Source organism: Colwellia sp. BRX10-3, assembly GCF_014077505.1.
GTDB lineage: Bacteria > Pseudomonadota > Gammaproteobacteria > Enterobacterales > Alteromonadaceae > Cognaticolwellia.
Genome location: NZ_JACGWA010000001.1, coordinates 461372 through 576714, shown reverse-complemented (window position 1 = coordinate 576714; position 115343 = coordinate 461372). Strand labels below are relative to the sequence as shown.

Here is a 115343-nt window from a genome sequence, read left to right as displayed (position 1 = left end):
GCGTAACATTCACCATGTTATCGCCTGTGCATGTATTTGGTGATAAAGCACATCCTATTTTTAAAAATCTAGCCGAAAAGACTACAGCACCCAAGTGGAACTTTTATAAGTACTTGGTTAGCGCCGATGGTAAAATAGTGAAGCACTTTAATAGTCGCGTAAAGCCAGATTCAGAAGCTTTTGTTAACGCTATCAACGAAATACTATAGAGAAAGTTTATGTCAAGATATGCAGGGCAAAGCAAAAAAATTCATGATTGCACCGCAAAAACGGGGGTGTTGTTAACGAATTTAGGTACGCCTGATAGTCCAACGGCAGGTGCGCTTAGACGATACCTGCGTGAATTTTTATCTGACCCACGTGTCGTAGAAATTCCTCGCTTGATTTGGATGGTGATTTTACATGGCATTATTCTTAGGGTACGGCCAAAAAAGTCAGCTAAGTTATATGAAAGTATTTGGACGGAGGAAGGCTCGCCTTTATTAGTTATTAGCAAGCAACAAAAGGCTAAAGTTGAGAAAGTTCTCACAGAAAAATATGGCGATAAAGTGATCGTTGATGTCGCCATGAGATATGGCAATCCTTCTATTGGCAACGCTTTAGAAAGCTTTCAAGAAAAAGGGGTTAACAACATTATTGTTCTGCCGCTATACCCACAATATGCTGGCCCAACAACCGGAGCCACCTTTGATGCAGTGTTTAATAAAATTAAAACCTGGCGCTGGATCCCAAGTATTCACTTTCAAAGTAGTTATCATGATAAGCCCCTCTATATTAAAGCATTAGCGACAAGCATTAACAATCATATAGCCGTTCATGGTAAACCTGATAAGTTCGTATTCTCTTACCATGGTATGCCTAAATATTTTTTAGAGCAGGGCGACCCATATTATTGCTTCAGCCATAAAACTACCCGTTTAGTCGTTGAGGAACTTGGCTTAAGTAAAGATGATTATGTGATGACCTTTCAATCCCGTTTTGGCAAAGCAGAGTGGCTAAAACCCTACACAGATGAAACTCTGGCAAGTCTCGCTGAAGCAGGCAATAAACATGTAGCTATTATTAGCCCAGCATTTAGTGCTGACTGTTTAGAGACTTTAGAAGAGTTAGTACACGAAAACAAAGAAATATTTATTACGGCGGGTGGTGAACAATATCACTATATTGCCGCACTCAATGATGACGATTCGCACATCGACGTTATGCTTGATTTAATAGAGCCACATATTGTTTAGTATATTAATGCGTACGTAAGCTAAATTTTTTAGCGATAGAAACAAAAAAACGAAACATAAGTTTCGTTTTTTTTATTTGAGCTTTAGTTATGACTAAAGCTTAGTTAGCACTTTAGATTAAGATGCAACTACGTTTTCAGCTTCAGGACCTTTTTGGCCTTGTTTTACGCTAAAAGTTACCGCTTGACCGTCAGTCAAAGTGCGGAAACCGTCACCAGAAATTGCACTAAAGTGAACAAACACGTCAGCGCCGTTCTCTTGCTCGATGAAACCAAATCCTTTAGATTCGTTAAAAAATTTTACTTTACCAGTTACTGTAGACATACTAACATTTCTCGCAGGTCAAAAATTAAAGTTTAGCCAAAACGGCCATATACGGAGTAAATGCTCTCTACCTAAAGTAGAGATAGGTTTCCAGTAACACATATTAAAGCGTCTAGGCTGATCATTGGTCTATTGACCAGAAGATCTCTCCTTATCCCGAAACGCAAAAACTCAACGCGAGCGCATAATAACACAGTAGAATTGAGGAATCTCTAAAAAATATGAAGATTAGCCGACTTTTTTATGACAAAAAAGCCAGCTAAGATGCTGGCTTTTATCATTTAATTTAAATAAGTTATTTAAATTTCAGCTATTTGCGCTTTCTGGTCAACCATTTTTATCAAGGTAGATTCAGCTTCGGCTAACTTAGCTTTTTCTTTATTTATTACCGCTTCAGGTGCTTTGCCAACAAAACTTTCATTGTTAAGCTTGGCACGTACACGGTCTGCGTCTTTGGTTAACTTCTCAATGGCTTTGTCTAAACGGGCTAATTCAGCATCTTTGTCGATTAAACCTGCCATGGGTATGAGTATTGATAAGTCACCAACAACGGCTGTTGCAGAAGCAGGGCCATTATCATCATCTGCTAATACGTTAATACTTTCTAGTTTAGCCAAGGCACTAATAAACTGTTCATTTTCAGTTAAACGGCGTCTGTCGTCAGTATTAACATGTTTTAGTAGCACGGGTAATGGTTTACTTGGGGCTATGTCCATTTCGCCACGAATATTACGAATGGCAACTACAAACTGTTTAACCCACTCTAAATCATCGATTGCAGTTTGGTCGCACTGGCTTTGGTCAAACTGAGGAAAGCTTTGTATCATAATGCTATCGCCAGTTTGCTCAAAGTTTGTTAAAGGTGCAACGCGTTGCCAAATAGTTTCCGTGATAAACGGCATAATAGGGTGCATTAAACGCAGTAATTTTTCTAAAACGTTAACTAAGGTATGACGAGTTCCACGCTGTTGGGCTTCGCTGCCTTTGAACAATATAGGTTTAGTTAATTCTAAATACCAGTCACAGAATTGATGCCAAGTGAATTCATATAGTGCTTGCGATGCTAAATCAAAACGGAACGATTCAAAAGCTTCATGTACAGTTTTCACTGTTTGTTGAAATTGCCCCATAATCCAGCGATCGGCTAATGAAAACTCCATTTCGCCAGCAGATTCATTCGACGAAGAGCGGCCGCAATCAAATTCTTCAGTATTCATTAAGACATAACGGCTGGCATTCCATAATTTGTTAGTAAAATTACGGTAACCTTCAAGACGTTTCATATCCCAGCTAATATCGCGACCGGTAGTTGCTACAGACGTTAAGGTAAAACGTAATGCATCAGTACCATGTGCTTCAATACCGTTTGGATATTCTTTCTTGGTCAGTTTTTCAATTTTAGCGGCCAATTTAGGCTGCATCATATTACCGGTACGTTTTTGCAATAAGTCTTCAAGAGAAATACCATCAATCATATCTAATGGATCAACAACATTGCCTTTTGATTTACTCATTTTATCGCCATTTTCATCGCGAATAAGTCCGGTCATGTAGATTTTCTTAAACGGTATTTGCGCTTTACCATTTTCATCTTTGTTAAAATGCATGGTCATCATGATCATGCGGGCAACCCAGAAGAAAATAATGTCAAAACCGGTTACCAATACATCAGTCGGATGAAAGGTTTTTAAATCTTCAGTTTCTTTTGGCCAGCCTAATGTAGAGAAGGTCCAAAGTGCAGATGAGAACCAAGTATCAAGTACATCATCATCTTGGCTTAGCTTCATGTCGTCGCTAATGGTGTTATTAGCCCGAACTTCTGCTTCGGTGCGGCCGACATACACTTTACCATTTTCGTCATACCAAGCCGGAATACGATGTCCCCACCAAAGTTGGCGTGAAATACACCAATCTTGAATATTGTTCATCCAAGCAAAATACATGTTTTCGTATTGCTTAGGGACAAATTCAATTTGACCATCTTTAACAGCTTCAACGGCTGGGCCTGCTAATTTTTCAACACGTACATACCATTGGTCTGTTAGTAGGGGCTCAATGATGACGCCTGATCTATCACCATAAGGTGCTACTAAGTCATGCTCTTTTACTTCAACTAATAAACCTAATTCTTCGAACTTAGCAACGATGGCTTTACGGGCAACAAATCGATCCATGCCAGCAAATTCTGCCGGTAATTCTGTGTCGTATGCATTACACACTTCACCTTTAGTATCATAGATTTCAGCGCTGGTTAATATTGCAGCGTCTTTATCAAAAATGTTGATTTGAGGTAATTGATGACGTTTGCCCACTTCATTATCGTTAAAGTCATGAGCCGGCGTTATTTTTACACAACCCGTGCCTTTCTCCATATCGGCATGTTCATCGCCAACAATCGGAATTAAACGATTAACTAAAGGCAATAATACTTGTTTGCCAATTAAATCTTTATAACGCGGATCTTCAGGATTTACCGCAACACCCGTGTCACCTAATACTGTTTCAGGACGAGTGGTGGCAACGACTAAATAGTCAAGACCATCTGCGGTTTTCGCTCCGTTAGCTAATGGATAACGCAAGTGCCACATGTGGCCTTTTTTATCTTTATTTTCTACTTCTAAATCTGAAATAGCAGTATGGAATTTTGGATCCCAGTTGACTAGGCGTTTACCACGATAAATTAGGTCGTCTTCATATAAACGCACAAAAACTTCTTGTACGGCTTCAGACATACCATCATCCATGGTAAATCTTTCACGAGACCAATCAATAGAGTTACCTAAACGGCGCATTTGCTTACCGATTGTGCCACCCGATTCTTCTTTCCACTGCCAAATTTTATCAATGAAACCTTCACGCCCATAGTCGTGACGGGTTTTATCTTCTTCTGCGGCAATTTTGCGCTCTACGACCATCTGCGTTGCGATACCTGCATGGTCACAACCGGTTTGCCACAAGGTATTTTTACCTTGCATACGTTGGTAACGAATCAAGGTGTCCATTATGGTTTGCTGAAAAGCATGTCCCATATGCAAACTACCCGTTACGTTGGGTGGTGGAATAGCAATGCTGTAGCTGTCGCCTTCACCCGTTGGGCTAAAGTAACCTTGTTCTTCCCAACTTTTATAAAGGGATTGTTCAATGTCAGAGGGGGTAAATGTTTTTTCCATCAGAGTTTCCGTCAGAAGATTTTTAACTGGTTGTATCGATAGTTTGCGGTGCGCTTGCAACTTGGTGAGCTACATTGTAACCCCATTGGCGACAAGTACGAAAACGGTTTCGAGCTTGTTCTTTTAGGGTTTCATCGGCAGGTACAAAATCTATCAGATGCGAAAATTGGTTAGCGAAGTTGGGTACCTCGCTAGTTAAATTAATTAAAACCGCACGGCGGTTTTTTGGTGGCTGCCAGCTAATTTCGACAGCAGCACCTTGCTTTGGACCTTCACCAATTAAATTGTGGGGTACAAAACTATCAGGATCAAAAGCCCATAACATTTCGTCGATATCATGCGCGCTTTGTTGATCTTGAGTATAAATAAATACCCGCTTATTTTGTCGATAAAAGTGAGCAGCTTGCAGGCAAGCATAATGCAGGTGCAACTGTGCTTCAGTTACACCTGTGACTGCACTTTGCTCTTCTATACTGTAGAACATTGCTTGGGTTAGCATGACGTTATTCCGGGTATAAATTCACTGAGAACTATTCGCCTTGCTCAGCGCCAGCGCGATTTAATAAAAATTGCGTTAGCATACTTACTGGGCGGCCTGTTGAGCCTTTATTTTTACCGCTGCGCCATGCTGTACCAGCAATATCTAAATGCGCCCAATGATATTTTTTGGTAAAGCGAGATAAGAAACATGCGGCAGTAATTGTGCCTGCTTCTTTGCCACCTAAATTGGTAAAATCAGCAAATGGGCTTTCAAGTTGATCTTGATAGTCATCCCATAACGGCATACGCCATGCTCTATCACCACTTTGCTCGGAGGCATTTAATAGCTCGTGCGCCAATGGATTATGAGTACTAAGTAAGGCAGTTGCATGTGCACCTAACGCTACAACACATGCGCCAGTTAAGGTGGCAACATCGATAACAAGTTCAGGATCAAAACGTTCAACATAGGTTAGTGCGTCACATAATACTAAACGGCCTTCAGCATCGGTATTTAATACTTCAACAGTTTGACCAGACATAGTGGTTAATATGTCACCAGGACGGTATGCGTTGCTGCTTGGCATGTTTTCACAGCCAGCTAAAACGCCAATAACATTTATAGGTAATTGAAGCTCAGCAAGGGCATGCATAGCACCTAAAACACCGGCAGCACCACCCATGTCATATTTCATTTCGTCCATGCCTGCGCCTGGTTTTAATGAAATACCACCACTGTCAAAGGTTAACCCTTTACCGACTAATACTAGAGGTTTCGAATCATCGCCAGCACCATTATATTTAATAATGCTCATCAGTGACTCATTCACAGAACCACGGCCTACGGCTAAATAAGAGCCCATGCCGAGTTCTTCCATTTCTTTTTCGCCAATCACTTGCGTAGTGACATTATCGTAATCGGTACCCAAAATTTGTGCTTGTTCAGCCAAATAGGCAGGATTACAAATGTTTGGCGGCATGTTAGCGACGTTTTTACAGGTAGTTATACCTTCAGCAATCGCTAGCGCATGGTTAATTGCGCGTTCGCCAATCGGTAATTCACGACGCGTTGGCACATTAAATACGATTTTACGTAACGGACGACGAGGCTCTTCTTTACGAGTTTTTAAACTGTTAAAACTGTAAAGACAATCTTGTGTTGCTTCAATAGCTTGACGTACTTTCCAGTAGGTATCACGGCCTTTAACATGTAATTCAGACAAAAAGCATACAGCTTCCATTGAGCCGGTTTCATTTAGGGTACTAATGGTTTTACTGATAATTTGACGATATTGGCGTTCATCTAACTCACGCTCTTTGCCACAGCCCACTAATAATACGCGTTCACTCAGAATGTTTGGCACATGATGCAACAACAACATTTGCCCAGACTTGCCTTCAAGGTCGCCACGACGTAACAGGTTACTAATATAACCTTCACTAATTTCATCTAGTTGCTCAGCGATTGCCGACAAACGACGTGGTTCGAAAACACCGACGACAATACAGGCGCTACGTTGTTTTTCCGGACTGCCACTCTTTACACTGAACTCCATGATGTCTCCTAATTTGACTCAAATGCGTATATTTTATAGAAAATATACTAATAAGCTTGCTAAAAACAGTAAATAATCGCTAAGCTTGCTTTTAATTGTATTCGGCTAAAGGCTATAATTATAGCCGGATTGCACAGCATTACCTGTTAAGCTTACAATTAACTTAATGCTAAAAATGACAAGTTTACGCAAAAAATGGCTGTATGTCAGAAAAAACTAAGTTTTTATAGGATCACTTTGTGATTATATTTCGTTATTTACTCAAAGAAGTTGCTAAAACCCAACTTGCGGTATTTCTTGTCATTATGACAATATTTATCAGCAATAAATTCGTTCGCGTACTTGACGATGCCTCGGAAGGGGGTATTCCAGGTCATTTGGTGATGACATTTATTGGCCTGAAAATACCTGATCTTGCTGGCATGATTTTACCACTGAGCTTTTTTCTTGGGGTTTTATTGGCGTATGGTCGCATTTACGCTGAAAATGAAATGACAGTATTACATGCCTGTGGTGTAAGCGAATGGTATGTGGTGCGCGTTACCTTAATATTAGGTTTGGTTACGGCCATAATTACCGGCATATTTACGCTTTATTTGTCGCCGATGGCGGCAGAGTATGAATACCAAGTTAAAGATCAAATAGCGGCAGACTCAGGGTTAAGCTCACTTATTGCTGGTCGTTTTCAAACCACAGGTAATAAAAAGGCAGTAATCTTTATTCATGATAAAAACCGTGATGACAATACTTTTGAAAAGGTTTTTGTTGCACAGTTGCCTAATGAAAACTCGCCAAACACCAGTGTTATAGATTCTAGTCTGGTTTATGCCGCAACAGGTCAGGTTGTTGAAGAAGAAACGGGCTCGCAGCGTTTAATCTTATCAGCCGGCACGCGTTATCAAAATGATATAAAAAATAAAGAATTTCGCCAAGTTGCATTTGATAAATATTATATTCAAATTCAAGATCAAAAAGTGGCGCACAAACGCCGTAAACTCAGTGCCATACCAACCGCAGAACTTTACCAAGACCAATCGCCTGAAACGAGCGCCGAAAGCCAATGGCGAATCGCCTTTCCATTAGCCTGTATTATTATGACTTTGGTGGCAGTGCCGCTGAGTGTGGTTAATCCGCGCCAAGGTAAGTTTGGTAAAATGCTACCAGCACTATTATTGTTTTTAAGTTACTTCTTGTTGCTGACAGCGGTTCGTTCCGGCATAGAAAAAGGCTCTGTTCCGCAATATATTGGCTTGTGGCCCGTGCACTTTATTGTACTGATATTAGGCTTTAGCCTGCTGGTGAAAGGAAGAACGAGTGGCCGGAAAATTAAAGCGAAAATCGCTAAAAATAAGGGTGCTGCTTAATGCGTATTTTAGATATGTACATAGGTCGCGTTATTGCCTCTACGACCTTTCTCACCTTAGCGGTATTTGTCAGTTTGAGCGGCATCATTAAATTTGTTGAACAAATGAAGTCAGTCGGTAAAGGTAATTATGATTTATCTCACGCTGCGCTTTATGTGCTTTACGCTATTCCGCAAGATGTCTCGTTATTTTTCCCTATGTCGGCGTTAATTGGCGGCCTAATTGGTATGGGCATGATGGCAAGTAGTAGCGAACTGATTGTTATGCAGGCAGCAGGGCTTTCTCGCCTTGATATTATTAAATCAGTGATGAAATCAGCCTTGTTATTAATTGTCGTCAGTATGGCGGTTGGTGAGTGGCTTGCCCCTCAAGGTGAAGCTGCAGCGCGACAAGTGCGTGCTCAGGCAATTTCGGGGGGGAGTTTAATCTCATCAACCGGTGGTACATGGGCCAAAGACGGTGACTACTTTGTTCATATTGGTGAAGTACAAGATCAAGGTTCTTTAAAAGACATTCAAATATATCGTTTTAATGAGCAGCTTAAACTGTCAAGTTGGGTATCGGCCAGTAGCGCAGTTTATCAAAAAAATGCTTGGCAATTACGTAATGTTATTGAAACCAAGATCAGCGCGAAAGAAATTAGTAAAGAAAGCCAAGATATAATGTCTTGGAACTCAACCTTAACCCCTGATAAATTAGGTGTTGTAACAGTAAAACCAGAGTCTTTATCACTTAGAGGCTTAAGTGATTATTTAGATTATTTAGATGCCAATAAGCAAGATAAGAGTCGATATTTGTTAGCATTTTGGCGGAAAATAGCACAACCCATTACGTTGGCCGTTATGTTATTAGTGGCGCTATCTTTTATCTTTGGTCCATTGCGCTCGGTATCAATGGGAGCAAGAATTATGATGGGTGTGGCAACGGGGATTTTATTCTTTATTGTCAACGAAGTGTTAGGCTCGCTCAGTTTGGTCTATCAACTACCCGCCATTTTTGGTGCTTTTATGCCAAGCGTTATTTTTGTCAGTATTGCTTTATATCTAATGAATAGGCGCGCGAGTTAGCAAGACTATATAGTTTAAATTTTTGAAATCCGAGAAGAATGCCTTACTGCATTTTCTCGGTTGTTAAAGTATTAAATTAATTAGAATAGTTAAAGCCTGCCACGATTTGCTTCAAGGGTTAACAGCACCACCTCAGTATTCGTTAGCCTATCTTGAAGACTCAATTTATTTTTTCTATCAACTAATACGGTAAAATTACCTAAGCCGAATAATGTTGGCAATAAGCGTTTTAAAGCCGTAGTTATAGTGATTAAGCTACCATCTTGATTTTGCACTTTTAAACGCCACGCTTTCATCCCCAAAGTTTGTCCACTTTTAGACCAAAACCAGACAAAGAATAATGACACCCAGCCCAGCTTCCAAAGTTCATTTGGCCACAGCAACCAAGGTGTATTTCTAATGGTATCGCTTAAGTGCTGATAACCTTGCAAATCAAAAGCGCCAAAATGAACCATTAAGGAAATAATTAAAAATGAAGCTGCGCCAGCGGTCATGTAAACAGCAATTGCGATTAAAGCATCATACAACCATGAAGCTAAACGACGTCGGAAGCCTGCACGAGGAAAAGATGAACTAGAAGTTAATGACATAGCCATATCAATAGAAAAATTTGCGCTAGTTTAGCAAAAGGCATATAAAAGTATAAGTAAGAGAGCGTAATATTTAATTATTATTCATATTTAGATAAACGAATAAGAAATATTAAGTTCTAGATTACAATAGGATGTTTAATCATGACCACATTTGCACCACGTAGCTCGTTGGAAATAACGATAGAAGACAACCTCATCTTGATTCAAGCGCAAGGGCCGTGGAATATCGAATACTTAGATTATTTGCACCAACAGTTGCGATGGGCGGTTACCCAAATTGATCAAAGTAATTATGGTGTTTTATTAACACCCAAAGGGGAAGCCATAAGTGTTGAAGCAGGCCTTGAATATCATGTTAATTTTATTCGCAATAGCAAAACTAAAGCTGTGGCCTTAAACTTAGCGCATTGCACAACATCACAGTTAGCAGAAAATTTATTTTCTAAAATATATCGCGGTGCAGGTATCAAGCATGCATTTTTTGATAATGCCTTTGATGCCAGACTATGGTTGGAAAAAGAGCTAGCATCTACTACTATTAGCTCTTCATGAACAAATAAGCAGCACTCAAGCGAGAATAAAAGAAAAACTATTGCTAACAGAGTTATTTTTCGTATAATGCCTGCCTCTTCAGTAATGTTTTTACATTCTTTGAAGATATAATAATTATGACGTTATAGAATAGAAATACTACTTATTGTTCCTTGCAAAGATTTACTAAAAATACTGACAGCAATTAGTCATTATTAAGTAAGTTAATAAGATAAAAATAGTTTACAAAGAAATCAGGTTTTAAAGTTGAAAAATGACTTCTTTGCAAATTGCAAAATGGGCGTAAAGCCTTTGCCAGCGTGATGAAATTGGTATACATGGGGGATTCAAAATCCCCTGTCGAAAGACGTGTCGGTTCGAGTCCGACCGCTGGTACCATCATTTATAAAGCCCTGATTCGAAAGAGTCGGGGCTTTTTTATGTCCGAAAGATTATATTAAAATAGTTGATTCATAAACCGCTATAATATGCGTGTTTATCAAATGGTATTAAAAAGGCTTTTACATGGCAGCTACAGCGCACGCACTTCACATATTGGTTAAGCACAAAGAAATTGCAGAAGATATTATTAAGCAGTTAGGTAAAGGAGCGAAGTTTCAAACCTTAGCTAAAAAATATTCGTCATGTCCGTCGGGTAAAAAGGGCGGTGATTTAGGCGAGTTTAAACGCGGTCAAATGGTTCCTCAGTTTGATAAAGTAGCATTTAACGGTGCAATATTGGAGCCCCACTTAGTTAAAACTAAATTTGGTTGGCATGTCATTAAAGTACTTTATCGGACTTAATTTACAACTAGTGTTTATTTGAACACCATTTTTTTTCAAAAGTTATATGTCGAGAGGTGTGTCGGTTCGAGTCAGTCTTTCAGTGCCTTTATTAGAAGCCCTGTTCTTACTCTAACGTCTGCTGTTCTTACTCTAACGTCTGCTGTTCTTATTCTAACGTCTGCTGTTCAGACTCAGGAGCCAATCGAGTTGATTTATAATCGATTTTAGAGTTTATGACCCCTGTAAGCTCATTACTGTCGTTCATATTCGATTTTTTAATCGTTCAATATAAACGGGCAACGGATATTTATAGTAATTTAAATTTTGTTTTGCCAATCAGATACACCGTATTTTTCTAAAATAGTATTCAAAATCCCCTTATGGCGAATTAAGGTAAGTCCATCATCAATACTATTAATTACTTCAGGAAGAACTGTTGGAGAGTAACCTAAAAATAAAGGTACAAAACCACCTTCACTACGAACATATATTAGATCAACAATATTATTTTTATTCACTTCATATTGAATATTATATCTAGAATCAAGAAGAGCCGATATACGTCCTTTTTGTAACATCTCAATATTTTTCGTTAAAGGAGAATCACCAGTAGCTTGAAAAATATTATCAGAATACTTTAACTTTAGACTGTTAATGTATGGACCATAGTCATAGCCTTTAATTATCCCTAAAGTTTTACCTGAATTTAAAAAAGCGTCTAAATCATTAAGTTGATTAGGCGACCAATCAACCTTTTTATTGATGTAAAAGTCATTTTGCCAACCACCGAAATATTGGTTACTCCTTTGTAATTTGTGATCTGTAATGTGAGACTCTGTTACAGCTAATACAATATCTATTTCAGATCTACTAGCCATTATAAGAGAGCGTGATAGAGAAATGATTTCAATATTAACAGTCATTTCTTTTGCTTTGGCTATTTCATTTAAAACCTCAACTAAAATCCCTGGAGCTTCCTTATTATCACAGATATAGGGGCACCAAATGTCAGAAGCTATATGTAACGTCTCAGCTCGAATATTGGAATTTGAAATTAATAATAAAAATAGTAAGTTGTAAATTTTTTTCGTTAACATTTATTGACTACTCCCTTTATAAGATGATTCAGCACAGCACTATAACAGCAGCGAAAATAATGTTATGAACAGATAAAGCATATTTTAACAAAGTATCAAAACTTATCTATATGGAGTGAGTAAAACTATAGGTTACTTTAATCAAAAACCAAGCATCAGTAAAAAGCGAGCTAGAGGGGTGCCTTAACCAATTAAGTTCACTTTGTGCGCATTGCTGACATTATTATTGCTAAGCCTTACAATACAATACCTAATGTATTGGCTATTACACCTAATGAGAATAACCAAATAACACTTTAAAAAATCATTCGATTTTCATTTATGTTATTATATAGGCGAGTTTTATATAGCTCATTTGATAAATTGCCTAACGGCAATCGTGATTTAGTAATGATACTAAATCATTTTTTCTTAGAAAAAGTCTATCAATCGCAATGCCTTAAACTGGCCTGCTTTGCCTGATTTTACTAAAATAAAGACTTAATTATTGGTCGCTGTAATCTTATTTAGGATAAATTATGTTAAACAAAAAACACATTCTCGCACTATCTATTCCCTTACTATTACTTACAGCTTGTGGTGGTAGTGACAGTAGTTCAAATGATGAAACGCCATTACCTAGTTTTTCTCTTGCAGTTAGTGATGCCCCTGTTGATGATCTTTCTGAAGTTGTTGTTTGTTTCAACCAAATAGAACTTAAAGGTGACACAGATATTACCTTTACCGTGGGCAATGAAAGCGGCATGATTGCATCGAATGATTCATGTTTAAATAATAATAATGAAATAATCCCTGATACTGTAGGCATTGATTTACTTGCTTATACAGGAAGTGATTCGATTACTTTAGTTGATGGAATATCTATAGCAGCAGGTGATTACACTCAAATGCGTTTAATCATGAGTGACGGCTCTTATGGTATAGATGCGCTATCAGGCGAAAAAATCAGTGTCAGTGTGCCCTCAAACGAACTTAAACTCGATGGTTTTACGGCAACTTTAGGTGGTACGGTTGATTTCACGTTAGAATTTGATTTAAACAAAGCCATGACTAATCCTGTAGGACAAGCGGGCTACTTCCTTAAACCACGCGGTGTCAGATTAGTTAATAATAACGAAGCAGGACATATAGAAGGTAGTGTTTCAGAAACGCTATTGATTAATAACCAATGTACTCCACTTTCAGATCCGTCTTTAAGTATTGCTAGTATTTATTTATATGAAGGTCCAGATTTAGCAATGGATACATTAGCTGATGTTGATGGTGTTGAAACCAACCAACCACTTGCAAGTACTTCTGTTACCTTTGATAGTGAACAAACCGCGTATAATTTCGAAATTGGTTTCGTGAACGCGGGTGACTATACCATTGCCTTTAGCTGTGATACTGAAGACTCTCCTGAAGTTGATGATGAGGTAACTTTCATTAGCGCTCAAAATGTGAATGTCGTTGCAGGTAACACTGCCGCACAAGTTAGCTTTGAAGCTCAATAAATTCGATTGAGATGCTCTTATAATAATATAAGGGCATCTCTGATTTTAATTGCACTTTATGAAAATAATTAAATACCGATTAAACCATAGACAACCAGCTAACTATCCTCCCTAGCACAAAAAATAATCCTCAATTTGAACGTTAGGGATAAGAAAAATAATCCGAAACCTTATTTCAATGTTAATGCCTAATGTTTGCAGTGTGGCAAAAGTGATCAATGACAAGGTTGAACACATCACAAATAAATTAACCTTGTGTTATTTCTATTTTAAATACTTTTGACATCATGGCGTAATAAACAAAGGGATTAACTAGGACATCGATAGTTAATTGTAAATCTTGGGGCAGCGCTTAAAACTAGTAACTAGCAGTTCATGTGTCATTTGGATTAACGGTGAAAAAGCTAGTGCCATTGCTAAAGCAGTTCTTAGTTATACCCCCTCAAGCTTGCTAATTATTGAACAGATTAGCTATATGTATTATCTTTCCTAAGTATTATAGTTATAGTGTCTATAGTTCACGAAAATAGGAAATCCTAGATGATAGCGCTTAGCTCAGTGTTTAGACTTGTCTTTGTTTGTGTTTTAGCATCTCTGTTAGTCGCTTGTGGCGGTGGCAGTGACCCTGCATCTAGTGAACCTTTGCCAATTACTGTAATCCCGCCTCCCGACGTTTCAATCAGCGCTAATGCGGCATCAAAATTTTTAACCCAAACTAGTTATGGTCCAACGTTAACTGATATTAATAAGCTAAGCGAACTTGGCTATGAAGTTTGGCTTAATGAACAATTCACGCTGCCAGTTTCTTCGCATTATGATTACTTACAAGGTTTACCAGAAATTACGTGGGCCGAACATGTAAAAACATGGTTAGCAATGTCAGTTACCTCAGAGGACCAATTACGGCAACGTATTGCTTTTGCGCTTAGTGAAATATGGGTTGTTTCCCATCATGGCGTTGATTTTCCATCTAAGGAAGTTGCCGCAGGCGCACTGACAAGTTATTACGATTTGCTTTTGCATAACGCATTTGGCAATTATCGTAATTTAATGGAAGAACTTACGTTGAATCCTGTAATGGGTGAATACCTCAGTATGAAAGGTAATCAAAAAGCTGATCTTGCTAAAAACATTCTTCCCGATGAAAACTACGCCCGTGAAATGATGCAGCTTTTTACCATAGGCTTGCATGAACTCAATATGGACGGCTCTCAAAAACTGGATACACAGGACTTACCCATTCCAACATACACTCAAGACACCATTGAAGAAATGGCTCGTGTCTTTACAGGGTGGCATTTTGCTAACGCGCTCAGTTTAGCAAATGGAACAAACGATGTGCCCGACTTTATAACGCGTATGGCCGTCATTGAAGATTTTCACGATCGCGGTGAAAAAACGGTATTGGGCGGGGTAATAATTCCGGCGCAACAAAGTGCTGAAGAAGATATGCAAACAATATTAGATATTGTATTTAATCATCCTAACGTAGCTCCTTTTGTGTCAAAACAATTAATTCAGAAGCTAGTGACAAGTAACCCGTCATCAGCCTATATTGAAAGAGTTGCCAATGTATTCGCAAACAACGGTGCTGGGGTACGTGGCGATATGCAAAGTGTGGTTGCGGCTATTTTACTTGACGATGAAGCACTAACAAGAACGACCAGTAGTGACAAAGTATTTGGAAAACTCAAAGAACCTATTGTACGCATGGTTGGCATTTGGCGTACGTTTAACGCGTCGGCCTTGAGCGGTAGATATTCTTTAACCTGGTTTACAGAATTTATGGGGCAATCACCATTAGGCGCTCACCATGTATTTAATTTTTTTAGCCCGTCATTTACGCCACAAGGCAGTTTTCAAGAAAATGGTTGGGTAGCACCAGAGTTTGAAATTCATACTGAAGCAAATATGACAAAGATGATTAATTTTTATCAACGTATGACATTTAGCCAAAACAATATTTATAAAACTAACCCAGACACCGATGAAATTTTACTTAACTTAACCTATGAAGCTACCTTGGTTTCAAATGTTGATGCATTACTTGATCACTATAACTTATTGTTGTTTGCCGGTGAAATGAGTAATGAATTACGCACCATAACTCAAAATTATATAAGTACGTTAATAAACGACAAAGAGCCGGGCAGAGCTTATGAAGCTTTGGGTATTCTGGTAGCGGCACCTGAATTTTTGGTTCAAGATTGAAGTGAGAGACCATTATGAAAAATTTTAATCGCAGAGACTTTCTAAAATTAGGTACAGCTTCAATTGTTGGCTCTGGTTTATTGAACTTCCCACGAATGACATACGCACAAGAAGCATTAGGTGATTATAAAGCCTTAGTTTGTGTGTTCATGCATGGTGGAAACGATGGATTTAATTTAATCGTGCCCACAGATAACGATTCATATGCAGAGTATGCGCAATCACGACAAAATTTAGCGGTTGCACAAAATTCTCTGCTACCCATTAACCCATTAACCACTGATGGCAGAGCATTTGGTTTACATCCTAGTGCAGCTCCATTGCAAAGTTTGTTTGCAGATGGAAATATGGCGATTATGGGTAATGTAGGGCATCTGAAACAACCCACTACTCGTGACATGATTTTAAACAAAACCGCAACATTACCCACCGAATTATTTTCACATAATAACCAGCAAGATCAATGGAAAACAGTTAATTTAGATAATAATTTATTGTCTGGTTGGGGAGGCAGAATTGCTAATACATATGCAGATAAGCAAGCCGAGCCATTGTTAACCGGCATTTCGATGAATAGTCGTAGCCCGTGGTTGCGTCACCCAGAGAATCTTGACCTTGCAATATCAGCCGATGGTTTTGATGAATATTGGTATGTTAGTAAAGGCGTTGGGTATGAAAATAAACGCCGAACAGCTTATCTTGAAACAATTTATAAAAACTACAATAACGCCTTTAGAAAACAAATTGCTGACACGCAAAAACGTACTTTAGAACTTGTTGAGTCGGTTGGCGGGATTTTAAAAGCCACTCCTCAACTTACCACAGTATTCCCCGAAGATAATGGCTATGGTTTAGCATCACAGTTAAAAACGGTTGCCAATATGATTGCCGCCCGAGATGCTTTGGGCATGTCTCGCCAAATATTTTTTGTGGAAATGGGAGGCTTCGATACGCATGACGACCAAAATAGAGATCAACCCCTGCTTTTTAGTACGTTATCTCAGTCTTTGAAAGCCTTTTACGATGCCTTAGTTGAAGTAGGTGCTAGCTCAGAGGTTACTACATTTACTGCTTCGGAATTTGGCCGAACGTTAAGTAGCAATGGTGATGGCACTGATCACGCGTGGGGCAATCATCAATTAGTGATAGGTGATGCAGTTCGCGGTGGCGATATTTATGGTGCTATGCCAAGTTTAGCTATTGGTGGTGTCGATGATTACAAAAGCCGAGGCCGAATTATTCCAACAAGTTCTGTTGAACAATATGTGCAAAGCATGTTGAGTTGGTATGGCCTTACCCCATCGCAAATTCAAACTGTATTACCTAATCATGCAGCTTTCGATTTAAGTAAAATCAATTTAATGATTTAGTGTTGTCTATCAATACATAGTGTTCACAGGATTGCTGTTATGTAATAGCAAAGCTAACTACAATAACTAGCGGCAATAATAAACCCTTCTCTTTATATGTTGAATGCTTAAAGCTTGGGGGAAGTCGTCGATGATTTGAGTCCAGAAAATTAACGCTAATTTTAAAACCTTTACTTCAAAAAACTAAAAAAAATACTGATTCTGATGTTAGTTAGCAGGATAAATGCGAACTAAATCTAGCAACTTGTATTGAAAAACATAAGTAATTCCTAATTATATTGTAAATTTGACGGTAAATTGTCGTAATATAGACCCACTGAAAACTGAACACTATATGGAATTAATTTATGGCTGAATCTAGCACCGAAAGTACAACTGATCAGGTGATCAAAACCTTAGATCCTGCAAGCTTACTGAAAAATGAAATTGACCAAGTCGGCCGTATATATAATATTATTGTAGAGTTTTTTACCAATTATAGTTTTCAATTAATTGGTGCGTTAATCATTTTGATTATTGGTTTCATTTTTGCGGGTAAAATAGCTAACGTAGTCCTTCGATTATGTGAGCGACATAAGCTTGATGTTACTTTAAGTCGTTTTTTAGCTAATGCCAGTAAAATGTTGATAGTGGTAATGATCGCGATAATCGCTTTAGGTAAATTAGGCATTAGTGTTACGCCATTTATTGCTGCAATAGGTGCTATTTCATTAGGTGCGGGTTTAGCATTACAAGGGTTGCTGTCTAATTATGCTGCCGGCTTTAATATTATTATTATTCGACCTTTTGTTGTCGGTGATACTATTACCGTGCAAGGTGTTACTGGCCTAGTTAAAGAAGTATTATTGGCATACACAATTTTAACTGATGAAGATAATGTTGAAATTACTATTCCTAATAAACATATAGTTGGTGAAGTGTTACACAACTCAAAACATGACTCATTATTAGAGTTAAGTGTCGGCATTGATTATAGCGAAAACCCATTAGAAGTGGTGGCCATGCTCGAAGATGTTATTGGCAAGTTAGATATTGTCAGTAAAGCCCGTAAACCCTTGATTGGCATCGATGCCTTTGCTGATAGTGCTATTAATATTGCGGTGCGTTTATGGACCCCAACTGAAGGCTTATATAGCGCTAAATACAAAGCTTATAAAGAGATTTATCTCGCGTTAGATAAAGCCAATATTAAAATTCCATTCCCACAACGCGATATTCATCTTATTAAAGATATAGCTTAGTTTCTATGCAATGTAATGTTTGTTAATTATGGCGTTAAATAAGGCAAGACTGGATCGGTTTTTGGCACAATATTGTCAGGTCAGTCGCAAAAATGTGCGACTGATGTTGGCGCAAAATAGGGTGTTGCTCAATGGTGTTATCGCTCATGATATTGATGTAATTATTGATACTTTTAGCCATGTAACATTAGATGGTAAGGTGATTCAAGAAAATTCAGCCTATTATATTATGTTGAATAAGCCTATTGGCGTGGTCAGTGCCACCCGAGATACAAAGCATAAAACGGTGCTTGATTTACTTGAATACCCGTTTAAAAATGAGCTACATATTGTGGGGAGACTTGATCTTAATACTTCAGGTTTGGTGCTAATGACCAATGATAGTCGTTGGTCGGAGCGTTTAACTTTACCTATGAAAAAAGTAACCAAACGATACATAGTGACTTTGCAAAATAAACTAAGCGAAGAATATGTCACAGCTTTTGCCGAGGGTATGTATTTCGCGTTTGAAAATATTACGACAAAACCTGCAACATTAATTATTCTTTCTGATTATCAGGCCCAAGTTGAGCTTGTTGAAGGACGTTATCACCAAATTAAACGCATGTTTGGTCGATTTCGCAACCCTGTTATGGCTTTGCATCGATTTTCTATTGGGAATTTACAACTTGATAGTCAATTGCCTTCAGGGCTAAGTAGAACGCTAACGCCGTTAGAGGTTAATAATATTGATAAATAGCTACTGTATGCTTAATTAAAAATATCTTAGTTATTAATTAAAAGCACAGATGAGAAAATATTACTGAAAAACATGAGTATTAACACGTTAATAAAAACAACAATAAGGAATAAAGATGATCAAGTATATTATGCTGATTATTGTGCTGGGCTTAATCGTTAGCTTCTTCGTACGCAATAATGCTAACCGTGAAGCAGCGAAAGTTAATTTATTGGAATCTGCTGAATTTTTGCAGAATAATAAAAAAGTCGATGGTGTGATTGAAACAGCTTCTGGCTTGCAGTATCAGGTATTAAAAGAAGGGCAGGGTGACGTTCATCCAAAAGCCAGTACAAAAGTTAAAGTGCATTATCATGGCACTTTACTTAATGGCACGGTCTTCGACAGTTCTGTTGAGAGAAACGAACCGATAAGCTTTGGTTTAAATCAGGTAATTAAAGGCTGGACCGAAGGTTTACAACTCATGGTGGTAGGTGAGAAAACCCGTTTATTTATACCCGCAGCACTCGCTTATGGAAATAGTGCAACAGGTAAAATTCCTGGTGGCTCATTGTTGATATTCGATGTTGAATTACTTGCGATTAATTAATAAAAACAGATTAATTAATTGTAGAAATTGAAGTTAAAGAGTTTTTAATACAGTTTTTAAAAAAGGCTCTCTGTTATTAAATTCTATATCTTTTAACCACTTCAAGTGCTGAATACGGTATCTTGAAGTGGTTTTTTATATTCTACTCTTCTCTGAATGCCTCCGCTGAAAGGTGGTGGCGATTGAGTAGCTTATAAAATTCGGTACGATTTCTTTGCGCTATTTTTGCCGCTTGTGAAACATTTCCTGCAGTTATTTTTAATAATTTGGCGAGGTAGTCGCGTTCAAACTTATCTCTGGCTTGCACAAATGACGGCAAAATAGTGGTCTTATCGCGTAGGGCATTTTTTATCAACATTTCACCTATTAAAGGCTCTGTAGATAAAGCGACAGCTTGCTCAACAACATTTTGCAATTGCCTAATATTTCCTGGCCAATCAGCACTGATCAAAATCTCCATTGCTTCTTGCGAAAAACCGGAAATATTGATGTGGGATTGGTCTGTTGATTTACTTAAAAAGTGTTGAGCAAGTAATGGAATATCTTCTCTGCGTTCAGATAAAGGGGGTAATTCAAGCTCAACAACATTGAGTCGGTAATACAGATCTTCTCGAAATGTTTTATCAATAATGGCTTGCTGTAAATTTTTATGCGTCGCTGAAATAATTCTAACATCAACTTTAATCGATTGTGTGCTGCCTACCGGGCGTACTTCTCGCTCTTGCAATGCTCGTAAAAGTTTTACCTGAAAACTTATGGGCATATCACCAATTTCATCTAGAAATAGTGTACCGCCATCGGTTGCTTGAAATAAGCCGATATGATTTTTTTCAGCACCCGTAAATGCGCCTTTATTGTGGCCAAATAATTCAGACTCTAGCAATTGTTCAGGAATAGCGGCGCAGTTAATGGCAATAAATTTTTGTTGATGCCTCGGACTCGCTAAATGAATAGCTTTTGCCAAGAGTTCTTTACCCGTGCCACTTTGGCTATGAATAAGTAAACTGAAGTCGCTTTTTGCCACTTGTTTACTTTGTTGTAAAAGCGATTCCATAATGGTGCTTCGGCTAATAATTTTGTCACGCCATTGATTATCAGCCTGACTATGGTTTAGTTCAGCTGGTTGTAACCGAATAGCCTGTTGTACAATTTCTAGTAACTCTTTACTTTCAAAAGGTTTGGTTAGAAAACTAAAAACGCCTTGTTTAGTGGCGTTAATAGCGTCAGGTATAGTGCCATGAGCGGTCATAATGATTACAGGAATATGGGGGTGCTTAGCTCTAATTTGCTCAAATAGCGCCATGCCATCCATGCCTTCCATTTTTAGGTCGCTGATCACCAATTGTGGATGAAAGCTCTCTAGTCGGCCTAAAGCAATTTTGGCATTTTTTGCAGACTCAATTTGATAGCCTGCTGCAGATAAACGAATACCGAGTAATCGTAATAAGCTAGGGTCGTCATCGACGATAAGAATTTTACTGTCCGTTGCAACGGCAGCTTGATTAAGATTGGTCATGAGTATTTCTCGATACTTATTTATAGCTAAAATATATTGTTAAAAATATGGCTTAAGTTGATCTTGAACGCTAGTTTGCTTAAATACAAAAACGCTTTTCATTACTTGATTACTGATCTCTATTATCAATAGCTTGTTCAATATTTTTTAGTTGTTTAATGGTTTGTTCTAATAATCTCACTTGTTCAATTAAATGTTGTTGCTGTTGTATTGTACTTTTCTTCTGCTTGATTGCCCGCTGTTGCTGTTCTTGTAATTGTTTTTGCTGTTGCGCAAGTAAACGATTTCTCATCAATAAAAGTTGATTTAATTGATCGTTTAATAAAGAGAAAAAAGCCTGTTCACTTGGCTCGATATTAGCGAATGCGGAATTGTCTTCTTCACTATTTAGTTTATTTAACAAAGATTTAGCGTTGAAGCTATTGTAAATAGGTGACTTGGGAAGACTATAAAGGAGTAGCAGCTTAATTTGCGCGTCAAAGTCAACTTGGATGATTTTTCTCTCCTGACTTTCAACGTTTTTTTGCTGCTTAGTAATCTCTTCTGCAAGTTGCTGCTGGCTAAGTTGTTGCAACGTTAGGTAATACTCACCATAGCTTGTGCTGCTGTTATCATATTTTTTAGTCAGCTGGCATCCTGATAACAGTAGTAGCGTTATGCTCAATACTAGTATTGTAGTTTTAAGTTGCTGTAAATTAGCCATTAAACCTGTTCCTCTTGGCGAAAAGCACGAGGTAAAGTGATTTTTATGCTAGTTCCCTGTTGGTCGCTTTGCTTATTCAAAATTTCAATATCGCCATTGAGGCGCAATAATAGTTCTTTTACTATGGTCAAACCTAAGCCACTGCCTTTGATTAAACTGTGTTCAGGTGGTGGGCCTTGATAAAATGCATCGAATATTTTGCTCTGATTTGCTTGAGCAATTCCTATGCCTTGATCGCTAATAATGAGATTGAGATGTTCATCTACTAGCGTTGATGAAATATCTATGATGCCTTCATCGGGTGAGTACTTTATCGCGTTGGACAATATATTATCGATAATAACAGCCACCTGTTTACGGTTACTTAATAGAGAAATATCGTTTAAATCATGATTAAAATTAAGCTTTTTACGTTTAACATCTAATTTTCGGTCTGCTATTACTTGATATATTACGTCATTAACCTGCATCGGCTCTGAATCTTGTAAACTTGTTGAGTCGAGTACAATATTAAAGTCGAGTAAGTCTTCAATATGTTTTTGTAAACGGAAAACGCTGTCTTTAATAATGTGAGAAATTTCCTGTTGCTCGGCATTTAGCTCACCCACACTATTATCATAGAGCAGTTCAGTACCTTCTCTAATCGCCGCTAGCGGCGTTTTTAATTCATGTGATATATGGCGAATAAAGCTCGACTTTTGTAACTCTAATGCTTGTAAACGCGTACGCATGCTTTCCAACGCTTGTGCTATTTCTTGAATTTCTGGTGAACCTGCTACTTTAATTTCATGATCAAAGTGCCCTTGTTGTAATCTAAAAATATTTTTTGTGAGTACTTTTAACGGACTTGTTATTAAGAAAATGAATAGACCAGCAATAAGAATGCTGATAGGAATAATCACTAAACTCTGGATCATAATATCACGAACGGCTTGCGCTGCTTGTTTAATACTTGTGATATGCGAGGTATGAAGCTCATTACTACGCTGAGTAATGAGCTCATATATGGCATTAAGGGCAGTAAACTTAATCTGTATCGGTTTGATTATTGTGCTATCAGTTGCTGATTTTTTTTCAGCTTCTGGCATGGTGATTTCAATAAGCGCCGTAACAGTTTGTGCGTATTGAGTGACCAATTGCTGTAATTTTGAATCCTCGCTAGTAGCAATCAATCGTTGAGCTAAGTTCAATATTTGCCTACTTTGTTCAATATAACTTGTTGCCAAAACAGGATCACGTAGTACTAAGTATTGCGCAGCACTGCGCTCCATTTTAATTTGACTGCTTTTAAGTAATTGCTGCTGATCCAATACTTTAGTAATACCCGTAATTGCACTGGCACTTTTGTTAGCAAGCGTATTGACTTGTGATGCACCAAAAATTAAAGCAATGACCAGTGGCAAAGCAACTAAACCAAAGCCCAATAAGGTTAATGATTTTATTGATAAGCCTTTTATCGATAAGCTTCTGTTATGCGCTCTACTTCCTAGTGTAGTTGAATTACTCACAATGCGTGCTATGGCCTTATTTCTTAATAAATACCCTTGTAGTGTTAGCTAAAAACGCTAATAAAACAATAGTGTCTCAAAATGGAGACAGCTTAAACAGAACCAATCATTTAACTCAAGCTATTGATTTGGTTGGGTTTATTTTGCATGCACTTGCGTTCATAGCTATTTGTAAATTATTGAACAGATTAGTTGTTGCTAATTGGTGACATATGTTGCAGAGCTTTTAATTTAAATTTATAAAAATCAGTGACTTATGTTTTGGCATGAGATGTGCAAGGTGTTCGTTGTATGTGGCACTAGCCATGGTTGGCATATTCGTTTGATGTGCTTATTAATCAATTAGAAGGATTCAGATATGAATAATCTTAGTTTAAAAAAATTGTCTATTACTGTTGTTGTAGCTTCTCTTGTATCAAACTTTGTTTTTGCTCACAATGATGTTACCAAAGCACTACCTAAAGTTGCTGAGCCAACATCATCTTTTTCTCAGTTAGTCACAGATTATGATGCCGATAAAAGTAACACCTTAAGCGCAAAAGAATTAGCTGAAAACGTTAAATTAACAAAAGTATTCGACCAGCTTGATGTTAATGGCGATAAAGAAATTAATGAAAAAGAATTTAATCAATACTTAGTCTATATCAAAAAATCTTTGCTATAGTTGTTTATTTATGAGCTAATAGCTCGTTTTTTAGACTGTTGACGTTATTCCCAACCAAGCAGTCGATATTTTTACTGAATTTAAGGCCCCCAAAATGAATGATCAGTCTTCCTCAGATACTTTGTCCCGTTATGTTCAAATTGATAAATGGATTTTTGAAGTAAAATCAGTACGCGCAATACGCGTTGATGATTTTGGTAAACCCTATTCTGCCGTAGCTAACTTTGCCTTAAATGGTAACAGTGCGTACATTGATGGTTTACTTACTAGGGAAGATGATGATTTTACACGTGAAGATTACCAAACCTTCGTGAAAATGAGTCAGCAATTAGGGCTAGATACCGTTAATTTTGACCGTTTTAAGCAAAAGCAAAGAGTGTCGGATATTGTTAAAGTACCGCCATTGCATAGTATTAAACCTGAGTTAAAGTTAGTTAAAGTATAGTAAATAGATCATATTAAGCTTTAGAATGGTGCTTTAACTTATTTGAAAGGGCTGTCAAATGAATTCAGTTAAAGTTGATAATGGTTACATTACACCATCTAAAATTATTTGTGTCGGCCGAAATTATGCCGCACATATCAGCGAACTCGGGAATGAAGTTCCTGATAATATGGTGTTATTTATTAAATCTAATGCTGCCATTGGCGAAAAGCTAGAGTCTTATCATCAAGAAACCTTACATTATGAAGCAGAACTTTGCTTTTTGTATCAACAAGGTAAGTTTTGTGCGGTTGCTATAGGTTTAGATTTAACCAAAAGAGTATTACAGTCTCAGCTAAAGGCCAAAGGCCTGCCTTGGGAACGTGCTAAAGCTTTTACCAGCTCGGCACTTTTTAGCGACTTTGTTACCATAGATACAATCGATGAACATCTGGCGTTAGAACTTATTATTAATGGCGAATGCCGACAAGCGGGTTCGATAGCTATGATGCTACATTCACCGCAAGCAATATTAGATGAAATTCAATCCTTTCTAGTTTTAGAAGATGGCGATATTGTCATGACAGGTACGCCTGCCGGTGTTGGTGAAATTGTAGCCGGTGATGTTTTTGAAGGGCGAGTACTGGCTCGAAACACTGTGTTAGTAACAAAAGAGTGGCAAGCTGTTTAGTAGGTAGCTCGCAGATAAAATCTCACATAATTTTTGTCAAACTATGCGATAATTAGACCAAATCAATCCCTTAAACTTCCCCTTATGAAACGTATCATTCTCTATACCATGAGCAATTGTCCACATTGCCAAACGGCTAAACGTTACCTCGAAGATAAAAACATTCCTTTTCGTACATGCAATGTAAAGACGCCAGCAGGGCAGAAAGAGTTTTCTAAATTGAACTTACGAGGCGTTCCGGTATTGAAAATAGGCGATCAAGTACTTAAAGGTTTCAACATTAAAAGCTTTAATCAACTTTATCAAGCTGACTAATTCCAATATATTTATACTAATGCAATTAAGCCTAGTGCTTGAATTATTGAATTTGCATAGCGATAGAAATAAACTGGTTGAGTAATTTATGACAATCGCTATTTGTATCTAAACTGTACTGTATGATTATTGGTCGTTCATCTGCTGTTTTTGTGATAGCTTAAGATAAAGGCCAAACAGACTCTCACCTTGGATAATCTATGAAAAAAGCTTTGCAATTTTATTGTGCAACTTTAATCATACTATTGTTAAGTTTTCCTGTAGCTACAATAGCGGATGATCGTGTTAATTTTATTAACATGGATCATCCCATATATCTAGAGCCTTGGCAGTCTTATCAAAAACTCGTCGGCTTGCAGTTAGCGGCTCAATCATATGATGAACTAACATACCTTTGGTGGTTATTGCGTAAAGCCCAAGCAGAGAACCTCATTTACTTCTATGATGATTTTAATCGCACGGTTGAACAAGCTAACGCCTTAGTTAACGCTAAAACGCCTTTAGCTATTCAAGCGCGTTTAAGTCTATTTCAAGGTCTTATCCATCGTAGACAGGGCAATTATAGATTATCTCAAGAAGCACTCGTCAAAGCTTTAATGCAGGCGAAAGAAGTTAAATTAAGCAGCTTGTACATATTCACAAAGCAAGAACTTGCCTATACAAAAACCCTTACCGAAATATTTGACACTTCATTAGACGATATTCAAGAAGCCTATGTCGAAGCATTTGCCATAAAAGATCAGTTTTTAATTGCCTCCATAAACGAAACTTATGGTGCTATTTATGGTTACTTAAATGACTATAAAAAATCCATTGAGTATTATCAAAGAGCTTTTGAAGCCTATCAAAATTTAAAATACCCAGCCCATATTGCCGAAGCTATTTATGGGCTAGCATCAACCTATCGATATTGGCAGAAATATGATTTAGCCATTGAATATTTTGAAAAATATAAACAACAAATTGGTTATACCCCCAATTCAAATATTAGCTTTTTTGCAACTTATGGTCTTGGTATGACATTAGCTGAAAAAGGTGATTGTCTTGATGCTATTGCTGTTATTGATGAGGCATTAGCCCTAAAAGGTGTTATTGATTACAATGCCGAATTATATAAACGTAAAGCAAGTTGTTTAATTACACTAGCGCGACTCGAAGAAGCTGAAGAGGCACTGTTTAACGCGGCAAATATTTTTGCCGATATTCCAGAGTTAATAGGAACAACCTGGCAACTTGAAGTGATAAAAATATCAAGTGAATTAGCGTATGCGCGTGGTCAGTTCGGTATTAGTTATGGCATGCTTAAGCAATATCATCTTGAATATACAGCATTATTACTAAAAAATTCATCTGATAGATTGCTAAAGGTGAGGGCGAGAATGGAAGGCGAACGTCAGCAAATAGCACAAAACCTGGCAGAGAAACTATCAGAAGTTGAAATGCTCGAACTAGAGAAACGAAAAAACAGCAGTATATTACAAATTTATTTTAATATTTTTATCATTTGCGTAATCCTGATTGTACTCATTGTTATTGCCGTACAGTACCGAACAAATAAAAAAATGCATTTATTATCAATAAAAGACTCTTTATCGGGTTTATTTAATCGACGGTATATTTTTGATTATCTACATACGGCTGTATTAGCTAGTCATCCTGAAAAGATGAAATTGTCGGTTATCTTAATTGATATTGATGACTTTAAAAAAGTAAATGATAATTACGGTCATCCTATTGGTGATGAAGTCATCAGAAAGATTGCGGCAGTGGGAAGAGATATTTTTCGCCAAGACGATATTTTTGGGCGCATTGGAGGTGAAGAGTTTTTGTGTATTTTACCTAGAACAAATATTATTGAAGCAACAAAAATTGCTCAGCGATTTTTAGCTTTAACTAACACATCAGCAATGATTAAAGGCCATAAAGACATTGTAACTGTTAGTATTGGCATTGCAGCATTTTCTGAGCAATGCCAAGATGTAAACCAATTATATATCAACGCCGATCAAGCACTTTATCAAGCAAAACACTTAGGTAAAAATCAAGTTAATGTTTTTTAATCCAAAACCATCATTGTTACGTATAACAAGTAATAAATAATTTAAACCCAGTACTAATTGTTTGTAAATTGGCTATAAGGTTTATTATTGTTCAAGGTTAAACGTAATATCAAAGTTCAAGCATTTGTCCATTATGAATAGTTTAAATAGGCTCTCAGAAGCCATAATTTTGAGTTTACAGGATTATATTAATAAACGTGGGTTTCGTGCATTAATACACTTTGAACTAGAAGGGTGTTATCAAAAACCAATTGGTAAGAAAATAGATTATAGGCAAGTGAATAAGCAATTATTAGCGCTGGGAATTGACGGCGAAGTGGTTGCTGAATATTGGAGTAACCAGTGGGAGTATGTTTCAATTTTTAATGGCCAAAGCCCATTAAAAGAAGCGCAAAACTTGCATCGTGCTATTTATGTACTACCAAAACTTTTTGCTGAACAAGGGGTAACAAAAACCCTGATAAAGCCTGTGGTTTGGGCTGGTGATTATGGCAAGTTAGCTGCTGGATGCGAAAACATTTTTAGTGGCGATAACCGTGCTGTTCACATACCGAACGCGGTACAAATTAATGTTAGTGTGCAGGATTTAATCGGCAATAATTTACTTGTTTCGGGTAGTTTTGCTGAATGTTTGCAGCAGCATTTTTTACGCACAAGTTTAGCTTGCTGCTTAATTTATTTACCCGAAGAAGAAGCTTTTGAGCGTTTAGCGTTAAAGTCGAAATATGGCTTAGCAGAAGAGTTGTGTTCGCCAGTAGATATTTCCGGCGGTCATCAAGGCAGTATTGCGTTATATCGAGATATTGGTAAACACAATCAAAAAATGGGGGTTGAACCACTAATATATGATGATAAAAACAATGTCATTATCAGCGAAAATAATTGGCATAAAACAACCCGTATTGAGCATAGGCTAGGTGCATCTAGCGAGCATTATAACCCGTATTTGAACGTGATTTTCGCCTTGTTGAACGTGATTGACGCTATTGATGATAGAGAAAATAACCAACAAGTGCAGAGCGAAGAATATGGGCAATTACCCAGCTCGTTACATGACCAACAGCATCATATAGGTGCGATTACATTATTTGCCAATAATGACTGGTTCAGCCGAAGTATTGATAAAGCGCTCAGTGCGACAAACTATCAAGGCGAAAATAATACTCAGTCAAGCACCGGGCAATTATTAAAAGATAATTATTTAAAACAATTTCAACGGCCTAGTATCATACTTTAAAGCTTTAGCTTTTACTCACTACGCCAAACTATAATGATATTTAGTGAAAATTACATGATAAATCAATTAAATACGCCAACACTTGATGGCAATTCGATAGCAGAAAAGCGACAAGAGTTAACCGCGTACTTTAAAAATACTTGGTCGACCTATGAGTCATTGTTCTCCCTTATTAATAATGACGATGCTTACTTCTTAAGACCAGAGTCGTTAAGACATCCGTTGGTTTTTTATTTTGGACATACTGCGACTTTCTATGTCAATAAATTGATCCTAGGAAAATACATCAATCAACGCATTAACAGCCGATTAGAGGCTATTTGTGCAGTTGGTGTCGATGAAATGAGTTGGGATGATCTCAATAGTGAGCATTATGACTGGCCAAACGTTGATGAAGTTAGGACTTATCGTGAACAAGTATACAACCTAGTGTTAGATTTGATTGATACCATGGAGTTGAGTTTGCCGATCAAGCAAGACTCGCTAGCATGGATCATTTTGATGGGCTGTGAGCACGAGCGCATTCACCTTGAAACATCATCGGTTATTATGCGTATGTTGCCATTAAAATGGCTAACAAATACTGAACAATGGCAGCCTTGCTTGCATTCATCGGTGGCACCAGAAAACGAATTAATTCCGGTTAAGTCTCAAACCTTATCTTTGGGCAAAAAAGCACAAGACAATACTTTTGGTTGGGACAATGAATATGGTCACCAATCGGTAGATGTTGACGACTTTAGTGCGGCTAAATTTTTAGTGTCTAATCATGAGTACATGGGCTTTGTTGAAGCGGGCGGCTATCAGTCAAAGCAGTTTTGGTGCCAAGAAGGCCTTGCATGGTTGGAGTTTACCCAAGCTAAAATGCCAAGGTTTTGGTTTTGTAGTGCTGGCCAATATTATCAGCGCAATTTAGCAAGCGAAATGCTATTACCGTTAGACTGGCCAGTAGAAGTTAATTGTTTAGAAGCGAAAGCGTTCTGCCAGTGGCGACAAGAAAGTACGATAGGTTTTACTCGTTTGCCCACTGAAGCACAATGGTATTGTCTTAGAGAGCATGTTGGTGGTGATCAACACCAGTGGCAAGAGGTGCCAGGTAATATTAATTTAGCCTACTATGCCTCTTCATGCCCAGTTAACCAGCACCAAAATGGCGATTTCTTCGACGTTATTGGTAATACTTGGCAATGGACTGAGTCAGCAATTGATGGTTTTGCTGGTTTTAATGTTCACCCATTATACGATGACTTTTCGACACCAACTTTTGACGGTAAACATAATCTAATCAAAGGCGGCTCTTGGATGTCTACAGGTAATGAAACCTTGACCTCTTCGCGTTATGCCTTTCGCCGACATTTTTATCAACATGCAGGTTTTCGTTATGTAGTGAGTAATCAACCGAATAATTCACCAGTAACGGTTAATAAATATGAAACAAGTAAAGACATTTGCCAGCAACTTGAGTGCTATTTTGGCGTGAATGCCTTGGGTTACGAAAATTACGGCCAGCAAATAGCACAAAAAGTGGCAAGTGTAATAGCGGCTGAAAATGCCAGCACTAAGCGTTTACTTAACTTAGGTTGTAGCGTTGGACGCGTAGCATTTGAACTTAGCCAGCATTTTCAACATATAGATGCTGTAGATTTCTCAGCGCGCACCATTCAATACGGCGTGCAATTGCAAACTGGCGCAAGTGTTCGTTATACCAACACTATTGAAGGCGATATTTGCCAATATAATGAAATAACTTTGGCTGACAAGGTTAATAATGTAAATGGTAAGCGGATATTATTTAGTCAAGCTGATGGCTGTAATCTTAAAGATAATTTTGACCACTATGACGTTATTTTGATCCAGCATGCTTTGGAACAAAGCTATGATCCTAAGCGCTTATTGGCTAATGCCGTAAGTCGGCTGAACCCGTCAGGTATACTGATCATTCTTTCTGATTACAACCATAAGTTGCAGACAACAGAAAAATCTAAATGGCTCAGTGGTATGAAAGTTAATGGCGAAAATTTATCAGGTATTGATGCGTTAACCCATCAGCTTAATGCTGACTTTGAACCGGTTTCTATAAAGGAATTAACGCGAGTTGTTACAGATTCAGCGCGTAATTTTAATTTATCTCACTGTCAGCTCAGTGTTTGGCGAGCTAAATAAGTTGACTACTTATATGCGCATCAGCATGATCATTGACTTAATAATGGATATCTAGTCGATGCCTACTTACATGTTACCCAAGCACATTGCTTTTAGTCAGAGCCTAGCAAGCTATGTTAAATACAATTTAAGTGATTCGACCGCACAAGCTTTGACGCTTGAACAGTTATGTCGGCTAAGTACTGATAATTTTGATGCTGCTCAAATTGCTGGTATTAGTAACACACTTTTGCAGTATTCGCCGGTTCAAGGCGATGTGCTTTTACGGCAAGAAATAGTTGATTTTCATAAAAATTTAAACTGCCATAGCCGAATAATCGATGCTGAAAGCGCCGTAACATTTTGCGGTGCACAGGAAGCACTATCGGCCATTTATCATACCGTGTTAAGTGCTGGCGACGAAATTATTGTACTAACACCAAGTTATCCTTCTTTGGTGAACATGGCAGAGTTGATGGGGGTTACTGTTAGAGAAATCGCACTTTGTGCTGAAAATAACTGGCAAGTAAACATTGAAGACTTTAATCAACTCGTGAATGAGAAAACCCGGCTTATCGTGCTTAATTCTCCGCATAACCCAACCGGCAGTACAATTGATACCAATCTCGCCAATCAAATATTGCAATTGGCACAGCAATATCATTGTTATTTGTTAAGTGACGATGTTTCGCAAGCAAGCAATTACCACAGTTTAGCTTTAGCGCATCGTTATTTAGATTACCCAAAAAGTATTGTGGTTGGTGTTATGTCTAAAAGTTTAGGCTTAGCGGGAGTTCGTATTGGTTGGGCTATTACGACTAATAATACTTTACGGCATAGTCTCATTGCTATTAAAGCGGTTAATTCTATTTGCTGCTCTAAAATAGATGAAAAATTAGCATGTCTAGCATTAAAAAATAGTAAAGATATTTTAGCTCTCAACAATCAAGTTATTCTCGACAATATTACGCTTTTCTCGGCACTTATTGCCAGACATCCAGAAAAATTAAGCTGGCAAGCACCTCAGGCTGGGATCCTTGCGCTAGTAGAGGTTAGAAATATTACCTCAATAACTTCTTGGTCACAAAAACTGGCCAAGCAAAGTGGAATTTTAGCGTTGCCAAGTGAGTTGTTCGGGCTTAAGGGGAATTACTTTCGTTTAGGGTTAGGCCAAAGGAGTTTTGCTAAAACATTGGTAATATTTGAACGTTTCTTGCTAGAGAACTAATCTGAGTTTAACTCTTGTTAATACTTAATATTTAGAATTAATATTTACTGTGTCTCATATCTATATAAATTACATAGGTTGAAGTTTATACCGAACTTTAACCTGTATAGTTGTCGTCATAAATATAAATTTACGCTAGATTTTTTTGAATTAACGTACCGATACAAGTACACAGCTAGGTTAATTATTCGCCGTATTTAGGCAATTATAGTACGTAGAAAAATATCATAAAAAAATGACAAACAGCGGCAGAAAACACAAAAAAATGCCAAATAGCATGGCTATACTTTTTATTTTTTCTAACATAAAAAATAGTACCCAAACCATATATAATCCCACCCAAGGCGAGTAAAAACATACCTTCAGGCGCCAGTTTATCGTTTAATTTATGTATAAATGTTAGTGAGATTAAGCCTAGACCTAAATAAGTTGAGAGTGATAATTTTTTATATTTATTACCAAAATTAACCTTAAAAGCGATACCTGCAATGGCTAAGACCCAGATAATTGCTAACACGGTAGGGCCAATGTCATCAGCTAATGTCACTAGCATCAGTGGCGTATATGTGCCGGCAATTAATAAATAAATCGCACAATGGTCCAATAATTTGAAGATGCTTTTTGCTTTTTCATGTAATAACGCATGATAAAGTGTTGAAGCGCTAAACAACAAAACTAGGCTAGCACCATAAATACTAAAACTAATCACTTTAAGCATATCAGCTTGTATCCAGGCTAAAGTCACCAATAGTGTTAAGCCAGCAACGCTAAGTAATGCTGCCACTCCATGACTAACCGCATTGACAATTTCTTCTGCTAAGCCGTAATCTTGAATTTGCACGATATATATATACTCCTATTTCAGTGTACACGTGTACTCTGATGATGGTAACAAACCAGGAATTGGAATGCTAGTGGTCTGACCTTTAGTGCTGTAATTGGCACGTTAATGTATACTATTGTCATACCAATCTAACTAGTTTGTGAACAATGATAAGTAAGAATGCTCGATGATTTATTTTAATGGGAATTATACAATTTCTGAAAAATTAATAACTGAGCAAGTACATTTAATTAATGTATTTTAGAAAATATTGGAATGACAGAGAATGTACTAAAAATAAGTCTATAAAAAATTGGTGGGTTCGTTTGATATTTTAAAATTGCAATAAGCGTCATTGAAAAAACAATGGATTACGCTAGAAAAAGCAAGGCAATATTGAGTACAATCATAGGTAAATTTTGCGTTTATATAAACGAGCGATATATAAACGCAAAGTAAGAATTACAATGCTAGGTCGATAACCATTTCGCGTAACTCATCTTTTGAAATAGAGTTATCATGATTTTTATCAAAGCGATTGAATATGGTTTCACACATTCGAATGCCTTTATCTTGCAATAAGCAGTCAATCAATTCGACAAATTCACTTCTATTAATGACTCCGTCCTTGTCTTCATCAAACACTTCAAATAGTTCATCTACCCACTGATTTAATTCCATCAGTCATCCTCTTATTTGGCGATTAATTCCTATAATAGACTTTATCTTTATTTGACGAATATGTGAATGATTAATTCTGTTATTTCGTGTTTTTGACGTATCAGTCTATTTTTATATCGTTAAATGAATTACCAAAATCAAACTTAATAGGGTTAGGGTATTTTAAGCTTAATTAATTTATAGCCTAAATATGAAATAAGATAAGGATGACTTTAACCAGGCATACTATTTTACTTAGCTTTTCGATACTTAAATCAATGCTCAAGCTAAGTATATTCTACTGACCATTTAGATAAGGCTGACAGTGTTAGTCATTAAAAATAAATTTAATTGAGAATTTTTTTAAAAAAAGTGTAATAAAGTCGTCAATGCTCAGACTAAGCAGTTAATATTTTAAAAGGAAGATAAAATGAAGATAAATTGGAAAGCTTTGTTTGGTGCGAGTTTACTCATTGCGATAAGCAACAGTAGTGTTGCTGAAGATATGGTAAAACAGCAACTGACATTAGAAAGTTGCCATATAAAAGGCATTAGACAACAAGTACAGTGCGGCACTTATGTCGCCCCTGAAAATTATGCTAAAGCTGATGGCACAAAAATAGATATAAATTTTGTGGTGTTACCGGCGATAGATAATAGTACAGAAAAACTGCCATTAATGTTTCTAGCTGGCGGGCCTGGTCAGGCTGCTGCTGAGCTTTCGGCGCAAATTTATCGTGGTTTTAGTGAAATCAGAAAAACGCGTGATTTAATTCTTATTGATCAACGTGGCACGGGAAAATCTCATCCATTACAGTGTGAAGATTCATTGGAAGTGGACCCCTACACTAGCTTGCCAGAAGATTTTTCACTTGCTGATATTGAACAATGTATAGCACAACTTAAGGGCGACTTAAGTCAATATAATTCAGAAAATGCTATTCGAGATTTCGATGCGGTTCGAGCAGCATTAGGTCACCAACAGGTACATATTTACGGTGGCTCTTATGGCACGCGTGCTGGTTTAGTTTATATGCGTATGTTCCCGACATCGTTAAAGAGTGTAGTTCTCGACAGTGTTGGCCCTATTGAAGTGCCCATTGGCTTATTTGGAAAAAGCGCCGAACAGTCTTTTATCAAGTTAATTGAAAACTGCCAGAACGAAGAAAGCTGTGCGACACAATATCCTGAATTGGCGAAAGAATTTACCGCCATTACTAATAAACTATCTCAAGCGGCAGTAACAGTAGAAATTGCACACCCAAGGTTAGGTACTAAAACTGCTTTCACCATTAGCAAGGATAAATTCATTTCAAGTATACAAATGCAATTGTACTCGATGGAAACACGGAGCTTAGTACCGTTGTTAATTCATCAAGCGTATTTAGGTAACTATATGCCATTAGCCGGTATTATTGCTCAAAGCGAAGGTGGTATGGGTATATATATAGGTTTGCATTTAAATATTGTTTGCAATGAAGACTTTCCAAAAATATCTGCCGACATGAAAGCCGTTGATGCTGATAATAATTTTGCTAAAGGAATGAGTTTAGTGATGGTTGGTAAAGCTTGTGCTGCTTGGCCAACGTATCAACCTAGTGCTGATTTTTATCAAACAGTTACCGCTGATATACCAACTCTTATTATGTCAGGAGAGTTAGACCCAGTTACACCAGCGAGTAACGGCGAAAAGTCTCACGTTAATTTACCTAATAGTCATCACATTATTTCTAAAAACAATGCGCATATAGTGGCTTCTACAACTTGTGGTATCAAAATTGTGAATGAATTTTTAGACAAACAAACGCCAAAGGAACTTGATGAATCATGTCTTGAAGAAATTCCTGATGAGTCATTTATGGTGGGTTTAAATGGTGGCGTAGTACCTGACTTATCGCCAAACGCTATGCCAACCCAAGCAAAGGAATAAATCATGATTGAAGTTAATAATTTACATAAAAGTTTTGTCAGTAAAAAAAATACGGTTAAAGCCTTAGATGGCCTATCTTTTACTGCAAAAGATGGCGAAATAACGGGTATATTAGGCCCAAATGGTGCTGGTAAAACGACCTGTTTACGCACGCTTTATGGTTTGCTCCGTGCCGATGAAGGCTACGCGACTATTGATGGGATTAAAGTAACAGAAGAACCTATTAAAGCACGAAAACTCTTAGGTATTTTCCCTGATAAGTTTGGTTTATATGAGCGACTAACTGCTTATGAACAAATTGATTATTTTGCCAGTATTCATGGCATGACAGGTGCGAATAAGCATGCCGCCATTGAGCAAATTCTATCTGATTTGGAAATGACTGAATTAGCGCACCGCAAAACGGTGGGGTTCTCTCAAGGCCAGCGCATGAAAGTGACTTTAGCTCAGGCTTTAGTACATCAACCGAAAAATTTTGTGCTGGACGAGCCAACCCGTGGTTTAGATGTCATGAGTACACGAGTTTTGCGCAACCATTTAGCTAAATTTAAAGAAAAGGGGCACTGCATTTTATTTTCTTCTCATGTTATGCAAGAAGTTGCTGCCTTATGTGATCGAGTGATCATCGTTTCTAATGGCAAGTTAGCGGCTCAAGGCACGCCACAAGAGTTATGTGATTTAGCTGGAGAGAAGTTATTAGAAGAAGCCTTCGTTAAATTAATAGGCTCAGATGAAGGAGTAGCAGCATGATACAATTGAAAGCCTTAATGGTGAAAGAATTTAAAGAAGCCTTTCGCGACAGGCGCGCATTAATGGTGGCGATGAGCATGGCCTTGTTGATGCCAGTTATGATTATGGTGATGTTAAAAGTAGCCATTAAAGAAGCCGTGGATAACCCCGCAGTATATGTAAAATATAGCGGTGAGCAACATGCGCCAAAACTGATTAAAGCACTAAAAGACGAGAACATTTTATCTTTTGCTGATGTACCTGAAGATGAAGAGCGTAACTGGAATGAACGCAACATTGAATTGACCATTCCTGACACCTTTATTGAAGATATGGCTGCCGGTAAGCCAATTGAATTAACCTTGCGCGCAGATTATAACGAGAAGTCGTTAACCTCTCCTATTCGTCGGATTAAAGATGTTGTTAGCGAACACTCGCTACTTATTGGCTATAAGCGGTTATTAGTGCGCGGTATTGATACTAAATTATTGCAACCCATTAAATTGCTTGAACAAGATACCTCGCTACCTAGTAGTAATGCAGTGATGATCTCTCTAATTTTAGGTGTTTATTTAATGATGGCGGCGTTTATGTCAGGTTTGCCAGTTGCTATTGACTCAAGTGCTGGCGAACGAGAACGTAATGTTTTGGAAATGTTATTGTGTCAGCCGGTTAGTACCTTAAAAATAGTGCTGGCGAAATTGAGCTGTGCCAGTTCAATTGCCATTATCTCTATTATATTAATGCTGGTACTTACCTCGGTAGCGATGAACTTTGTTGATCTAACGAAAATAGGCGCAACCTTTAATATTGACGCCAGTACCTTTGTTATTTTGTTATTGCTATTGGTACCTATTTGCTTCCTCGCGGCCTCACTACAGCTATTATTTGCCTTTCAGGCCAAAAGCTTTAAAGAAGCACAATCTACGGTAACTATGTTGATTATGGCGCCAAGCTTTATTCCATTTGCGTTAATGATGATGGACGATAAACCGGCTTGGGTTGAATGGATGCCTATTTCTGGTCAGTCATTGTTAATGGAAGACGTGTTTAAAGGTTTACCCATTGACTGGAATGCATTGCTATTTACCAGTGTGGCGACTATCGCATTAACTGTGGTGTTGGTCTTAATCTTGGCTAAAAGATTAACGTCTGAAAAAGTAGTGATGTCTTTGAGTTAGAGAGTGACAGTAGGATTGTATAAAATGAATAACCCAGTAGAATTAGTCATCCAAAAACAAGACTGTTTTAAAACGGCTAAACATAAACTGGGTTATTCATTGAGCAATCAAGAAATATTTATTAACTGGATTTCTGAACATGAGAAACTCCTGCGTCATATTATTAACGGTTTTGAAGCCGTTCCTGCAATTCAAGAAGAGCTTTTTCAAGAAATTGCCTTAAATATATGGCGAGCTTTACCTAGCTTTCGCGCTGACTCAGCCGCCAAAACGTTTATCGCTCGAATTGCTCATAATGTTTTAGCAACGCATGTTGCTAAAGCCGTTAAAACAGTAAAAACAGAGCAAGATTTTCAGTCTGTAGATAGTATTCAATCGAGTAATGAAGCGGTAGGGCATGATACCTCGGTTTGCCCGCAACTCACACCATATCAGTCACTAGATCAAAACCAAAGACAACAACGCCTTGCCCAAGCCATTCGTCAGTTGAAGCTTGAACAGCAGCAAGTAATTACCTTGGCGCTAGAGGGGATGAGTTATCAAGATATTGCTGACGTGTTAGCAATATCTACCAACTTAGTTGGCGTTAGGCTACAAAGAGCAAAGGCAAAATTGATGCAATTGTTGGAGGCAGTATGAGCGAAAAAAACGATAAAGTTAAAATGGCGATCGAAAGTGAGCAATCAACAAGCGAACGTGTCTCTACAGAAACACTGGTGGCTCAAAGAGAAAAGCAAAGTACTGATGCGCCTGAATTACTAGATGATACTTGGGCAGAGCTCACTCAAGATTGGCAAACACAACCGACTGTAAAAACAGATATTCTAGCTTTAGTGAAGCGTACACGGCGCAGAACTATTGGTGCAAAATTTTGTTTCGCGCTAAATATTATTGCAACCATAGCTTTATTTATTGCATTTTTATACGGTGTTTATAATGGCGAATGGGGAGAGCCTCTTAATATTTATCTTGGGCTCGGCAGCTTACTGTCATTAATTTTCGTTTATTTTGAAACTAAGATCCGTGTCGCAACATGGTCACAACTTTGTGACAGTCCTGAAAAAGCTATAGATAATGCGATAGCTAGTAGTAAATCATCAATGCAATACATGTGGATTACAAAAATCTCATTTTTACCTTTTTTACCGCTGATTAATTGGTTTGTGTATACCTCAAGTCAAACAAGTAGCAAAGCTGTTTTACCGGCATATTTAATGGCTAATGGCTTTATGGTTATTGTCTATATTGTAGTTGACTACCTACATAGACAACGTAAGCAAGAATACCAAAAGCTATTAAAAACTAAATCAGTATAAAAGTCAGGTTTAATTGTTTTAGTGGAATTATATTCATGCCCATATCATTATTCCTGTATTAAATTTGTTGTTTTTGCGGTTTCAAGTCAGTATATTAGTTTGAACTATTTATTGGAGTGAGTGATAAAAGTTTTTATCACTCACTCCAAAGTATATTTGATTGCAAAATGAACTAACAGAACGCGGTTTTTGCGTGTACAAATACGACAAGTTCAGGCAAAATATGCCGCAATTAATTATGAACTAACGCCACCCCAGTATTGCTAATAGCAGACTATTTGAGGATAAAACATGTTTACACGTGATATGAATATTGCAGATTTTGATCCAGAACTTTATCAAGCAATGAGCAATGAAGTTGTTCGTCAAGAAGAACATATTGAACTCATCGCTTCGGAAAACTACTGTAGTCCACGTGTACTGGAAGCTCAAGGTTCACAACTAACCAATAAATATGCTGAAGGCTACCCAGGCAAACGTTATTATGGTGGTTGTGAGTATGTTGACATTGCAGAGCAACTTGCCATTGACCGTGCAAAAGAATTATTTGGCGCTACTTACGCTAACGTGCAACCACATGCAGGTTCACAAGCAAACTCAGCAGTTTTTCAAGCCTTAGTGTCTCCCGGCGGTAAAGTGTTAGGCATGAGCTTGGCGCACGGTGGCCATTTAACACATGGCTCACATGTTAACTTTTCTGGTAAGTCATACGAAGCGATTCAATACGGTTTGCACCCTGAAACTGGCGATATTGATTACGTTGAATTAGAGCGTTTAGCAATAGAGCATAAACCAGAAATGATTATTGGTGGTTTTTCAGCGTTTTCTGGTGTGGTTGATTGGGCCCGTATGCGTGATATTGCCGATAAAGTAGATGCTTATTTCTTTGTAGATATGGCTCACGTTGCCGGTTTAGTTGCCGCGGGTTTATATCCTAACCCAGTGCCACATGCACATGTTGTTACTACCACTACACATAAAACATTAGCTGGCCCACGTGGTGGCTTAATTGTTTCTGGTTGTAATGACGAAGCGATTTATAAAAAATTGAACAGCGCGGTTTTCCCAGGTGGCCAAGGCGGACCATTAATGCACATTATTGCTGCGAAAGCCGTGGCATTTAAAGAAGCATTAGCACCAGAGTTTAAAGTTTATCAGCAAAATGTTTTAGATAATGCCAAAGCTATGGTGGCGGTATTACAAGAACGTGGTTATAAAGTTGTGTCTAACGGTACTGATAACCATTTATTATTACTGGATTTAATTGATAAAGATATTACCGGTAAAGATGCTGATGCCGCTTTAGGTCGTGCTCACATCACAGTGAATAAAAACTCTGTACCTAATGACCCACGTTCACCGTTTGTAACTTCTGGCCTACGTTTAGGTACACCAGCAATTACTCGTCGTGGTTTTGGTGTTGAAGAAACCAAAATAACCACTGGCTGGATCTGTGATATTTTAGATGATATTAACAACGACGCCGTTATCGCTAAAGTACAAGCAGCTGTTAGTGAGCTATGTGCTCGCTTCCCTGTTTATAAGTAACTATTCTTAGCAATACGAGAAACGTTTTTTTGCTTTATTCAACCTAAAGTAAATAACTAAAATGGCCACATTAGTGGCCATTTTTTTTGACTGTTTTTTATTGAGTAAGATATAGTGCTAATAATCGTAAGATATTTCGCTTAATGAGCTGTTTTCAATTAAAATACCGGCATTAAATAGCTCATGATCTTTATACCAATTGGTATTAACAATGGAATTTATCAATGTATTGCCCCTTTTGTTCAGCTAACGATACTAAAGTTATCGACTCACGTTTAGTGTCAGACGGTCATCAAGTGCGTCGTCGTCGTGAATGTTTAGCGTGTCATGAAAGATATACGACTTTTGAAACTGCCGAGTTAGTGATGCCACGCATTATTAAGCGTGACGGTTCTCGCGAACCTTTCAACGAAGATAAAATGCGTAATGGCTTATTACGTGCGTTAGAAAAAAGACCGGTAAGCACTGAAGAAATGGAGTTGTCGATTAATAAACTTAAATCGCAACTACGCGCAACAGGCGAGCGCGAAGTGTCCAGTGAAATGCTTGGTACTATTATTATGGAACAGCTGAAAAGTTTGGATAAAGTAGCTTATATTCGTTTTGCTTCTGTTTATCGTTCGTTTGAAGACATTAAAGAATTTGGTGAAGAAATCGCGCGTTTAGGCGATGATGATTAATTAATACCATTGGTATAGCTAAGCGCCATAATGAGTTAACCCTGAGTCCAATAATGAGCAATTTTTCGTTACAAGATCACCAATTTATGCAACGCGCCATTTACTTGGCAAAGCGCGGGCATTTTACCACACCACCTAATCCTCGTGTTGGTTGTGTCATCGTGCTCAATGGCGAAGTGGTTGGTGAAGGCTTTCATAAAAAAGCAGGGCAAGGGCATGCAGAAGTTTATGCACTAAAACAAGCCGGCAGCAAAGCTAAAGGTGCTACTGCTTATGTCACGTTAGAGCCTTGTAGTCACTTTGGTTTAACCCCGCCATGCGCAGAAGCACTGATTAAAGCAAAAGTAGGTCATGTTATCGCCGCTATGGTTGATCCTGATCCAAGAGTATCTGGTCGTGGCCTTGAACGCCTAGCTAACGCAGGAATTACTACCGAGTTTGGACTGCTTGAACAAGACGCTCGAGCATTAAACCCTGGTTTTATTAAGTTGATGACCACTAAATTGCCTTATGTACGCTGTAAATTAGCCGCAAGCCTAGACGGAAAAACTGCGATGGCCAGTGGTGAAAGTCAGTGGATCACCTCAACTGAAGCTCGCGCTGATGTTCAACTACTTAGAGCTCAAAGTTGCGGTATTATTTGTGGCGCAGGTTCAGTTATTTTTGACGATGCTAAAATGACTGTGCGTTGGAATGCTCTAGGTGAATTAAAAAACACTTATGCAGAATCAGACATTAGACAGCCTGTTCGTATTATTATTGATGGCAAAAATCGTCTAACCCCCGATCTAGCTATCTTCAAAACGACAAGTAAAATATTATTAATTCGACATACTATTGAAAACAGCCAAGCTTGGCCGCATTTTGTAGAGCAAGTAGCAATAGCTAAAACCGCAGAAAGTGAACATATCGATCTGCGTTTATTATTAGCTTACTTGGCTCAACAAGGGTTAAATGACATATTAATTGAGTCAGGTGCCCAGCTTGCAGGCGCATTTATCAGCGCAAACTTAGTTGATGAACTCGTGCTTTACCAAGCGCCAAAATTGCTCGGCAATGACGGTAAAGGTTTAGTTAATATGCCAACGATATTGCAGTTATCTGATGCTAAAAGCGTTGATGTTGATGATATTCGTATGGTGGGTAAAGATATTAGAATAACGGCAAAGTTTAGTCGTTAACCGGTAAAAAGTTTCAATTTCAATATAAATCATCAGCTATACAGAAGACGAGACATAAAATATGTTTACAGGGATCATAGAAGCCGTAGGGCGTTTAAAATCTATAAATAGCTCAGGTGACGGCGCACGCATCTCCATAGATACAGCAGCATTAGACTTATCAGATGTTAAATTAGGCGATTCAATTGCCACCAATGGTATTTGCTTAACGGTTGTTGCTGTGGATAACACCAGCTTTAGCGCCGATGTGTCTAGCGAGACTTTAACGCGTACTGGTTTAGCACATTATCAAATGGGTGATAGCGTTAATCTTGAAAAAGCAATGTTACCCACCACGCGATTTGGTGGCCACATGGTCTCGGGTCATGTTGATGCGGTGAGTGAAATTAGCGCCATAGAACATAAAGGCAATAGCATAGATTATTGGATAACTATGCCTGCAGAACTATCTGCCTATATTGCAGAAAAGGGCTCAGTGACAATTGATGGTACAAGCTTGACGGTAAATAGTTTAAGCGACGAACAATTTCGTTTAACGATTGTCCCGCATACCACAGGTCAAACAATTATCAGTAAATACAAAGTGGGCACTAAAGTTAATCTAGAAGTAGATTTAATTGCCCGCTACATAGAAAGATTACTTACCAAGCAAACTTCCGACAAGCAAGAACCGTCTGGTGTTACGCATGCGCTATTAGCGCGCAATGGTTTTATTAAATAAAGAGGTTGTCATGAATTTACACACGCCACAAGAGATTATCGACGATATAGCTCAAGGTAAAATGGTCATCTTAATGGATGATGAAGATCGAGAGAATGAAGGCGACTTCATTATGGCGGCAGAAAAAGTTACGCCTGAGGCGATTAACTTTATGGCAACACATGGTCGTGGCCTTATTTGTATGCCTATGTCGGCTGAACGTTGTGAGCTTTTAAAATTACCGTTAATGGTTGATAAAAACGACGCGCAATTTACCACTAATTTCACTGTTTCTATTGAAGCGGCTGAAGGGGTAACAACAGGTATTTCTGCAGCTGATCGTGCCACTACTGTTTTAGCAGCCGTTGGTAAAAATGCTGACCACAATTCGATTGTACAACCGGGTCATATTTTCCCATTAATTGCTAAAGATGGTGGTGTATTGAATCGTGCTGGCCATACTGAAGCCGGTGTTGATTTAGCACGACTAGCAGGCCTTGAAGCAGCGGCTGTTATTGTTGAAATTTTAAATGAAGACGGCACTATGGCGCGTCGTCCAGACCTAGAAATTATCGCTGAAAAACATGGCATAAAAATGGGGACGATTGCAGATTTAATTGAATATCGCAATGCTAACGAAACCACCATTGAACGTATATCGCAGTGTAAATTACCCACCGCATTTGGTGATTTTGATTTAACCGTATTTAAAGACACTATTGATGGCCAAGCACACTTTGCCCTGACCAAAGGTGAAATAAAGCCTGAAGAGCCAACGTTAGTACGTGTGCATTTAGAAAATACCTTCAGAGACTTATTATTTAGCCAGCGTGAAAGTGTAGCTAAATGGCCAATGGCTGATGCTTTGGAAAAAATTGGTAAAGAAGGTGGTGTATTAGTCTTATTAGGCAAGCACGAGTCACCATTAGAATTGATTGCTCAAGTTCAAAAATACGCTAAGCTTGACGCCGGTGAAGCTGTTAAAGAAGTTAAACGTCATGTTGGTTCACGCAACGTCGGTGTTGGCTCACAAATTTTAGCTAATTTAGGCGTCAGTAAAATGCGGCTATTAAGTTCACAAACAAAATATCATTCACTTTCAGGCTTTGGCTTAGAAGTAGTGGAATATATTGCTGAGTAACAATATCTTTTAGGCTAAAATCGCCAGGCGTTGATTTTTATGTGATTGTGGTTTAGCTATTTCTAAAAAAAAGCGATTTGAATGCCTTCAAATCGCTTTTTTATTATTACAGGAATTTATTAGGGCTTTAGGTTAGGCGATAAATTGCTTTATTTTCTCAATAATCCCCTGGCTATCTAGGCCAAGTTCTTGATGAATTTCAACTTGTGTACCGTGTTTAATAAAGCTATCTGGTAAGCCAATATTGAGGATTTTTTTCGCGATACCTTGGCTTAAAATAAATTCATTAACACCAGAGCCAGCGCCACCGGCAATAGCATTATCTTCAACCGTTACAATACAGTCGTGACTGGCACATAAGTCTTGGATAATTAATTGATCTAATGGCTTAACAAAACGCATATCGATTAACGTGGCATTGAGTGATTCAGCGGCGATATTCGCTTGTGCTAATGTGGTACCAAAGTTCAGTATTGCCACTTTAACTTCAGCATTGCTGTTATTTTCGATTTCACGAATAACCTTGGCTTTACCAAGGTCAATGGTTTCATTGATTCCTGGTAGCTCAGCACCATTGCCGCAGCCGCGTGGGTAGCGCACGGCTGCAGGTGTATTTAATTGATAACCAGTGTTGAGCATTAGCTGACATTCGCGTTCGTCAGATGGTGTCATTATGGTTATGTTAGGAATGCAACGCATAAAACTTAAATCAAATGCGCCTTGATGAGTTGCCCCATCTGCACCGACAATGCCTGCTCTATCTATAGCAAATAATACTGGTAAGTTCTGAATCGCAACGTCATGAATAAATTGATCATATCCGCGCTGTAAAAAGCTCGAGTAAATAGCCACAACGGGTTTTTGTCCGCCAATAGCTAAACCTGCAGCAAAGGTCACCGCATGTTGCTCAGCAATAGCAACATCATAATATTGCTTGGGGAATCGTTGGCTAAACTCCACCATACCTGAACCTTCACGCATAGCAGGTGTAATAGCGGCAAGCTGACTATCTTGTTCTGCAACTTTACATAGCCAATCGCCAAATATTGCCGAATAGGTTGGTAAACTTGGCGCACTTTTAGGTAGGCTGGTTTCTGTGTGATCAAACTTAGGTACCGCGTGGTACTTTATCGGATCTTGTTCAGCCTGTTGGTAGCCTTTACCTTTTTTAGTGGCAATATGCAGTAACTGCGGCCCTTTAAGGTTACGCATATTGGTAATGGTATCGACTAAGCCATTTACGTCATGGCCATCAATTGGGCCAATATAGTTAAAACCAAGTTCTTCAAAGAAAGTGCTTGGCACAACCATGCCTTTTAAGTGCTCTTCTGCTCTACTGGCTAATTCTTTTATCGGTGGAATGTTCTTAAGTATGCGCTTACTACCCTCACGTATGCCGGTATATATACTGCCAGAAAGTAATTTAGCTAAATGATTGTTTAAAGCGCCAACATTTTCTGAAATCGACATCTCATTATCATTTAAGATAACTAACATATCTTTATTGATGTCACCAGCATGATTTAAGGCTTCAAATGCCATACCAGCCGTCATAGCGCCATCACCAATAACAGCCACAACTTTACGACTTCTCGCTTCCTGCTCTGCTGCAACTGCCAGGCCTAAAGCCGCGGAAATTGAGGTACTTGAGTGACCCACACTGAGCACATCATATTCGCTTTCTTCGCGCCAAGGAAATGGATGTAAACCGTCTTTTTGGCGTATAGTATGTAATTGTTCACGTCGACCCGTGAGTATTTTATGAGGGTATGCTTGGTGTCCAACATCCCACAGCAAGTGGTCAAATGGTGTGTTATAAACGTAATGTAAGGCGACAGTCAATTCTATTGTGCCTAAACCCGAGGCAAAATGGCCACTACTTTTACTGACTGAATTTAGCAGATAACGTCTTAACTCTTCGCTGGTTTTTGTTAATTGCTTTTGATCTAATTTTCGCAAATCATCAGGAGAATTTATGTTGGCCAGTAAAGGGTATTCAGCTAGGTTTATAGTCATATTATTCTATTAAATTTAAAAATTAATTTTTGCGACTGACAATGAAAGTCGCAAAGTCGGACAAGCTTTGTGTATTGTAGGGCAAAGTGGCTAAAGCTTGAAGCGCTTGTTGATATAAGTTTTCTGCTTTGTCTTGTGCGCCTTGTAAACCTAGCAATGCTGGGTAGGTACTTTTATTGGCGGCAAGATCAGAACCTGCGGGTTTACCAAGCTCTTCTTCTGTTGATGTTATATCGATAATATCATCACGTACTTGATAAGCTAAGCCAATAAGTTTGGCATAAAGTGCTAATTGTTCTTTATCATCTGCTGTTGCGTTATCACTACATTCTGCGGCCATCTTCACTGAAGCTTCGAGTAAAGCACCGGTTTTTAAGGAATGTAAGTTTTCTAATTGTGCTAGTGAAATCGCTTTATTGGTTGCGGCTAAATCTAGTGCTTGGCCACCACACATACCTTGATAACCAGCCGCATTAACTAGATAGCGTAATAAATTAATGCGTTTGCTGTCGACTGCTGCAGAAAAATCATGATTGGCGATAATATCAAAAGCTAAGGTTTGCAGGCTATCGCCAGCGAGAATAGCGGTTGCTTCATCAAAGGCTTTATGACAGGTTAATTGGCCGCGGCGTAAGTCGTCGTCGTCCATTGCTGGTAAGTCGTCATGTAAAAGTGAGTAGGCATGAATACATTCTATTGCGGCGGCTACACCGTCTATATCACTTTGCTGTGCATCTAATGTTGCGCCTGTAATATACGCTAAATATGGCCGCATACGCTTGCCACCAATGAGTAAGCCATAGCGCATGGCGTCTAATAATTTTTCATCATTAAGTGATAAGCTTTCGAGCTTTTTTGTCAGATAATCATTAATGCGCGTTTGCACATCATCAATATGTGCAAGTTTAGTCACTGATGTTTGTCTCGTCTGTATTAAATTTTTCTAATTTGGCTTGACCATTTTTTTCCAACAAAATATTAATTTGCTGTTCAGCACCTTTAAGCTTTTCTTGATTGTGTTGGCTCAAGTGAAGGCCGCGTTCAAATAAGGTCATTGAGTCTTCAAGATTAAGATCGCCTTGTTCTAAATTTTGTACAATTGTTTCTAATTCAACTAATGATTCTTCAAAGCTTAAATTTTCAATTTTTTTTCTGGCCATGGACTTTTTTAGCGTGATATGAACTCTAGGCGCAAACTTACCTTAGCTGGAGCGCTGGGTCAATTAATGATGAAATGATGTTGATATAGATGATATTAATATTATCTTCTTAAGTTATTGACAATATGGGCGATAATAGAGCTATAACTAAAAATATAAGTATTCGCGTAAGACCTATTCATCAGGTATTATCAGCGTAGTAATACCAATTGGTATAAGTATAGCTAAGAAAAATTATCGGAGGCATTTGTGGATTTAGCAACGTTAATAGGCATAGTCGGTGCAATAGGGTTACTCGTTATGGCGATGTTACTCGCCGGTGACATTGGCATGTTTATAGATGCTCAATCAGTGATCATTGTTTTTGGTGGCTCAATTTTTGTTGTCTTAGCCAATTATAATTTAAGACAGTTTTTTGGTATGGGGAAAATTATTGGTAAATCCTTCATGTTTAAATTGGAAAAACCTGAAGAGTTAATTGAAAAATCAGTAGAAATGGCTGATGCCGCACGTAAAGGCGGTTTTTTGGCATTAGAGGAAGCTGAAATTTCTAATGCTTTTATGCAAAAAGGTGTTGATATGTTGGTCGACGGTCATGATGCCGACGTGGTGCGAGCAACCATGCAAAAAGATATCGATCTCACGACAGAGCGTCATGAAACCGGCTCTAATATGATGATGGCACTAGCCGATGTTGCCCCCGCGATGGGTATGATAGGCACCTTGATAGGTTTGGTTGCTATGTTATCTAATATGGATGACCCCAAAGCGATTGGTCCAGCGATGGCAGTGGCACTGCTAACAACCTTATACGGTGCATTTTTGGCGAACGTCATTGCTATACCTATTGCGTCTAAATTAAAGTTACGTTTGGCAGAAGAAAAAATGAATCAAGAGTTAGTACTTGATGCCGTTTTAGGTATTCAAGATGGTCAAAATCCGCGTGTTATTGAAGGCTTGCTGAAGAACTACCTTGCTGAAGGTAAGCGAGCTGTTGATACAACTGAAGAGTAGGGGAGTCAATTATGGCAGATAAATGTAAATGCCCACCCCCAGGATTACCACCATGGATGGGCACATTTGCCGATTTAATGGCGCTATTGATGTGTTTTTTCGTCTTACTTTTATCATTTTCCGAAATGGACGTATTAAAGTTTAAACAAATCGCTGGTTCAATGAAGTTTGCTTTTGGTGTGCAGAACAAAATAGAAGTTAAAGACATTCCTAAAGGCACCAGTATTATTGCTCAGGAATTTCGCCCAGGTAAGCCTGAGCCAACCCCCATCGAAGTTATTCAACAACAAACTATGGAAATGACCCAACAAATGTTGGAATTTCAAGCCGGTGACGAAACCTCAGCAGGTGGTCGCCAAGAACAACGTGGCGCTGAACGTGGAGGCCAATCACAAAGCACTGCAGATGCAATGTCGACAGAGGCAATACAGCAAGCAAAAGATGAACTAGAGCAAGCATCACAAGAACAAGTGAACGAGCTGGTGAAAAAAATAGCGGATCAATTAGAGCAACAAATTCAAGACGGTGCGATTGAGTTAGAATCACTCGGACAGCAGGTTATCATTCGTATTCGTGAAAATGGCTCATTTCCCTCTGGTTCAGCATTTTTACAACCGCAATTTAAACCCATTATGCGAGAAATTGGTTTGTTATTAAATACAGTGCCGGGTGAAATTATGATCTCTGGAAATACCGATAATCAAGGTATAAGTTCTGAGTTATTTACTTCTAACTGGGACTTATCAAGTAAACGCGCGGTGGCTATTGCTCATGAAATTATTAAAGTGCCAGGTTTTGACCAATCTCGCTTAATGGTTGTTGGCCATGCAGACACACGTCCTTTAGTACCTAATAATAATCGCTTAAACCGTCGAAGAAATCGCCGTGTTGAAATTGCGATTAACCAAGGTAAAGCGAAAGAGACAGATCCTATTTCTATTAGGTAACGATAAATATCGCCTTTATACAAAAGCAAGCTTAAGTAAGGAGTACAAATGATGTACTCCTTTTTTTATGGCTGTGCTTAATATATAATGCGCGCCATTCTAAGTGTGGGTGTTATTGTTAATGAAATTTATTGTTAAGTTACAGGCTGAAATTACGATTAAAAGCCGACCGGTGCGTAAGCGTTTTACTAAGATTTTAGAATCGAGTGTGAAAAATGTTTTACGTCGTGTTGATGACCAAGTTACCACACGAATGAACTGGGACAATATTGAAGTTAATACGACCAATAACACGCCAGAAAACCGTTTGAAATTGATTGAAACTTTACAATCAACGCCAGGCATTCCGATGTTTCTCGAAGTACAACAAACCAGCTTTACTGATCTTCATGATATTTATGAAAAAACGTTAGCGGTTCATGCCAAAAGTATTGAAAACAAAACATTTTCTGTTCGAGTAAAGCGTACAGGTAAGCACGACTTTAATTCTATGGAAGTTGAAAGGTATGTCGGTGGTGGATTAAATCAACAGGTTGAATCTGCTAGCGTTAAATTATCAAAACCCGATGTTACTGTATATTTAGAAATTAAAAATGAAAATTTATTTATTGTAACAGAGCGCCACAAGGGCATGGGCGGCTTCCCGATTGCCACGCAAGAAGATGTGTTATCACTGATGTCAGGTGGTTTTGACTCAGGTGTTGCTAGCTATCAAATGATCAAGAAAGGTGCTCGTACGCATTATTGTTTCTTTAATTTAGGTGGTGCTGCTCACGAAGTGGGTGTTAAGCAAGTTAGTTACTATTTATGGAATAAATTTGGTGCATCACATCGAGTGAAGTTTTTCGCGGTAGATTTCGAGCCGGTAGTCGCCGAAATTTTGGAAAATATTGACAACGGCCTAATGGGCGTTGTGCTTAAACGTATGATGATGCGAGCTGCAGAAAAAATAGCCGCAAAAATGGATATTCAAGCTTTAGTTACCGGCGAAGCAATAGGACAAGTATCTAGTCAAACGTTAACTAACTTAAATGTTATTGACCGTGTAACAGAAACTTTGATTCTAAGACCATTAGTCGCCTACGATAAACAAGATATTATTGATATAGCGCGCCAAATTGGTACTGAAGATTTTGCCAAAACCATCCCAGAATATTGTGGTGTTATTTCTAAAAAACCAACGGTAAAAGCGGTATTGGCGAAAGTTGAAGCGGAAGAGGCCAATTTTGACTTCTCAATTCTTGATAAAGTTATTGCCGAAACTCGCATATTTGATATTCGAGATATTGGCAAAGAAAGTGAAGCAGAAATTCATGCTGTTGACACCTTAGATAACATTCCGGCTAATTCGGTAGTACTCGATATTCGTAGCCCTGAAGAAGAAGATGACAACCCTTTAGAGTTAGACGGCGTAGAGATTATGCACTTACCTTTCTACAAGTTGACCACTCAATTTGGCGATTTAGATAAGTCGAAAGATTACTTACTTTATTGTGACCAAGGTGTAATGAGTAAATTACAGGCGCTATATTTATTAGGCGCAGGCTTTACCAATGTGAAAGTGTATCGCCCATAAATAATACCTTCGTCTATAAAGTAATAGCATAAAGGTTATGTAACATTAAAAAATCAGTTGTCATTTCAATTTTTATTATACATCTAACGCTTTAACTTGCTGTATTAACTTTTCATTGTTGGTCACATCAATGCCTGCTTTTCTAGCCAAGCTGACTATGTAGCCATTGATATATTTAATCTCAGTTTTACGTTGCTGGAGAATATCGCTACGCATAGAAGAGCAATTTTTGGCGGTACTTTGCGCGACCTGTAATATTGTTTCTTTTAGCTCGTTAAACTCAAAATTAATATTTTCATGAGCAGCTACTGCAATAATTTCTCTAATTAATTCAGTAATTACCGGGATGAATCTTTTATCAAGCAGCTGACCATTATCAATATTTTCAACAGCAGTTATCGGGTTGATAACACAATTTATGGCTAATTTAAGCCATTGCTTTTCTTTAATGCTATTTGTAAACGCCAATGTTGGTAATGCTTGCGCAAGTGTAGCGGTAATGTTCTCTCGAATTAATGGTGACATATCGCCATTAATCAGCCCCAAATCATGATGACCTAAACCCGTATGCTGGGCATGAAAAGGTTTATTTATTTTACAACCATGGGTGGTTAATAACGCTAAACAAGCTTGACTAAGTGTCGATAAATCATGATATGCGCCCATGCCGTTGTGACAAAAAATAATTATTGTCTGAGTTGATATTTTATTTTTTATAGCATTAATAGCCGCTTTTACGTGATAAGACTTCACGCAAACCAATATTAATTCTGCCTCAGCAAACGTGGCATCATTAGCAATAGTTATTGGAAACTGATCACTTTGGTTTTTAATGTCGGTAAACTTGTATTTGTTGGGGATAGATATTGTTCTTGAAGAGCAAGATATGCTGACTAAATTGGTCGGTGATTTAGCCAAGTGATGATACCAAAGCAGGCCAATAGCGCCCTGACCAACAATAACAATATTCATTATGCTGACTTATTGCCTGAACGATTTCGGTACATCAATATCGACCATCTAATTATACCAAATAATGCAATACCGATTAAATCAGAAATAAAATCACTCACTTGTGCACTGCGAAAACCTAAATAATATTGACCTAACTCAGTGAGTACACCATAAAAAGCGACGGTTAACATGGTATTAAATAGCGGCAGTTTTAATATACTGTGCAGCACCCAAGTTAAGCAGAAAAAACTGATAATATGGCCAATAGAGTCGATTTCTGTACTGCGAAAAACTAAGCGCCTAAAGTCGACAGAGCTAAAGTATAGACAAAAAAATAGTATGACAAAAATGCCAAGAATGGATAAATGATAGCGACTTTTCATTGAGGTGTTGGTAATCGTACTTTACAAAATTAGATGATATTTATCATATCAGGGCTAAGCAACGAAAACTATCACTGTTCTATGGTGTTAAACGCATTACTTCAAAGCAAAGCGAGTTATTTGTTATTATCGCCATTGGTATTAATTTCATATATTGATAATATATGACTAATTATTGTTAGATAGAGAATCGTCATGCCTTCAATGGATATTGTTTCCGAAATAAATTTGGAAGAAGTAAAAAATGCTACAGAAAATGCTAATCGTGAATTAGCCACTCGTTACGACTTTCGCGACGCTGCAGCAAGCTTTGAATGGAAAAGCCCTGCAGTGACTATGAAAGGTGATTCAGATCATCAATTAAAACAAATGTCAGACCTACTGCGCGGACAATTAGTCAAAAGAAAGGTTGATGCTAAAGCGTTAACGTTAGGAAGCATTGAAAGTTCGGGACGAAACTATAGCCAAGTAGCCACTTTCAAAGAAGGAATAGAGCAACCTGTTGCTAAAAAAGTTGTTAAGCTGATCAAAGACAGTAAGTTAAAAGTGCAAGCTTCAATCCAAGGTGAACAAGTGCGTGTTACGGGTAAAAAACGTGACGATTTGCAAGCTGTGATGCAGTTACTCAGAGAAACAGAATTAGAACAGTCGTTTCAGTTTAATAACTTTAAAGATTAAACATTAAAGGTTGAAGGTTAAAGTATAGGTATTTACTAAAACTGACCGCTGCATATATACGTTTTTTAAAAGAGGCATTGGCCTCTTTTTTACTTTTAATGTCTCTGATAATCATAGATAAAAGTAAATTCACTTTCGACTGTAATTTAACCAGTACTTAAATCTTTACGGTGCAAATATGAATTAAAACACCTTTCATGGCGTTTTTTCATAAGAAACGCTGTTTTTTTCCTGATACTTTAAGTAAATTAGCTTATTCAAATAATAATAATGATGGTTTTAAATGGCTGCTTCTAGAGGTGCGTTCAGTTCTCGTTTTGGTTTTATCATGGCTGCTGCGGGTTCTGCCGTAGGGTTAGGTAATATATGGGGTTTTCCAACACAAACCGCAAGTAATGGTGGCGCGGCATTTGTGCTGGTTTACTTAGTGCTTGCCTTTTGTTTAGCATATCCCGCTTTTATGGCGGAGTTACTGATAGGGCGTTACGGACAAGCCAATGCAGTGACGTCACTACAGAAAATATCTCGAAATATTTTTCACAAACGCTTTGCTTTTGTTGTCGGCTTTGGCGGCATTATTTGTGCAGCACTAATTTTAAGCTTTTATGGCATTTTAGCGGGTTGGATGATGTCATATGCTATTGAGCCTGTTACGTCTTTATTAGGCTTTAATGAAGCTTCAAGCTGGCTTACATCACAATCTACAGAGCGTAATTTAATTTTTACCGCTTTATTTATGATGCTCACTATCGCGATAATTCGCCGTGGTGTTGAACAGGGCATTGAAAAGTGGTCTAAGCGCTTAATGCCTATGCTAATAGGTTTGCTGATTTTATTGATCATCTATGTCTTTACTTTGGATGGTTCAAAAGAAGGCTTTGCCGCTTATTTAAATCCTGATATTTCTCGTGTATTTGAACCTGATTTATTAATCAGCGCTTTAGGGCAAGCATTCTTTTCGTTGTCATTAGGTACCAGTGTAATGGTGATTTACGGCTCTTATATTTCTAAGAAAGAAAATTTAGTGACCTTAGGCGCACAAGTTACCTTGATTGACGTTTCAATTGCATTCTTAGCTGGATTATTAATTATTCCATCTATGTATGTAGCTCAAGCACAAGGCGTCGCTATTTTCGATGCTGATGGTGGTCTCATTTCTGGTCCTAATTTAGTTTTTGATGTGCTACCCACGTTATTTAACGGCATGGGGTCTATTGGCTTATTTGTTGGCTTTGGCTTTTTTGTTTTAATGTCTATTGCAGCGTTAACATCAAGTATTTCAATGCTAGAAGGGCCAGTTTCATATGTCGTAGAGCGCCACAATATTGAACGGAAAAAAGCGACCACTTTTATTGGCCTAGGTATTTTTATTTTAAGCGCTTTAATTGTGTTTAATTTTGATGTGCTTTTTGGTTTAGTTATTTCAATTTCTACGGTTTATGGTCAACCGCTTATTGCGATGTTGTGTTGTGTATTCGTTGGTTGGATTTGGTTCCGTAACGACATTTTGACTGAACTTAAGCAAGGTAATGATATGGTTGAACATTCGTTATTTTGGAAAATTTGGCCTTGGTACACTAAATTTGTTTGCCCAACAGCAATCGGTATTGTTTTCTGGCATTCACTGTAAGTTTTTACCATGAAGTTTAGAATAGTTTAGGAAAGTTTGGTCAGCAAAAAGGGAGCTAATTTGCTCCCTTTTTGTTTTTTAGTCGCCACTTATTGATGTTTAAAGTACTTTATAGTTTAGGCCACTGTTGCTGCCAAGGTGGTGTGAGTTGTTCTATAATCTCAAGCGTTGACGTATTATGAAAAACAGTACCTGTGCTTGGCGGTAAGCAATACTGATATTGCCTATCATTCAAGTTAAAGCTTAAAGCAAAGGCATGTAAGTAGCCCCTATCTGTGTTCATACAAGTGTTGTAAAGCGGATCACCCAGTATAGGTACACCTATACTATTAAGTGCTACTCTTATTTGATGAGTTTTACCTGAATGAGGTTTGATTAAATAGAGTCGTTGTTTCGGGGCGATGCTGTAAGATAAAAATTGACTGACCGCTGGATTATCCATGGTGCGTAGTAACTTCCACATACCTCTTCGACTTTTTTCCATATCACCTTTGATTAAGCCTTGTTTTCTTTTCGGCTTACCTTCGGCGATAGCTAGATAATATTTTTCAACCTGATGTTGTTCGAACAGTTGTTGAAATGCTCTAACGGTAGCACTATTTTTAGCAACAATAATTAACCCAGAAGTCATTTTATCTAAACGATGAACAGGATATAGCTCGGTTAATGAAAATTGTGCTTTTAGTTGGGTTTTTATTTGAGAAAATAAGCCACTACCGAGATTATCTTCATCATGAAAGCCTATGTCTTGAGGTTTATCAATGACCAAAAAGTCAGCTTGATGATCGACAATGGTTAAGCTTTGCTCTGTCATTAAAAACTAAGCCCGATAAAGATGTAAATGATCAACGTTAGTATCCCTCCGACTAAGGTATAAGGTAATTGTGTTTTAACGTGTTCAAAGTGATCACAGCCACTGGCAATAGAGGCAACCACTGTGGTGTCTGAAATAGGTGAAGCATGGTCACCAAAAATACCACCACCCAGTACTGCAGCCACTAAAAACTCAATAGGCAAGCCACTTTGTTGTGCGATAGGCACCGCAATGGGAATGAGTATCGCAAAGGTGCCCCATGAAGTTCCTGTCGCAAATGCCATAATAGCAGCCGCAATAAATAAGATTGGCGCCATTAAAAACAAGGGTACTTCAACGTTAATTAACTGGCTGACATAAACGCCAGTACCCAGGGCTTTAATGGCGTCGCCAAAGGCAAACGATAACACTAAAATTGCCACGGCAGGCGACATGTATTTAATACCGGTAATGATGGTTTTAAAGATAGTAGAAAAAGACATGAGCTTGTGACTCATTATTAACAGTACCAAGAATACTAAAGCTGTAACCACCGACCAAAATACAGAAAAAGCGCCTGAGCCTCTTCGTATATCGCCGTTACCTGTATACCAAAGTAGCACAAAAGTGCCAATTAACAGCGTAAGCATAGGTAGCCACATAATATGTGCTGGAGCAACATGGTCTACCGTGTTTTTTTGCTTTTCTTGTACAACGGATTCAGCATGCTTTAATGGCCCGAAAACTCTGCCACTAAAAGCGGTGTAATAAGCCAGAGCAACAGCAATAATAGCGTAAAAATTATAGCCGATGGTGCCGATTAAAATACCCACTGGGTCATCAAATGAATAACCATCTAGCAAGCCAAGAACATAAGCTCCCCAACCATTAACTAAAAATAGAATACTGATAGGTGCACAGGTTGAATCAACCAAATAAGCCAGTCTAGCTCGGCTAAGCCCATGATGATCAAATAATTTTTGACTTGCCATGCCGGCAGTGAACATACTCAAATTAGTATCGGTGAAAATGGTGGTTCCGATCACCGTTGGTAAAATACTGGCTTGTCGGCTATTTTTCACTAAATTTAATGAAGCAAGGTGGTTAATAAAACCGTTTACTGCACCTGACTGATTCATTAGCGTCACTAATGCACCAATTAATAAGCTGAAACTAACAATGTAAACGTTACCTAAAGAGGAAAATACTCCAGCAATGCCAAATGTTGTGCCAGTTATACCGTCTATGGGGTTGCCATTTGCTATCATTAAATAACAAAGTATTACGCCACACAAAAGTGCGAAAAGTGCATTTTTTCGCCAGATGGCAATGACAATAGCAACAAGCGGGGGAAGTAAGCTAAAAACACTGTCTTGCATAGTAAACCTTTATTATTTTATGTCAGGGGCTTTTGAACTTTTGGCAATAACGTAAAAGATCAAAAGCCCCTAACTTTACCGTAAGCTCATGAAATAAGAAACTCTATGCTTGCAGACATTAAGTTAAAAATTATAAAGAAAAAGAAATATACTTTGCTTGAATCGGGTCAATACTTGGGTCGATAAGGATAAATGCCGCAACATAGCATATATTTTATCAGTTAAAGGTGGTGAGTTTAAAGTGAGTTATCTAAAATTAACACCTCGCTTACTACCTTTTTTATTCGTTCTAGCTCATATTTAGATAATAATAAATCACTGTAGCTATTGAAAATTGACATTTCACCCTTAAATAACAGTTACTAGCTGGCGTAACGCATCAGGAATAATTTTGACATTATCATTAAACGAATATATCAAGGCTTTTGCTCAAGAAAAGCATCAAACTTCTTTGAGCCAATTGGGTCGAGGTATAGAACGTGAAGCACTTCGAGTGTTGCCACAAGGACGTTTGTCTGAACGCGCGCACAGTGAACGATTAGGTTCAGCGTTAACACATCCCAATATTACCACTGATTACTCAGAAACCCTGATGGAATTTATCACCCCTGTTAGTCATAAACCTGAAACGGTTATTGCCCAACTTGAAGATGTGCAAAAATTTACTTTAAGCCAACTTGATGGTGAGCTTTTATGGCCAATGAGTATGCCGTGCTTTGTTGATGACGACGATAAAATACCTTTAGCGCAATTCGGAAAATCTAACATAGGTAGAATGAAAACAGTTTATCGCCAAGGTTTAAAAAATCGTTATGGCAGCATGATGCAGGTTATTTCAGGTATACATTTTAATTTTTCATTTCCGAAAAGCTTTTTTCAATCAATGCAAGAAGTTGAGCACAATACTGATGGGCTTGACGATTATATTTCTGATAAGTACTTTGCGCTATTAAGAAATTACAAACGCTTTTGCTGGCTGATCCCTTATCTATATGGGAGTTCACCGGCTATTTGTGGTTCATTTCTAAAAAATAAACCCACAGATCTGCCGTTTAAAAAAACGGATAAAGGTTACATGTACCTTGATCATGCTACTTCTTTGAGGATGAGCGATTTAGGTTATACCAATAGCGAACAGTCGTCGTTGCAAATTTGCTATAACAATTTATCGGGTTATTTAGATGGGGTGAAAAATGCCATCAATTTACCTTCGAAAAAATTTGAAAAAATTGGCATCAAAGTCGATGGTAAATATCAGCAACTTAACAGTAATGTATTACAAATAGAAAATGAATTATACGCACCAGTTCGTCCAAAATGTGTGGCTAAGGCCGGTGAAAAGCCGTCAGAAGCGTTAAGAAATAGAGGTGTTGAATATATTGAAGTTAGGGCGCTCGATGTTAACCCTTTTTCAGCAACAGGTGTTACGGTTGAACAAGTTAGATTTTTAGATGTGTTTCTTACTTTTTGTATGCTTGAACCCAGCCCAATACTTAACTGCGAAGCACAAGCAACCAGTGAAGAAAATATGGATGCAGTGGTAGTAAGAGGTCGTGATCCGACATTATTGTTACGTGACATTACTGGCGACAATGCAGAAAATAGCGCAGCAGAAAAATCTGTTAAACAATGGGGCAATGAAATCTTTGCTAAAATGTCTGATATTGCAACCTTGTTAGATCAAGCAAACGATAGCCAGTTATACAGTCAGGTACTTAAGGCGGAAGCAGCTAAAATTAGCGATGCGAGTTTAACACCTTCAGCACAAATTTTAGCGGCCGTGGTAAATGAAAATCATTCCTTAACAAAACTGGCGCTAAGTAAGGCCGTCGAGTATCGTCAACAGCTTTTGGCCAATGACTATCAAGAGTTCAGCGAAGAATACTTCACCAAATCAGTAGCAGACTCATTACAAAAACAGTCAGCGATTGAGCAGGGCGATAAAGTGGATTTTGATACTTTTTTGCAAGACTATTTTTCTTGAGAATAATGTAGTTTTTAATATCAGCGCGTCACGTTTAACCATACTCTTGTATCGACGCTCTGGTAACCTTTCCATAAATAGCAGGCAAAAAAAAGCGCGTTAGGGTAACGCGCTGCAAATAACAAGAAAGCAGTCCAGGGAGTGGTAGCTTTCAAAGATTTTGACCCGTACACTTTTGATTAGTTCATTTTTTATGCAATTAATTTATCCTTTCTTCCTTAATGAAAACTCATCAGCTTTTTATCTAAATTACTTCATTGTTTTATCGAGCATATTTCTTATCTGTTTAACTCTATTTCAAGTTTATAAGTGTAAGTCTATCGTTAAATCTAATAAATTTAGCGCAAAATAAAGCACATTTATTATTTAATAAATGTGAAATAAAATATAAAACACTATAAGGGAATAACGCACTTATTCACTATGAGTATTGAAAATAAAAACAGTTCCTGAACCTATATAAACTTTATATAGTAAAGTTTATATATTTGAAGTTCATGTTGTTACAGTCTTTTTCTCCTATCTATCAAAATTAAGTGTTTTTAAAGCTCTTTGGCTAAAAGTGTCATATATCACGACTTTAAATCTGAAAAGTGATAAATATTCTGGCATGATATTAACCATTCAACACTAAGTAATGGCATTCATGACTTTTTTTAAAACACTTATTATTTCTGCGTTGGCTTGCTTTACGTTATCGAGTTGCGCCACGAGTCCTCCAAAAAATCCTGAAAATCTTTGTGAAATATTTCGCGAGCACAGAGATTGGTATTTTGCTGCCAAAGAAATGCGTGAGCGTTGGGGTGTACCCATTCATGTACCGATGAGTATGATGTATCAAGAAAGCTCATTTAAAGCCGGTGCATTGCCTCCTAGGGACTATGTTCTTGGCTTTATCCCTTGGGGTCGTGTAAGTAGCGCATATGGCTATTCACAGGCAAAAACTATGACGTGGGAGGACTACGTTAGAGAAACAGACAATTCCGGTGCTGATCGTGATGACTTTGAAGATGCTATCGATTTTATGGGGTGGTTTATTTTTAAAACTCAAAAAATTAATAAAGTGTCTAAATGGGATGCGTATAACCAGTATTTAAACTATCACGAAGGCTGGGGTGGCTTTAAGCGTAAAAGTTATAAGCAAAAAGCTTGGCTAAGTAAGGTTGCCCGTAAAGTTGATAACCGCGCTAAACGCTACAGCGGTCAGCTTAAAAGCTGTGAAGAAGAGCTTGATCACGGTTGGTTATGGCGCTTATTTTTTGGTGACTAACTAGTATACTATGGCAGAGGCTAACAAGTTTTTAGCCTCTAGCTAGTACCAACATTTTACTCTATTCAACCTCATGCCTCAAACTTACACTTAGCGTAGAAATGTCTTGTTCTGCAGATGTTTTATCATAGTCTTCTATTTCCATCTTCTGTACCCAGTTATTACTAACTATCATTTTTTAACACTAGAAAGTAGTGACCATGTTAGTTATTTTGTTTGAACTAGCACGCTAATACAAACTTTTCTGTTGTGGCTAAACATTCCGTTGTTGTTAGGATTAAATAAGGTATGAAAAGCCCATTGATAATTTATTTTAAACAAAAGCCTATTTAATAAATGAGTATCGTCTTCTCTAATTTTTTCTGCTGACTTTTTTGGAGGTAAATACTGCATACTTCTTGCCAAAGTTAATAAAATTAGCATTATTTTTTAGCAACTCAGTGTGAGTAAGGGCTAGAAAATAAGTTAGGTGTTTTTTAAAAAAAACTTGGTGTTTTTACGAAAAATTGATTGCAAAATTCAAAGCTTAATTCTTAGAGGGTTTGCATTTGTTATCCACAGAAATTGTGGAAACATGATCCTCAGATCTAAAGCTGTGTATAACTTTGTTATTAACTTTGCGTGATGATTATTCTATCCACAAAATGCTTTTGAAGTAGTGCAGAATTTGTTTATGCATAAATGATGTTTACTTAGTGCAGAGCGTTAAGTGAAATGGATAATTGTTAAAGTAGAACGTTATAAAACATGAGTTATTCAGGGACATAAAGAAAAAAAGCACCCTTGATTAACTATCAAGTGTGCTTTTATATAAACTGTTACTTAGCATTAAATTACTACGATTTTATACCGTCATAAAAGTCGGGCAAAATTCTAACCGTTTTGATCATATTGTCTTTCACTTCGATAATTTCAAGCGGGTAACCAGATATTCTAACGCTTAAGTTTGCCTCCGGAATATCTTCAAGGTATTCCAAAATTAAGCCATTAATCGTTTTTGGCCCATCAGTTGGGAAGCTCCAGGTCATTTCTTTATTCACATCACGTACGGTTGCACTGCCATCAACTAAATAACTACCGTCAGGTTGAATGTTGACTTCATCACTGGTTGTCGGTGTCATGGTTGTGGTGAAATCACCAACGATCTCTTCAAGAATATCTTCTAACGTTACTAAACCTTGAATATCACCGTATTCATCAACCACTAAGCCTATTCGCTCTTTTGCGTGTTGAAACTTTAACAGTTGTACATTAAGTGGTGTACCTTCAGGAATAAAGTAAATTTCCCGGACAGCGCGTAACAACGTCGCTTTGGTAAATTGTTCTTTCGACACTAATCGTAAAGCATCACGCATATGAACATAACCCACAACGTCGTCAATATTGTCACGATATAATAGCACTCGAGTATGGTTCGATTGCGTTAGTTGCTTTTGGATACGCTTCCACTCGTTATTAATATCGATACCAACAAGCTCATTGCGTGGGATCATAATATCTTCAACGGTGACATTTTCTAAATCGAGTATGCCGACTAGCATATCTTGATCTTGAGATTTCAATAATGCACCAGACTCATTTACCACAGTACGTAATTCTTCAGAGCTTAAGCTGTGCTGCTCTCGTTGTTCTGAACTAATACCTAATATGGCTAATATGCCATTGGTGATCCAATTTACCGCGATAACGAATGGGTATAGAAGCTTCAGCAATAAAGTGAGGATTAATGAACTCGGAAAAGCGACTTTTTCTGGGTACAGTGCGGCCAGTGTCTTTGGTGTTATTTCGGCAAAAATTAAAATAACTAAGGTCAGTAACAAACCTGAATAAAACACACCTGCATCGCCGTATAATCGTTGCGCTATTATGCCGGTAATCAGGGTCGCAAAAATATTGACTAAGTTATTGCCAATCAGGATCAAGCCAATTAATTTATCTGGTTTTGCCAGTAATTTACTGACACGTTTGGCGCCGCGATGATTTTGCTTTTCTAAGTGTTTTAACCGATATCGATTAATCGACATCATGCCCGTTTCAGAGCCAGAGAAATAGGCTGATATGAATATGAGTATGCCGAGCACGACAAACAGCATATCGGTAGAGATGTTATCCAAAAAGGGATCCTATAAATAAATTGTTACTAATATTACATCGCAAATTTGGAAATGTAATACAAAGTTCTCTTATACGCTAAAAATTATAATAAGAGAAATTCTTTCACAAATCGACTACCAAAATAAGCCAAAGTAAGTATGAAGGTGGCAATTAATGTTAATGTCAGCACGCGTTGGCCACGCCAACCTTGTTTAAAATGTCCCCACAAGGTAACAAAGTAAATTGTGCAGGCAATAAGAGATAAAATTGTTTTATGGGCATTCTCTTTTGAGATCATACCATCAAGAAACAAAAAACCTAACACTTGGCTAAGCAATAAGCAGATGCTACCTAACAGTAAAATAATGAATAATTGTCGTTCAACTTGCATTAAAGGTGGCAAGTGATGAACTGCTTGGAAGTTTTTACTTTTTAATTTCGTATTGATATAAGCAACTTGAAAGGCATATAAGGTCGCGATAACTAAAACACAATAAGCAATAAGGGCGAGAGTAATATGGCTTAACATAGCAATTTTATCAGCAACAATTTCCATGTTGCCTATGGGCGAAATGAAAATCATACTGAGTTGCCAAATACCAGCAAAGCCATAAACTACCGGTAGTAATAAATTAACCTTGAAGCGTAAAGCGACCGTTGAAATAACTAAGCTAATAATTAAACTGACCAGCGAAACTACATTAGGTAGCGAGAAGTTTAGGTTGTTATGAGTAAATAAAAATTGTGAGCTGCTTAGTACATGAAAAATGATCGCTAAACAGGCAAAAATTAAAGTAATAATTAAATTTGGCCCTTTAGGGTGAAACAAACGAGACAAAATTGATATCGTCGCTAAGCTGTAACATACAAAGGCAGTAAATGAAGTGATACTTGAAAATTCCACAAAGGGCTCCGAAAAATTAAAAACTGCTTACAAGTTAATAAATACCATTAGTTAATATTCACTCTGCGATTCTAGCAGAATAGCTTACAGACTCCATAACTATTGCTCACTTTATATCAATAGTTTACGCAAAGATTTAATAGCTACAAATGTTAATATTCCGCCACCCCTGATACCAAATCAAAATTGGCACAATTTTAGAAAGTTTTTCATAAATTCTTCACTGTTACTGAACGCTATTCCTGCTTTTTTATTTTATATAAGGTGTACCATTACCTTAAAAGCATAACTTCTACTTTCGCTAATTAATTGTACGGGTATAATAGAGCTAATTTTTTGCGCAAAGTTAATATTTGAGTCATTTATGTTTGAAAATCTTTCCGATCGTTTAACGAAAACACTAAAAAATATCAGTGGCCGTGGTCGCTTAACTGAAGACAATATAAAAGAAACTTTACGTGAAGTGCGGATGGCCTTATTAGAAGCCGATGTCGCTTTACCGGTTATTCGCGAATTTATTGCCAAAGTAAAAGAAAGTGCTGTTGGGCAAGATGTTTCGAAAAGCTTAACGCCAGGGCAAGTGTTCGTAAAAATAGTTCAAAAAGAACTAGAATCTGCGATGGGCGATGTTAACGAAGCGCTTGATTTAAAAGCAGTGCCCCCAGCTGTCGTGTTAATGGCGGGTTTACAAGGTGCGGGTAAAACTACCTCAGTTGCAAAATTAGCGAAATTCTTAACCGAGCGTGAAAAGAAGAAAGTATTAGTGGTGAGTGCGGATGTTTATCGACCAGCCGCGATAAAACAACTTGAAATGTTGGCTACTGAAATTAACGTTGGCTTTTTCCCAAGTGACATTAAACAAAAACCAATCGATATTGCCAACGGCGCAATTGACCACGCGAAGAAAAACTTTTTTGATGTAGTAATTGTTGATACTGCCGGCCGTTTGCATATTGACGGCGAAATGATGGCTGAAATCCAACAGCTACATGCCGCCATTAATCCGATTGAAACTTTATTCACCGTTGACGCCATGACGGGTCAAGATGCTGCCAATACAGCGAAAGCATTTAATGATGCTTTACCGTTAACTGGTATTATCTTAACTAAAACTGATGGTGATGCCCGTGGCGGTGCGGCGTTGTCTATTCGTCATATTACTGGCAAGCCAATCAAGTTTATGGGTGTTGGTGAGAAAATTGAAGCCCTAGAGCCATTTCATCCAGACAGAATAGCATCACGCATATTGGGTATGGGGGATGTACTCTCTTTAATTGAAGAAGTAGAGCAAAAGGTTGATCGTAAGCAAGCCGAAAAACTGGCTAAAAAAGTAAAAAGTGGTAAAGGTTTTGATTTAGAAGATTTTCGTGATCAACTCGTACAAATGAAAAGTATGGGTGGCATGATGGGTCTAATGGATAAGTTGCCAGGTATGGGTAATATGTCGGAGCAAGTTAAAGGCCAAATGGATGATAAAGTCACTATCCGTATGGAAGCTATGATTAACTCTATGACTAAAGCAGAACGACAACGTCCGGATATTATTAAAGGCTCACGCAAGCGTCGTATAGCGGCAGGGGCAGGCACACAAATACAAGAAGTAAATAAGTTACTTAAACAATTTACTCAAATGCAAAAAATGATGAAGAAAATGTCAGGCAAAGGCGGCATGCAAAAAATGATGCGCTCAATGAAGGGTATGATGCCTCCAGGTGGTGGCATGGGCGGTGGCCCGTTTGGCCGTTAATTCAATACGCTAAGCATTAATTCATTATCTAAAAAGGTAGCTCATTGCTACCTTTTTTGTTTTCTGCATTAAAACTATTCAACGCTTATATCAAGGTAGAGCTTTACTGCATGATCATGACAATAGCGAATTAAAACGCTGTTATTTGTTAAATCCTAAATAAAATTTCAATGCATTGATATTCTTTCTATTGAGTATTTTTTCACCTAGGGCAGTTAACATTGAACCAAATACCACCAAGCCTGCGCCGATATAAGCGAGTACATTCAAATGTTGAGCTTGGAATGTGCTTGGCCAGATTTGCTCAGCGATAGTAGCGAAAATCACCGTTAATAATGGCGTAATCGCTAAAGTGGCACTGACTTTTGCCGTTGGTAAATATTCTAATGATTTAGCAAAAGTTCCATAGGCAATTAGGGTATTTGCACAGCAAAATAATAACAGGAGTAATGCGGTATTATCTAAAGTTGTTATTTGCAAAGGGCTGGCAAGTGGTAAAAAAAACAATGCGCTTAATAAGTAAATACACCACATTATTTGGTTTGAGCTGTAATAACCTAACATTTGTTTTTGAATGATGGCATAGGCCGCCCAAGTTACTGCAGCGCCAAACATAATAATAAAACCGAGAAAAAAATCATGGTTATCAAGACCCGTGTTATTAATGAATTGTTGATTGAAAAATAACAACAAGCCTGAAATAAGTATAAAGGACCCCACCATTTGACCGCGACTAAAATGCTCTTTCATCAAAACAACACTACCAAGTAACATGAAAAATGGCGCCATTTGAATAAGCATTTGTGCAGTTTCGGCTGGAATATAATGCAAAGAAACGAGATATAATATGTAGTTTAAGCTTAATAGTATGGCGGCAAATAAAAGCCGTTTCATTTTACTGGTACTTTTAATCGCTGAACTGGGTATTCTATTTTTTGCACATAACAATAATGTGACGAAAAATGCAGCAAAGGCGAAGCGGTACCAAGTAATGGTATAAGCGTCCATTAACACTAAAACAGATTTTAGCGCCAGGGGCAAAATACCCCACATAATAGCCGTGATCATGGCTAGCGTTAATCCTTTTGCACTACTGTTTGCAAGTTGAGTCATTCGATTTCCAGCCAGAAAAGGCTAATTAAGCGTAGCTGATGTGACGCTAAGTTATAAAAGGTGTGGAGGACGAATTATATCGTTATATTAATAATAGCGGTACTAATTTGCGAAATAATTCATCTAACACTCGCTTTAGGTTGCTTTGTCAGCAGAAAAGCGTAAAATACGCGAGCTTTTCTGTCGCTGAGGCGATAGAAATGTCTGGAAAATTCGTTTTAACACTTAAATTATATAGAGGACGATATGGTTACCATTCGTTTAGCTCGTGGCGGCGCAAAGAAGCGTCCATTCTATCAGGTTGTTGTTGCAGATAGCCGTAACTCTCGCGATGGTCGTTTCATCGAGAAAGTTGGTTTCTTCAACCCTACAGCGCAAGGTCAAGCGGAAAAATTACGTTTAGACCTAGACCGTGTCAACCATTGGGTTGGTCAAGGTGCAACTGTATCTGATCGTGTGGCCAAATTAGTTAAAGATGCTCAAAAAGCAGCTTAAATTAAATTGGTAGGTTTTAGGAGTTTGTTGTGGAAGTAATTGGTAAAGATGTCACCTTAGGTAAAGTAGGCGCAGTCTACGGTATCAAAGGTTGGTTGAAAATTCATTCATTCACAGATGACCATGAAGCCATACTAGACTATTTTCCTTGGTCTTTAAAATTAGGAAATAAGATTCAATCAGTAGATATTACCGATTGGCGCAAACATAACAATGGTCTTGTTGTTAAAGTTGCAGGAATTGATGATCGCGATGTAGCCCAAAAGCTTGTTGGTTCAGAAATTTTTGTCAGCGAAGAGGCGTTATCAGACTTACCGGAAGGTGAGTTTTATTGGCGTGATCTAATCGGCATGGCAGTTGTTACTGACAAAGGTTACGACCTAGGTCAGGTTTCCGACATAATGGAAACGGGCGCTAACGACGTACTGGTTGTTAAAGCTAATCTGAAAGATGGCTTTGGGAAGAAAGAAAGGTTAATTCCTTACTTAATGGACCAAGTTATACTTTCGATCAGCGCTGAAGATAAACAAATTTGTGTTGACTGGGACCCAGGTTTCTAACTTGAGTAATAGTGTATTAACAGACAAGCTTAGCAATAAGAAAATCTGGATTGGGGTGATAAGCCTTTTTCCTGAGATGTTTGACGCAATTACTGAGTATGGGGTGACAGGCCGAGCGATTCGTAATGGCTTAATTGAGTTTCACACGTGGAACCCAAGAGACTTTACTCGTGATAAACATCGTACTGTGGACGACCGACCTTACGGCGGCGGACCAGGGATGCTTATGATGGTTCAACCATTACGTGATGCTATCCAAGCTGCAAGAAAAGCTGCAGATGAAGATAGCAGCCCTGATCTTATTAAAGAAAAGGGTAGAGCGAAGGTTATTTATTTGTCGCCGCAAGGACGGAAATTGGACCAAGCTGGTGTACGTGAATTAGCACAACATGACAGACTGATATTTATAGCAGGACGTTATGAAGGTATAGATGAGCGACTAATTGAGTCAGAAATTGACGAAGAATGGTCGGTCGGAGATTACGTATTAAGTGGTGGGGAATTACCTGCTATGAACGTAATCGATGCCGTAGCACGCTTTGTGCCTGGAGTATTAGGACATCAACAATCGGCCGAGCAGGATTCATTTTCTGACGGTTTATTAGATTGTCCACATTACACTAGGCCAGAGGTTATGGACGTTTCGGTTAACGAGGCAAAGTCTGTTCCTAAAGTGCTATTAAGTGGTAATCACGAACATATTAGGCAATGGCGCCAATATCAGTCGTTAGAAAGAACGTGGACTAGAAGACCAGAACTATTAACTAACCTAGCTCTGACAGCAGAGCAGCAAAAAATGTTAACAGCCATTAAAGCTGATAACAAAAATGCTACTGATGACTGTGAACCCTAGGAAGAAGGTATTATGAGTAATATTATTAAGCAGCTTGAAGCTGAGCAAATGAAAAAAGATGTACCAGCGTATAGCCCAGGCGATACCGTTGTTGTACAAGTAAAAGTTACAGAAGGTGATAAATCACGTCTTCAAGCATTTGAAGGTGTTGTAATTGCTATTAAAAACCGCGGCATCAATTCTGCATTCACTGTTCGTAAAATCTCGAACGGTGTTGGTGTAGAGCGTGTATTCCAGACACATAGCCCAATCGTTGATTCAATTGAAATCAAACGTCGCGGTGATGTTCGTCAAGCTAAGCTTTACTATCTTCGTGAGCGTTCAGGTCGTTCTGCACGTATCAAAGAGAAATTGGGCAAAAGATAATTCCTCTTTAACTAGAGTAATATCTGCTAATTTTTTAGTAAAGAAAGATGATGAAGAAAGCCTGTTTGGGAAATCAAACAGGCTTTTTTGTGTTGTTTTTTCTAAATTCCTTAACTTATCCCTCAAATACTCTGCAAAACGGGGGGAAGACTGGTTTTACCAGTTGATAAATCAATGTAACTTATGGACTTTAATAATAAAAAAACGATTAAATATTGAATATGTAACTAAATGTCTGTAAATTTGTAACAGAAATGTTAATGGACTAAGTGTTTCTCAAAGCTATATATTTAAAAATAATAATAATAATAATAATATTCGGAGAACTCCATTAATGCGTGCGCTACTTTTTTTTAAATTCATATTAATCTTCTGCCTTTGGTCATCGTTTGCATCAGCTTCATTAATTGAAAGAAATTATTTAGGGATTGCTGGTGGTATTACTTATGACAGTGAAACCAATTTTGAGTGGCTAGATTTAACTTTTACTCGCGAGCTAGAATTAGCTGAATATCAAGACTATTTAGCTAATTTAGATGCAGGCTGGACGTTTGCAAGTAGTAAATTAGTGAGTGTATTACTAACTAATTTTGATTTCTCTTTTGATAAGAGTGATACTAATAGTTATGGCACAGTAACTGATTATTCTGAATTTTATACACACCGCAAGCCATCAACAGACTTTACTCAGCATGTCAATCAAATGACTATACTAGGTGAATCGCAGGATAGTGAGTCTAAATATTTTGGTATTAAAGGCTTTACCAGCGATATGCGTGGAGACTTCTACGAGCAATATATGGCTTATTACACTACTAATGGTAATACCGGAATAGTTTCAGCGGGGGACTATATTAGAACTCCCAAGAAAGATATGTTTGAATCATTTTTTACCTATAGAGAAGCTGTCGCTTTTCAACCCACAGCCATAACTTCACAAGCAGTCACAATAACCGCTATACCAGTACCTGAACCAACAACTTTAGGGCTATTTTCTTTGTTCTTATGTTTTATGGGCTTTCGTAAATATAAAAGCTAGCCAATATAAATTTATATAACGGCTCAATCATTCGGTTGGGCTTCTTTCTATCCTTTTGATTTTAATATCTTGTTTATTCTAAAACTAAGTTTTAATGTGTTTTCGACATTTAAATAATGTAATTTTTGTAGAGAATTAATATGCAAGAACCATTGGTATTCGACTTTAGTGGTGTTTTCCAGTGCCAAAACTTACGCTATGATGTTGGTAAGTTAAAGTAGCACGATAGTTAAGCCAAGCCTTTGCTGAACGTGTCGACAAGCCATTAAATATTTAGACTTCAAGGATTAAGCATGCAAGAACTAAAAAGCCGTTATCCCGTATTAGCGCAGGCAAAAGCCCACACTTATATTGATTCTGCAAAATATGATGCTATGTATCAACAGTCAATTGAGCAACCCGATGTTTTCTGGGCTGAACAAGCTGAAGAGTTTCTCGACTGGTATAAGCCATGGGATAGTGTCTCTGATGTTGATTTGAAATCTGCCAATATTAAATGGTTTTCTGGTGGTAAATTAAATGTTAGCTATAACTGTATTGACCGTCACTTAGTCAGTAAAGCTGATGAAACTGCCATTATTTGGGAAGGCGACGACCCGAGTGAAGATAAAAAAATCACCTATCAAGAGCTACATGATCATGTGTGTCGATTTGCTAATTTACTAAAAGCACGCGGCGTGAAAAAAGGTGATCGTGTGTGCATATATATGCCGATGATCCCAGAAATTGGTTACGCCATGCTAGCCTGTGCGCGCATAGGTGCAGTTCATTCTGTGGTATTTGGTGGTTTTTCAACTGAAGCGATTCGTTCACGTATTATTGATGCCGACTGTAAGGTGGTTGTTACTTCGGATGAAAGTCTCCGTGGTGGTCGTGTTATTCCGTTGAAAGTAAATGTTGATGCAGCCGTTGCCGACTGTCCAAATGTTCATTCCGTGATTGTAGTGCAACGCACTGGCGGAGACGTGGCTTGGAACAACAAAATTGATGTCAATTATCAAGAAGAAGTCGCCAAACTACCAGCAGCTTGTGAACCTGAAGTAATGGATGCTGAAGATCCACTATTCATTTTATATACCTCAGGTTCGACAGGCACGCCTAAAGGTGTTCTGCATACTTGTGGAGGTTATATACTTTACGCCGCAATGACCCATAAATATGTCTTCGATTATAAAGAGGGTGAAATTTATTGGTGTACGGCTGATGCGGGTTGGATCACAGGTCACTCTTATATTTTTTACGGACCATTAGCTAACGGTGCGACAACGCTGGTTTTTGAAGGCGTGCCTACTTACCCTGATGCTGGTCGCTTTTGGCAAGTGTGTGATAAGCACCAAGTGAATATTTTTTATACTGCACCAACGGCTATTCGTGCATTAATGAGTGTGGGTGATAGTTTTGTTGAAAAAGCAGATTTATCATCGTTGCGCATTTTAGGCACCGTGGGGGAGCCCATTAATCCTGAAGCATGGCACTGGTATTATGAAGTCGTAGGTAAAAATAATTGTCCTGTGGTTGATACTTGGTGGCAAACAGAAACTGGCGGTATATTAATTACTTCGCTACCAGGTGCAGTTGATATGAAACCGGGTGCAGCAGGTAAACCGTTTTTTGGTGTTAAACCTGCTTTATTTGATAAAGATGGCAACACCCTTGAAGGTGAAAACCAAGGTTTATTAATGATCACAGGTAGTTGGCCTGGGCAATTACGCAGTGTTTATGGCGATCATGAGCGCTTCTATCAAACTTACCTAAGCCAATATCCGGGAAATTACTTTACTGGTGATGGTGCAAAACGTGATGAAGACGGTTTCTACTGGATAACGGGTCGCGTTGATGATGTTTTAAATGTATCTGGCCATAGATTAGGTACTGCTGAAATAGAAAGTGCTTTGGTATTGCATCCAGCAGTGGCTGAAGCTGCTGTCGTTGGATATCCACATGAAATTAAAGGCCAAGGCGTTTATGCTTATGTCACTTTAATGAATAACGCGACAGAGTCTACTGAGTTGTTAGCAGAGCTAACTGAGTTTGTTGCTAAAGAATTAGGGCGTTTCGCTAAACCTGACTACATTCAATATGCTCCAGGATTGCCTAAAACCCGATCAGGTAAAATTATGCGCCGTATTTTGCGTAAAATTGCTGAAAATGACCTTGATACTTTAGGTGACACTTCAACGCTAGCAGATCCTGCAGTTGTTGAACATTTAGTTAGTAATCGAATCGTTCATAGCTAAAGAGATATGTTGTTGAGATAAAAGCGCCGAGAGGCGCTTTTTTTATCCCTTATTATTTAACAATAGGGCTGTACCTAAGTAAATTATAGTGTAATATAAACGGTACGAATTAAGTAAACTTAAGCTTACAGTTAGAAAGGCGTAAAAAGTGCACAATCTGCAATATCGATATTATTACCTCCCATACTTTAGCTAGTCGCTTTTCTAGCGACCTTGTTATTAGCATAAAATAGCTGCTAGCCGAAAATACTTTACTTAAAAACTTATACTTATTGCTTTATATTCAGGAAAGAACCATGTCAAAATCAAGTTTAACGACGTCCGACGCAAGCCAAATACCTAAAAGCAGACTGAACGATATTCACGTCAATGCCGAAGAAATCTTAATTACCCCAAATGCTTTACGTGAAGAGTTACCGCTGCCAGAAGCTGGCCGTGTTTTTGTTAAAAACGCTCGAAGCATCATCGCTAATATTATTCACAAACAAGATCATCGTTTATTAGTGATTGCCGGCCCTTGCTCAGTTCATGATCTTGATGCTGCAAAAGCTTATGCGCGACAGTTGAAGGTATTACACGATAAATATCAAGATAGTTTATACATAGTTATGCGAGTTTATTTTGAAAAGCCACGCACTACGGTTGGTTGGAAGGGACTGATTAATGACCCGCATATGGATGGTTCATTTGATGTAGAAAGTGGCCTTCGTAAAGCGCGTGAATTATTGATTTATTTGACCGAGTTAGGTTTACCATTAGCTACTGAAGCACTAGATCCTATTAGTCCTCAATATTTAGCTGAACTGTTTAGTTGGTCTGCCATTGGCGCGCGTACCACAGAGTCACAAACACATCGTGAAATGGCCAGCGGTCTGTCGATGCCAATAGGTTTTAAAAATGGTACTAGTGGTGGCCTTGGTGTTGCTATTAATGCTTTGCAGTCTGCTGCCTCTTCACATCGTTTTATGGGTATTAATCGTCAAGGGCAAGTTGCACTGATTAAAACCTCAGGTAATCCTGATGGGCACGTAATTTTGCGCGGTGGTAAAAAGCCTAATTATGATGCCGATAATGTTGCTTTATGTGAAGAAGAGTTAGCAAAACAAAATTTAGAACCAGGTATTGTAGTTGATTGCTCTCACGGTAACTCTAATAAAGACTATCGCCGTCAACCGTTAGTGGCTGATAATGTTTTCGATCAAATTTGTGCGGGCAATAAAACTATTATTGGTATTATGTTAGAGAGTAATATTAACTCAGGTAATCAAAGTTCAGAACTACCATTTGACCAGCTGCAATATGGCGTTTCTGTTACTGATGCTTGTATCGATTTTGAAACGACAGAAAAGCTTATCTCTGATGCTAGTGCTAAGCTTGAAGTCGTTTTAAAACAACGTATTAATTAAGTCTTGAGTGAATAGGAAAAAACACCAGCAATGAACAACAATTCTACATTTGAAGAAAAGTTAGGTGAATTGCGCAATGAAATTGACGAAATTGATTGTCAACTCGTTGCATTATTAGCCAAGCGTCGCGCTGTTACCACGAAAGTTGGTTTATTAAAAAGCGCAGAGGGTATGCCGATTTTCGCTCCTGAACGTGAAGCTAGTCTATTACAGCTTCGCCGCCAACAAGCAATAGAGGCCGGCTTATCGCCAGAATTAATAGAAGATATTCTTCGACGCTTGATGCAAGACTCTTATATTAGCCAAGATGCTAGTGGTTATCGTTGTGTAAATCCAGATTGTAAAAAAGTAGTTGTTATTGGTGGTGAAGGGCAATTAGGACGAATATTTGTTGATTTATTTACGCGTTCTCATTATCAAGTGCAAACCCTAGAGCAAGCCGACTGGCCAAATAGTGCTGAAATTTTATCTGAGGCTAGTCTAGTGATAGTAGCCGTTCCAATTAGATTAACGGCCATGGTTATCCAAAAATTAGGGGCATTGCCTGAAAACTGCATTTTGGCAGATGTTACCAGTATTAAAGAAGCGCCACTGTATGAAATGATGAAAGTACATGCTGGCCCAGTTGTCGGCTTACACCCTATGTTTGGGCCTGATGTAACGGGTTTAGTTAAACAAACTATTATTGCTTGTGAAGGGCGCTTTCCACAAAAGTATCATTGGTTACTCGAGCAATTTAGAGTGTGGGGGGCAAAAATTCACCCTGTTGAGGCACATACTCATGATCAAGCGATGTCTATGGTGCAAGTAATGCGACATTTCTCAACTATTGCCTACGGTTATCACTTAATGGCTGAGGGAGCTGATATAGCACAGTTGGTGGAGATGAGTTCACCCATTTATCGTTTAGAGTTGATTATGGTAGGGCGTTTGTTTGCGCAAAACCCTATTCTTTACACTGATATTATATTCGCTAATCAGGACAACATTGCTATGATGAAGCGTTTTGCTTATCGTTTTTTAGAATTATTAGAAGACGTGCAATTAAATGATAAAGAATCTTTCACTACCATGTTTTCACAAGTGGCTGATTGGTTCGGTGATTATGCTGATATTTTCATGCAAGAAAGTAAAGAGATGTTAATTAAAGCCGACCAACTTAAAAAACATTAAGCAATAAAGTAATGTTCACAAGTAGCTGGTTATCTTATAAATTGTTATAGTTTTCTCTGCAGAAAAGTGAATCGATATTGCTTTAAACGAATTAAATAAATATTAATAAAAAAGTTAAAACAAGGAATGAAATGAAGAAGTTTCCAGCTATTCTATCAAGTATTATTCTTGTTGTTCTTTCTGCCTGCGCGAATAGTCAAGTGGATAAAACGGCTATGGCTATTGGCGAAGTTAGTCAGCAGCAATTAATGAGTGAACATAAGTCTTTTCAGCAAAGCTATCAAACATTTCAGTTGTCTGATAATGAAATTGCTGAAATTAAAGGTTGGCCAAATGATTTACATATAGAAGTTTATTTCGGCTCTTGGTGCCATGACAGTCAGCGTGAAGTGCCTAGATTTTTTAAAATGGTTGCCGAAAGCCCAACACTGTCTAATCGCTTAATTGGACTCGATTATGAAAAATCAGAGCCTAACGGCTCAGCAAAAAAACACGATATAAAATACACCCCAACCTTTATTGTTTATCAAGGCGATAAAGAAATTGGTCGTATTATAGAGCGTCCTAATGTGTCACTAACGGCTGATATTTCAGCCATGTTATAGCTTTGTAATCTTGTAATTTTGTTTTAAGTAAATAACCATCTAGATTGAATCTAGTAATGAAATCGCAGCTGAAGAGTCATCAGTGCGATTTTTTTGATCATGGTTGACGGGTCAATAATGCACTTTATGTCAATTGGATTAACTATGGCTGAATGATCTTTTTTAGCCACTATCAGCCTCTATTTATGCTACCAGAGAGTAGACGATAATATTAAATTAATTAAAAAGATATCAGTTAGATGAAACGAAGTTGAGGCAAAGCTAGGCAAGTAATCATGGTTTGTTGATAAATTAATCGAGGGGTGTATTCGATGTTAATGAAGATAAATATTTCTGGTTGGGTATAACGAAGCTATTACTTTTCACCATTTTACATATTGGTCAAAGTAATAGCTTTAATATAACAACAAGCTATTTGGAGCTGCTAAAGTAAGAGCTTAACAAACTAAAACTTAATGGCAATACCGACAGCAATTGAACTATCTATCCATAATGAATCGGTGAAGTTTGCACTGCATATTTCTTGTTGACAAAACATAGCATCATCTTCGTCAATTAGCGTGGCATAGGCCCGTAATTCTGTCACCAATGCCATGCTTTTAGAAAATTCATAGCGTGTACCAAAGGCTACACTGGCTGAAGGATAAACTTCTTCGCTACCTTGTTCGGCATCAAAATAAGCGCCACCAAAACCTAAACTCAAAGTTGTTACATAGTTTTGCTGACGGAACAGAGCCACGCCATTAAAATGTGCATAAGTGATATTTAGTTTATTGTTGTCTTCATTTTGGCCGATAAAATCATAACTAACACGATTCAAAAGTATTTGGCCTTGGCCATTAACATTCTCTTGCCATGCAAATCCAACAGCAATGTTACTGCCTGAGTCAACATTGATATCGCTATCATCACTGGCAACCAAATCAGAACTAAACATTTGCCCACCCATAACGCTGATTTCATATTGGTTTGCTATCGCTGCATTGGAGCATAACAAAGCGCAGAGAATTGCTAGTGGTTTTAATGGGGTATTCACTTTCATTACGACGTATCCTATGGTTTGTTATTTTTATAAACCTAGCCAAATTCTGATACTGATTTCGGCTAGGGCTTTACCATTAAAAAATTAAGATTATCCAAATAAATCAGTCAATTTTTTCTTCGCTTTTTCTTTTAGTTTTTCTGTAGCACTATCAGTTAACTTTTTCTTTTGTGTTGCTTTAGCTTGTTGCCAAATTTTAGATAATGCTTGTTTGACAATCTCACTACCTAATTGACTGGCGGGTAAACCGGCATCACCGCCCACATTACTTAACGTTATATCCGCTAATGTAGCATTATGCTCTTTATTACCAAAGGCACTTAAATCAATCGTTAGAGCGGTTCCGGCAAGAATAATTTTACTGACTTTTATTCTAGGTTCATTACCACTTGTTGTATCGGCAGCACTGGCATCATCTTTAGGTGTGTTACGCTCGATGGCATCTAAAATATCTTGGATATTAGAACCACCAGTTTGGGTAAATTGGACAAAAGCTTGTGGAGATTTGATCACGATGGCATCAATAATAATAGGTGATGAGGTTAAGCTTTCTAAATTAATATCAAGTGTTACTTCTTCTAAAGCAAAGGCGTTAGGTTGGCTATAGGCTTTGGGGTTAGCTAAGTTAATACCTAAAATACTACCGGCGCCGCTAGTAAGCTTAATATCAACCGCTTTTACTGTAACAGCCTGTTCTGTGACTTGTGTGCCAACTGTTTCAATTTGATTTTTAATATAGTCATTTAATGAGCCGTTGGCTAAAAACCAAAGAGCTCCACCACCAAGTAATAATAAAATAACAATAATTGAGGCAATAATTTTCACGAGTTCAATCCTTAAAATGTAAAATATGAAGTAATGGCGAATACTCACTATTCTTCATTTGGCATATATATAACTAAATTATATCTTAATAATCACAAAGTTAATTGTTTTTTCTAATTTTGCGACCAAAGCCTTAAATCTTAGGCTAAGTTGTATCGAGCGTTTACCGTATCTAGGTTATAGTAATACTACTGAAAATTTTCGCAAATTTAGAGAGCTTTGTTTATGTCTGCAGCTATTAGTCGTCGCTTACCTTTGTTATTACTCGTTGGTGTGTTAATTGCCTTAATTGTTTACTTGCAGTGGCCTGAAGAGGCAACGACCAAAGAAAAATATCAACGGGTTGTGTCGGTAAAAACGGCAAAGATAGTGCTGGCTGAATATAAAGATTCCGTAGAAGCTGTAGGCACTTCACGGGCAAACGAACAAGTGTACATTACCAGTAAATATTCAGATTTAGTGGATGAGGTTTTATTTCAAGACGGTGAAACCGTTAATAAAGGTGATGTTTTAGTTCGCCTTAATAGTCGAGAAGAGGCCGCTAAAGTTAAAGAACTCCAGGCTAACCTTGCTGAATCTGTTTCCCAACTGAACCGCTTTCAAGATTTGTATAAACAAAAAGCAACATCTCAGTCGCTGGTTGATCAACAAGAAGCAAAAACTAAGGCTATTTCAGCACAGCTGCTCAGTGCAAAAATAAAACTGGCTGAATTTACCATTAAAGCACCTTTTTCAGGCATTTTGGGCTTTCGTGAAATTAGTCTTGGTGCCTTGATTAACGTTGGTGATGTTATTACCAGTTTAGATGACTTGAGTATTATTAAAGTTGATTTCTCAATTCCAGAGCGCTACTTAACTACTGTCTCTATTGGCCAACGCATAGAAGCGACAAATACAGCTTACAAAGAAAATGTATTTATTGGCAAAATATCTTCGATAGATTCTCGTATCGACAGTGTAACTCGCACCTTGAAAGTACGTGCTGAAATCCCCAATACTGACCATAAATTACGTGCAGGCATGTTGTTGAATTTACAAGTAGTGCGTAAAGTAGAGCAAATATTACAAGTACCTGAAAGTGCGGTTATTCCGATTGAAGATCAGCATTTTGTTTTTGTCGTAGAAGCAGGTAAAGCTATTAAAAAGCAATTAGAAATTGGCCGCCGTTACCGAGGTTTTGTTGAAGTTGTTGGTGGTGTAGATGCTAATACTGAAGTTGTGGTTGAAGGCGCTTTAAAATTACGCGATGGTTCTGCAGTGAACGCGCTGGAGAATAAGTCGTGATTTTATCTGATCTCTCGGTTAAACGTCCAGTATTTGCCACGGTAATAAATTTACTATTGATCACTTTTGGCATTGTTGCCTTTTTAACTTTACCTCTGCGAGAATACCCTGATATTGACCCACCAGTGGTGAGTATTAATACTTCATATCCTGGGGCGTCTGCAGCGATAGTTGAAAGTAAAATTACGCAAATACTTGAAGATAGAATTAGCGGCGTTGAAGGGGTTAAATCAATAAACTCTACCAGCCGCGTTGGCCGTTCTAGTATCTCTATTGAATTTGACCTTGATCGTAATATTGACGCTGCAACTAATGATGTGCGCGACAGAATTTCTCGGGCATTAAATAACTTACCTGAACAAGCTGAACCGCCTGAGGTTTTTAAGGCAAATGATGACGAAAGTGCCATTGTTTGGTTTGTTTTACAAAGCGATGTAATGAGTACATTGCAGCTAACTGATTATGCTGAACGTTATATTGTTGACCTGTTTTCTGTGGTTGACGGCGTTGCGCGTGTACAGGTTGGTGGTGGAAGAACCTACGCCATGAATGTGTTGCTAAACCGTAAAGCAATGGCCGCCAGAGGCGTCACGGTTAATGACATAGAACAAACCTTGCGAGCCGAAAATGTTGAATTACCGGCAGGAAAAGTTGAATCAATCGATCGAGACTTTTCTATTCGAGTTGAACGTAGTTATTTAACCGAAGCTGATTTTGCCACTATGGTGGTGGCGCGTAATGATAATAAATCTTTAGTCTATCTGGGTGATGTTGCCAAAATAGCCTTGAGTGCAGAAGATGAAGAAAACATGTTTCGTGGTAATGGCAAAAACATGGTGGGTTTAGGCATTATTAAACAGTCAAAAGCCAATACTCTTGAAGTGGTCAAAGCTGCTCGTAAAGAAATGATGTCGGTTCGTGGTGGGCTGCCAATAGGTACAACAATTACCAATAGTTATGACTCATCAGTGTTTATTCAAGGCTCAATTGATGAAGTTTATAGCACACTCGGTATCGCCATGTTAATGGTGGTATTGGTTATATTTTTGTTTTTGGGTAATGTTAGAGCAACCCTTATTCCAGCGGTTACGGTGCCTGTGGCGCTAATTGGCTCTATGATGGTGCTGTCGTGGCTTGGTTTTTCAATAAACTTGCTAACCTTACTGGCAATGGTGCTGGCCATCGGCTTGGTGGTAGATGATGCTATTGTTGTACTGGAAAATATTTACCGGAGAATTGAACGTGGACAAACTCCATTACTAGCTGCATACGAAGGTGGTCGAGAAGTCGCGTTTGCGGTTATTGCTACTACGTTAGTGCTTGTTGCCGTGTTTGTACCATTGATATTTTTATCGGGTAACGTTGGGCGATTATTTACAGAATTTGCTATTGCGATAGCTGCAGCGGTAATTTTCTCTAGTTTAACTGCATTATCTCTCACCCCAATGATGTGTTCAAAAATGTTGAAGCATAAGGAGCGTAGCTCATCGTTTGGTCAAAAGTTAGATAAAGGCTTTGCTAAACTGGAAGCCGCTTATGGGCGCTCTTTAAAAGCTAGTATTCATCAACCACTGATGATCTTTCTTGTTATTATTTTGTCGTTATTTGCTGTTTACGGTTTATTCAATCAGTTACCTTCGGAATACACGCCTAAAGAAGACAGAGGAAATTTCTTTGTTATGATGCGTGGTGCTGAAGGGGCAAGTTATGAAAATAACGTCAAAAATATGCAGCAAATAGAAGAAAAATTATTGGTACATCAAGAAAGTGGTGAACTCGACCGAGTTATTGTGCGAGTACCTGGTTTTGGTGGCACGGGTGGTATTGCTATTGTTGGTATGCCAGCCTGGAAAGATCGTATTACCAATACATTTGAATTTATTAATAAAATGAATGGCGAACTGGCTCAAGTTACTGATGTTAGAGCCTTTGCTATGATGCGCAGTGGCTTAAGTGGCGGAGGTTCTTCATCACCCGTTGCCTTTGTATTACAAGGTAATACTTATGAAGAATTAGCGAAATGGCGTGATATTATTATTGCAAAAGCGCAAGAAAATCCGAATTTACACAGTATTGATAGTGACTACAAAGAAACCTACCCGCAATTACTGGTTAAAATTGATCACAACAGGGCCTTTGATTTAGGCGTATCGGTTGGTGATATTGGTCGTACGTTGGAAACTATGTTGGGACAGCGTAGAGTCACCAACTTTGTTGAACGCGGTGAAGAATATTATGTGGTTGTGCGCGGCGAGAAAACTGATTTTTCAAACCCTAAAGACATTGATAATATTTTTGTTCGCTCCACTGTCAGTAATAAATTAATACCATTATCGAATTTAATCACTATTGAAGAGAGTGCAACATCATCGCAGCTCAATCGTTTTAACCGTCTCCGCAGTGTTACAATTAGCGCAAATTTAGCCACAGGCTATGCACTAGGCGATGCTTTGGAATTTTTGAATGGTGCGGTTGCTGAACATTTACCTGAAGAAGTACAAGTAGCTTATAAAGGTGAGTCACAGTTATTACAAGAATCAGGTAACTCTATTGGCTTTATTTTTATTCTAGCCCTTGTTATAACCTACCTAGTTTTATCGGCTCAATTTGAAAGCTTTATTCACCCTTTTGTTATTATGTTAACCGTACCATTAGCATTGGTTGGCGCTTTAGCTGGCCTTAAGCTCATGGGAATGAGCCTGAACATATACAGTCAAATTGGTATTGTCATGTTGATTGGCTTAGCAGCGAAAAATGGTATTTTGATTGTTGAATTTGCCAATCAGTTACGTGACAAAGGTATCGCGTTTGAAGAGGCGTTAATTGCTGCTGCCACACAACGCTTAAGACCTATCGTAATGACCACCTTTACGACAGTCACCAGTGCTATTCCATTGGTATTAGCGGTAGGACCTGGCGCTGAAAGCAGAATGGTTATCGGTGTGGTGATCTTCGCTGGCGTATCTCTGGCCAGTATTTTTACTTTATTTGTTGTCCCCGGTGCTTACTATTGGCTGTGTCGAAATACCGGTTCACCGAAAGTTATTACTCAAGAAATTGAAAAGCAGCAAGCCCAAGCAGCTATAGATAAAGCTTAATTAAATAGCGCCAGTCGTTAAAAAGCCCGTATACAGATATGTTATACGGGCTTTTTTATATATAGGTTATTAATCCTGCTCTTAAGTTTAATAACTTTCACTCTGATATTGACACTAAAAAGGCATAACACTCGCTTGTACGAAAACCAGACATCTTGATTAAAAAGTATACTTGAGATATAAAGAGGGAAAATAATAATAATAAATATGGAAAATATGGATGTTCAACGTTAATAAAAAACTCTGGTCCTTTAATTTTGGCTGCCTAATCGCAGGCTCATTCGTTTGGCTAGTTCATCTTGGCAATTTAGCTCCTGTACCTAGCATGCTTCACCCTCATACTAACTTTATGCTTGATTATTACCCGGGGTCAGTTACTGCTGTTACCGCCAGTATCGTTAGCTTATTGTTGCTGTTTTTTATGCGTAAAGCTTTTAAGTTGTGTGCCAGTGAACATACTTTTTGGCTGATATTACCGACGATGTGCTTTATTACCTTAACTTTGTTAATTGGTCAGTATATGTTTTCGTCGCTTATGTTTGCTGCTATTCCGACATTATTTGTTTTAACATTTAGTGCGGTTATTTTTCGATTAAAAAACCGCAAGCAGTTAGTATTGGTAACCTAATATTAGGTTTAGTGGAATTAAGCGCTATCATTAATCCTAAGAAAAAAAAGAAGTGAAATTAAGGGCAGTTTAACTGCCCTTAATTATGCCCAGAATAAATACTTACAAAAGTGCGCTGCTCGGGACATTAGTTGGGCTAATGTGTTCGATAGGGTAACAGCCTAAAATTTTGATGAAATTTGTTTGTTCAGTGATTTGAGTAATCGCTTCTTGCAACGCTAAGTGCTTCAAATTTGCCTCTACATCCACATAGAACATTTCTTCCCATGGACGTCCTTGAATGGGGCGAGACTCAAGCTTACACATGTTAATGCCTTTGTTTTTTAACACCAACAAACACTCAACTAGCGCACCAGGTTTTTGGCCAGTAGCAATAATTAAGGTGGTTTTTGCAGGTATTTGTTCAGCAACATCAATAGGTTTACGAGCAACTAAAATAAAGCGACTATGGTTTTCGGTTTGGTTGGCAATAGATTTTTCCAAGGCATGTAATTGATATAAGTTACCGCCTTCTTCACTTCCAATAACAGCCACACTGTCGTCTTGTAATTCATATGCTCTTGCCATGGCATCAGCTGTACTTTCACAGTATTCAATACGAATATCGCTTTGTTTATCAAGAAAGTTACTACACTGTGCGAAAGGTTGACCATGGGCATAAATAGTTTTAATTTTATTAAGTTTGGTATTTACTGCGGTTAGTAAACAGTGCTCAATGGGTTGTGTTATTTCGCCTACAATTGACAAGTTGGTATGTTGAAGAATGTCATAAACTTCATTGATACTACCCGAACTCGTGTTTTCTATCGGCAACATGCCATAGTCAACCGAGCCAGATTCAACTTGTTGCATAATCTCTGAAAAGCTTTGGCAACCGCTTTCGATAATTTTTTCTGCGCGGCGAGAAAAATAACGATGACTTGCTAAATAGCTATAACTGCCTTTATCACCAAGAAAGGCAACACTCACTGCTGGCTCTTGCATATTAGGGTTGGCTAGAGTTTGTAAGTAGGCTTGCTGATTTAGCACTGAGTCTTCAATAATGGTTTGAAAAACACTGGTTACGTAATGCGCATCTAAACCCAGCGCTTTACCTTGTGTGATCAAGCGGATCAGTAATTCTTGTTCGCGCTGTTGATCTCGAACTGGACGAATTAGATGAGCTTTGCTTTTAGCAACATTTAAGGTTAAGGCGCGGCGCTCAGCAAATAGTGCAAGTAGTTGTTGATCAAGAAGAGTAATTTTCTCACGTATTTTATTTAAATCTAATGCTTCGTTCACCGCGTTTTCCTAATAAGTTATGAGTTTAATTGCTGCAATTATGAAATTTTAATGATGCTTTTAATTGTTTTTACTTATTGCTATCACTGAAAACTAAAAAACCTCCATTAGGAGGTTTTTTAGTGAATGCCAAAACCTAAAGCGCGCTGAGAGAAAGAAAGCGTTAAAGAAATAAGTTGGTTTTATCATTTGCATAGCTTTACTTTAGCCACCATCACGCAAGAGTACAACCGTTTCTTTATGCCGATTTATCTCTAAATGAATAAAAAAGGCTTATAGCGTGAATTTAGCTATAAGTAACTCAACAAAGTAAGTGTTTTTAAAGTGCTATGTTGCTTTACTTATCTCCGGCTTGGTTTGGCTAAATACATAAATAGATAATAGTAAAAGAACTTATAATACCCACGGCCCATATTAAGCTGCGAAGAACGCCAATGTTGATTAAATAGGCAATGTGATAAAGCACCCTTGCGACCACATGTGTTATAGCAACCTGTTCGATAAAAGCGCCAGTATTTTGTGTTGCAATGGCTAACAACACTGCAGGAGCAAATATAATCAGTGACTCGAAGGCATTTTGATGTGCGGCAAAAGCTCTAGCGCCAAAACCTGTTAGTTCAGCTTGTTGGGCACGAGGATGGTTGTTGTCGTAACCACCCAATTTGTTCATGGCGACAGCAACAGGTATTTTGGCAATATAAGGTAATAGTGCAGCAATAAATAAACATATAATCAAGGTGGTCATAGTCGTTCCTTAGCTTGTAAAGTGTATGTCTTGGTTCGTTAGTAACTTAGTAAAGTCAGTTTGTACTTGCTTGGGCCGGGTAAAAAGCTAGAAACTTCACCTTTTAGCCAGCTTTCATGGCCTAAACCATAATATGGGCTCCAAGGATGGCCTGACTGACTCGTAGGCATATGAAAAATTCCTATTTCTTCATGGCCAGGAGAAACTGCCATGCGCTGCGAAGCTCCAAATGACGGTCCTTGTACTCGTGGCATATAACTATCACCAGGTAATGCTACTTCAGGCATATCAAGCCATTGACCGATAAATGGCACAGCGCGACTCAAAGGGTGCTGTATTTTGCTGATATTTATCTTGCCCCAAGTCGCCTTTGCTAATGTGGTTGACTCAGTCATTTCTGTTAATGTTTTCTCAAGACTGACTTCGAATAAAACAGCCCAACTTTCGTGACTACGCCAGAGAAAATTTTCTGGTTGTTGATTAATTAATTGCCACAAAGGCGTTTCTACTTGGTGGCGAATAGTATGAAAACTGTAGTTTTCATCAAGCTTAGTCATATTTTCATTGAAGATATCAAAAACCTGATCTCTGATATTTAATCTGAAATTACGAACCAAACGGTAGGCAACAGAATCTGTACTGGCGGATAAGTTATTATCTTTGATGATATCTTTGACTTCATGCCATTCCTGATGCTTTTCTAACATAGCGTCAGTGAGTACTTTTGATAAGATAAAGTCTTGCCAACGTAATAAAAATTTGGCGCTGTCATCAAGGGCAATATTGAGCAAGGCTTGTTCATCAAACGATGTTCTAGCTTCGAGATTTTGCTTTATTTGTGAAGACCGTGCACCTATGGCATAGCCACCATTACCTATTTTTTTTAGCATATCGTCGCCTACAACACGTGAGTTGGCGGTCCATAAGCGTGAATTTTTTGGGTTGATAACTTGTGGGTAATCTTCAGGTGGTAACAGATCTAGCCATTTGTTTTCGCCATTGGCCCAAGAGGTGGGTGTTTCACCAAACATTGCGCTGCGTTGTGGTATCGGGCCCATAATGGTCCAGCCAATATTACCTTGTTTATCGCCCACCATTAAGTTTTGTGCTGGCATGCCCGCACGTGCTGCAATAGCAAGAGCTTGTTGAACATTTTTCGCTGTTTCAAATTCAGTTATTGCCATATTAACGGCGGCTTTGTCATGAGCAATCCAACGATAAGCCAGTAAATTCCCTTGCGAATCTTCACCAATTACGGGCCCCCAAATAGTGTCGGTAACTGTTATATCGACAGCTTCTTGACCTTTTACCGCGATAATTTGTTTACGTTTAATAAAGCTTTGATAACCATCAGGTGTTAAGTATTGGCTTTTATCGGCATTGGTTTCAAGCTCTATAACATCGCTCCAATCACCATAGCTGTTGGTGAAACCCCAAGCGATATGGCCATTGCTGCCAATAATAATGTTAGGTGTGCCTGGTAGCGTTGCGCCAGTTACTTTTACGTTAGTATTCTCGACATCTTTATATTCAAAAGAAGCTCTAAACCAAGTGTTAGGCACTCTAATGCCCAAATGCATATCGTTAGCAACGATGGCACTGCCAGTGGAACTAATAACACCGCCAACGGCCCAATTGTTCGACCCTGGGAACTCTTCATTTTGTGCAGGTTTTGCTCTGGTATGCGGAGGCGGCATTGCGCTAGCGAATGATTTATTGCGTGACTGATTATTGGAATAAACAGCCAAGTATTCACTAGATGCTGAAGGCCAAGGCGCTTTAGGTAATGATGATGCGGGAAACTCAGTGCCATCTATGGCGGCATCCCAACGGCTACCTTGTGGATTGAGAAATGCAAATACTTCTGGGCTTAACACTGAATGCAATAAACCTAAGGTACGCTCGCGTTTACCGTCTTGATATTGCAAGTCTATATACATACTAAGTACGGTTAAAATAGTGTCTTCTTCTTGCCACTCAACTGGCTCTTGGCGTAGTAGTAAATATTCAAAAGGCGCGGCTTTAAGGTATTTTAACCCTTGATTTACGCCGCGGGTGTAGGCTTTTAAAAGGGCTGAGTCAGTTGCAGACAATTGTGACACTATGCTGGTAGCACGTTCACGAAAACGATGACGGCGGATTTCACTGTCATAATCTATTGCTGCTGCGCCAAATAAGCTGGCCAGTTCTCCGGCTGAATTACGGCGTAATAAATCCATTTGAAAAAAGCGTTCTTGGGCATGAACAAAGCCAGTAGCTAGAGCAATATCTACACGATTACTGGCTTTAATGGTGGCAACACCTTGTAAGTCACGCTCTATTGTGGCGCTGGCAGATAAACCAAAAAGTGTTTGCTTACCGTCTAATTGCGGTAAAGCACTGTCTATCTGGCTGTATATCCAGGTAGTCAAAGTCGCGATCACTAAGAAGAGAATAAAAACTATGCCGATCAGAGTATTTTTAAAATGTTTCATTAGGGGGAGCAAAGTAACAATATAGATAAGTTAGAGTACCTTAAAACAAATGAAGTTTGAATCTTGAAGTTCATCCTAACCATTGATTTGTATTTATATATGCTTGGTTAATCACATGGATTGGTATTATTTGAATGACAAAGCCTATTTTGGGTGAAACTCGCTTACTGGTTTTATTTGCGTTTACGCTTTAGACTATTTGCTAATCAAAGGATTAAGTTAATGTTAGAGATCAGTTTACAATGACGAATTCCGCAAATAATAACTTTGCCATCATAGTACTAGCTGCTGGGCAGTCTTTTCGATTAGGGCAGATGAAGCAATTAATTAGCATCAAAGACAAAAGTTTAGTCGAATGGCAATTAGAGCAAGCGTTACAGGTTTCAAGTCAGGTTTATTGTGTGTTAGGTTTTAATGCTAACCAAGTTCAAGCCCGTATCGGCCATTTACCCATAAAAACTATTATTAATAGTAAATTCTCAGACGGCATGGCGTCATCGATTTCTGCAGGTGTTGCAGCACTGGAAACTGATATAAAAGCGGTTATGATAGTGTTAGTTGACCAATGGCAGTTAACTTCACGTGATTTGATTCTTCATCAAAAATTTTGGCAAGAATCACCTCATGCTATTGTTGTTGCACAAGACTTAAATGTAGTAGGGGCAAGTGGCGAAGAAAAAATTGGTCCGCCAGTGATATTTTCACAACATTACTTTGCAGAATTAACACAATTAACAGGTAAACAAGGCGCTAAACCGTTACTTGAAAAATACCAAGATAACATATTAAAAGTACCACTTGCGCATGCGTTTTTCGATATAGATACACCTGAGCAATTAAACAATATGTATAAAAAACTGGGTATTACAGCATAAAGTAACTAGCATGAGTAAAGGCTAATCTATAACTGTGCTAACGAAAGCGACGTTAAATAAACTAAAGGAAACGATTGCATGATCACCTTAACTATCAACGGTAAAGAACATCAATTTAATGATGATGGCGATATGCCATTGTTGTGGGCACTGAGAGATATTTTAAAATATACCGGTACTAAATATGGCTGCGGTAAAGGCTTATGTGGTGCATGTACCGTGCATGTTGATGGCCAACCTATTCGTTCATGTGTTATGCCAGTGTCGGCTGTGGCTAATCAAAAAATCACTACTATTGAAGGGCTTTCAGAGCAGGGCGATCATCCTGTTCAACAAGCTTGGCAAGATTTAAATGTACCTCAATGTGGTTATTGTCAGTCAGGTCAAATTATGTCAGCAGTTGCCTTATTAGATCGCGAGCCTAATCCAAACGATAAAGATATCGAACTTGCCATGAGTGGCAATATTTGCCGCTGTGGTACTTATCAACGGATCAAAGAAGCGATTCACCTAGCCGCAGACTTAGCCACTGAAGTAAAAGGAAGCTGATCATGAAACACATTGAAAATGTTAGCCGTCGCGGCTTCTTAAAAAAATTGGGTATCAGTTCTACCGCTCTAGTGCTTGGAGTTCAATTACCTGCAATGCTCACTATTCCAAAAGCTTTGGCTGGTGTTACAGGCTCAGATAAGTTTTCACCCAGTGTTTATGTGCAAATAGGCGCTGATAACATTGTAAGTATTGTGGTGCATCGTTCGGAAATGGGTCAAGGGATCAGAACCAGTATTCCGATGATTGTTGCCGACGAACTCGGTGCTGATTGGCAACAAATAGCGGTTGTTCAAGGCTTAGGTGATAAAAAATATGGCAGTCAAAATACTGATGGCTCGCGCTCAGTAAGACGCTTTTATCAACCCTTGCGTGAAGCTGGCGCTGCGGCGCGTATGATGTTGCAAGAGGCTGCAGCAAAGCAGTGGCAAGTAGATGTGAGTGAAACAACGGCCGTAAATAGCACGATTGTGCATGAAAAAACTGGCCGTGAATTATCTTTTGGTAGCTTAGTTGCTGCAGCGAGTAAATTAGTATTACCAGAACAATCAGCATTGATTTTAAAAGACAAAAAAGACTTTAACCTGATTGGTAAATCTGATGTGGCATTAGTTGATGGTGAAAAAATTGCAACGGGCGCTACCACTTACGGGTTTGATGTTGAATTAGACAATATGCAATATGCTGTAATCGCTAGACCCCCAGTATTAGGCGCAAAAGTTAAATCATTTAATGGCGATGCTGCAAAAGCAATAGCGGGTGTTATTGACGTTGTGCAATTGCCTGACTTAAAAGAGCCTGCCGTATTTAAACCATTAGGTGGTGTTGCTGTTATTGCTAAAAATACTTGGGCAGCAATAAAAGGCCGCGAAGCGTTAGCCATTCAATGGCATGAAAGTGAGCATAAAAGTTACAACAGTGCACAATACAAAAAAGCATTAGCTGACAGTTGTGATAATCCTGCGAAAATACTACGTAGTAAAGGCAATGTGAGTAAAGCGCTATCTGAGGCTAAACAAGTGATTGTCGCGTCATATTATGTACCGGAATTAATCCATGTACCTATGGAGCCGCCAGCAGCAGCAGCACACTTTCATGATGGTGTTTTCGATATTTGGGCTTGTACCCAAACACCACAATCGGCACAGGGCACTGTTGCCCAAATCACGGGTGTAGCACCAGAAAATGTCAATATTAATGTAACTTTGCTTGGAGGGGGCTTTGGTCGTAAATCTAAGCCTGACTTTATTGTTGAAGCCGCCATATTATCGAAGCAGTTAAATGTGCCAATTAAAGTGATGTGGACACGCGAAGATGAAATTCAAAATGGCTATTATCATGCGGTAAGTTATCAAAAACTAGCAGCAGGTATTGATGAAGCTGGCAATGTTACAGCATGGCAACACCATGTTGCAGAACCCCCTATTGGCTCAACCTTTAGTAAAGGTGCAGATTTAATCGGTTCAGAAGCAAGTTTAGGTTTTATTGATATGCCTTACGATATTGCTAACATCAGTTGTGCTATCGGTAAAGCGCCAGCGCATACGCGTATCGGTTGGATGCGTTCAGTAACCAACATAAACCATGCCTTTGCAGTAAGTTCATTTATTGATGAGCTTGCACAGGCAAAAGGCTTAGACAGTAAAAACAACCTATTAGCCATGCTTGGCGCCGATCGAAAAATTGATTTTTCCAAAGAAAATGCTGAATACGGAAATTATGGTGAAACACTAGAGAAGTTCCCCGTTGATACCGCACGCATGAAAACCGTGATAGAAAAAGTAAGTACTATGGCAAAATGGGGCAGAAAACTCCCCAAAGGCCGTGGCCTTGGTATTGCTATGCATCGAAGCTTTGTTAGCTATGTAGCCTGTGTTGTTGAAGTATCAGAAAATAGTGACGGAAAAATTAAAGTAGAAGATGTTTGGATGGCGGTAGATTGTGGTTTAGCGGTAAATCCTGAACGTATTCGCTCACAAATGGAGGGCGCGGCTATTTTTGCTTTATCGTTAACATTCTTTAGTGAGCTAACCGCGAAAGACGGCGTTATTGAGCAAAATAACTTTGACAGTTATCAAGTTGCTCGTATTGGTGATGCGCCGACCACGCATGTTGAAATAATCGACAGTGACGCACCTCCAGGTGGTGTTGGTGAACCGGGTGTTCCACCTATTGCCCCTGCGATTTGTAATGCTATTTTTAATGCCACAGGTAAACGTTATCGAGAATTACCATTAAAGCAATATGGTATTGTTTAACTACATTATCGATTAGTACCACAGGTTAACGCTTAGATAATCATTGTTAAATACTTTAAAAAGCAGCAATTTATGCTGCTTTTTTATTGAATGCTGTTAAATAGTAAATGAACTGATAAAATAGCACCAATATAGATACTTAATTAGCATTCTACAGCAGGAAAATAGATGGCTTCTTTACAAGACCAGTTGCTAAAAGCAGGTTTAACTACCAAGCAGAAAGCACGACAAGCAAACAGTGATAAACGCAAAACAGGCAAGCAAAAACGCAGTGGCGTTAAGGTTGATACCAGTTTACAAGAGCAAGTAAAACAAGAGCTTGAGTTGGCGAAAAAAGAAAAGCTAGCGCGCGATATCGCTTTGAATAATGAGAAAAAGTCAGCATTAATTGCCAAAGAGCAACAGCTGAGAATTCTACAAATTTTGCAACATCACCAAGTCACTAAAGTGAATGGTGAAGCAGAATACAATTACACATTTAACAGTAAAATTAAGAAATTATTTGTTGATAGTGTAACGCATAAAGCCTTAGTTAATGGTCGTTTAGCCTTATGTGGTATTGACGATAAGACTTACATTGTTACCTCAGAAACGGCAGAAAAAGTCGCAAGTTTAGATAAAACCGTTATTTTGGTGCAAAACACTAAAGTTGCCGAAGATATTATTGCTGAAGATGACCCTTATGCAGAATTTCAAATTCCTGATGATATGATGTGGTAATTTAATCATTTCATTCTTTTAGTTTATTTACTTAACCGTGAGCACAAACCCTACTATGTTTTTAATTCGTTGGCCGATTGGCCGTTTAATTTTGTTATTAAATTTTATATTTTCTCCAAGTGCGCCAAAGCGCTCAGCACAGCTACAAAAAGAAGTGGATGCAAGCACAGCACACTTAAGCTTGTATCAACTACCGGCTTGTCCATTTTGTGTAAAAACGCGCCGTGCTATGAAGCGATTAGGCTTAAATATTGAACTACGTAATATTAATCAAAATGAACAATATCGCGAAGAGTTAATTCGCGAGGGTGGTAAAAGAACGGTGCCTTGTTTGAAAATTACTAATGAAGACCAATCAGTTACTTGGATGTATGAGTCAAGTGAGATTATTAACTACTTAGAGAAGTTTTCTAGTTAAGCTACGCTTTTACTTTACTGATTTGGTTTTCTTAAGAATTTTTTTACCTCTTTATGGGTCTTCTTATCATAAGTTATACCAAATCGATTAAGTAAGTGATCTATTACTTAATCTGATTAGTATAATTAGCCCTATTAGAGGTAAATATGTTAATCAAAACTAAAAAAAGCTATCAACTGTCTGAACAAGCAGTAACAGATGAATCTGTTTATCACTCTAGACGCGACCTGTTAAAAAAACTCGGTTATCTTGGTGCAGGAAGTTTACTGGCGCAATCGGCTACAGCAAACGCCAGCGCACTAAATTTCTTTAGCAGTAAAAAAGAAGTGCTGTTTCAGCGTCAAGCCTTAAAATATCAATCTGCTAGTGAATCTTCGCAAATATTAACCCCCGAAGCTAAAGTTACCTCTCATAATAATTTTTATGAATTTGGTACCAACAAAGGTGATCCGGTCGAAAATGCCCAAGAGTTCAATGTTAACCCTTGGCAATTAAGTATCACTGGCGAAGTCGATAAACCTTATACCCTAGGTTACGATGATCTATTTAAACGCTTTCCCTTAGAAGAGCGTATATATCGCCTGCGTTGTGTTGAAGCATGGTCAATGGTTATTCCTTGGGTAGGTTTTGGGTTAGCAGAGTTAATTAAAAAAGCTTCGCCTAACTCACGAGCAAAATATGTTGCCTTTGAAACCTTATATGATCCAAAGCAGATGCCAGGACAAGATAGTCGCCGTATTGGTGGCGGTGTTGAATATCCTTATGTCGAAGGTTTACGTATTGATGAAGCCATGAACCAACTGAGCTTTATGAGTGTCGGTTTATACGGTAAAACCCTACCGGCGCAAAATGGTGCACCTATTCGATTAGTCGTGCCATGGAAATATGGCTTTAAAAGTATCAAATCAATTGTTGGCATTAAATTAGTTGAACACAAGCCACCGACCACATGGAATAGATTAGCCGATAATGAATACGGTTTTTATGCCAATGTAAATCCTGAAGTAGATCATCCTCGTTGGAGTCAAGCCAGTGAAAGGCGCATAACGACCGGTGGCTTATTTGCGCGTAATCGCATTGCCACTTTACCATTTAATGGTTATGGCGAAGAAGTTGCTGCTATGTATAAAGGCATGGATTTAAGGAAAAACTATTAGTGCAATCAGCTGTGAACACGGCGAGTAAAGTGTCTTTTAAAAGTGTTTTTTTAGGTCATCGCGTATTGTTACTTAAAATTACTATTCACATGATGGCTTTTTTACCGTTATTAGCATTTTATTTGTTGGCATTTACTGACCAACTTGGCGCAGATCCTGTAGAAGACGTTATTCATTTTACCGGGATTGGCGCGTTTAATTTATTACTTATCTCCCTTCTGATAACACCGATTGCGAAAAAATATCGCCAAGGCTATTTATTACAAACCCGGCGACTAGTCGGCTTGTATAGTTTTACCTATGCATTGTTTCATTTGCTGAATTTCTTAGTTTTTGAAGTGCAATTCGATCTTGAACTATTCTTTGGTGAAATTATTGATAGGCCTTACATTACTGTGGGGATGGCCGCGCTAATCATTCTTTTTTCTTTAGCGGTAACGTCAATAACTGCACTTAGACGGAAAATGGGCAAAAACTGGCAGAAGCTACACAACTGGGTTTATGTCGCCGTTTTACTGATTGCATTACACTTTTTTTGGTCAGTGAAGTCTGACATTGTCGAGCCGATGATTTATATTGCTATGGTCGTATTTTTATTAAGCCTGCGCAAAGATAAAATTAAGCGTTGGTTTAAAAGGTAGCACTTTCCCAATAGGTACAAAAAAGCGAAGGCATTAACCTTCGCTTTCTATTTTAACTATGACAGGCGTTATTAACCTATTCGGTATTATTCGTCTCGAGAAGTTACTTCAAGTAAGTGATAACCAAATTGAGTTTTAACTGGGCCTTGTACTTCATTTAATGGCGCTGTAAATACAACTTCATCAAACTCTTGTACCATTTGGCCGCGACCAAAAGAACCTAATGCCCCACCTTGCGCTTTTGAAGGGCAATTTGAGTGTGCTTGTGCGATTGCTGTAAAATCTTCACCCGCTGCTATTTGTTGCTTTAATGTTAGACATTGCTCTTCAGTATCTACCAATATATGACGTGCTGACGCTCTTAACATTTTATTTCCTCTATTTATTACTTTTAAAATTACCCGTGGACTTTAGCGTATTTTTTTTGAGAAGAGAATAGTCAAAAAAATAAATAGTGTTACTTAAAGTAAACGGATGTTTTTTTATATAGCCGACATAATAAACACCATAAATATTAAGCGTATATATGTGTTATTAAAATTAGTTGTCGAGTTAAATAATTAATTGAAATGTAGCTTTGTGATAGATTTAGTTAATGAAATGCAGCTATAATTTCATGCAACCTTTAACTTCATAAAACCTAACAATTAATGAGCTTTGGCATGTATTTACCAAATTTAAAACATTTGCGCTATTTAGTGGCGCTGCACCAACATCAACACTTTCATAAAGCCGCACAAGCTTGCTTTGTTAGTCAATCAACGTTAAGTAGTGCAATTTTAAAGCTTGAACAACAACTCGGCTGTCAACTCATTGAACGTGACAATAAGTCATTTTTATTTACTAGCCAAGGCAATGCATTTGTTGAAAAAACCCGTAAGTTACTTGTTGATGCTAATGACCTAGTTAACAGTGCTAAGCAGCAGGGACAAACAGATGGTGGGGTATTTAATATTGGTTGTATACCCACAATTGCACCTTATTTATTGACTGACTTAGTACCAGCATGCCAGCAAGCGTTAAAAAATTTACTGATTTACTTTCGAGAAGACACCACAGATAACTTATTAAATATGCTAAAAAATGGCGATTTAGATGTGGTTATTCTTGCTCTACCCATAGCGCAAAGTGGCTTTGAAAGCCAAGTGGTTGGTAAAGATCATTTCTTCGCCGCGGGAGATCCTAAATTAATGGCAAAATTTAGCGAAAAACAAGATTATCAATGCCTTCCAGAACAAAGTGTGTTTTTGCTCTCCAATGAACATTGCTTAACAAAACATGCCATATCTGCGTGTAAATTATCGGATACCAGCCGAATTAACCCCTTTTCAGCCACAAGTTTAGCAACGCTGGTGCAGATGACCGCTTATCATCAAGGTTTTACTTTTTTACCTGAAATGGCGGTTAAAAAAGGCTTTTCCAAAGCTGAAGGGTTAAAGATTGAGAAACTCTCGGGTAATGTTTATCGAGAAATTGCCTTAATGCGACGCTCAACCAGTACAGAAACCCCGATATATCAAAAGATTTCAGCGATATTAATAAATTTATTAAAATAATTTCAAACTATTTTAATCCTCAACGCTACTTTTAATATAAGACAGTAAATTAATAGGAAATTGCGTGTTTGAACGAAGCGATGAAACGCTAGTAAAGTAAGCGCTTAAAGGTAAAGTCAGCTTGGGTTACCTTAGTAAAACACTATGAGAAAAAATTATATAGCTACACCCCACGTTTGGTGAGGAATCCTGATGATGCCTTAGATATGATACAAGATGTTTTTATGGCCGTTTTTCGTAACTTAGCGTCTTTCGTGGTTACAGCCCATTTAAAGGCTGGATGTTTAAATTGCCCATTATCGTTGTATTGATATTAATGAAACCGTGACCCAAGCGTGAAATTTAGAGATATGGTTTGAGTTAAGAACAAGTATAAAAAAGCACAGAATAAAAAAACCGCTAACGAGCGGTTTTTTTATGTTGTTGATTAAATGCAAGTTGTTAGCATAAATTTAAATTTTACTCACACTACAATCATTTTTTAAATATTTATTGTCATTTATAGCGATTAAGCTGACTTTTTTGTTTGAATCTTTTTCACTGATATTCTCATCTTTACTGTCAGTGCCAGTAGATGAAAAATCGAAATAGGCGAGTACTTGCTGCAACTTGTCATTAAATTTAGCGGCAAACTCAAAGATGGAATTTTTATTATCAAATTTACGTGGTACTAAGTTTACAAAGTCAGCAACTTGAATACCATGCAAAGGTTGTCGGGACATTTGAGTCAATGATTGCACATGAGTGTTATGGTGTTTTTGGAATGCTTCGCTGGTAATACTTGGGTAGGCGTAGTTGTTAGCAATATGTTTTGCCGTTAACTCTAGATTAATGACGACATTATTTACAGTTGAAGTACACTGAGGTTTGTCTTTCACTTCTGCTTGGATCGCTGAGCAATATAAACCCACGATTACAAAAATTGAACCAACAAAGTTAGGTTTAGTTTGTCTTATCATTTTGTGTTCCTCATCACATATCCATCCTGTCTCTATCCTTGATATCGTCACTGTACCATCATGTTACAAATTAATATAGATAATGGCTTGTGATTACGCGAGAACAATAAGTTAGGCGGTCTAATTTATCAGACCGATAACGTGATTTGATCAATAATCATTTATTTACAAAATAAATTGTACTGAATTAGCCATTTTAAGCAATAAAAAAGGCCTGTATTCATAAGCAAAAACACTCATGAATGCAGGCCTTTATTTTCATAAAAATACTTACATAGTTTTAGCTTTAGCTTTAAATAAAAGTCTATTTTTATGCAGTAAAGGTTCAGTATACCCGTTAGGTTGCTTATGACCTTGAAGCACTAATTCTAGCGCGGTTTGAAAGGCAATACTGGTGTCAAAGTTACTCGACATAGGAGTATATTGAGCATCATGTTGGTTTTGCTTATCGACAACTGCGGCCATTTTTTTCAAGCTTGCTAGCACTTGTTCTTCTGTGCAAATATTATGTTGTAACCAATTAGCCATATGTTGACTGGAAATTCTCAGTGTTGCGCGATCTTCCATTAAGCCAACATTATTAATGTCAGGCACTTTTGAACAACCTACGCCGTGGTCAATCCAGCGCACAACGTAGCCTAAAATTCCTTGTGAATTATTGTCTAATTCATCGGAAATTTCTTGCGCTGACCAGTGGGTGTTCTCTGCTAAAGGTATGGTTAAAATATCGTCAACGTTTGCAGGTACACGTTTTATCAGTTCTTGCTGTAATTCTAATACATTAACTTTATGGTAATGCAAGGCGTGCAAAGTAGCGGCTGTTGGCGATGGTACCCAAGCGGTATTTGCACCAGCTTTAACATGGTTGATTTTTGTTGCTAGCATATTGGCCATTTGATCCGGTATTGGCCACATGCCTTTACCTATTTGTGCTCTACCACTAAAACCACAAGCTAAGCCCACATCAACGTTATTATCTTCATAAGCCGAAATCCATTTAGTTAACTTAATATCTGCTTTTCTGGCCATAACACCTGCAGCCATCGAGGTATGAATTTCGTCACCGGTTCTATCAAGAAACCCTGTATTGATAAATACTACGCGCTCTTTTGCCTGATAAATGCAAGCTTTTAAGTTAACACTGGTACGGCGTTCTTCATCCATAATACCCATTTTAAGCGTATTACGAGGCAGTGTTAATAGGTCTTCAACACGGTCAAACAATTCATTCGCAAAAGCAACTTCTTCAGGACCGTGCATTTTAGGTTTAACAATATAAACCGACCCTTTATCACTATTTTGTAGCGTATTTTTTTGATTCACGTCATAGCTTGATATTAATGAGGTGATGACTGCATCCATAATGCCTTCAGGTACTTCATTATTTTGCTGGTCAATAATGGCATTGTTGGTCATCAAATGGCCAACGTTGCGCACAAACATTAAGCTTCGTGCTTTTAATTTACCTTGCGTACCATCAAGCTTTTGATAAGTTTTATCTGGATGCATTAAGCGGGTTTGCTGTTTACCTGATTTTTCAAATGTTTCAGATAAAGTACCTTGATTTAAACCAAGCCAATTTTTATAGGCAACCACTTTGTCTGCTGCGTCAACAGCGGCGACAGAATCTTCACAATCCATTATGGTAGTGAGTGCAGACTCCATAGAAATACCACTAACACCGGCGGTATCACTTTTTGCAATCGTGCTGTTTTGATCAAACTCGACAATAAAATGTAAATCGTGGTGTTTAAAAACTAGCTCATTAGGTGCAGGCTTCTCTCCTGTGAAACCGATCAATAGTTCAGCTTCGGCCAAATAGGTAGTTTCGCCATTACTTAGCTCAACTTTTAGATTACGGTCAACAATCTGGTAACTTTGTGCATTATGGTGAGAGCCTTTAACTAAAGGGATAGTTTGATCTAAAAAGTCGCGAGCAAAAGCAACAACCTTAGCGCCACGGATTGGATTATAAGATCCTGTTTTTTCACTGCCATTTTCTTCAGATATCACATCTGAGCCATATAAGGCATCGTATAAGCTACCCCAACGAGCATTTACCGCATTTAAGGCGAAGCGAGCATTCATTACCGGCACTACAAGTTGAGGACCTGCAATAGTGGCTAATTCTGCATCAACATTTTCTGTTGATATGGTGAAGTCTTCAACCGGTGTTGCTAGATAACTAATACGCGTTAAAAAATTTTTGTAGTCAGTAAAATCAAAGCTTTCAGCTTGGTGTTCTTGATGATAAGCCGTTATTTGTTGTTGCAGTGATGTACGCTTTAACAAAAGGTCTTTATTTTTCGGTGCTAACTCGGCAATAAGTTTTGCAAAGCCAGACCAAAACGTATCTGAAGCTAACGTTGTACCTGGCAGAACTTGCTGGTTAACAAAATTATATAGCTCTTCTGCTACCTGCAAATTTGCGATTGAAATTCTTTTTGTCATAGGACACCTGTGTTGAAAGTTTGGCAGTAATACCAATTCATTGACGAAAAAATAATACCTGCAATGTAGAAATATTGTCTATCTGTTGCAATAGGCATTAGTTAAAAATACCTAATCCTTAAACCATGTATTTCTTTTTTATGCTTGTAAATAAAGTCAATTCATTATTTATTATGGTCAAATAGTATATAGCTTTCACTTTACTTTACCTTTATTCACCATATTGTTTATTATTATCCTTGTTATTCATACTGCGAATGAATCATTAATAAAAACTATAACAATTTTTATACAATCAAGCTAAAACCTCGATAAAATTTATACCGACTTAGTTTTTTTATAGTATATGCCAAAGCTCTAAACGCAAATTTCGCCCTGAAATAACAAGGTTAATAAGGCTACAAAAGACTAGCTAAAAAGCTAATGATAAATGGGCTGATGAGTGCAGTAATAACAGCAGAAACAATTAAAGCCAATGAGCTATAAGCCGCATGCTCGTAGCTAATATTACTGACAGTTGCGGTACCAATTGCATGGCTGGCAGCGCCAATCGCTAAGCCTTGTGCTTTAGGTGATGTTACCTTAATAAATCTTAACCAAGGAGGTCCAACTAAGGCACCAAAAAATCCCGCGAGAATAATGGCAAAAGCGGTAATGGCTGTATTGCCATCTAATTGACCGGCGATGGCGATGGCAATGGGCGTTGTAACCGACTTTAGTGATAGTGCAACGGCAATGGTGTAATCGCCGATTAACAGCATGGTAATAACAAAACTACTAATAATGGCAATTAATGCGCCAATGAATAACACCAATATAATGCTTTTCCACTGCTTTTTTATTGTTTCTAAGTGCTGGTAAAGCGGAAAGCCTAATGCCACAACGGCGGGTTCGAGTAAGGCATTGAGTAGCCAAGAATTTGTAAAGTAACTGTCAAAACTAATATCCTGCCAAAGTAAAATAGCCATAATAACTAAAATAGTAATTAGCATGGGCTGTAACCAGATTGCATTTAATTTACTTTGCAACATCGCAATAAGCTGGAATAAAGCAATTGTACCTGCAACTACGAAAAATGAAGACAGTATATGGTTGTAGAGTAGATCCGTTATTACCATTAGTTTGGCTCTTCATCGATAGCATATCGCTGATAATGTAAGCCAACAAGGGTAAGCAATACAAAGGTGGTGACAAAGGTAATAGCGACTATGGCGATACCAAATTGTTTGATTAAGTCAAAGTGATTGATAATGCCAACACCTGCAGGAACAAAACACACGCCCATATGCTTTATGCACCAAACGACAGTACTTTTAATATGTTCAGCATTAAACAGACGAAAATGTAGCGTCACGGTGAAAATTATCAAGCCGTATAAACTAGCAGGTAATATTGGCGCAAAATAAGAGCACAACTTACCAAGGGCAAGGCAACTAAAAATTGCAAAGCTACTATACAAAGCATTGAATGTTTTTTTCTTAAACGTGCTCACACTCACTTCGACCATATTCTATATTAGCCTTCATTGGCGGCTTCGATAACCAACTGTCTAAACCATATGTGACTCGCGTCATGATGTAACAACGGGCTCCATATCATTTTTAGTTCTATATCAGGAATATCAAATGGTGGTTCAAGTACCGTATAATTAGCATCGTTTTTATGAATTAATGCTGCTCGCGTTGGTAAGGTTGCAACTAATTCATCTTCAAGTGCTAGTTGCATTGCTACGTGGTAATTTCGGGTAAATACTTTAATGTTACGCTGTTTACCTATACGTGCTAAAGCTTCATCAACCCAACCTAATTTTTGTACATCTTTTGGGTCCATACCGACACCGACACCAAAACCTGTTTTAGATACCCAAACATGTTTAGCACTAAGGTAAGTATTGAGATTAAATTTTTCAACGATTGGATTATTGGCACTTAATAAGCAAGAAAATGAATCGCGCCAAATGGTTTTTTGATGAAACGATTGTGGTAATTCATCAAAACGGTTAATCGCCATATCAATCTTACCCGCTTCAACATCATGAAAATTAACATCACTGGGTGTCATGATGTCGATAGTAACGTTAGGCGCTATTTGATTGATACGCTTCAATAATCTTGGTAATAACGTAGAGGCCGCATAATCACTAGCCATAAGACGAAAAACCCGCTGGCTATTGAGCTCGTTAAATTCTTCTTCCCCTTGCAGCGCTTCTTCTAGCTCCAATAAAATTTTACGAATTGCCGGCGCTAAGGCTCGAGCACGTTCGGTAGGGACCATACCATCAGATGTTCTGACTAAAATAGGATCGTTGAACAGCGTACGCAGTCTTTTTAGGCCATTACTCATCGCCGGTTGAGTAATATTTAACTGACCAGCAGCGCGAGTAACATTTTTTTCTCTGAGTAATACATCAAGATAAATCAGTAGGTTTAAATCAATTTTCGAGATATTCATAAAATTAATAATCTAGAACATAAACATAACTTAGATGTATGTCATGGCTTATAGTGATAATCAAGTAAATTTAATGAGAAAAATAAATAAATTTCATCATAATTATTCTAAGTAGTTAACATGCTTAGTTGTTACTAACTGAATTCATTATATTATTTACCTTTATCTTTTAGAGTTAATACACCACTATTTACCTTGTGAATGGTAAGGATGCTAATTATATATTTTGTTTATTTGTGATTGTTGGTTTAGTATTTGTGTTGTCCGGTGTGACAGCTTACATAAGCAGTTACATCATCAAGAATATAAATACTGTCAGTTAATACTTTTGGAGAAAGTGATATGTCTAATTATCAAAACGCAATAGAAGCAGTTAAAGCAATTAAAGAAAAAGCTGGCAGTTCTTGGGATGCCATTAATCCTGAATCAGTAGCTCGTATGCGAGCGCAGAACAAATTTAAAACAGGTTTAGATATTGCGCAATATACTGCAGATATTATGCAACGTGATATGGAAGCATACGATGCTGACAGTTCTAAGTACACTCAATCGTTAGGCTGTTGGCATGGATTTGTTGGTCAACAGAAAATGATTTCTATCAAGAAACATTTTGATGGTAAAACAGACCGTCGTTACTTATATCTTTCTGGATGGATGGTTGCAGCACTACGAAGCGAATTCGGTCCTCTTCCTGACCAATCTATGCACGAAAAAACTTCGGTAGCTTCTTTAGTTGCAGAACTTTATACCTTCTTACGTCAAGCTGATGCGCGTGAATTAGGCGGTCTTTTCCGCGAACTAGACGCAGCAGCTGAAGGCGACAAAGCTGCCATTCAATACAAAATTGATAACCACGTTACTCACGTTGTTCCAATTATTGCTGATATCGATGCAGGTTTTGGTAACGCTGAAGCAACTTACTTAATGGCTAAGCAAATGATTGAAGCTGGTGCTTGTGCGCTTCAAATTGAAAACCAAGTTGCTGATGAAAAACAATGTGGTCACCAAGACGGTAAAGTAACGGTTCCTCATGCAGACTTTCATTCTAAAATCCGTGCATTACGTCACGCTTTCCTAGAATTAGGTATCGATAACGGCATTATCGTTTCACGCACAGACTCTGAAGGTGCTGGTCTTACTAAAGAAATAGCGGTAGTTAAAGAGCCAGGCGATCAAGGCGACATATATAACTCTTTCTTAGATGTTGAAGAAATTGACGTAGCTGACATGGCTGAAGGCGATGTATGCTTTAACCGTGACGGTAAATTAGTTCGTCCTAAGCGCCTACCTTCAGGCTTATACCAGTTCCGTCAAGGTACAGGTGAAGAGCGCTGTGTATTTGACAGCATTGAAGCAATTAAAGCGGGCGCGGATCTACTTTGGATTGAAACAGCGACACCAAACGTTGCTGATATTACCGCGATGATGAATGAGGTTCGTAAAGAAATCCCGAATGCTAAGCTTGTTTACAACAACAGCCCATCATTCAACTGGACACTAAACTTCCGTCAACAAGTATTTGATACTATGGTTGAAGCTGGCGAAGATGTATCTAACTACGTTCGTGCTGACTTAATGAATGTTGATTACGATACTACTGAATTAGCTGCAGTTGCAGATGACAAAATCCGTAGTTTCCAATCAGACACTGCGCGTGAAGCCGGTATATTCCATCACTTAATTACGCTGCCTACTTATCACACAACCGCATTGTCTGTTGATAACTTAGCTAAAGAATACTTTGGTGATGCTGCTATGCTTGGTTATGTTGAAGGTGTACAGCGTAAAGAAATTCGTCAAGGTATCGCCTGTGTTAAACATCAAAACATGTCAGGTTCTGATATGGGTGATGACCACAAAGAATATTTTGCTGGTGAGAATGCACTTAAAGCCGGTGGAGCGAAAAATACTTCTAACCAGTTTTAATAACACATCAGCATAAAAGTTGGCTTAAAATATTACCCAACCGAAGTAAAAAACACTGTGTTTAAGCAGTAATGCCAACAAGTTAGCATATTAATCTTGAAAATTGGCAGGAGAAACCAAAATCCGATGAAAGCTCTTCATCGGATTTTTTATGCCTGAAATTTAGTGTTTGAACGTTTTATAATATTTTGAACCAATATGAGATAGATCATTAAAAACTTCAGGATGGAAAGCACATGTTGATTTTTACGTGTGACTCACTTGAAACTATTGCTACAAATAGCTTAGGTTAATGTAGATTAAAAAATAACCATATTCAGATATGGGTATATTATTTCGAATATGCATTCAAAATATTTTAGTGAGGTAGCATGAGCATGCTCTGATCTTAAAGTTAAGGTAAATAATGATACCTTGGTGTTATATACTTTTTAGCTGCAACAATAAGCCTAGGATCTTTTTACTCAGACGGTTAACCTTACTATTACTGTAAGTTCTAGCTGTGTACTCGTCGGTTTTAATCTGTAAAAACACAAGGATAATCGACTGTTCTGCCTAGCTGTCAGTGATAATTTTTTCACTGAATTAGTAAAGTTAAACCACAGATAAACTAGTTATTTCTATGATTTTTTGTTCATTATTAAGCAAATACCCATAAATTTTCGTAGTTGAATTTTAATTGGTAACATATGTTTACATTTTAGCTATATGTTATAGGTGGTTAACCTGTTAAAGCAGTGCTTTATTTGTTATAAAAACCTGCTGATTTGTTTTAGTTAAATAGTATTTTAGTGAAATAGTTAAAATAAAATAAATTAATATAAAAACAAGTAATTATAAAAGCATAAAAAGGAAGATAAAATATGAAAGTCTCACACAGTCGTAAACATACACTCGCCCTAAGTATAACCGCCGCTTTATTCGCTTCACAAAGTTATGTTGCAGTTGCAGCAGAAAAAGATAGCGTAGAAAGAATTCAAGTTACAGGTTCTCATATTAAAAGAACTGACATGGAGGGGCCATCACCTCTAACATCACTTAGCGCTGAAGATATTGCTAATAGCGGTGTTACGGACCTTATCGGCCTTTTTACTAAGTTACCTATGGCAGGCCAAGGCACTTTTTCAACGCAAGGAAACAGCAGTGATAACACCAGCAATGGTGGTTCAAGTGTTTCATTACGTGGTTTAGGTGCTGATTCAACACTAATATTAGTGAATGGAAGACGAGTTTCTGTTTCACCATTTGCTAATAATATTGATACCGCATTTGTTGATATCAATAATATTCCTTTAGCGGCTATTAAGCGCGTTGATATTTTAAAAGATGGTGCCTCAGCTACTTATGGTTCTGATGCCGTTGCTGGTGTTATTAACATCGTTTTACGTGACGATGTTGAGGGCGCTGAAGTTGCCGTAAAATTAGGTGATACCGCAGATGGCGGCGGCAAGGAAAAAAATATCAGTATTGTTTGGGGTAACTCAACAGAAAAAAGTAGTCATACTTTTGCATTAGATTATTTTGACCGCGAAGAAATTCTTTATGCTGATCGAGATTATTCAAAATCAGCTAATCAAAAAGCATTAAGACCTAATGACCCGTTTGCCACTGATTTTAGAAGTTCATCAGGGTTCCCAGGTACGATTGCATTAGCAAGTGATTCGACTAATCGTATGCCTGATACTTTTGGTAATGACGTTTGTCCTGCAGAGCAAATTGTTGGTAACCTTTGTCGTTATGATTACGCGCCAATGATGACTTCAGTGCCAGCCACTGAACGCGCAAGTTTTATTTACATGGGTAAATATGAAATTAATGACAATTTACGTGGCTTTGCAGAATTAAACGGTCAACATTCAAAAACCACCATTCGTGGAGCAGGTAGCCCAAGCTTTAATGAATTATTTATGGCCGGTGATAATATTAATCATCCATTTGCCGATATGCCCACTCATGAGTTTTATCAGCAAGATTTAACTATGCGTCGTCGTATGGTTGATATTGGTAATCGTGAAAAACGTGTTACTTCAGATTACTATCGCTCAATTCTTGGTTTACAAGGTGAGTTTCAAGATTGGAGCTGGGAAGTTGCTTATAACTATATTAAAAGCTCATCGACAGAGCGTGGTGTAAATGGTTTCCCTAATTCACGTCGCACACAAGAAGCGATTGATAGCGGTTTGTGGAATCCGTTTGAACCATCAAGTAATAGTCAGGAATCATTAGATTTTATTGAAACTACAACGGCTCGTATTGGTAAATCAACCAGTAAGTCATTTGACGGTAAAATCAGTGGTTCATTGATGGAAATGTCACATGGTGATCTTGGTTTAGCGGTCGGTTTTGAATATCGTGAAGAAAGTATTAGCGATAACCCTGATGATCAATTCTTACGCGGTGAAGTATTTGGCACGGAAGCAACTCAAGCCAATGGCTCACGTGATAATACCTCAATTTTTGCTGAATTGGCCATTCCAGTACTTGATAATTTAGAAGTGCAAGTTGCGGTACGCCATGAAGATTACAGCGATTTTGGTACTACAACCGATCCAAAAGTAGCCTTTATTTGGCAACCAACTGAGTCTTTATCATTACGTGGCTCATACGGTACGGCATTTAGAGCACCGTCTTTACATCAAATTGGTTTAGGCAATACAGATGAATCGCCTAATTTAGTTGATGATGTACGTTGTGCGGCTGTTGGTAATATTAACAAAGCTTGTGAGCCGCAAGAATATACTGCTGTGTTATCAGGTAATGATGATTTAGGTCCTGAAGAATCGACAAGTTATAACCTAGGCTTAATCTACGAAATAACTGATAACATGGACTTTTCAGTAGATTATTATGATTATGATATCGAAAATGTAATCACTAAAGATACTCAGTTTAAATTTAGTACCTTAGGTGCTGACTCAACAGTAGTTGAACGTTTACCATCGACAATACCTGGCGATCCAGGTGAAGTAGTGCGTATTTTCGATCAATATGAAAATATCGGCAATATCACGACATCTGGTCTAGATATTGAAGCTAACTATGGTTTAGAAACCGATATGGGTGATTTCAAGTTTTCATATGTTGTAAATTACGTTTTATCTTATGAAGATGCTCGCCCGAATGCTGATGGCTCTATGCGAATTGATACTCAAGAAGGTGACTTTGAACAACCTGAAGTACGTTGGTCATTCAACACAGCTTGGGTACAAGGCGATTGGAACGCAAGTATGGCGATTAACTATATTGGCGAATTCAAACAAGATGCCTCAGTTGCTACTGAAGGTATGAATGATATAGATTCATGGACAACTGTGGATACCACAATTAATTATATTGGTATTGAAAATACAACGTTAAGTATTGGCGCTACTAACTTGTTTAATGAAGAACCACCGTTTGCTTATCATGACTTTATGGGCTTTGCGAATAGCACGCATAATAGCCAAGGTCGTTTTGTATACGCTAAAGCAAGCTACAAGTTTTAAATAACGGCTAGTTTTTAAAAATATTTAAAATTGTTATCAAGCTCTTACTTAGGTAAGAGCTTTTTTTTGTCTAAGTTTTTTAAAGTAAACTGTTCAGTCAATAAATGATCTTGTGCCAATGAGATGTATTTCACTCAATTAATTCAGCTGCCAGCGTGGTTCCTTGGTGTTTTACCATTTGTCTAAAAGCACCTGGGGTGATGCCATAACGGCGCTTAAAGTGTCGATAAAAATGGCTCAAATTGCTAAAGCCAGTTGCGAAAGCAACTTCTGTTATATCAGTGTTCGAGCTAGCTAGAATTTTAGCCACGGCATCGCAGCGTACTTTCAGGAGATATTCAATAACACTAAATCCCGTATGCTGACGAAATTGGCGAGCGAAATGGCTTCTTGAAATGTTCACTTGATTTGCCACCATTTCCAGCGTTATATCCATCGCATAGTTTTCATGAATCCAATTCTGAGCTTTGGTCATTCTAAGGGATGATTGCGCAGTTGTTTTCTGTTCATAACCTGCATTACTGACGTGTATCAGCAATAACCGTAAGTATAAATTCTCTTTTAAACTGGCATGCAATGGTGAGGTAGCACTAGACGTAGCTTTAATCTCATTAGCAATTTTTAGTATTTCTTGGCTACTATCATCCGTGCTTAAATGGCCATTGTTTATTAAAAATTCACCTTTGGATAATGTATTTAAAAACAGTCTGTTGGTGGGGTTTGATAAGGTGTCAAATGAGGGCGGATCAATGCAGGCGAAAAGTAATTTAGTCTCGGCTTGAGAATCAATACAAATTGAATGTGGGTATTGAACGGGGATAAAAGCAGAGTGTCCAGCCGATAGCTTGTGCAATTCATCATTAATGTAGATGTTTACACTGCCTTTTATACAGATCACTAACTCATGCAAGTTATGATGGTGTTGCTCAATATTTTTACACAACACAACACTTGAGGTCCAAAGCATTAAAATAGTCCGATAGTATAATTATTGGGTTCAATCCTATGCGACAGCTAATAATAAAGATACTAAAATAATATAAACGTAGCACTATTGCATTCTAGCTTGTGATTATGGAAAAATACTAGCTAAGTAAATGGTTTGCTTAGGCTACCTGATAGCAATAGAACAGTTAAATACATTACTTTATTGGAGAAACCTATGATTGTTGTACATCACCTGAATAACTCACGCTCTCAACGAGTGCTTTGGGCTCTAGAGGAGCTTGGCGTTCCCTATGAAATAAAACAATATAAACGTGATCTCAAAACTAATCTAGCGCCCGCAAGCCTTAAAAAAGTACATCCTTTGGGTAAGTCTCCTGTGATAACCGATGGTGACATTACCGTTGCAGAATCTGGCGCGATTATTGAGTATCTCGCTCAAACCTATGGCCAAGATAATTTTATTCCAGAGGCAAAAACTGAAGCACATCGTCAGTATTTATATTGGCTGCATTTTGCTGAGGGAACACTGATGCAGCAATTGTTGTTAAAACTCATTTTAGAGAAAACAGTACAGCGTTCGATGCCTTTTCTGATTAAACCTATAGCTAAAGGCATTATGAAAAAAGTAATGGCTGGATACGTTGGGCCGAATATCAAAGCTAACTTAGATTTAATTGAAAACCATTTAAAAAATAACGAATGGTTTGCCGGAAATGAGCTTTCAGGCGCGGATATTCAAATGAGTTTTCCCTTAGAAGCTTGGGTAGCAAGGAAGACAGCGGACCAAAATTATCCGACAATTGTTGCGTTCGTTAAACGTTTTCAAGCTCGGGAAGCTTATCAAAAAGCTTTAAAATCTGGCGGCACTTACGATTTTGCTTAATCCTTTATGCCAAATAAAAAGTACTAAATATCCAAGTGGTAAAGAGAAAGCAATAAATTTAGTACTATTAATAAAAATGCTCAAAGGTGTTGTTAGTTTATTTTAATAGCTGATTTTGTTTGATCAAATGCATCGAAAAAATAAAATATTAACAATAGAAAATATGAAAAATATACGATAACGGTCTTTTTTTGGTCGAGTTGGACTAGTATTAGGTGAGCAGTTTCCTGAAAGCATCGCGCTATCAACTATCAGTGAATACCAAGCAAGTTTACATAAATATCAGCCACTTTATTAAGTGGCGTACTTAATAAATTTATGAGTTGTTAATGTTGCAACTCAGTTTTGAGAGAACAAACTATGATTGAATTCAAGTTAAATGGAAAGAAGGTTTCCTCTACTGCAGATGTTAATACGCCGTTGTTATGGATTATACGTGATGAATTTGGTTTTAAAGGCACAAAATTTGGTTGTGGTATTGGCATGTGTGGTGCTTGTACCGTGCATCTTGATGGTGCACCAGTTAGAACCTGTTCTTTTCCATTGTTAGCAGCAGAAAATAAAAATATAACCACGATTGAAGGTTTAGAAAATAAACATCCATTACAAAAAACATGGATTGAAGAACAAGTACCGCAATGTGGCTACTGTCAGTCGGGACAAATTATGCAAGCCGCTACCTTATTGGCAAGCAACTCGTCACCGAGTGACCAAGAGATTGTTGACCATATGAGTGGCAATTTATGTCGCTGTATGGCTTATGTTCGAATTAAAAGTGCCATTAAAAATGCGGCCGATGTTATGTCAGCCGAAGTGCAAACTTTTGATCCTCGCTCTTCAACGCAACAATCATAAAGGCGAATGACAATGAAAAATATTAAAGATGCAAAAAATAATGTCAGCTTATCTCGACGTCGCTTTTTAGTTGGTACGGTTAGCGGTTCACTGTTAATGGCGTTTGCTCCACTAGTGAGCGCAGCGGGCTTAAGTACAAATGCACAAGAAACGCTGAAAAATAAATTATTTTCCCCAACAGTTTGGTTTGAAATAAACCCTTTAGGTGACATTAACATTAATATTGCTAAGGCAGAGATGGGCCAACATGTAGGCACGGCGCTAGCACGCGTTGTTGCTGACGAGTTAGGTGCTGATTGGTCTAAAGTGTCGATTACTCATGTAGATACTGATCCTAAATGGGGTTATATGGTCACGGGGGGGTCATGGTCTGTATTTCAATCATTTAAGCCACTTTCACAAGCTGGTGCTGCAGGTCGTATTGCTTTAATTGAAGCCGCAGCGAAAATATTAAATTGCCCAGTCGAAGAATGTAGAGTAGAAAATGGTGCTGTACATTACCAACAAAACTCAATTAGCTTTGGTGATATTGTTGCGAAAGGTTCGTTTAATCGTACCTTTACACCTGATGAAATTAACGCTTTGCCACTTAAACCAGCCAGTAAAAGAACGTTAGTAGGCAAACCTAGCTCAGCCCTTGATATTCCTTCTAAAACAAACGGGTCAGCCGTTTATGGTATTGATGTTGAATTGAAAGGTATGGTTTATGCGCGGCCTATTATTCCACCAACCCGATATGGCAGCAAAGTGATCAGTGTTGATGATAGCGCGGCACAGAAGATAAAGGGTTATCTGGGTTACCATATTTTACAAGACCCAAGTGAACTCATTCAGGGTTGGGTTGCTGTTGAGGCCGACAGTTATTATGTTGCGATTAAAGCGGCTGATGCTTTAAAAGTAACTTACCAAGCAGGAAAAACAGCAAAGGTTAGTGAGGAAGATATTCTCAAAGAAGGCGCGCGTTTAATTGCTGATGAGAGTGAAGGCGGCTTGTTTGTTAATGAGGGAGATTTCGCTGCAGCAAGTACTAAAGCAGAAAATTCTATCAATGCGGTTTATCGCACGCATACGGCTATGCATTTTGCATTAGAGCCAGTGAATGCAACCGTAGAAGAAAAAGAGGGTCGCTGGCATGTATATACTGGTAATCAATGGCAATCGTTAACTTTACCTGCGATAGCCAAAGCGCTACAAGTTTCTGACGAAAATATTGTTATGCATCAGCAATATCTCGGTGGAGGTTTTGGTCGTCGCTTATTCGGTGATTATGCGATACCTGCGGTATTAACCGCTAAAGCGATTGGCAAGCCAGTAAAAATGGTCTTTACTCGAGAAGATGACTCTAGATTTGATCAACCAAGGTCACCTTCAGTGGCCTCATTTAAAGCTATATTTGATCAGAAAAATGAACTTACCGGTATGGAACATACTTTTGCTGCAGGGTGGCCGACCTTATCAATGGCGCCAGGATTTATGCCCGAAAGCTTAGATAAAAAAATTCGTTTAGACCCTTTTTCAACTAGCGGTGCAGATCATTGGTACAGCATGGATAATCATCGTGTGCGAGCGATTAATAATAGCTTAGCACAACAAACTATTTTGCCCGGATTTTTAAGATCAGTAGGACAGGGCTGGATTGTTTGGGGGCTAGAATCATTTATTGATGAAATTGCCCATCAAGTAAAAGCGGATCCTATTGATTTTCGCTTATCTATGCTCGACGGATTAGGTAAACAAGCAGGTAAAGCACCTGAAAGTGTTGGAGGGGCTAAGCGATTAGCCAACGTACTAACTCTACTTCAGCAAAAAACCAACAAGGTTAAATTGGCAAAAAATGAAGCCATTGGTATTGCCGTAAGTGCTGGACAAGAAAGAACAATGCCGGCCTGGATGGCCTGTGCTGCACAGGTTCATGTAGAACCCAACTCTGGAAAGATAACCGTTAAAAAGCTCACTATGATCGTTGATGCGGGTGTTATTGTTCATCCTGATGGTGCCTTAGCACAAGTGCAAGGCTCGATGTTATGGGGAACAAGTTTAGCATTACACGAACAAAGCCCGATTGAAAATGGTCAGGTGAGTAACACCAATCTAAATACATACACGCCTTTACGCATGAATGATGTGCCTGAGCTAGATATTGAATTTGTCGAAAGTGAAGAGTTTCCTGTGGGGTTGGGTGAACCTGGGGTGGTAGCGATAGCGCCAGCGATCGCTAATGCTATTTTTCAAATAACAGGTGTAAGAGTACGAGATTTACCTATAACATCAGCAGCAATTATAAATGCTTAAGTGATAAGTTTTAATGCTTTAAGCAATCGGTTGAGAATAAACAAACATTTAATCTAGATCATGTTAAAGCCCTTAGTGTTGATAATAAGCACTAAGGGCTTTTATTAGCTTCACTTCTACTTTTTTACTGTCGCAGATTAAGGCTAATACAAGTGTAATGGGCTATTAAAGTTAAAGACTTAATATTTCTATTGAACGAAAACCTTATTGCGCCCAGACTCTTTTGCTTGATACAGGCATCGATCTGCTTGCTTAAGCATAACGTCTAAATCATATTCCCTGCCTTTTTTACAGTCAGCAAGTCCAACACTAATGGTGAAGTTTATCGAATCATCAGTATCAGTAATAATTACGTTTTGCTCTATAGTACTTCGAAACTCTTCGAGTTTGCCCTTGGCATTAAATAAATTTGAATCGGCTAATAATATACTAAATTCTTCACCACCTAATCGACCTACAATGTCGGAATCTCTAAAAGACTCACTCATTATTTCGGCGAAAATTTTTAATACTTTATCACCGATATGGTGGCCATAATTATCATTGATTTTTTTAAAGTGGTCGATATCGATCATTGCTAATGTAACTGGCTTTTCGTTTCTTTTTGAATAGCTTAGCAAAGCTTGGGCGGCTTCAAAATAGCCTCTTCTGTTCAATAGCGAAGTTAGCGGGTCACGAATACTAAGTTCTTTTAATTTGTTCTCTCGAGTCATTTGCTCGGTAATGTCTCGTTCTACTGCTGCAAAGTAGCAAACATCATCGAATTCACTTTTCATCGGCACAATATTCATATCTAACCAATATTCATCTCCTGATTTTGAGTAATTCAAAATTTTTGCCTTTACAGGTAATTGCTGAGATAACGCCAAGCGAATTTTATCAGTTGTTTCAACACTAGTATCAGGCCCTTGCAAAATTCGTGGTGTTTTGCCTAAGACTTCTTCTTTTGTGTATCCGGTTAATTCAGTAAAGGCTTTATTTACGTAAACAATTTTAGGGCCGTCATCTAGGATGGAAGAGGCCTCTGTTACCACAATAACGTCATTGGCGAGTTCAACGATATCTTCAAAAGGTATGATTTTTTTTTGTCGAGTAATGTCGACAAAACTGACGACTATTTGGTTGATATTTTGCTGTTCATCGAACTCTGGATAAGCGTTACACAACACCCAAGTGACTTTTTCAGAAGAGCTGTCTAAAATTCCTACTTCCAAGTTAGTTATTGGCTCTTTGGTTTTAATTACGCGGTTTACCGGAAAGCTATCCACACTTATTAACTGACTATGTGTATCTACAAATCGCCATTCAGGATCAAGTGCATCTTTTCCTAGCGCTTGGCTACTAGTCAACCGCAACAACTCTAAAGCTTTCGGGTTGGCATAAATTATTCGTGTGTCTTTATTGTGAACAACCACGCCAGTATGGAGATTTTCTAACAGGGCAGCGGGATCAAGTTGTGATAAATTCAATTATCTTTCCATAAATGTGGATGTTTATCGATAAAGTATAAAAAACCTGCATAACAGAGTCAATCTTTCAAAACTGAGTTAGCGGAAGAGTTTGCCGAGGTTCAAATACTAAACGTTGATAGCATAATTACTTCATTAGATACGAGCGAAGTTACGACAGAGGGAAAATCAGAATGCTTACGGAAATTTTCTTAGCCAGGCATCGATTGTAGTGGCATAGTTAATTTGGCCACCTAACTAGAGGTGTTGTTATCGTCTTGAAAACCAATGAATTTTTAATTCGTTATCATAAGGTGAGTAATATCGATTTCATGTGGCTTGCTATTACTATATTTACGATAAGTGCTTAATATTTATTTTTCTTTCAGTACTTAATTTTAATGAGCAATATGATATTAACCATGCCAGCATTAATAACCAAAGCTCGACAAAATTCACTCCACCTGAATGCTTTGTAGTGCTTTTTAGTGTTAAATCCATCGAGGTAATATTATTTTCTGTTGTTAAATCGAGAGTAGATGAGACAATAAATGCTTTTAGTTCTACGCTTTTAACGTTTAGTTCAGGGATTATTTCGATGTTTATTGTCCACTTATCTCCTACTGTAAGGCGTTCTAATGAACAATAAATAAGGCTATTAGTTACTTGGCATTGTCCCATACGTGAATTAACAGAGGCTATTCTTATCGAGTGAGGTAACGTAATAGTTAGCCGTAGTTCTAGAGCCGTTTTAGGACCTAGGTTTTCGATAACCGCTTGATTATTGACAATAGTTGACGAGGTAAATGTTTGTTCACCTTGCAGTGATAGCCTTAAGTCAGCTTTATTATTTCCAAAGTTACCTTGGCCATCATTTAATTGTGTTCTTACTCCAAAAAAGTCCGGTACTGTTTGTAGTAAATCTTTATAGCCGTCACCATTTAAATCGATTAGTTGTAATAATGCACCAGGTGAAGAAGTGGTTATTGAATCGGTTAACTGTAATTCACCCATGGTGCTTTGATATATTTGATGACCGCCATGGTTGTTAACGGAAACAATTTCTGTAATCGCACTTTCTGTTAATGAGCTAATGTATAGAGCATTACTGCTTACTTGTCCGAATTCATTTGTTTCATTAAATTGGCCTTCACCATCATTATAATAAACTTGATTTGCTGGAATTGTCGATAACGATGTTGATTCCACTTTATTGGCAAAAAGTATGTCGACATCTCCGTCTTGATCAATATCTGCGAGTGTTACCTGTTGACGCGCTTTACTCATTAAACTTTGATTGAGTGTTAATTGAAATTGAGAGTCAAACGCTGTAATTGTATCACTCAGTGGTTGATCAATAATCGTTTGGTTATTTAAATATACTAAGTTATTTCCGGTGGTGGTGGTGATTACCAAATCCGGTAATTCATCTTGGTTTAAATTGCTAATAGCAATATTTTTATAATCAGTCGATGGCCAACTCGCCACTAACGATAAGACATTTTTTGTATTGATACTGTATATAGCACTTTGGTTCATCCCTAACACCACAAGTTCGTTAATACCGTTCTTATCAAAATCGCTTAAGGCCAAGTCAAAGCCATTTTCAAAGGGCATAAACGCTATTTCTTGAATGTTACTTAAAACATCAAGTTGTATTATTCTAATTCCTAGCTCATCAAGTATGATAAGTTTCCTGTCGTGAATTAAAGCGGTTATTGGTGTATGACTGAGATTAAAACTTGCTCCGTGGATGAGTAGCCCATCAAGTTGACTAAGGTAAATACGACTTTGCTGGTTTTTTTCTGCGAGCATCAACACATCATCTTGTTGGCTATTATCAATGTCGCCAATTACAATATCTAAAACCTTTAGTTCACTTGCTATCCATTGAAATGTTTCATTGTTAATTTTTTTAGTGATACTTTGCTCGTATGATGCTTGATTGTTAGAGCTATCGCTGTCGTTTTCTACAATCGCTTCAGCCCAGAGGTAAATATCACCAATTTTACTACTGATGCCAGAAAGCTTAATGATTTTCTCTACTCCAACAGGCATAGATTCTACAGTACAGATTAGTGATAAGTTCACATCTGATGATGTTTCGACACAATATTGGTTCTCGGTAATAGTGAGGTCACCACTAAAATGTAGAGCCAGTGTGATGTTATCTCCTTGCTTACTTCCGATATTTTTCAATGTAACTTGATAATCGAGTATTTCATCAACGATCGATATTTGTGAATTAGCCTTAATGGCAACAGTGAGATCAGGTGCAAATTTAGGCAGCACCTTCAGTATAAAAGATTGCTGGTTGATAAGAGCGCTGTCATCTACTTGCAGTGTCACTAAACTTTCACCTAGATCTTCGTCAGTCGGACTTCCAAGTAAAATATTATTATTGAGAGTGAGCCAGGCAGGGCCACTGATCAGCGTTAAATGTAATTCATCGTTGTCAATATCAGAAGTTTCAATAGCAAAGCTATATTGTTCTTCAAGCCTAATTTCAGTTATTGGCATATTGTCAAATTGAGGAGGATCGTTAACATTAATAATGTTTATCGAAACGGTCGCTGTTGATGACGTGAGTTCGTTAACAGAGAGTTGGTAGGTAAAACTATCCGCACCAAAGTAGTTTTCAATAGGCGTGTATTGCAGCTTTTGATGTACTTGATTAAACTCTAGTTGGCCATGTTCAGGGAAACTTATAATCTGTATGTGTTCTTGTGTTAATGTCACCTCTGCAACATCATTTTCAAAAACATCAATAAGTAATACACTGTCTTCGTTACCACTTACAGTATCGTTATTTGCTTCAATTGCTTCATTGATATTTATTACTTCAATAGTAAAATTTTGTGCTGTTTTTAACCCCTCAAAATCCTCACTCTCTATACGAATGCTATAGGTGGATTGGATTTCAAAATTTAGCACTTCGGCACTTTGTAAATATTGTCCATTTATTGTGAAAGCCGCGTTATCATTATTACCCGTCTCTTCAACCAATGTATAAGTAAAACTATCATTAAAGTCGGGATCTGCAGTTGATAGCAGACCAATAACGGTAGAAATAGGCAGACTCTCTTCAATATAATTATTTGAAAGTGATATAGAAATTGGAGAGTCGTTAATATTAATAACAGAATTTGTAGCACTGCTGACAGGGGTTTCTGCACTGCCTTGGTCGTCGGTATAACTGGCGTTGACGGTTAAGGTTTGGCCGACATCGGCTTGTACGGTGGTGTAAGTTTGTGCCGTGCTAACCACCGTGGCGCCACGCAGCCATTGGTAGGTAATTACGCCAGAAACACCATCGATATCCGTGACGGTGGCGGTCAGTAACTGTCCTTGGTTTGGTGTGGTGTCATCAATGGTAATACTGCCAGTATTATTAGTGTTTGCCACAGTAATACTTTTTGTAACAGTATTACTGGCATCTAAGTCATCGTCGGTTAAAATAAGGCTGACAGTTCTGTTAAGCGTACTTGGACTGTT

At 38.1% G+C, this 115343-nt stretch carries 99 protein-coding genes and 1 tRNA gene (2 of these 100 running past the window's edge); 65 read left to right on the top strand and 35 right to left on the bottom strand.

The window, feature by feature from the left end; translation table 11 throughout:
* Together H4J38_RS02495 and hemH are read left to right on the top strand one after the other, a co-directional pair.
* Window positions 1-209: the final stretch of a glutathione peroxidase gene (locus H4J38_RS02495; protein WP_182129131.1), read on the top strand. The gene continues 370 nt to the left of window position 1, outside the view; only the last 209 of its 579 coding nucleotides appear in the window; the start codon falls outside the window, past its left edge; it ends in the stop codon at window positions 207-209.
* A 9-nt stretch (window positions 210-218) separates the two neighbouring features.
* A complete protein-coding gene (gene hemH / locus H4J38_RS02490) occupies window positions 219-1235 on the top strand; it encodes a ferrochelatase (protein WP_182129129.1) in 1017 nt (338 codons plus the stop codon).
* Between the two features lie 117 nt (window positions 1236-1352).
* Here the strand turns inward: hemH and H4J38_RS02485 are convergent, their stop codons facing one another.
* The 4 genes from H4J38_RS02485 to pepA all read right to left on the bottom strand — a co-directional run bounded on the left by H4J38_RS02485 (window position 1353) and on the right by pepA (window position 6765).
* A complete protein-coding gene (locus H4J38_RS02485; RefSeq protein ID WP_182129127.1) occupies window positions 1353-1559 on the bottom strand; it encodes a cold-shock protein in 207 nt (68 codons plus the stop codon).
* Window positions 1560-1858: 299 nt separating this feature from the next.
* Window positions 1859-4729 carry a valine--tRNA ligase gene (locus tag H4J38_RS02480; RefSeq protein ID WP_182129125.1) on the bottom strand — a complete coding sequence of 957 codons (2871 nt, stop codon included), beginning with the start codon at window positions 4727-4729 and terminating at the stop codon, window positions 1859-1861.
* Between the two features lie 22 nt (window positions 4730-4751).
* A complete protein-coding gene (locus H4J38_RS02475) occupies window positions 4752-5228 on the bottom strand; it encodes a DNA polymerase III subunit chi (RefSeq protein ID WP_182129123.1) in 477 nt (158 codons plus the stop codon).
* Window positions 5229-5259: 31 nt separating this feature from the next.
* Window positions 5260-6765: a leucyl aminopeptidase gene (pepA, locus tag H4J38_RS02470; RefSeq protein ID WP_182129121.1), complete on the bottom strand. Its 1506-nt coding sequence runs from the start codon at window positions 6763-6765 to the stop codon at window positions 5260-5262.
* Window positions 6766-7004: 239 nt separating this feature from the next.
* On the opposite strand from pepA, the gene lptF reads away from it, so the two are divergent.
* Both lptF and lptG read left to right on the top strand, forming a co-directional pair.
* Entirely contained in the window at window positions 7005-8129 is a 1125-nt protein-coding gene (lptF, locus tag H4J38_RS02465) for an LPS export ABC transporter permease LptF (RefSeq protein WP_182129119.1), read from the top strand.
* Entirely contained in the window at window positions 8129-9196 is a 1068-nt protein-coding gene (gene lptG, locus H4J38_RS02460) for an LPS export ABC transporter permease LptG (protein WP_182129117.1), read from the top strand. The genes lptF and lptG overlap by 1 nt, the downstream gene beginning before the upstream one ends.
* 89 nt (window positions 9197-9285) lie before the next feature.
* On the opposite strand, the gene H4J38_RS02455 is transcribed toward lptG, so the two are convergent.
* Window positions 9286-9786: an RDD family protein gene (locus H4J38_RS02455; protein ID WP_182129115.1), complete on the bottom strand. Its 501-nt coding sequence runs from the start codon at window positions 9784-9786 to the stop codon at window positions 9286-9288.
* A 144-nt stretch (window positions 9787-9930) separates the two neighbouring features.
* Between H4J38_RS02455 and H4J38_RS02450 the strand changes: the two genes are divergently transcribed.
* The 3 genes from H4J38_RS02450 (at window position 9931) to H4J38_RS02440 (ending at window position 11124) form a co-directional block, all read left to right on the top strand.
* The gene (locus tag H4J38_RS02450; RefSeq protein ID WP_182129113.1) at window positions 9931-10341 is read left to right on the top strand and encodes a hypothetical protein; all 411 of its coding nucleotides are present in this window, start codon (window positions 9931-9933) and stop codon (window positions 10339-10341) included.
* A 293-nt stretch (window positions 10342-10634) separates the two neighbouring features.
* Window positions 10635-10719: transfer RNA gene (locus tag H4J38_RS02445), tRNA-Leu, on the top strand.
* Window positions 10720-10845: 126 nt separating this feature from the next.
* The gene (locus tag H4J38_RS02440; protein ID WP_182129111.1) at window positions 10846-11124 is read left to right on the top strand and encodes a peptidylprolyl isomerase; all 279 of its coding nucleotides are present in this window, start codon (window positions 10846-10848) and stop codon (window positions 11122-11124) included.
* A 299-nt stretch (window positions 11125-11423) separates the two neighbouring features.
* Here the strand turns inward: H4J38_RS02440 and H4J38_RS02435 are convergent, their stop codons facing one another.
* Window positions 11424-12203, bottom strand: coding sequence for an ABC transporter substrate-binding protein (locus H4J38_RS02435; RefSeq protein WP_182129109.1), 780 nt, complete (start codon window positions 12201-12203; stop codon window positions 11424-11426).
* Between the two features lie 518 nt (window positions 12204-12721).
* On the opposite strand from H4J38_RS02435, the gene H4J38_RS02430 reads away from it, so the two are divergent.
* The 6 genes from H4J38_RS02430 (at window position 12722) to H4J38_RS02405 (ending at window position 19846) form a co-directional block, all read left to right on the top strand.
* Window positions 12722-13696 (top strand): DUF4382 domain-containing protein, encoded by a 975-nt coding sequence (locus H4J38_RS02430; protein ID WP_182129107.1) that lies wholly within the window; start codon window positions 12722-12724, stop codon window positions 13694-13696.
* A gap of 540 nt (window positions 13697-14236) precedes the next feature.
* Window positions 14237-15907 carry a DUF1800 family protein gene (locus H4J38_RS02425; protein ID WP_182129105.1) on the top strand — a complete coding sequence of 557 codons (1671 nt, stop codon included), beginning with the start codon at window positions 14237-14239 and terminating at the stop codon, window positions 15905-15907.
* A 14-nt stretch (window positions 15908-15921) separates the two neighbouring features.
* Entirely contained in the window at window positions 15922-17277 is a 1356-nt protein-coding gene (locus H4J38_RS02420) for a DUF1501 domain-containing protein (protein ID WP_182129103.1), read from the top strand.
* Window positions 17278-17624: 347 nt separating this feature from the next.
* Complete coding sequence (locus tag H4J38_RS02415) at window positions 17625-18518, top strand: mechanosensitive ion channel family protein (RefSeq protein WP_182129101.1); 894 nt, start codon at window positions 17625-17627, stop codon at window positions 18516-18518.
* 28 nt (window positions 18519-18546) lie between these two features.
* Window positions 18547-19257: a pseudouridine synthase gene (locus H4J38_RS02410; RefSeq protein WP_182129099.1), complete on the top strand. Its 711-nt coding sequence runs from the start codon at window positions 18547-18549 to the stop codon at window positions 19255-19257.
* A gap of 115 nt (window positions 19258-19372) precedes the next feature.
* Complete coding sequence (locus H4J38_RS02405; protein WP_182129097.1) at window positions 19373-19846, top strand: FKBP-type peptidyl-prolyl cis-trans isomerase; 474 nt, start codon at window positions 19373-19375, stop codon at window positions 19844-19846.
* 142 nt (window positions 19847-19988) lie between these two features.
* On the opposite strand, the gene H4J38_RS02400 is transcribed toward H4J38_RS02405, so the two are convergent.
* The 3 genes from H4J38_RS02400 to H4J38_RS17335 form a co-directional block, all read right to left on the bottom strand.
* Window positions 19989-21362 carry a sigma 54-interacting transcriptional regulator gene (locus H4J38_RS02400; RefSeq protein WP_182129095.1) on the bottom strand — a complete coding sequence of 458 codons (1374 nt, stop codon included), beginning with the start codon at window positions 21360-21362 and terminating at the stop codon, window positions 19989-19991.
* 109 nt (window positions 21363-21471) lie between these two features.
* Complete coding sequence (locus H4J38_RS02395) at window positions 21472-22065, bottom strand: hypothetical protein (RefSeq protein WP_182129093.1); 594 nt, start codon at window positions 22063-22065, stop codon at window positions 21472-21474.
* Window positions 22065-23573, bottom strand: coding sequence for a HAMP domain-containing sensor histidine kinase (locus H4J38_RS17335; protein ID WP_182129091.1), 1509 nt, complete (start codon window positions 23571-23573; stop codon window positions 22065-22067). The genes H4J38_RS02395 and H4J38_RS17335 overlap by 1 nt, the downstream gene beginning before the upstream one ends.
* A gap of 358 nt (window positions 23574-23931) precedes the next feature.
* On the opposite strand from H4J38_RS17335, the gene H4J38_RS02385 reads away from it, so the two are divergent.
* The 8 genes from H4J38_RS02385 to H4J38_RS02350 all read left to right on the top strand — a co-directional run bounded on the left by H4J38_RS02385 (window position 23932) and on the right by H4J38_RS02350 (window position 32334).
* The gene (locus tag H4J38_RS02385; protein ID WP_182129089.1) at window positions 23932-24237 is read left to right on the top strand and encodes a hypothetical protein; all 306 of its coding nucleotides are present in this window, start codon (window positions 23932-23934) and stop codon (window positions 24235-24237) included.
* Between the two features lie 94 nt (window positions 24238-24331).
* Window positions 24332-24682 carry a hypothetical protein gene (locus tag H4J38_RS02380; RefSeq protein WP_182129087.1) on the top strand — a complete coding sequence of 117 codons (351 nt, stop codon included), beginning with the start codon at window positions 24332-24334 and terminating at the stop codon, window positions 24680-24682.
* 58 nt (window positions 24683-24740) lie between these two features.
* The gene (locus H4J38_RS02375; RefSeq protein ID WP_182129085.1) at window positions 24741-25352 is read left to right on the top strand and encodes a fumarylacetoacetate hydrolase family protein; all 612 of its coding nucleotides are present in this window, start codon (window positions 24741-24743) and stop codon (window positions 25350-25352) included.
* An 84-nt stretch (window positions 25353-25436) separates the two neighbouring features.
* Window positions 25437-25667, top strand: coding sequence for a glutaredoxin family protein (locus tag H4J38_RS02370; protein ID WP_182129083.1), 231 nt, complete (start codon window positions 25437-25439; stop codon window positions 25665-25667).
* A gap of 200 nt (window positions 25668-25867) precedes the next feature.
* Window positions 25868-27727 (top strand): diguanylate cyclase, encoded by a 1860-nt coding sequence (locus H4J38_RS02365; RefSeq protein WP_182129081.1) that lies wholly within the window; start codon window positions 25868-25870, stop codon window positions 27725-27727.
* Window positions 27728-28004: 277 nt separating this feature from the next.
* The gene (locus H4J38_RS02360; protein WP_310733429.1) at window positions 28005-28964 is read left to right on the top strand and encodes a hypothetical protein; all 960 of its coding nucleotides are present in this window, start codon (window positions 28005-28007) and stop codon (window positions 28962-28964) included.
* A 54-nt stretch (window positions 28965-29018) separates the two neighbouring features.
* Entirely contained in the window at window positions 29019-31127 is a 2109-nt protein-coding gene (gene ovoA, locus H4J38_RS02355) for a 5-histidylcysteine sulfoxide synthase (RefSeq protein ID WP_182129077.1), read from the top strand.
* A 58-nt stretch (window positions 31128-31185) separates the two neighbouring features.
* Window positions 31186-32334: a pyridoxal phosphate-dependent aminotransferase gene (locus H4J38_RS02350; RefSeq protein WP_182129075.1), complete on the top strand. Its 1149-nt coding sequence runs from the start codon at window positions 31186-31188 to the stop codon at window positions 32332-32334.
* A 205-nt stretch (window positions 32335-32539) separates the two neighbouring features.
* Here H4J38_RS02350 and H4J38_RS02345 read toward each other — a convergent pair whose 3' ends face one another.
* Both H4J38_RS02345 and H4J38_RS02340 read right to left on the bottom strand, forming a co-directional pair.
* Complete coding sequence (locus H4J38_RS02345) at window positions 32540-33175, bottom strand: hemolysin III family protein (RefSeq protein ID WP_310733428.1); 636 nt, start codon at window positions 33173-33175, stop codon at window positions 32540-32542.
* Window positions 33176-33619: 444 nt separating this feature from the next.
* Window positions 33620-33838 carry an EF-hand domain-containing protein gene (locus H4J38_RS02340; protein WP_077286225.1) on the bottom strand — a complete coding sequence of 73 codons (219 nt, stop codon included), beginning with the start codon at window positions 33836-33838 and terminating at the stop codon, window positions 33620-33622.
* Between the two features lie 409 nt (window positions 33839-34247).
* On the opposite strand from H4J38_RS02340, the gene H4J38_RS02335 reads away from it, so the two are divergent.
* From H4J38_RS02335 to ribBA, 10 genes are all read left to right on the top strand, one after another.
* Window positions 34248-35747, top strand: coding sequence for an alpha/beta fold hydrolase (locus H4J38_RS02335; protein ID WP_182129073.1), 1500 nt, complete (start codon window positions 34248-34250; stop codon window positions 35745-35747).
* A 3-nt stretch (window positions 35748-35750) separates the two neighbouring features.
* Window positions 35751-36497 carry an ATP-binding cassette domain-containing protein gene (locus tag H4J38_RS02330; RefSeq protein WP_182129071.1) on the top strand — a complete coding sequence of 249 codons (747 nt, stop codon included), beginning with the start codon at window positions 35751-35753 and terminating at the stop codon, window positions 36495-36497.
* On the top strand, window positions 36494-37657 hold the full coding sequence (locus H4J38_RS02325) for an ABC transporter permease (RefSeq protein ID WP_182129069.1): 1164 nt from the start codon (window positions 36494-36496) through the stop codon (window positions 37655-37657). The genes H4J38_RS02330 and H4J38_RS02325 overlap by 4 nt, the downstream gene beginning before the upstream one ends.
* Before the next feature lie 24 nt (window positions 37658-37681).
* A complete protein-coding gene (locus tag H4J38_RS02320) occupies window positions 37682-38296 on the top strand; it encodes an RNA polymerase sigma factor (protein ID WP_182129067.1) in 615 nt (204 codons plus the stop codon).
* Window positions 38293-38973 carry a hypothetical protein gene (locus H4J38_RS02315; protein ID WP_182129065.1) on the top strand — a complete coding sequence of 227 codons (681 nt, stop codon included), beginning with the start codon at window positions 38293-38295 and terminating at the stop codon, window positions 38971-38973. The genes H4J38_RS02320 and H4J38_RS02315 overlap by 4 nt, the downstream gene beginning before the upstream one ends.
* Window positions 38974-39264: 291 nt before the next feature.
* Window positions 39265-40521: a serine hydroxymethyltransferase gene (gene glyA / locus H4J38_RS02310; protein WP_182129063.1), complete on the top strand. Its 1257-nt coding sequence runs from the start codon at window positions 39265-39267 to the stop codon at window positions 40519-40521.
* Window positions 40522-40745: 224 nt separating this feature from the next.
* Window positions 40746-41201, top strand: a complete 456-nt coding sequence (nrdR, locus tag H4J38_RS02305; protein ID WP_182129061.1) for a transcriptional regulator NrdR — start codon at window positions 40746-40748, stop codon at window positions 41199-41201.
* Between the two features lie 53 nt (window positions 41202-41254).
* Window positions 41255-42382 (top strand): bifunctional diaminohydroxyphosphoribosylaminopyrimidine deaminase/5-amino-6-(5-phosphoribosylamino)uracil reductase RibD, encoded by a 1128-nt coding sequence (gene ribD, locus H4J38_RS02300; RefSeq protein WP_220465394.1) that lies wholly within the window; start codon window positions 41255-41257, stop codon window positions 42380-42382.
* A 61-nt stretch (window positions 42383-42443) separates the two neighbouring features.
* Window positions 42444-43103, top strand: a complete 660-nt coding sequence (locus tag H4J38_RS02295) for a riboflavin synthase (RefSeq protein ID WP_182129059.1) — start codon at window positions 42444-42446, stop codon at window positions 43101-43103.
* A gap of 10 nt (window positions 43104-43113) precedes the next feature.
* The gene (gene ribBA, locus H4J38_RS02290; RefSeq protein ID WP_182129057.1) at window positions 43114-44223 is read left to right on the top strand and encodes a bifunctional 3,4-dihydroxy-2-butanone-4-phosphate synthase/GTP cyclohydrolase II; all 1110 of its coding nucleotides are present in this window, start codon (window positions 43114-43116) and stop codon (window positions 44221-44223) included.
* 132 nt (window positions 44224-44355) lie between these two features.
* Here ribBA and dxs read toward each other — a convergent pair whose 3' ends face one another.
* The 3 genes from dxs to xseB are packed head-to-tail and all read right to left on the bottom strand — an operon-like array spanning window position 44356 to window position 47399.
* The gene (gene dxs / locus H4J38_RS02285) at window positions 44356-46239 is read right to left on the bottom strand and encodes a 1-deoxy-D-xylulose-5-phosphate synthase (protein ID WP_182129055.1); all 1884 of its coding nucleotides are present in this window, start codon (window positions 46237-46239) and stop codon (window positions 44356-44358) included.
* Between the two features lie 22 nt (window positions 46240-46261).
* Window positions 46262-47152 (bottom strand): (2E,6E)-farnesyl diphosphate synthase, encoded by an 891-nt coding sequence (ispA, locus tag H4J38_RS02280; RefSeq protein WP_182129053.1) that lies wholly within the window; start codon window positions 47150-47152, stop codon window positions 46262-46264.
* On the bottom strand, window positions 47145-47399 hold the full coding sequence (xseB, locus tag H4J38_RS02275) for an exodeoxyribonuclease VII small subunit (RefSeq protein ID WP_182129052.1): 255 nt from the start codon (window positions 47397-47399) through the stop codon (window positions 47145-47147). The genes ispA and xseB overlap by 8 nt, the downstream gene beginning before the upstream one ends.
* Window positions 47400-47648: 249 nt before the next feature.
* On the opposite strand from xseB, the gene pomA reads away from it, so the two are divergent.
* The 3 genes from pomA (at window position 47649) to thiI (ending at window position 50936) form a co-directional block, all read left to right on the top strand.
* Complete coding sequence (gene pomA / locus H4J38_RS02270; RefSeq protein ID WP_182129050.1) at window positions 47649-48413, top strand: flagellar motor protein PomA; 765 nt, start codon at window positions 47649-47651, stop codon at window positions 48411-48413.
* 11 nt (window positions 48414-48424) lie between these two features.
* A complete protein-coding gene (locus H4J38_RS02265) occupies window positions 48425-49360 on the top strand; it encodes a flagellar motor protein MotB (RefSeq protein ID WP_182129048.1) in 936 nt (311 codons plus the stop codon).
* A 121-nt stretch (window positions 49361-49481) separates the two neighbouring features.
* The gene (thiI, locus tag H4J38_RS02260; protein WP_182129046.1) at window positions 49482-50936 is read left to right on the top strand and encodes a tRNA uracil 4-sulfurtransferase ThiI; all 1455 of its coding nucleotides are present in this window, start codon (window positions 49482-49484) and stop codon (window positions 50934-50936) included.
* Window positions 50937-51011: 75 nt separating this feature from the next.
* On the opposite strand, the gene H4J38_RS02255 is transcribed toward thiI, so the two are convergent.
* Together H4J38_RS02255 and H4J38_RS02250 are read right to left on the bottom strand one after the other, a co-directional pair.
* On the bottom strand, window positions 51012-51908 hold the full coding sequence (locus H4J38_RS02255; RefSeq protein ID WP_182129044.1) for a ketopantoate reductase family protein: 897 nt from the start codon (window positions 51906-51908) through the stop codon (window positions 51012-51014).
* On the bottom strand, window positions 51908-52273 hold the full coding sequence (locus H4J38_RS02250; RefSeq protein WP_182129042.1) for a VanZ family protein: 366 nt from the start codon (window positions 52271-52273) through the stop codon (window positions 51908-51910). The genes H4J38_RS02255 and H4J38_RS02250 overlap by 1 nt, the downstream gene beginning before the upstream one ends.
* 195 nt (window positions 52274-52468) lie before the next feature.
* Here H4J38_RS02250 and H4J38_RS02245 point away from each other — a divergent pair, with 195 nt between their 5' ends.
* Window positions 52469-52951: a YajQ family cyclic di-GMP-binding protein gene (locus H4J38_RS02245; RefSeq protein WP_182129040.1), complete on the top strand. Its 483-nt coding sequence runs from the start codon at window positions 52469-52471 to the stop codon at window positions 52949-52951.
* A gap of 283 nt (window positions 52952-53234) precedes the next feature.
* Window positions 53235-54581, top strand: coding sequence for a sodium-dependent transporter (locus H4J38_RS02240; protein WP_182129038.1), 1347 nt, complete (start codon window positions 53235-53237; stop codon window positions 54579-54581).
* Between the two features lie 109 nt (window positions 54582-54690).
* Here the strand turns inward: H4J38_RS02240 and H4J38_RS02235 are convergent, their stop codons facing one another.
* Window positions 54691-55395, bottom strand: coding sequence for a TIGR01621 family pseudouridine synthase (locus H4J38_RS02235; protein ID WP_182129036.1), 705 nt, complete (start codon window positions 55393-55395; stop codon window positions 54691-54693).
* Window positions 55395-56753, bottom strand: a complete 1359-nt coding sequence (locus H4J38_RS02230) for a Na+/H+ antiporter NhaC family protein (protein ID WP_182129034.1) — start codon at window positions 56751-56753, stop codon at window positions 55395-55397. The genes H4J38_RS02235 and H4J38_RS02230 overlap by 1 nt, the downstream gene beginning before the upstream one ends.
* 391 nt (window positions 56754-57144) lie before the next feature.
* On the opposite strand from H4J38_RS02230, the gene gshA reads away from it, so the two are divergent.
* Both gshA and H4J38_RS02220 read left to right on the top strand, forming a co-directional pair.
* Window positions 57145-58737 carry a glutamate--cysteine ligase gene (gshA, locus tag H4J38_RS02225; RefSeq protein WP_182129032.1) on the top strand — a complete coding sequence of 531 codons (1593 nt, stop codon included), beginning with the start codon at window positions 57145-57147 and terminating at the stop codon, window positions 58735-58737.
* A gap of 637 nt (window positions 58738-59374) precedes the next feature.
* Window positions 59375-60007, top strand: a complete 633-nt coding sequence (locus tag H4J38_RS02220; RefSeq protein ID WP_404842580.1) for a hypothetical protein — start codon at window positions 59375-59377, stop codon at window positions 60005-60007.
* 836 nt (window positions 60008-60843) lie between these two features.
* Here H4J38_RS02220 and H4J38_RS02215 read toward each other — a convergent pair.
* Both H4J38_RS02215 and H4J38_RS02210 read right to left on the bottom strand, forming a co-directional pair.
* Window positions 60844-62121: an HlyC/CorC family transporter gene (locus H4J38_RS02215; protein ID WP_182129028.1), complete on the bottom strand. Its 1278-nt coding sequence runs from the start codon at window positions 62119-62121 to the stop codon at window positions 60844-60846.
* Between the two features lie 83 nt (window positions 62122-62204).
* Complete coding sequence (locus H4J38_RS02210; RefSeq protein ID WP_182129026.1) at window positions 62205-63005, bottom strand: cytochrome c biogenesis protein CcsA; 801 nt, start codon at window positions 63003-63005, stop codon at window positions 62205-62207.
* A 364-nt stretch (window positions 63006-63369) separates the two neighbouring features.
* Between H4J38_RS02210 and ffh the strand changes: the two genes are divergently transcribed.
* Window positions 63370-64752, top strand: coding sequence for a signal recognition particle protein (ffh, locus tag H4J38_RS02205; protein WP_182129024.1), 1383 nt, complete (start codon window positions 63370-63372; stop codon window positions 64750-64752).
* 141 nt (window positions 64753-64893) lie between these two features.
* On the opposite strand, the gene H4J38_RS02200 is transcribed toward ffh, so the two are convergent.
* Window positions 64894-65865: a DMT family transporter gene (locus H4J38_RS02200; RefSeq protein ID WP_182129022.1), complete on the bottom strand. Its 972-nt coding sequence runs from the start codon at window positions 65863-65865 to the stop codon at window positions 64894-64896.
* 246 nt (window positions 65866-66111) lie between these two features.
* On the opposite strand from H4J38_RS02200, the gene rpsP reads away from it, so the two are divergent.
* From rpsP to H4J38_RS02155, 9 genes are all read left to right on the top strand, one after another.
* The gene (gene rpsP / locus H4J38_RS02195) at window positions 66112-66360 is read left to right on the top strand and encodes a 30S ribosomal protein S16 (protein WP_077286254.1); all 249 of its coding nucleotides are present in this window, start codon (window positions 66112-66114) and stop codon (window positions 66358-66360) included.
* A 29-nt stretch (window positions 66361-66389) separates the two neighbouring features.
* Complete coding sequence (gene rimM, locus H4J38_RS02190; protein ID WP_404842579.1) at window positions 66390-66920, top strand: ribosome maturation factor RimM; 531 nt, start codon at window positions 66390-66392, stop codon at window positions 66918-66920.
* Window positions 66921-66963: 43 nt separating this feature from the next.
* Complete coding sequence (gene trmD, locus H4J38_RS02185) at window positions 66964-67773, top strand: tRNA (guanosine(37)-N1)-methyltransferase TrmD (RefSeq protein WP_182130082.1); 810 nt, start codon at window positions 66964-66966, stop codon at window positions 67771-67773.
* Window positions 67774-67785: 12 nt separating this feature from the next.
* Window positions 67786-68139 (top strand): 50S ribosomal protein L19, encoded by a 354-nt coding sequence (rplS, locus tag H4J38_RS02180; protein ID WP_182129020.1) that lies wholly within the window; start codon window positions 67786-67788, stop codon window positions 68137-68139.
* A 334-nt stretch (window positions 68140-68473) separates the two neighbouring features.
* A complete protein-coding gene (locus H4J38_RS02175; RefSeq protein WP_182129018.1) occupies window positions 68474-69178 on the top strand; it encodes a PEP-CTERM sorting domain-containing protein in 705 nt (234 codons plus the stop codon).
* A 293-nt stretch (window positions 69179-69471) separates the two neighbouring features.
* Window positions 69472-71415, top strand: coding sequence for an acetate--CoA ligase (gene acs / locus H4J38_RS02170; protein WP_182129016.1), 1944 nt, complete (start codon window positions 69472-69474; stop codon window positions 71413-71415).
* A 296-nt stretch (window positions 71416-71711) separates the two neighbouring features.
* Window positions 71712-72821, top strand: a complete 1110-nt coding sequence (locus tag H4J38_RS02165) for a 3-deoxy-7-phosphoheptulonate synthase (protein ID WP_220465393.1) — start codon at window positions 71712-71714, stop codon at window positions 72819-72821.
* Between the two features lie 30 nt (window positions 72822-72851).
* Complete coding sequence (tyrA, locus tag H4J38_RS02160; RefSeq protein WP_182129014.1) at window positions 72852-73994, top strand: bifunctional chorismate mutase/prephenate dehydrogenase; 1143 nt, start codon at window positions 72852-72854, stop codon at window positions 73992-73994.
* 131 nt (window positions 73995-74125) lie between these two features.
* The gene (locus H4J38_RS02155; protein ID WP_182129012.1) at window positions 74126-74599 is read left to right on the top strand and encodes a thioredoxin family protein; all 474 of its coding nucleotides are present in this window, start codon (window positions 74126-74128) and stop codon (window positions 74597-74599) included.
* A gap of 445 nt (window positions 74600-75044) precedes the next feature.
* Here the strand turns inward: H4J38_RS02155 and H4J38_RS02150 are convergent, their stop codons facing one another.
* Both H4J38_RS02150 and H4J38_RS02145 read right to left on the bottom strand, forming a co-directional pair.
* Window positions 75045-75641 (bottom strand): hypothetical protein, encoded by a 597-nt coding sequence (locus H4J38_RS02150; protein WP_182129010.1) that lies wholly within the window; start codon window positions 75639-75641, stop codon window positions 75045-75047.
* Between the two features lie 90 nt (window positions 75642-75731).
* Window positions 75732-76466: a hypothetical protein gene (locus tag H4J38_RS02145; RefSeq protein WP_182129008.1), complete on the bottom strand. Its 735-nt coding sequence runs from the start codon at window positions 76464-76466 to the stop codon at window positions 75732-75734.
* Between the two features lie 225 nt (window positions 76467-76691).
* On the opposite strand from H4J38_RS02145, the gene H4J38_RS02140 reads away from it, so the two are divergent.
* From H4J38_RS02140 to H4J38_RS02130, 3 genes are all read left to right on the top strand, one after another.
* Complete coding sequence (locus tag H4J38_RS02140) at window positions 76692-77750, top strand: efflux RND transporter periplasmic adaptor subunit (protein ID WP_182129006.1); 1059 nt, start codon at window positions 76692-76694, stop codon at window positions 77748-77750.
* Window positions 77747-80848, top strand: coding sequence for an efflux RND transporter permease subunit (locus H4J38_RS02135; protein ID WP_182129004.1), 3102 nt, complete (start codon window positions 77747-77749; stop codon window positions 80846-80848). Before H4J38_RS02140 ends, H4J38_RS02135 begins: the two co-directional genes overlap by 4 nt.
* 220 nt (window positions 80849-81068) lie before the next feature.
* Window positions 81069-81476, top strand: a complete 408-nt coding sequence (locus H4J38_RS02130) for a hypothetical protein (RefSeq protein WP_182129002.1) — start codon at window positions 81069-81071, stop codon at window positions 81474-81476.
* A 102-nt stretch (window positions 81477-81578) separates the two neighbouring features.
* Here the strand turns inward: H4J38_RS02130 and pheA are convergent, their stop codons facing one another.
* From pheA to H4J38_RS02115, 3 genes are all read right to left on the bottom strand, one after another.
* Window positions 81579-82757 carry a prephenate dehydratase gene (gene pheA / locus H4J38_RS02125; RefSeq protein ID WP_182129000.1) on the bottom strand — a complete coding sequence of 393 codons (1179 nt, stop codon included), beginning with the start codon at window positions 82755-82757 and terminating at the stop codon, window positions 81579-81581.
* A gap of 361 nt (window positions 82758-83118) precedes the next feature.
* Complete coding sequence (locus H4J38_RS02120; protein ID WP_182128998.1) at window positions 83119-83502, bottom strand: MAPEG family protein; 384 nt, start codon at window positions 83500-83502, stop codon at window positions 83119-83121.
* 38 nt (window positions 83503-83540) lie between these two features.
* Window positions 83541-85976: a penicillin acylase family protein gene (locus tag H4J38_RS02115; RefSeq protein WP_182128996.1), complete on the bottom strand. Its 2436-nt coding sequence runs from the start codon at window positions 85974-85976 to the stop codon at window positions 83541-83543.
* Between the two features lie 242 nt (window positions 85977-86218).
* Between H4J38_RS02115 and H4J38_RS02110 the strand changes: the two genes are divergently transcribed.
* The 7 genes from H4J38_RS02110 (at window position 86219) to msrQ (ending at window position 92594) form a co-directional block, all read left to right on the top strand.
* Window positions 86219-86851, top strand: coding sequence for an NTP transferase domain-containing protein (locus H4J38_RS02110; RefSeq protein WP_182128994.1), 633 nt, complete (start codon window positions 86219-86221; stop codon window positions 86849-86851).
* Between the two features lie 78 nt (window positions 86852-86929).
* Window positions 86930-87400, top strand: a complete 471-nt coding sequence (locus H4J38_RS02105) for a (2Fe-2S)-binding protein (RefSeq protein ID WP_182128992.1) — start codon at window positions 86930-86932, stop codon at window positions 87398-87400.
* Window positions 87401-87402: 2 nt separating this feature from the next.
* On the top strand, window positions 87403-89658 hold the full coding sequence (locus tag H4J38_RS02100) for a xanthine dehydrogenase family protein molybdopterin-binding subunit (protein ID WP_182128990.1): 2256 nt from the start codon (window positions 87403-87405) through the stop codon (window positions 89656-89658).
* Window positions 89659-89826: 168 nt separating this feature from the next.
* Window positions 89827-90378: a DUF2058 domain-containing protein gene (locus tag H4J38_RS02095; protein ID WP_182128988.1), complete on the top strand. Its 552-nt coding sequence runs from the start codon at window positions 89827-89829 to the stop codon at window positions 90376-90378.
* A gap of 55 nt (window positions 90379-90433) precedes the next feature.
* The gene (locus H4J38_RS02090; RefSeq protein WP_182128986.1) at window positions 90434-90796 is read left to right on the top strand and encodes a glutaredoxin; all 363 of its coding nucleotides are present in this window, start codon (window positions 90434-90436) and stop codon (window positions 90794-90796) included.
* A 146-nt stretch (window positions 90797-90942) separates the two neighbouring features.
* Window positions 90943-91953 (top strand): protein-methionine-sulfoxide reductase catalytic subunit MsrP, encoded by a 1011-nt coding sequence (msrP, locus tag H4J38_RS02085; protein ID WP_182128984.1) that lies wholly within the window; start codon window positions 90943-90945, stop codon window positions 91951-91953.
* On the top strand, window positions 91953-92594 hold the full coding sequence (gene msrQ, locus H4J38_RS02080) for a protein-methionine-sulfoxide reductase heme-binding subunit MsrQ (protein WP_310733426.1): 642 nt from the start codon (window positions 91953-91955) through the stop codon (window positions 92592-92594). The genes msrP and msrQ overlap by 1 nt, the downstream gene beginning before the upstream one ends.
* Before the next feature lie 86 nt (window positions 92595-92680).
* On the opposite strand, the gene H4J38_RS02075 is transcribed toward msrQ, so the two are convergent.
* Window positions 92681-92980, bottom strand: a complete 300-nt coding sequence (locus tag H4J38_RS02075; RefSeq protein WP_310733443.1) for a peptidylprolyl isomerase — start codon at window positions 92978-92980, stop codon at window positions 92681-92683.
* 276 nt (window positions 92981-93256) lie between these two features.
* Here H4J38_RS02075 and H4J38_RS02070 point away from each other — a divergent pair, with 276 nt between their 5' ends.
* Both H4J38_RS02070 and H4J38_RS17095 read left to right on the top strand, forming a co-directional pair.
* Complete coding sequence (locus H4J38_RS02070) at window positions 93257-94150, top strand: hydrogen peroxide-inducible genes activator (RefSeq protein WP_182128980.1); 894 nt, start codon at window positions 93257-93259, stop codon at window positions 94148-94150.
* Window positions 94151-94329: 179 nt separating this feature from the next.
* Window positions 94330-94461: a hypothetical protein gene (locus tag H4J38_RS17095; RefSeq protein WP_310733425.1), complete on the top strand. Its 132-nt coding sequence runs from the start codon at window positions 94330-94332 to the stop codon at window positions 94459-94461.
* Between the two features lie 141 nt (window positions 94462-94602).
* Here H4J38_RS17095 and H4J38_RS02060 read toward each other — a convergent pair whose 3' ends face one another.
* From H4J38_RS02060 to H4J38_RS02040, 5 genes are all read right to left on the bottom strand, one after another.
* Window positions 94603-95109, bottom strand: a complete 507-nt coding sequence (locus tag H4J38_RS02060) for a hypothetical protein (RefSeq protein ID WP_182128978.1) — start codon at window positions 95107-95109, stop codon at window positions 94603-94605.
* A 270-nt stretch (window positions 95110-95379) separates the two neighbouring features.
* Entirely contained in the window at window positions 95380-97560 is a 2181-nt protein-coding gene (locus tag H4J38_RS02055; RefSeq protein ID WP_182128976.1) for a malate synthase G, read from the bottom strand.
* 398 nt (window positions 97561-97958) lie between these two features.
* The gene (locus tag H4J38_RS02050; protein WP_182128974.1) at window positions 97959-98678 is read right to left on the bottom strand and encodes an LrgB family protein; all 720 of its coding nucleotides are present in this window, start codon (window positions 98676-98678) and stop codon (window positions 97959-97961) included.
* Window positions 98678-99052: a CidA/LrgA family protein gene (locus tag H4J38_RS02045; RefSeq protein ID WP_310733424.1), complete on the bottom strand. Its 375-nt coding sequence runs from the start codon at window positions 99050-99052 to the stop codon at window positions 98678-98680. Before H4J38_RS02045 ends, H4J38_RS02050 begins: the two co-directional genes overlap by 1 nt.
* 23 nt (window positions 99053-99075) lie before the next feature.
* The gene (locus H4J38_RS02040) at window positions 99076-100011 is read right to left on the bottom strand and encodes a LysR family transcriptional regulator (RefSeq protein WP_182128970.1); all 936 of its coding nucleotides are present in this window, start codon (window positions 100009-100011) and stop codon (window positions 99076-99078) included.
* 342 nt (window positions 100012-100353) lie between these two features.
* Here H4J38_RS02040 and H4J38_RS02035 point away from each other — a divergent pair, with 342 nt between their 5' ends.
* Complete coding sequence (locus H4J38_RS02035; protein ID WP_182128968.1) at window positions 100354-101937, top strand: isocitrate lyase; 1584 nt, start codon at window positions 100354-100356, stop codon at window positions 101935-101937.
* An 863-nt stretch (window positions 101938-102800) separates the two neighbouring features.
* A complete protein-coding gene (locus tag H4J38_RS02030) occupies window positions 102801-105422 on the top strand; it encodes a TonB-dependent siderophore receptor (protein ID WP_182128966.1) in 2622 nt (873 codons plus the stop codon).
* Window positions 105423-105552: 130 nt separating this feature from the next.
* Here the strand turns inward: H4J38_RS02030 and H4J38_RS02025 are convergent, their stop codons facing one another.
* Window positions 105553-106389, bottom strand: a complete 837-nt coding sequence (locus H4J38_RS02025; RefSeq protein WP_182128964.1) for an AraC family transcriptional regulator — start codon at window positions 106387-106389, stop codon at window positions 105553-105555.
* A 195-nt stretch (window positions 106390-106584) separates the two neighbouring features.
* Between H4J38_RS02025 and H4J38_RS02020 the strand changes: the two genes are divergently transcribed.
* The 3 genes from H4J38_RS02020 to H4J38_RS02010 all read left to right on the top strand — a co-directional run bounded on the left by H4J38_RS02020 (window position 106585) and on the right by H4J38_RS02010 (window position 110400).
* Entirely contained in the window at window positions 106585-107253 is a 669-nt protein-coding gene (locus tag H4J38_RS02020) for a glutathione S-transferase family protein (RefSeq protein ID WP_182128962.1), read from the top strand.
* Between the two features lie 360 nt (window positions 107254-107613).
* Window positions 107614-108108 (top strand): (2Fe-2S)-binding protein, encoded by a 495-nt coding sequence (locus tag H4J38_RS02015; RefSeq protein WP_182128960.1) that lies wholly within the window; start codon window positions 107614-107616, stop codon window positions 108106-108108.
* Between the two features lie 6 nt (window positions 108109-108114).
* The gene (locus H4J38_RS02010) at window positions 108115-110400 is read left to right on the top strand and encodes a xanthine dehydrogenase family protein molybdopterin-binding subunit (RefSeq protein ID WP_182128958.1); all 2286 of its coding nucleotides are present in this window, start codon (window positions 108115-108117) and stop codon (window positions 110398-110400) included.
* Between the two features lie 188 nt (window positions 110401-110588).
* Here H4J38_RS02010 and H4J38_RS02005 read toward each other — a convergent pair whose 3' ends face one another.
* Both H4J38_RS02005 and H4J38_RS02000 read right to left on the bottom strand, forming a co-directional pair.
* Window positions 110589-111869, bottom strand: a complete 1281-nt coding sequence (locus tag H4J38_RS02005; protein ID WP_182128956.1) for a sensor domain-containing diguanylate cyclase — start codon at window positions 111867-111869, stop codon at window positions 110589-110591.
* A gap of 333 nt (window positions 111870-112202) precedes the next feature.
* Window positions 112203-115343: the 3' portion of a lamin tail domain-containing protein gene (locus H4J38_RS02000; RefSeq protein ID WP_182128954.1), read on the bottom strand. The gene runs 2895 nt beyond the window's last position; the window shows 3141 of its 6036 coding nt (coding positions 2896-6036); its start codon lies off the right edge, out of view; its stop codon occupies window positions 112203-112205.

Coding starts and splice junctions, on each gene's coding strand:
- hemH (WP_182129129.1), top strand. CDS start 219: ATGTCAAGATATGCAGGGCAAAGCAAAAAAATTCATGATTGCACCGCA.
- H4J38_RS02485 (WP_182129127.1), bottom strand. CDS start 1,559: ATGTCTACAGTAACTGGTAAAGTAAAATTTTTTAACGAATCTAAAGGA.
- H4J38_RS02480 (WP_182129125.1), bottom strand. CDS start 4,729: ATGGAAAAAACATTTACCCCCTCTGACATTGAACAATCCCTTTATAAA.
- H4J38_RS02475 (WP_182129123.1), bottom strand. CDS start 5,228: ATGCTAACCCAAGCAATGTTCTACAGTATAGAAGAGCAAAGTGCAGTC.
- pepA (WP_182129121.1), bottom strand. CDS start 6,765: ATGGAGTTCAGTGTAAAGAGTGGCAGTCCGGAAAAACAACGTAGCGCC.
- lptG (WP_182129117.1), top strand. CDS start 8,129: ATGCGTATTTTAGATATGTACATAGGTCGCGTTATTGCCTCTACGACC.
- H4J38_RS02455 (WP_182129115.1), bottom strand. CDS start 9,786: ATGTCATTAACTTCTAGTTCATCTTTTCCTCGTGCAGGCTTCCGACGT.
- H4J38_RS02450 (WP_182129113.1), top strand. CDS start 9,931: ATGACCACATTTGCACCACGTAGCTCGTTGGAAATAACGATAGAAGAC.
- H4J38_RS02440 (WP_182129111.1), top strand. CDS start 10,846: ATGGCAGCTACAGCGCACGCACTTCACATATTGGTTAAGCACAAAGAA.
- H4J38_RS02435 (WP_182129109.1), bottom strand. CDS start 12,203: ATGTTAACGAAAAAAATTTACAACTTACTATTTTTATTATTAATTTCA.
- H4J38_RS02430 (WP_182129107.1), top strand. CDS start 12,722: ATGTTAAACAAAAAACACATTCTCGCACTATCTATTCCCTTACTATTA.
- H4J38_RS02425 (WP_182129105.1), top strand. CDS start 14,237: ATGATAGCGCTTAGCTCAGTGTTTAGACTTGTCTTTGTTTGTGTTTTA.
- H4J38_RS02420 (WP_182129103.1), top strand. CDS start 15,922: ATGAAAAATTTTAATCGCAGAGACTTTCTAAAATTAGGTACAGCTTCA.
- H4J38_RS02415 (WP_182129101.1), top strand. CDS start 17,625: ATGGCTGAATCTAGCACCGAAAGTACAACTGATCAGGTGATCAAAACC.
- H4J38_RS02410 (WP_182129099.1), top strand. CDS start 18,547: ATGGCGTTAAATAAGGCAAGACTGGATCGGTTTTTGGCACAATATTGT.
- H4J38_RS02405 (WP_182129097.1), top strand. CDS start 19,373: ATGATCAAGTATATTATGCTGATTATTGTGCTGGGCTTAATCGTTAGC.
- H4J38_RS02400 (WP_182129095.1), bottom strand. CDS start 21,362: ATGACCAATCTTAATCAAGCTGCCGTTGCAACGGACAGTAAAATTCTT.
- H4J38_RS02395 (WP_182129093.1), bottom strand. CDS start 22,065: ATGGCTAATTTACAGCAACTTAAAACTACAATACTAGTATTGAGCATA.
- H4J38_RS02385 (WP_182129089.1), top strand. CDS start 23,932: ATGAATAATCTTAGTTTAAAAAAATTGTCTATTACTGTTGTTGTAGCT.
- H4J38_RS02380 (WP_182129087.1), top strand. CDS start 24,332: ATGAATGATCAGTCTTCCTCAGATACTTTGTCCCGTTATGTTCAAATT.
- H4J38_RS02375 (WP_182129085.1), top strand. CDS start 24,741: ATGAATTCAGTTAAAGTTGATAATGGTTACATTACACCATCTAAAATT.
- H4J38_RS02370 (WP_182129083.1), top strand. CDS start 25,437: ATGAAACGTATCATTCTCTATACCATGAGCAATTGTCCACATTGCCAA.
- H4J38_RS02365 (WP_182129081.1), top strand. CDS start 25,868: ATGAAAAAAGCTTTGCAATTTTATTGTGCAACTTTAATCATACTATTG.
- ovoA (WP_182129077.1), top strand. CDS start 29,019: ATGATAAATCAATTAAATACGCCAACACTTGATGGCAATTCGATAGCA.
- H4J38_RS02350 (WP_182129075.1), top strand. CDS start 31,186: ATGCCTACTTACATGTTACCCAAGCACATTGCTTTTAGTCAGAGCCTA.
- H4J38_RS02340 (WP_077286225.1), bottom strand. CDS start 33,838: ATGGAATTAAATCAGTGGGTAGATGAACTATTTGAAGTGTTTGATGAA.
- H4J38_RS02335 (WP_182129073.1), top strand. CDS start 34,248: ATGAAGATAAATTGGAAAGCTTTGTTTGGTGCGAGTTTACTCATTGCG.
- H4J38_RS02330 (WP_182129071.1), top strand. CDS start 35,751: ATGATTGAAGTTAATAATTTACATAAAAGTTTTGTCAGTAAAAAAAAT.
- H4J38_RS02325 (WP_182129069.1), top strand. CDS start 36,494: ATGATACAATTGAAAGCCTTAATGGTGAAAGAATTTAAAGAAGCCTTT.
- H4J38_RS02320 (WP_182129067.1), top strand. CDS start 37,682: ATGAATAACCCAGTAGAATTAGTCATCCAAAAACAAGACTGTTTTAAA.
- H4J38_RS02315 (WP_182129065.1), top strand. CDS start 38,293: ATGAGCGAAAAAAACGATAAAGTTAAAATGGCGATCGAAAGTGAGCAA.
- glyA (WP_182129063.1), top strand. CDS start 39,265: ATGTTTACACGTGATATGAATATTGCAGATTTTGATCCAGAACTTTAT.
- nrdR (WP_182129061.1), top strand. CDS start 40,746: ATGTATTGCCCCTTTTGTTCAGCTAACGATACTAAAGTTATCGACTCA.
- ribD (WP_220465394.1), top strand. CDS start 41,255: ATGAGCAATTTTTCGTTACAAGATCACCAATTTATGCAACGCGCCATT.
- H4J38_RS02295 (WP_182129059.1), top strand. CDS start 42,444: ATGTTTACAGGGATCATAGAAGCCGTAGGGCGTTTAAAATCTATAAAT.
- ribBA (WP_182129057.1), top strand. CDS start 43,114: ATGAATTTACACACGCCACAAGAGATTATCGACGATATAGCTCAAGGT.
- dxs (WP_182129055.1), bottom strand. CDS start 46,239: ATGACTATAAACCTAGCTGAATACCCTTTACTGGCCAACATAAATTCT.
- xseB (WP_182129052.1), bottom strand. CDS start 47,399: ATGGCCAGAAAAAAAATTGAAAATTTAAGCTTTGAAGAATCATTAGTT.
- H4J38_RS02265 (WP_182129048.1), top strand. CDS start 48,425: ATGGCAGATAAATGTAAATGCCCACCCCCAGGATTACCACCATGGATG.
- thiI (WP_182129046.1), top strand. CDS start 49,482: ATGAAATTTATTGTTAAGTTACAGGCTGAAATTACGATTAAAAGCCGA.
- H4J38_RS02255 (WP_182129044.1), bottom strand. CDS start 51,908: ATGAATATTGTTATTGTTGGTCAGGGCGCTATTGGCCTGCTTTGGTAT.
- H4J38_RS02250 (WP_182129042.1), bottom strand. CDS start 52,273: ATGAAAAGTCGCTATCATTTATCCATTCTTGGCATTTTTGTCATACTA.
- H4J38_RS02245 (WP_182129040.1), top strand. CDS start 52,469: ATGCCTTCAATGGATATTGTTTCCGAAATAAATTTGGAAGAAGTAAAA.
- H4J38_RS02240 (WP_182129038.1), top strand. CDS start 53,235: ATGGCTGCTTCTAGAGGTGCGTTCAGTTCTCGTTTTGGTTTTATCATG.
- H4J38_RS02235 (WP_182129036.1), bottom strand. CDS start 55,395: ATGACAGAGCAAAGCTTAACCATTGTCGATCATCAAGCTGACTTTTTG.
- H4J38_RS02230 (WP_182129034.1), bottom strand. CDS start 56,753: ATGCAAGACAGTGTTTTTAGCTTACTTCCCCCGCTTGTTGCTATTGTC.
- H4J38_RS02220 (WP_404842580.1), top strand. CDS start 59,375: ATGGCATTCATGACTTTTTTTAAAACACTTATTATTTCTGCGTTGGCT.
- ffh (WP_182129024.1), top strand. CDS start 63,370: ATGTTTGAAAATCTTTCCGATCGTTTAACGAAAACACTAAAAAATATC.
- H4J38_RS02200 (WP_182129022.1), bottom strand. CDS start 65,865: ATGACTCAACTTGCAAACAGTAGTGCAAAAGGATTAACGCTAGCCATG.
- rpsP (WP_077286254.1), top strand. CDS start 66,112: ATGGTTACCATTCGTTTAGCTCGTGGCGGCGCAAAGAAGCGTCCATTC.
- rplS (WP_182129020.1), top strand. CDS start 67,786: ATGAGTAATATTATTAAGCAGCTTGAAGCTGAGCAAATGAAAAAAGAT.
- H4J38_RS02175 (WP_182129018.1), top strand. CDS start 68,474: ATGCGTGCGCTACTTTTTTTTAAATTCATATTAATCTTCTGCCTTTGG.
- acs (WP_182129016.1), top strand. CDS start 69,472: ATGCAAGAACTAAAAAGCCGTTATCCCGTATTAGCGCAGGCAAAAGCC.
- H4J38_RS02165 (WP_220465393.1), top strand. CDS start 71,712: ATGTCAAAATCAAGTTTAACGACGTCCGACGCAAGCCAAATACCTAAA.
- tyrA (WP_182129014.1), top strand. CDS start 72,852: ATGAACAACAATTCTACATTTGAAGAAAAGTTAGGTGAATTGCGCAAT.
- H4J38_RS02155 (WP_182129012.1), top strand. CDS start 74,126: ATGAAGAAGTTTCCAGCTATTCTATCAAGTATTATTCTTGTTGTTCTT.
- H4J38_RS02150 (WP_182129010.1), bottom strand. CDS start 75,641: ATGAAAGTGAATACCCCATTAAAACCACTAGCAATTCTCTGCGCTTTG.
- H4J38_RS02140 (WP_182129006.1), top strand. CDS start 76,692: ATGTCTGCAGCTATTAGTCGTCGCTTACCTTTGTTATTACTCGTTGGT.
- H4J38_RS02130 (WP_182129002.1), top strand. CDS start 81,069: ATGTTCAACGTTAATAAAAAACTCTGGTCCTTTAATTTTGGCTGCCTA.
- H4J38_RS02120 (WP_182128998.1), bottom strand. CDS start 83,502: ATGACCACCTTGATTATATGTTTATTTATTGCTGCACTATTACCTTAT.
- H4J38_RS02115 (WP_182128996.1), bottom strand. CDS start 85,976: ATGAAACATTTTAAAAATACTCTGATCGGCATAGTTTTTATTCTCTTC.
- H4J38_RS02110 (WP_182128994.1), top strand. CDS start 86,219: ATGACGAATTCCGCAAATAATAACTTTGCCATCATAGTACTAGCTGCT.
- H4J38_RS02105 (WP_182128992.1), top strand. CDS start 86,930: ATGATCACCTTAACTATCAACGGTAAAGAACATCAATTTAATGATGAT.
- H4J38_RS02100 (WP_182128990.1), top strand. CDS start 87,403: ATGAAACACATTGAAAATGTTAGCCGTCGCGGCTTCTTAAAAAAATTG.
- H4J38_RS02095 (WP_182128988.1), top strand. CDS start 89,827: ATGGCTTCTTTACAAGACCAGTTGCTAAAAGCAGGTTTAACTACCAAG.
- H4J38_RS02090 (WP_182128986.1), top strand. CDS start 90,434: ATGTTTTTAATTCGTTGGCCGATTGGCCGTTTAATTTTGTTATTAAAT.
- msrP (WP_182128984.1), top strand. CDS start 90,943: ATGTTAATCAAAACTAAAAAAAGCTATCAACTGTCTGAACAAGCAGTA.
- H4J38_RS02070 (WP_182128980.1), top strand. CDS start 93,257: ATGTATTTACCAAATTTAAAACATTTGCGCTATTTAGTGGCGCTGCAC.
- H4J38_RS02060 (WP_182128978.1), bottom strand. CDS start 95,109: ATGATAAGACAAACTAAACCTAACTTTGTTGGTTCAATTTTTGTAATC.
- H4J38_RS02055 (WP_182128976.1), bottom strand. CDS start 97,560: ATGACAAAAAGAATTTCAATCGCAAATTTGCAGGTAGCAGAAGAGCTA.
- H4J38_RS02050 (WP_182128974.1), bottom strand. CDS start 98,678: ATGGTAATAACGGATCTACTCTACAACCATATACTGTCTTCATTTTTC.
- H4J38_RS02040 (WP_182128970.1), bottom strand. CDS start 100,011: ATGAATATCTCGAAAATTGATTTAAACCTACTGATTTATCTTGATGTA.
- H4J38_RS02035 (WP_182128968.1), top strand. CDS start 100,354: ATGTCTAATTATCAAAACGCAATAGAAGCAGTTAAAGCAATTAAAGAA.
- H4J38_RS02030 (WP_182128966.1), top strand. CDS start 102,801: ATGAAAGTCTCACACAGTCGTAAACATACACTCGCCCTAAGTATAACC.
- H4J38_RS02025 (WP_182128964.1), bottom strand. CDS start 106,389: ATGCTTTGGACCTCAAGTGTTGTGTTGTGTAAAAATATTGAGCAACAC.
- H4J38_RS02020 (WP_182128962.1), top strand. CDS start 106,585: ATGATTGTTGTACATCACCTGAATAACTCACGCTCTCAACGAGTGCTT.
- H4J38_RS02015 (WP_182128960.1), top strand. CDS start 107,614: ATGATTGAATTCAAGTTAAATGGAAAGAAGGTTTCCTCTACTGCAGAT.
- H4J38_RS02010 (WP_182128958.1), top strand. CDS start 108,115: ATGACAATGAAAAATATTAAAGATGCAAAAAATAATGTCAGCTTATCT.